Origin of the sequence: Streptomyces reniochalinae, from assembly GCF_003323735.1 — a bacterium.
GTDB classification, from domain to species: Bacteria; Actinomycetota; Actinomycetes; order Streptomycetales; family Streptomycetaceae; genus Streptomyces; species Streptomyces reniochalinae.
Genome location: NZ_QOIM01000036.1, coordinates 1 through 111,480, shown reverse-complemented (window position 1 = coordinate 111,480; position 111,480 = coordinate 1). Strand labels below are relative to the sequence as shown.

The window sequence follows — 111,480 nt, the reverse complement described above, 5'->3', positions numbered from 1 at the left end:
TGACGGTAGACCGGGACGTCGGACTGCCTGCTGACATAGAGGTTGGCGACCATGGTCCCCCGCTTCGCTGTTATGACCTACGGGGAAGCGTAGTGCACTAGGCCAAAAAAGGCAGCAGCCCACACATGCGCACTGCGCTCCATCTCTCCGTCCGCGCATTGTGCGCAGCTCAGAGCACATCTGCTCGGAGGGGGCCCTCCGGCGCCATTGGCCGCACAGCCTGAATGGCATAGCGTGCTATGCCACAAGAGTGTCGGCGCTCCGCGTCGTCACGGACCACAGCCCCCTGGGGGCCGCCGCAGCGATGCAGGAGATCCCATGAGCACGGACGCCTTCTGGAACGACGTCGACCGCCACCTGGTCAGGTACGGCGCGGGCTTCACGCCGCGCGTCATCGAGAGCGCCGGCGGCTCCTACGTCCACGACAGCGACGGAGCGGCCGTCCTGGACTTCACGTCCGGACAGATGAGCGCGGTACTGGGGCACTCGCACCCGGACATCGTGCGCGCGGTCACGCATTCGGTCGCCACGCTGGACCACCTGTTCAGCGGGATGCTGTCACGGCCGGTCGTCGACCTGGCGAAGAAGCTCGCCGCGACGTTGCCCACCTCCCTGAGCAAGACGCTGCTGGTGACGACAGGAGCGGAGTCCAACGAGGCGGCCCTCAAGATGGCCAAGCTCTACACCGGCAGGTACGAGGTCGTCTCCTTCGACCGGTCCTGGCACGGCATGACCTCGGGAGCCGCGGCGGCGACCTTCTCCGCGGGGCGCCGCGGATACGGCCCTGCCCTGCCGGGCAACCTGACACTGCCGACCCCCAACGCCTACCGCTCGCCGTTCCGCCGCCCCGACGGCTCCTACGACTGGGAGGCCGAGCTCGAGTACGGGTTCGCTCTGGTGGACCAGCAGTCCAGCGGTTCGCTGGCCGCGTGTCTGATCGAGCCGGTCCTCTCCTCCGGCGGCATCATCGACCTGCCGCCCGGCTACCTCGCCCGCCTCAAGGACATGTGCGCCGAGCGCGGCATGCTCCTCATCCTCGACGAGGCACAGACGGGCCTGGGGCGCACGGGCCACATGTACGCCTTCGAGCGCGACGGGGTGGCACCCGACCTCCTCACCCTCTCCAAGACGCTCGGCGCCGGTCTGCCGGTCGCCGCGGTGGTGACCAGCGCCGACATCGAGCAGGTCTGCCAGGAGCGCGGCTTCCTCTTTTTCACCACGCACGTCTCCGACCCCCTGGCGGCGACCGTCGCGCTGACGGTCCTCGACGTCATCGAGCGTGACGGCCTCGTCGCACGCGCCGCGGATCTGGGCGCGCAGCTCACCGACCGGCTCGTGGCTCTCCGCGACACCTACGAGGTCGTCGGCGACGTTAGGGGACGCGGCCTGCTCCAGGGCATCGAGCTGGTGCACGACAAGGAGAGCAAGACGCCCGCCGACGCGCTCGGCCAAGCCGTCACCGCGGCATGCCTCGAAAGGGGCCTGCACCTGAACATCGTCCAGCTGCCCGGCATGGGAGGGATCTTCCGGATAGCCCCACCGCTCACGACGAGCGACGAGGAACTCCATGCCGGCGTCGACATCCTGGAGGCGTCACTCAAGGCGGTCCTCGCGGGGAGGTGACGGCCTCCGCCGGAGAGTGGCGTCAGGGCGCCGGACGTCCGGCACCGCAGCCCCTCACCCTCGGCGAACGGAGCCGATGGCCAGGGCAGGGCCGGCGGAAGGCGTACGGGTCAGCCGGCGGCGCGCTCGCCAGGCCGCGTGCTCACCGGGCCGTGTGCGCCGCCTGGGGCCGTCGGCCCCAGGCGGAGACCATCGGGGAGGTGGCCAGGTCGAGGCCGCCCGCGGCGATGTTGGCCAGGTGGCGCTCGATCTCCTCGTGTGTGGCCAGCCCCGCGGCGACGAGCCTGTCGCGGACCTGGCGGACGGTGGCCTCCTCCAGCACGGCGCACGCGGGCGAGGTGATCGGGAAGTAGGCGTCCGCCTCCACGTCGGCCAGTCCGGCCTCGCGCAGCGTCCGCGGCAGCTTGCGCCCGTAGGCCAGGTCCGCGCCGCGCTGTTGCAGGAGCGCGCGGAATCCACGGCGGAGCCTGTTGGCCAACTCCTGCGCGGGCCCGTACTCCTCCGGGCAGATCCGGGGTTGCAGCGCCGGGTCGGCGTCCTCCACGATCAGCCACCCGCCGGGGCGCAGCGCCTCGACCATCGACCGCAGGGCCCTGTCCCGGTCAGCGACGTGGACCAGCACCAGTCGGGCGTGTACGAGGTCGAAGGGGCCACCGGGCGGGGGCGCCTCGGTCGCCACGTCGTGACGCAGCACCGCGAACCCTGCCGCCCGCCCCATCCACGAGGTGTCGATGTCGGTGGCCACCACGTGCCCGGCGGATCCGACGCGCTGGGCCAGCCAGGCCGGCACGGCGGTTCCGCCGGCGCCGGCCTCCCAGCACCGCCACCCCTCGGCGACGCCGACCGTCTCGAAGTGGCGGAACGTCGACGGGTCGAAGAGCTGGGACAGTGCGGTGAACCGCTCCCCCGCCTCGACCTGCCGGTTGTCCAACAGGTACCCCTCGTCTCCTGTGCCGTGCGTGTGGCGTGCCATGGCTCGATCATCGCACCCGGTCCTCGCGTGGCCGCGCCTGGCGCCTTCCCTCACCCGCGTGATCCGAGAAGCCGGGTCTGCTTGCGCTTGAGCTCGTCGAAGCGTGCGCGCACGTAGCGGGTGGCCGCACCGGCCGGGTACTCCTGGGGCAGTTGCGTACGGGTTCCGGTGACCCACCGGGGCAGCTCGATCTCGTCGATGGCGGAGAAGACGTACAGCTCCATCAGGAGTCCGGGCATCTCGGGCTCGACCAGCAGATCGGCCTTCGTAGTGAGGATCTGACGCATGGCCCGCTGGTTGGGCAGGATGATGGCCTCGGTCCAGGTCCGCCACTCGGCCAGTTCCTCGTCGGTGGGCGGCTGGTCACCGGGCCGGTCCGGGTGGTGCTGGAAGAGGTTGCGGCCGTCGTCGCGGGGGTGGAGCCGGCTGAACATGCGGTAGGCGCCGTGGTTGGCCTCGACCAGGGCCAGCAGGGGCCCGTACAGCTCGGCCAGCTGCCGGTTGAGCCGCTCCAGGCTGCGTTCGCGCTGGGAGAGACGCAGACCGTTGAGGTACGTCGCGAAGTAACCCGTCAGAGCGACGCAGAGTGTGATCACAGCACTTGTCATGAGACCCGAACACTAATACTCCCGCCGCAACGCCGGTGGAGCCGCGCCTACCGCCCGGCCGCCGTCCCGTGACGCAGCAGGTCGAAGGCGCGCTCGGTCGCGCTGACCGCCTCACGGTATCGGTCGTCGGCGGACGAACCGTCCATGAGGCAGGCGTGGTTCAAAAAGGCCAACTCGTGCTGCACGGCGAGCACCTGAGCCGCCGTGAGACGCGCGGTCAACGGGTCCGCTCCCGCCTCCCGCAGCGCCTCGGCCAGCGCGTCGACGCCCCGTGAGGCATACCGGGTCAGGCGCGCGGCCAGGCTCTCGGTGTCGAGGATCATCTGGAAGAAGGCCCTGGTCTCCGGGGTGTCATTGAGTCCGGTGTTCGGATCCCTCTGCTCCAAGGACGCCAGCTGGGCGTCGCGGAGGGCCTCCAGCGGATCCTGGCCGGCCGGGCGGGCGCGCACGATGCGGGCGGCCTCGCTCTCGTGGTCGGCGAACCGTTGCAGCACGAGGTCTTCCTTCGTCGGGAAGTAGGTGAACAGGGTCCGCCGGGAGACCTCCGCCGTGGCGGCGACCTCCGTGACGGAGACCTGGTCGAACCCCTTGGCCAGGAACAGGCGGATCGCCGTCTCGGCGATCGTCTCCCGCGTCCGTTCCTTCTTGAGCTCTCGCAGACCCGTCCGTTCGTTCATGCACTCAGTCTACCCAGGGCGAGGTAGACTGAGTGCATGTTTGCACTTGATGCGGAAAAGAGGGGTGAGATGCGTACCCAGGTGATAGTGGTGGGCGCCGGGCCGACCGGGCTGATGCTGGCCTACGAACTGGCCCTGGCCGGGATCTCGGTCGTGGTCCTCGAGAAGGAGCGTGAGCGCGGCACGCAGTCCCGCGCGGGAGGTCTGCAACCGCGCACGGCCGAGGTGCTCGACCTGCGCGGCCTCCTGGACCCACTGCTCGACGGAGTGCGGGCCCACCGCCCGGTCGGCGGCCACTTCGCCATGCTCCCCGTCGAGTTGGACTGCCGCCCCTGGAACACCCGCCACCCGTACCCGGTCAGGCTCCCCCAGGCGCGGCTGGAGGCCCACCTGGAACGGCTCCTCACCAGCCGAGGCGTTCCGGTGCTGCGCGGTCACACGGTCTCGGATCTCGAGCAGGACGCGCACTCAGTGCGGGCCGGGAACGTTCACGGCAGCTACCTGGTCGCCTGCGACGGCGCCCACAGCGCGGTCCGCTCCCTGCTGGGCGTGGACTTCCCCGGGAGGGCGGGCCGGATGTCCGCGGTGGCCGCCGACCTCACCCTCGCGTCCGTGTCCGAGGCCGTACCGACCGCACGCGGACACTTCAGTCGCTACCCCCGCTCAGCGGGCGGCTTCTTCTCGATCCTGCACCCTCTGGACGACGACGGCCTGTACCGCATGCTCTTCGGCAAGCTGTCAGGCGACGGCCCCCCACGTGAGGCGCCCGTCACCGCCGGGGAGGTCAGCGAAGCGCTCCGGGCCGTGTACGGGCCCCGGACGGAGCTGGCCGAACTGCGGGCAGCCTCGCGGTTCGGCGACGCCGTACGGCAGGTCGAGCGCTACCGCGAGAAGCGGGTCTTCTTCGCGGGGGACGCCGCGCACATCCACATGCCGATCGGCGGCCAGGGGGTGAACCTGGGCGTGCAGGACGCCGTCAACCTCGGCTGGAAACTCGCCGCCACGGTGCACGGCTGGGCCCCCGCGGGTCTGCTGGACAGCTACCACGACGAGCGGCATCCCGTGGCCGCTCGCGTGCTGCGGCACACCCGGGCGCAGGGACTGCTCCTGAACCCCGGGCACGACGAGGACGCCGGTGCGGTCCGAGACCTGATGACGGAGCTGCTGCGGCTGCCCGACACCAACCGCTACGTCTCCGGCATGATGTCAGGACTCGACCTCCGCTACCCCGGCCTCGGCCCCCGCCTCACCGACTACCACCTCACCACCGACGACGGCCCCGCCCGCGCCAGCGACCTGATGCACGCGGGCCAGGGACTGCTCCTCTCCCTGGACGGCAAGGAGAGGCGGCTGGGGAGCCGCTCCGGCCGGGTCCGGCACGTCACCGCGAAGACCGACGAGGACACGCAAGGCGCCGACGCCCTGCTGGTCCGGCCCGACGGTTACATCGCCTGGTCCAGCACGGACGCGGAACCCCTCGAAAGCGCCCTCACCCGATGGTTCGGCTGACTCGCCCGCGCCCCTCGGCGGACAGCGCCACGCGCAGCCGTCACCGGCGGCGAGGCGTCGGTGACGGCTGCCCAGTGGCCCCGGGTTCGGCGCCGGCCTCGCCGTGGCGGTCGCACAACCGGCTAGCGCGGCTCGCACACCTCGCGGTAGGCGAGTCGCGGCAGGTGCTCCTCCCACTCGGCGCGGGAGAGGACGCCACCGGTGCGGTCACACACGGAGTCCGCCGCACGGCCGGGTTCGAGGGTCCAGACCCGGGCTGTCAGGTCGTAGCCGACAGAGGCGACGGTGTCGCCGACGGGGCTGAACGCGACGGAGGTGACGGTGTCGAGATGCCCGGTCAGCGGCTGCCCGACGGGTTCGGCATGCGCCGGCTCTGCCACGTCCCACAGCCGGACCGTGGTGTCACCGCCGCCGGTGGCCAGCGTCTTTCCGTCCGGCGAGAAGGCCACGGTCCTGACCGGCCCGCGGTGCCCGGCCAACTCCTCGCCCAGCGGCCGCGCACGGCTGGGGCGGCGCACGTCCCACAGCCGCACCGTACGGTCGTCACCGCCGGTGGCCAGCGTCGCGCCGTCCGGCGAGAAGGCCACGGCGTTGACGGTGTGGTCGTACCCCCTCAGCGCACGGCCCGCGGGGCGTGCGCCCGCCTCGTCGCCCACGTGCCACAGCCGCACCGTGTGGTCCTCACCGCCGGTCGCCAGGGTGCGGCCGTCCCGGGCGAAGGCCACGGAGGTGACGGCCTCCTCGTGGCCGCGCAGCGGTTTGCCGAGCGGACTGACGTGCTGCGGCCGCCGGAGGTTCCACAGGCGCACCGTCTCGTCTCCTCCGGCGGTGGCCAGCGTACGGCCGTCCGGTGCGAAGGCGACGGCGAGAGCGCTCCCGTGGTGTGCGTCCAACGGCGAGCCGAGCGGGGAGGGACGGCGTGGCTCGGAGACGTCCCACAGCCGCACGGTGCCGTCCTTCGAGCCGCTGGCCACTGTACGGCCGTCCGGGGAGAAGGCGACTGCCCGCACCTCGTCGTCGTGGCCGGCGAGCATGCGCGGCAGCCGGCGCGGACGCCCCGGATCGCGTACGTCCCACAGGCGGACCAGTGCGTCGTCGGTGCTGGCGGCGGCGAGCAGGCGGCCGTCGGGGCTGTAGGCGACGGAGGTCAGAGGGTTGGTGAAGTCGGTGAGGACGGTCGGCGGCCGGTGCCAGAGGCGGACGCTGTGGTCCGCTCCGGTGCTGGCGAGGGTCTGGCCGTCGGGGCTGAACGCCACCTCCCAGACGGCCTCCGTGTGACCGGTCAGCGGCTCGCCGAGCTGTTGCGGGTACGCGGGGTTGGCGACGTTCCACAGGATCGGGGAGTCGTCCCTGCCCGCGGTCGCCAGGGTGCGGCCGTCGGAGCTGAAGGCCACCGACATCACGGCCTCGCCGTGTCCGGTGAGCGGCTCGCCCAGCGGGTGGAGATGCCCGGATTCTGACGCGTCCCACAGTCGCACGGTCTCGTCGAATCCGGCCGAGGCGAGGGTGTCACCGTCCGGCGAGAAGGCCAGTGTCCACACGGAGGCGGTGTGTTCGCGCAGCGGCTTGCCCAGCGGCGCGATGCCCTCGTCCCCGCCGAACCGCCACATCCGCACCGTCCCGTCGAAACCGGCCGAGGGACTGGCCGAACAGGGCCACGGCGAGGTCCGAGCCCTGCGAGGGGGGAGGGCTCGGGCCCGCCCCGTGTCCGCACAGCCGCGTACGGACCCGTCCGCGCGGTCCGGCGCGAACACCCTGCGTGGGGCAGGGACGGCACACCCGTCCCTACAGTTTCGTCAGGGCGTTCCCTTTGTGCATCGCGACGTGATCCGTCTTGTCGCTCTTGATCTCGTACTGGGGGTCGTCCTCGGTGCACCGGCGCATGTGGCCCTTGTACTCCACATCCATCGTGTGCTTCCTGACGATGACGCCTTCGACGTGTCCGGCCTCGGAGTTCCACCTGACGTGGTCTCCGACGGAGAAGTCCTTTCCCACCCCGGATCCCCTTTCGTCGATACGCGCTGTTCCTTGCCCATACGCGCTGTTGTCGTGGATACGCTGCGGGCACGTCCCCGGGTTCCCCTCGGCGCGGCAACCACGCCGGTGCCGTGGGTCCTGGTCAGTCCGGTCCGGCCGTGCAGACACCGTGCTCCCACGCCCAGGCGGCGATCTCCACCCTGTTCCGCGCGGCGAGCTTGCGCTGGACGTTGCCCAGGTGCGTCTTCACCGTCGACAGCGACACGTACAGTTCGGCGGCGAGTTCCTCGTTGGTGCGTCCCCGCGCCACCAGCCGGGTCACCTCCAGCTCCCGCTGCGTGAGCGGCTCGTGCGGTGCGGCGGGACCGCCGGACGACGGGCGGGGGCGACACCGCGCACGGTCGGTGTCGTGGTGTGTGCCGGGTGTGCGGTGCGCCGCGGGGTCGGTGTCGCCGCCCGTGGCCATCCGGGCGAGTAGCCGGACCGTTACGGACGGGGAGATCATCGCGTTGCCTGCCGCCGCGGCCCGTACGGCCTCGGTCAGCAGCCCCGGTGCTCCGTCCTTGAGCAGGAAACCGCACGCGCCGTCGCGCAGCGCGCGGTAGACGTACTCGTCGAGGTCGAAGGTGGTCGCGATCAGTACCTTGAGCGGGTCCTCGACGCCCGGGCCCGCGAGCAGCCGCGTGGCGTCCAGCCCGTCCAGGCCGGGCATCCGGATGTCGAGCAGGCACACATCGGGGCGCAGGCTGCGCGCCTGCTCGACGGCGGACGCGCCGTCCGCCGCCTCCGCGACGACCTCCAGGTCCGGCTGGGAGTCGAGGATCATACGGAACGCGGCGCGGACCATCTCCTGGTCGTCGGCGATGAGTACCCGGATCGTCATGCCGGACATGTTCCCAGGCACACAGGGCCGGCTCAGCGGCTCGGGGCGGCGTCCTTGGCCGGCAGCACGGCGAGGACGCGCCATCCGCCGCCCGGCCGCGGCCCTGTGGTGAGGGTTCCGCCGGTCGCCTCGACGCGCTCGGTCAGTCCGACGAGGCCGAACCCCCCGCCGTCCGCGGAGCCGGGTGCCGCCGTGTCCTGGGGTCCGTCGTCGGTCACCTCCACCTCCAGCGTGTCGTCAGGGCGCGGCACCACACGCACTGTGACGCGCGTGGCCTCGGGCGCGTGGCGGCGCACGTTCGTCAGCGACTCCTGCACCACCCGCTGCACGGTGGTTCCCGTCTCCGGGGGCAGAGGCCGCTGGGCCAGCCGCGGGTCGAGGCTGAGTTCGGCCCGCGCGCCGGTTCGGCCGAACTCCTCCACCAGGTCCCGCAGCACCTGCGGGTCGCCCGGTGGGCGCGTCGGAGCGGGCGCGGAGGTGTCCCGTAGTGAGGAGACCATCGCCCGCATCGAACCCAGTGCCTGCGAGCCGGCTTCCTCGATCTGCGCGAGCATCCGGTCCAGGTCCTCGGCCGACGGTGCCTGTCCGGCCCCGGCTGCGAAGCGCGCGGCGCGGGTGCGCGCGACGATGGCAGTGACGTGGTGGGCGACGAAATCGTGCAGGTCACGCGCGTAGCCCAGCCGCTGCTCGCGCAGGAAGGACTCCCGTTCCCGCGCGCGCAGCGCATCCCGCAGCCGCAGGCAGAGACCGAGCACGACGGCGAACGGCACACCGACGCAGGCGATCACGGTCATGACCAGCAGTGTCAGGCTGTCCCAGCGCTCGATACGCAGCGGGAGCGCCACAGCCGCGGCGGCGGACACGGCGCCCAGCAGCATCGCCTGCCGGGGTGGGCAGCGCCGCACGGCCCGGACGAGCACCATCAGCAGTGCTCCGGCCTCCACCATGCCGGGCGTGTTCTCCGGGCGGTGCGTCGTCAACGCCCCCACCGCGGTCACCAGCGCGGAGCCGGCCACGGCCCAGGCCGCCTGGCGCGGGAAGTGGCGCTGCGGCGCGGCCGGCGCGCTCAGGCACAGCAGGCCGGAGGCCATGGTCAGCGCGGCCACCGGCCGAAGCGGTGCGTTGAGCCCCTCCATGACGACGAGCACACCGAGCGCCGCGCCTGTCAGGCCCAGCAGCACGTGCCGCGGGCGGGGCCGGGCGGTGAGAGCGGAGATCATGCCAGGTCACGCTACGGCAGCACGGTTTCGTACACCTCGGTCATTCGGTCGAGGCGCCTCGTCGGGGATTCGGCAGTTCGGTCGATCCGCGGCGCCCTGCGCGGCGCCCAGGATCGTCACGGCAGGTGCTGCGAGGCATGCGGCCGCGTCCCGTCCGCCTGCCTGGCCCGCCTCTTGTTCCCTTCGCGCCTGTTCCACGTCGGCCCGTGCGCGTCCCGTCTGTCCCGCCGTTTCCCGCCTCTTCCCGTCCGATTCCCGTCCGATTCCCGTCCGATTCCCGTCCGAAGGACGCTACCGATGTTCCGCTCCGCACTGCGTGCTCTCGTCGCCCACAGGATCCGTTTCCTCCTTCCCGGCCTCGCTGTCGTGCTCGGTGTGGCCTTCGTGACGGGCTCGTTGCTCTACAGTCAGTCCGCCGCCGCGGCCTTGGACGGCGGCCGCGGTGGCGCACAGGCCGACGTCTCCGTCCGCATGGATCCCGGGCGCTCTTCCGGCGATGAGCGCACTCGCCTGGACGACGCGCTGCTGCGTCAGTTGCGCGCCCTGCCCGGTGTCGCCTCCGCCCGCGGCAGCGTGGAGGGCAGCGCCCACCTGGTCGGGCGGGACGGGGCCCTCGTGGGAGAACAGCGGCCGGCGATCGGGGTCAACTGGGTCCCCGGGCGGAACGGCACCGACCCCCGCTACCCGCTGACCGCCGGGCACGGTCCCCGTACCGGGGGTGAGATCGCCGTCGACGCCGGCGCCGCCGCCCGTGCCGGGCACCGGGTCGGCGACCGTGTGCGCGTCGTCGTCGAAGGCACGGCCCGCACCGCGCGGCTCGTCGGTGTCTTCGCCTCCGAGGACCCGCGTACGGCGACCGGCGGCACTCTCACCGCCTTCGACCCGCGCACCGCGCAGCACCGGTTCGCGGCCGCGCCCGGCACCTACGCGCAGATCGGTCTCACCGCCGCGCGCGGCACCTCGGCCGCCGAACTCGCCGAACGCGCTGCGGCGGTGCTGCCCGCGGACGCCGACGTCAGCACCCGCGCGGAGAACGACGCCGCCGCCTCCGCACTGAACGGCGGGGACAAACGCACCACCTTGCTGTTGGGCTTCGCCGGAGTCGCCCTCTTCGTGTCGACGTTCCTCATCGCCACGACGTTCACCATGCTCGGCGCGGCCCGCGCGCGCGAACACGCGCTGCTGCGCGCCGTCGGTGCCACGCGCCGGCAGGTGACCGGGCAGGTGCTCACGGAAGCGTTCCTCGTCGGCACGTTCGCCTCCGCACTCGGCTACGGGCTGGGGACCGGTGTCGCGGCGGTGCTGAACGCGCTGTTCGGCGTCACCGGCAGCGGCGGCGGACCGGCGGTGCCCCTGCGGCTGGACTCCGTCACCGCTCCCCTCGCGGCGTTCGGGGTCGGTATCGGTGTCACCATGGTCTCCGCCTACCTTCCCGCACGCCGCGCGGGCGCCGTGCCGCCCGTCGCGGCGCTCCGCACGGGAGGAGAGGGGCTGGGCCAGGGGCCGCTGCGCCGCCGCGGTATCGCCGGTACGGCCGTCACCGCGGCCGGCGTTGTTCTGCTCGCCATCGCGGCGGACGACCCGAACACGGTCTTCGCCGCCGCCCCCGTCCTTTTGCTGGGACTCATCCTGCTCGCTCCGTTGCTTGCCCTCTGCTTCACCTCCCTCCTGCGTGTGCCGCTGAGGCGCCTGGCCGGGGTGCGCGGCACTCTCGCTGTGGAGAACGCCCGCCGCAACCCGCGCCGCACGGCCGCGACCGTGACCACCCTGATGATCGGGCTCGCCATGGTCAGCGCGCTGACCATGGCCATCACCGCGGTCGACCACCACGACGAGCAGGAGGCCGCCGCCCGCATGACCTCGGACCTGCGCATCACCGCTGTCGACTTCGGTGAGATCGGCCCGGACACCGCGAAGAGGGTGGCGGAAGTGACCGGGGCACAGGCCGTCAGCCCTCTCGTCCGCGCCACACTCCGGCCGGCCGACGGTGAGGACGACCTGACCGTCACGGGCGTCGACCCCGGCACCGTCCGCGAGGTGACTTCGCTGACCGTCCGTGCGGGGTCCCTCGACCGCCTCGACGACGGCATCGCCGTCACCACCGACCTCGCGCGGGAACGCGGTTGGCGGCTGGGCACCCGCGTCACCGGCACGTTCGGCGGTTCCGGCACCCGGACCTCCCTGCCCGTCGTCGCGCTGTACGACGGTCCCGACACCGTGACACCCGCGCTCGTTTCCGCACACGACCTGCCCGAGCCCACCGTGGCTCAGGACAGTCCCCGCGTCGCCTCCGTGCTGGTCGATGCCGCGCCGGGACGCGCCGACGCGCTGCGCACACAGATCCGCGAGACGCTCGACAACCCCGCGCTCCTCGTCCAGGACCGCGCCGACGTGCGGGCCGCGGCGTCCGCCGGTACGGCCCCGCTGCTGACGCAGGTCTACGCGCTCCTCAGCGTCACCGTGGTCATCGGTTGCCTGGGTGTGGTCAACACCATGGGCATGGCGGTCCACGAACGTGTCCGGGAAATCGGGCTGTTGCGGATCATCGGCTGGGAGTGCGGCCGAGTCGGTCCCTTGCTGCGTCTCGAAGCACTGGTCATCGCGCTGCTCGGGTGCCTGCTCGGGCTGGGATCCGGCCTCGCCATCGGCACCGCGGCGGTGCTCGGCCAGGGCGGGTTGACGCTCGTCGTGCCATGGGCCCAACTGGCCGCCTCCGTCGCCGCGACGGCCCTGATCGGCACTCTCGCCTCCGTCGTCCCCGCCCGTCGGGCCGCTCGTATCCCGATGCTGCGCGCCACCAGCGCCGAGTGAACGGCCCGGATTCCGTCCCGGTGTTTGTTGTGTAGAGCCTGCGCTGAGGTGGCACATGTGGTGGTGAAGTCCCGTGCGCCGCTGCCATGTTGCAAGCCGCGGCATGACACCGGTATGTGCGGGTCCGAGAGCCAGAGCGACAAGTCCGCAACCGAGGAAAGCGGTGTTGCCGTGAGTGCGCGCAAGCGGGAAGGGAGCCACCACCACGTGCCGACATCACCACCCGCGGAACTACCGGTATTGCTCGGCCGTACTATCTCTATGGCCCAGCATGGTGTAGAAGTCACTGCACACTGTGGTGCGGCGGTGCCCGTGCCAGCGATGATGTGCCCCCGACTTCTCCGGCCCGCTCCCGGGCCCACTCACCGTCTCCCGATTGTGGAAAGGCAAACGCCATGACCGACACCACCACCCCCGCAGACCTCACGTCGCAGTACACCGAACGACTGACCGAAGACCTCGAACACAACACCAGCGAACAGGAGCGCCTCACCGCCGAGATCTCGGCAATGGAAGAGCGGTTGGCCGCATTGAAGCGCGACCACACCATTCTGCTGAACATGCAGCAGGCTTTGGGGGTGACGGTGGCACCCACCGCACCCAAGGATGCCGCTGCCGTGCCGTCCCCGCGCAAGAAGCCGGCCCGCGAGCCCGCCAAGCGCAAGCGGACGCGTGCGGCGGCGACCACGGCGACGAGCGGCGGCTCGGCGGACGCCGGCGCGGGTAAGACGGGCGCCGACGCGGGTAAGAAGACCGCCAACGCCGAGGAGAAGAAGTCCACACAGAACAAGAAGTCCGCGCCGAAGGCGACACAGAAGCCCGCCCAGAAGTCGGCCCGGAAGTCAGCCACGAAGCCCGCTGCCAAGCCGGTCCAGCCCACCCTGGTCGAACTCGTCCGCGCCCACCTGGAGCAGCAGGGCGAGCCGCGTTCGGCGGCGGAAATCACCACGGCTCTCGACAAGGAGCACCCCGGCCGCGCCGTGAAGACCACCGTCGTGCGCACCACTCTGGAGAACCTGGTGGCCAAGAACGCCGCCCAGCGCAGCAAGCAGGGCAGCTCGGTCTTCTACACCGCACTCACTCCGAGCGCCTCGACGACCACGGCAACGACCGGGAAACAGGGCGACAAGGACAAGGCCGAGTAAGAACCGCTCGGGATACGTTCGTCCCTGGAGACACGCGCGGTATCACTCAGGGAGCGGTGTCACCCAGGGACACGGCCGCTCGTCAACAGGCACACATCGATCGCCATGTGTGTGCCACATACCTCGGCCCCGCCCGCCGCCGCAGCAGCCGCATGAGACATGGGCTGGACCCCGTGACGGTGTCCGGGCGCACGCCGGTACGACACTTGCCCTCCTCGCTGCCGCTTCCCAGCACCACGAGTCGGGCTCCGCGGCGACACGGTGACGGCGGCAACACGGTGACGGCGGCCGGTGCGCGAGCGCTGTGATGCCGAGGCGGACACATCCGGCACGTAGCCGCACGCACCCGGCCGCCCGCACCCGCCACCCGTCGCCCGCCACCCGCCACAGCTGGAGCCGCGCCGCGCGCCGCCGCTCCGCCCAGGCGGCGACCGGGCCCGCGGGGAAGGCGCGTGTTACGTTGGGCCGCGCAGCGGCGACCGGGCCGGCTGCGGGGACCGATGGGGGAGGTGAGTTGATGACCGTCGTAGAGGCCACTGCCGTGTGCGGTGCCCGCCGGACCATCCTCACGTCCCGGGCCCCGGTCTGACCCGAAGCTGACCCCCGTTGTGTGCGAGCCCTGACGGCTCACGGACGGGAGCACCGGCGTGCGCATCGGGGTCCCCGTTCAAGGGCCTTCACGTTGCCTCAAACCTTGTCTCAACCTCTTACTCATCGCGCCCGGCCCATCTCGCGGCGGACCACGGCTGCGACGAGGCGTGTGTCCACGCCTTCGCGCCCCCAGGCCCTGCGGGCCGCCGGTCGCTGCCACCTCCTCCCCCACCACGACGACGAGAGCGATGACTCCATGACCACGTGGACCACACGGACCGAGACCGTCGACGACATCACCGCCATCCGCGACATCGTCCTCGCGGCGTTTCCCACCCCGGAGGAAGCCGACCTCGTCGAAGCCCTGCGCGCCGACCCGGAGGCGTGGATCGACGGCCTGTCCATGGTGGCCACCGCTCCTGACGGCACGCCGGTCGGACACGCGCTGCTCACCCGCTGCCACGTCGACGGCCGACCCGCCCTCGCGCTGGCCCCCTGCGCGGTGCTGCCGTCGTTCCAGCGCACCGGCGCCGGGTCCGCCGCCATCCGTGCCGCGCTCGACGCCGCGAGGCACATGGGAGAGCACCTCGTCGTCGTACTGGGGCACGCCGGCTACTACCCGCGGTTCGGTTTCACCCGCGCCTCCCGCCTCGGCATCCGCGCGCCCTTCGAGGTGCCCGACGAGGCCATGATGGCCATGCCTCTCGACGAGACACGCGACCTCCCCACAGGCACCATCCGCTACCCGGCCGCGTTCGGCGTCTGACGCGCACGCGGTGGCCCGGGGCTCTCTCCCCGGGGCACCGGCGCGTGGTGGCGCTGCCCGGTCTGTGCGCGCGTCCGGGCCGGTGTCTTCGGCTGTTCGTCGCGCAGCGAAGCGACGTAGGTCCCGAGCGTGCGTCCGGCGGCCCGGAACGGCTCGGCCGAGCGCATCCCCCGGGCGAGGATGAACGCTCCTTCGAGGGCGGACAGCACGGCGAAGACGACGGTGCGGGAGTCCGCCTCGGACAGCCCGCGTGCGGTGAAGTACCGGCTGCCCACCTCGACCCAGGTCTCCATCACCTCCGCCGCGACCTTGCGCAGTTCGGGCTCGGTGTCGGCGGTCTCGGCTGTGACCGTGCCGACCGGACACATGTTGGCCCACCCCGTGTCGCGCATGTCCTCGGCGGCTTCGGCGAACAGGGACTCGATACCGGTCGCGAGATCGTCGTGTGCGTCGAGCAGCAACGGCAGCAGCTGGATGTACGCGGCTCCGGTCTGCCGCAGCGCGGCCGCCGCGATCTCGCGCTTCCCTCCTTTGAAGTGGTGGTAGAGGGATCCGGTGGGCGCGCCTGCCGCGCGGGCGAGTTGGTTGATGCCCGTGGCGGCGTAGCCCTGCTTGCGCAGAAGTTCCGCCATCGCCAGGGCGATCCGCTCGTCGGTGTCCATGCGTCCATGGTAGAACGGTCTCTCTAGAGAGACCGTTCTACCGGGAGCTGCTATGCGCGAAGTCGAGGTGCCTGCCGGTGTCATCGAGTACGACACGGTGGGCTCTGGCCCACCGGTCGTGATGCTCCACGGGCTGCTCATGGACCACACGGTGTGGGACCGTGTGCTGCCCTTGCTGCCGCCCGGATTCACCTACGTACGCCCCGTGCTGCCGCTGGGGTCCCACCGGCGGCCGATGAACCCGGACGCCGACCTGACCCTGCGCGGACAGGTTCACCTCGTTGCCGACTTCCTCGACGCCCTCGCCCTGGACGCGGTCACGCTGGTGCACTCCGACTGGGGCGGGGCGCTGTTTCTCACTGCCCGAGGCCGGGACCAACGTGTCGCCCGGCAGGTGATCCTCCCGTGCGAGGCGTTCGACAACTTCCCGCCCGGCCTGCCCGGCAAGATGGTGACCCTCGTCGCCCGCGTCCCCGGTGGGCTGCGGTTCGCCGCCCGCCAACTGCGCGTCGGCGCGCTGCGCAGGCTGCCGGTGCTGTTCGGGCAGATGGCTCGCCGCCCGGTGCCGGACGACCTGGTGCGCGGCTGGACCGCACCTCTCCTCCGGGAACCCGGCGTCCGGCGCGACCTTCTGGCCTACTGTCGCAGCGCCCTGGACAAGGAGGAACTCGTACGCGACACCGAGGCGCTGCGCGGGTTCACGGGCGAGACCCTCGTCCTGTGGTCGCCCGGCAACCGCGTGATGCCACCCGAGCACGGCCACCGCCTGGCGCGGTTGCTGCCGGCCGGCCAGTATGCCGAAGTACCCGACGCGCACGTGCTGTCCATGCTGGACGAGCCCGAGATCGTGGCGCGTGAGATGGGCCGCTTCCTCACCTCTCCCCCGGCCCGGTAGCCGACCGGCAGCCGATCCGTAGCCAGCCGGATGCCGTCGATGCCCGATCCGAGACCTGTGTGGCTGTGAGGTTTAGGGGGCCGCATGGCGGTTAGAAGGCTGACCACGTGCTTGGGAGGACAGGCACATCCGCGGGAGGCGACCGTTGACGGCGCCCTGGGTGTGTCACCCGAGCCGCTGCTCCCGCGGTGGTCCACGTGTCAGCGACACCGCAAGGAGGCAGTTTCCATGTCTGCCGTTCGGTACCGTCCCCAGCGAGCCCGCCACAGCCACAACGACGCCCCCGACACCGCAGAGGACTTCAAGCGCCTGGCAACCCTCCCGCACGGACCGGAGCGCGAGGAGTTGAGCGCCCGGCTGGTGGAGGCGTGGCTGCCGATGGCACGGAGGCTGGCCGCCAAGTACCGCAATCGCGGCGAGAACCTCGAAGACCTGGAACAGGTGGCGTCCCTCGGCCTGGTCAAGGCCGTCGACCGCTACGACCCCGCACAGGGCACCCCGTTCGTGCCCTACGCCGTGCCCACCATCACCGGCGAGATCCGCCGCCACTTCCGCGACCACACCTGGGATGTCCACGTACCGCGCCGCGTGCAGGAGATGCGCAACAAGGTGCGCGCCGCCGTCCGAGAGCTGACCACGGCGGCGGACGACCACATGCCCTCGGCCGAGCGGATCGCCGAGCACACAGGACTCACCCAGGAAGAGGTGGCCACCGGCCTGGAGGCCATGGACAGCTTCCGCAGCCTCTCCCTGGACGCGGCCACCACCGGCTCCGACGACGGGTTCTCCCTGGCCGACACGCTCGGCAGCAAGGAAGCCGGCTTCGACACCGTGGTCGCCCGCGAGGCGGTCAAGCCGTGTCTGCGTGCGCTGCCCGAGCGGGAACGCAAGGTGCTCTACCTGCGCTACTTCCGCGACATGACCCAGTCGCGGATCGGCAAGGAGCTCGGCATCTCCCAGATGCACGTCTCCCGCCTGCTGTCCAAGAGCTGCGACCGCGTCCGCCGCCAGGTCGAACACGGGCGCCCCGCCACACGCACGCACCCGGCCTGATCATCGTGGGGGCCTCACCCGCCATGGCGGGTGAGGCGCCCATCGCAGCGCGGGGTGGGCGACCGCCCGGGACCGTCCGAGCCGATCGGTGGTCGAATGGGTGGGACACTCGGCAGCGAGGGAGAACGGTATGGATCCGTCAGGGCTGAGCCGCGCGGTTGAGACGGGACGTACGGCGGCTTCGGATCTGGGCCTTCAGGTCGACGATGTGACCGTCGTGCACAACTCGGACCGCGTCGCGCTGCGCCTGCTTCCCTGCGATGTCCTTGCCCGGGTCGCGCCGTTGGGGCAGCTGGCCGACTCCGAGTTCGAGGTGGAGCTCGCTCGCCGCCTCGCCGACGTCCAAGCTCCCGTCGCTGAGCTGGAGCCCCGGGTCGAGCCCGTGGTCCATGTGCGCGATGTCTTCGCCGTCTCGCTGTGGACCTACTACCCGCCTGCCGGACCCGAGATCGCGGCGGCCGACTACGCGGAGGCGTTTTTGCGACACCACGCTGCACTGCGCCGGCTCGACCTGGACGCCCCGCACGTCACCGGCCGGGTCGCCGTGGCGCTGAGGGAGGTGAACGACCGGGAGCGGTCTTGCGAGCTGTCCGATCCCGACCGGGCACTTCTCAGCGGCACACTCGCTGGGCTGAGCACCGCGCTCGGCGGCGAAAGAGCCGGCGACCAGTTGCTGCACGGCGAGCCGCACCCGGGCAACCTCCTGAACACCAGGAGAGGGCCGCTTTTCGTGGACCTCGCCACGTGCTGCCGCGGGCCGGTGGAGTTCGACCTCGCGCACGCGCCCGAAGAAGTGGCAGAGCACTATCCGGGGGCTGACCGCGGGCTCATCCACCGCTGCCGCGCCCTGAACTGGGCGATGTTCTGTGCCTGGCGCTGGCGCCGAGACGACCAGATGCCCGACCGGGATCACTGGAGAGCGGAGGGGCTCCACCAGGTGCGGGCTGCGCTCGATCGCTGCGGACAGGGCTGAACCGGAGACGTTGGTCGCTGCCTCCGGTTCTCCCCCGTGACCCGTTCCCCGTCCGGCCTGCCGCCCCGCCCCCGTGTCCCGCGGCGTCCGGCGTCCGGCGTCCGGCGTGTGGACGGTACGGACGGTGCCGGAGGGGCGCGCCGAGGGGACGTGGGTGTCAGGCCGCCTTCCGTGCCCTCGCCCGGTGCGCCGACGCGAGGTCGGCGAAGCGGCGGCCGCTGCTCTTGATCGTGCGGCGCTGCGTCGGGTAGTCGACGTGCACGAGGCCGAACCGTTGCGCGTAGCCGTACGCCCACTCGAAGTTGTCCAGCAGCGACCAGGCGAAGTACCCGGCCAGTGGTACGCCTTCGCGGACGGCGCGGCCGCAGGCTGCCAGGTGCTCCTCCAGGTAGCGGACGCGCTCGGGGTCGTGGATGTGGCCGTCAGGGCCGACGGTGTCGGGGTAGGCGGCGCCGTTCTCGGTCACGTAGAGGCAGCGGGCGCCGTAGTCGTCCGTCATCCGGCGCAGTGTCCTGGTGAGCCCTTCCGCGTGCACCTCCCAGCCCATGCCGGTCACCCGCGCCTCCTTCGCCAGTGCGGCGGGCCGCGCCTTGGGGAAGGGGCCTTCCGGGTCGTCGCGCAGGACGTTGCGGAAGTAGTAGTTGAGGCCGAGCCAGTCCAGCGGGGCCGCGATGGTCTCCAGGTCGCCGTCGCGGGCGGGCGGCTCGGTGCCGTACAGCGCGACCATGTCGGCGGGATAGCCACGTCCGTGGACGGGGTCCAACCACCAGCGGTTGACGTGGCCGTCGGAGCGCCGCGCCGCGGCGACGTCGGCCGGATCGTCGGAGGCGGGTTCGCAGTGGGTGAGGTTGTTGACCAGGCCGACGCGGGCGCCGGGCGCGTGGGCGCGCAGCGCCTGGACCGCGTACCCGTGTCCCAGGTGCAGGTGGAAGGAGGCGCGTACGGCGGCGGTCATGTCGGTCAGACCGGGCGCCATCCGGCCCTCGTAGTGCCCGATCCAGGCGGAGCACAGCGGCTCGTTGAGGGTGGCCCAGTGGTGGATGCGGTCGCCGAGCCGGGCGGCGACGACCGCAGCGTACTCCCCGAACCGTTCGGCTGTCTCCCGCGCGGGCCAGCCGCCCCGGTCCTGGAGGATCTGCGGCAGGTCCCAGTGGTAGAGGGTGGCGAAGGGGGTGATGCCCGCCTCCAGCAGGGCGTCGGTCAGCCGGTCGTAGAAGCTCAGGCCCCGCTCGTTGACCCGGCCGCCGCCGTCGGGCAGCACCCGTGGCCACGCGAGGGAGAACCGGTAGGCGTCGAGCCCGAGTTCGCGCATGAGCTTCAGGTCCTCGGGCCAGCGGTGGTAGTGATCGCAGGCCACGTCTCCGGTGTCGCCGCCGTCCACCTTGCCCGGGGTGTGGCTGAAGGTGTCCCAGATGGAGGGCGAGCGGCCGTCCTCGGCGACCGCGCCCTCGACCTGGTACGCGGCGGTCGCGGCGCCCCATACGAAGTCGTCGGGCAGGTCAGCGGTGCTCTCGTGCGGCCGGTCGGAGGAAGGGGCGGGCGGTGCGCAGCGGTGCGTCTCGGACACGGAGATCCTTTCGCAGGGAACAGCGGGTCGCCCGGGGCGGGCGCCCCGGCCCGGCGGCTGAGGTCACTTGACGGAGCCGGCGGTCAGGCCGGCGACGAGGTAGCGCTGGAGGAGCAGGAATCCGGCGACGATGGGCACGCTCACCACCAGCGAGGCGGCCATGACCTGGTTCCAGTAGACCTCGGTCTGCGTGGAGTAGCCCTGGAGGCCGATGGAGAGCGTGCGGGTGACGTCGTTGGTCATCACCGAGGCGAACAGCACCTCGCCCCAGGCGGTCATGAACGCGTAGATGCCCACGGCGACGATGCCAGGGGTGGCGGCGGGTACGAGGACGCGGAACAGCGCGCCGAGCGCTCCGCACCCGTCCACCTGGGCGGCCTCGTCCAGATCGCGGGGGATGGAGTCGAAATAGCCTGCCAGCATCCAGATGGACAACGGCAGGGTGAAGGTCATGTAGGTGAGGATCAGCGCGCCGCGTGAGCCGTAGAGGGCGATGCCGGTGGCGTTGCCGATGTTGACGAACAGCAGGAACAGCGGCAGCAGGAAGAGGATGCCGGGGAACATCTGCGTGGAGAGCACCGTCACGGTGAACACGCGCTTGCCCCGGAAGCGGTAGCGGCTGACGGCGTAGGCGGCGAAGGTCGCCACGACCACCGAGCACAGCGTCGCGGCGGCGGAGACGATGAAGGAGTTGAGGAAGTACCGGCCCAGCGGCACCGTCTCCCAGATGTCCAGGTAGGGGCGGATCGTCAGATGGGCGGGGATCCAGCGGAAGGAGCCTGTCACGTCCTGGAGCGGCTTGAGAGAGCTGCTGAGCATCACGTAGAGCGGGGTGGCGGCGAAGACCGCCAGGAGCGTCAGCAGGATCCGCCGGGTCCACAGGAACGAGACGGGCGCCGCCATCGGGCTGCGCACCGGGCGTCCGCGCCCCGTGCGGCGGGCGCGGCCGGCCGTACGCCGTGCGCTGCCGAGCCGATCGGCTGCGCCACCACGGGTGGAGGCGGCGGGGGTGACGGACGCGGTGGTGGTGACGGACGCGGGGGTCGGGACGCCCTCAGACATGGACCCTCTTCCTTCGCCTGGTACCGCGGGACCGGGTGGCGCGCGGGGCGCGTTCCCTGGTCAGCAGCAGATACGCCGCCGTGACCAGCAGCAGGAACAGCAGCAGCAGGACGGACTTCGCCGAGCCGGCACCGAAGTCCCAGGTGGCGAAGGACGACTGGTAGATGTGCAGGGAGATCAGGTCGGCCGACTCGGGAGCCGACTTACCGAACAGCACGAAGGGGACGTTGAAGTCGTTGAACGTCCACAGGAACAGCACCAGGACCAGAACCTGGTTGACCGGCCGCAGCGCGGGCAGCGTGATGTGCCGGATCTGCCGCCACATCCCGGCGCCGTCGATCGCGGACGCCTCGTAGACGTCCCGTGGGATGTTCTGCAAGGCGGCCGTCAGCATCAGGAAGGCGAACGGCCAGGTGCGCCAGACCGAGACGACGACCAGGGAGACGAAGCTGTTGTCCCCCACGAGCCAGAAGGTCGGTGCGTCGGTGAGCCCGAGTTGGTCGTGCAGCACGTGGTTGACCAGCCCGTTGTCCCGCTGGAGCAGGAACGACCAGGTGATGACGGCCGCGTAGACGGGCAGCGCGTACGGCGTGAGGAACAGCGCGCGCAGCAGCCCCCGGCCGCGGAAGGTGTCCTGCATCAGGATCGCCGCGGTGGCACCCAGCAGCCAGGCGAGTCCGACGGCGAGTACGGTGAAGGCGCAGGTGATGGCGAAGGAACGGAGTAGTGCCTCGCCCACGGGGGCGTTGACGTCCACGGCGATGTGGAAGTTGTCCAGCCCGGCCCAGGGCGCCGCGCCCCAGTTGCGGATGTACTCCTGGGTCAGGTCCCGGAACGCCATCGTGATGCCGGTGACCATCGGAACGATGTGCACCAGCAGTTCGAGCACCAGCGCCGGCACGAGCAGCAGGTAGGGCAGCCCCGCGTGGCGTACCCGGTCGCGCAGCGCGGACGCGCCGCGTTCCCGTGACGGAGGCGGTGGCGGAGCGGGGGCGTGACCCGGGCTCGCCAGGGTGTCCTGCCGCGCGTCCTTCGCCGCGCCGGCGGGCGCGGGAGGAGGGAGGGCCGAGGTCCCGGGGTCCGGCACCGGCGCGGCGGTCGAGGGGCGGTTTCCGCGGGGCACGGCAGCGTCACTTCCGCATCTGCTGCTGGGCCTTGGCGAGCCGTTCGCGCACGGAGTCGGTGGTGACCTCCCGGCCCGCGGCCGCCTGGGCGAACAGCTCCTTCATGGCGGTGCCGACCAGCGTCTCGAACTTCGACTCGTCGGGCACCTGCGGCAGCGGGGCGGCGCTGTCGGCGAGTACGGAGCGCATCACCTTCTCGTCCTTGTCGCGGGGCGCCGCCTTCTGCGCGGCCCGCACTGGGGACAGGGACCCGTAGGTGGTGTTGAGCTTGTGCTGCTCGGCGTCCGAGGTCATGAACTTCACGAACTTCAGCGCGCCGTCGATGTTGTCGGTGTTCTTGAAGACGGCCAGGTTGATGCCCGCGACCATGGACGTGGTGCCCCGGTCGCCGGTGTCGGAGACCGACTGCACGGGGACGGGGGCGACGCCGTAGTCGGCCGGCTTCATGCCGTTGCCCAGCAGCTGGGAGCCGGCGGCCTGCCACAGCAGCATCCCGGCCTTCCCCTTGGCGAAGTCGCGCACCGACTGGCGGGCCGCGTACTCGGCGTTCCCCTTCGCGGAGATCCGGTCCTCGGCCAGGAAGTCCACGTACTGCTTGACGGCCTTGACGTTGCCCGGCTTGTCGAAGGTCGGCTTGCCCGAGGCGTCGAAGAAGTCGGCTCCGTGCTGTTTGGCGAACACGAAGGCGTGGTGGGCGTTCTCGACCGGGTCGCCCGCTTCCAGCGCGAGTCCGTAGTGCCCGTCGTCGGTCAGCTTCTCGCCTGCGGCGACCAGCTCCTTCCAGGTCTTGGGCGGCTCGTCGATACCGGCCTGCCGGAACATCTGCTTGTTGTAGTAGAGCGCGTAGGTCAGCGAGTAGAGCGGCACGGCGGCCGGCGGCTTGCCCTCGGCGCCGGTCGCGGCGAGTGCGGAGGGGCTGAACCGGCCCTTGCCGCCGATCTTCGCCATGTTCTTGCCGTCGAAGGGCAGCAGCGCGTCGCTCTTTTGGAGTGACGAGGACCAGGTGTTGCCGATGTTGAGGACGTCGGGGCCCTGCCCGGACGAGGCGGCGGCAAGGATGCGGTCGAGCAGGCTGGACCAGGGGATGACCTCCAGCTTGACCTTGATCCCGGTCTGCTTCTCGAACTTGGCCAGCTCCGGTTTCAGGATCTTCTTGTCCTTTTGGAGGCTGGACGCCTGGTTGGTCGCCCAGTACGTCAGCTCCTTGGGTTTGTCGTTGCTGCCCGCGCCGTCGGTGGTCGTTCCCCCTCCGCAACCGGAGGCGAGCGCGGCTGTCAGTGCGGTGGTGAGCGCGGCGGCTGCCGCCGTACGGAATCTGCGCATGGCCTGTGGCACCTCCGGGAGGCGTGGGGAAGCGTCGAGCCTCAAGGCCGGGGCGTTAACCCCCTGAAGGCGGCTCGTACTTAACTTGGAGCGTGAGTTAAGTAGTGAAAGAATTGCCCGTCAAGACATCGCGCACCGGTAAGTTGCCCCGCGGACCGCGCGACCGGCACCGCGCACGCGTACGGGACCGGCAGCGGCGAGCCGTGGCGCGGCCACCGCGAGGAGGGAGCCAGATGACCGGCGAGAAACGGCGGACGGTGCGCGACCTGCGCCGCAGCAACCGCGCCACCCTGCTGCGCCGCCTCTACTTCGACGGGCCGCTCAGCCGCCAGGAGTTGGGCCCCGCCACCGGCCTCAGCTCCGCCTCCGTCTCGAACGTCACCTCCGAACTCCTCGCCGAGCGACTGCTGGAGGAGGCCGGTTCCGTCGACTCCGACGGCGGCAGGCCGCGCACCCTGCTGAGGGTCGCCCCGGCAGCCGGGACGCTCATCGGAGTGGACGTCGGAGAGACCCGGGTGCGCGTTGAACTCTTTGATCTGGCACTGACCGAGAGGGCACGCGCCGAATACCCGCTGCGCGAGGGCGGACACGCGATGACGCACGTGCTGCGGCTGATCGCGGACGGGCTCACCGCCGTGCGCGCCCAGGCCACGCGTGCCGGGGTCCCGGGAGCCGCCGCGCCGCTGGGCATCGGCGTCGGCGTGCCCGGCATCGTCGAGCAGGACCCGGGGCGCTCGGGTGCCGTCGTGCACGGCCAGACGGTCGGCTGGGACGCGGTGCCGCTGGAGGCGCGACTGCGCGAGGAGGCCGGGCTTCCGGCACGGACGCCGCTGTTCGTCTCGAACGGCGCCAAGACCCTCGGTCAGGCCGAGATGTGGTTCGGCGCCGGGCAGGGCGTGCGGGACGCGGTGGTCGCGCTGATCGGCTCCGGGGTCGGCTCCTGCGTGATCACCGACGGCAGCGCCTACGGCACCGCGTCCCGCGGCGCCGCCGAGTGGGGACACACCACCGTCCACCTGGACGGGCGGCGCTGCCGGTGCGGTGCCCTCGGCTGCCTGGAGGCGTACGTCGGCGCCTCGGCCGTGCTGGAGCGCTGGCGCGCCGCGGGGGGAAGTCCACGGGGTGACCAGGAGAGCGGACTGGCCGATCTCGTCGGTTCGGCGGACCCGAGCGCCGAGACGGTCCTCGCCGAGACAGCCCGCTTTCTCGGTGCGGGCATCGCCGACCTGGTCAACCTCTTCAGCCCCGAACGCATCGTCCTCGCCGGCTGGGCCGGACTGCTGCTGGGCGGCCGCATCCTGCCCGCTGTGCGCGCGGCCACCGAGGAGCGCGCGCTGCACCACCCGGCGGCCCGCACCACTGTCGAGCTAGGCCGCCTCGGCCCGGACGCGGTCACCGTCGGCGCCGCCACCCTTCCGCTGACCCGCTTCCTCGACGCGGGCGGCCGCGCGCCGGAATCCGCTCCGCCGCCGGCGCTGGGGGCACCGAACGCCCGCGCCAGGTGAGGCGGTTCGGGCAGCGGGACGAAGGCCCGAGGCGCCCTGCCGTGCCTGCGGCGGGATGACCCCACCCGGCGAGGCCGGCACCAGCTGCGGCCCGGAACCGCCCTCGCCTCAGGAAAGCTCGTCCGGGACGTGGGTGCCCCGGGGCAGCTTCTCCAGCGCCTCCCGCAGACCCGGCACGTCGTCGGGGGTCTCGGGCAGTTCGGCGGGGGCGTCGGCAACCCGGGTGAAGGAGGTGCTGCCGAACTCGCCGTTCCAGTTCACCCGCATGCTCTTGGGATCAGCGGACTCGATGGCGCCCTTGTCGCGCCCCTCCTCCGTGTCACCGGCGCACTGAAGGACCACCTCGGTGACCGACCCCGTGGTGGTGACCTGGCCGTCGCACAGCCCCCTCTGGCCCTTGTCCCACTGCATCAGAGCACTGTCCCCGACAATGATCAGCGTGTAATCCTGACCGGTCGGACGCGCGGACCACACCCCCGACAGCTCGGCGCCGTCCGCGGGGTTCTCCGGCTGGGAACGCCCGGCCTTCTTCTCCCCGCCCCCGGCGGGCTCCCCGTCGCTGCCGCAGCCGCCCACCAGCAGCGCCAACGCCACCGCCGCGACGACCGCCGAACCCGCCCTGCGCCCCGTCATCCGCCCGCCTCTCCCGGGAAGTTACCCTCTGACGCCCTCACGAGAACGACAACCTAGCGGACCTTCCCTCACCGACGGACGTCGGCGTAGTCGGGGAGAGTGAGCGCCGTGGTGGCGGCCCAGTCCTGGTCGTCGGGGAGAGGCGCCGGGTCACGCAGGGATTGGTTGCGCCGTGCCAGTTCCTCGGCGGTGCCGGGAAGGACGTGGGCGCCTCCGGTGGTCGCGAGCGCCTGGTTCAGCTCGACGAACGCGCGTGTGCGCTCCTCGTACGCCGTGAAGGCGGTCGAGTGGTCGGCGTGTGAGGCCAGTTCACCGGCGAGGACGTAGGCGCCGACCAGCGCGATGCTGGAGCCCTGGCCCGAGAGGAAGGACGGAGCGTGGGCGGCGTCGCCGGCGAGGGCGACCCGTCCGCTCGACCAGTGGGGCATGCGGATCTGGCTGATGACGTCGAAGAACAGGTCGTCGGCGCGCCGCATGGCGGTGACCAGGCGCGGAATCTCCCACGCGTCCTGGGAGAAGACGGAAGCCACCAGGTCACGCTGGGCCTCGGGGTCACGGAAGGCGTCGAAGGGCGGTTCGGGGCGGGCGAAGTTGAGGAACGCGTGCACGTGGTCGCCGTCGCCGACGGCGTAGAGGACCGCGCCCTTGCCCGGGGTGTTCCACATCAGGGCCTCGTGGGAGAGACCGAGGTGGTTGGGCATGGTGAAGCCGGCGAAACAGTTGCCGAGATAGCGGTGGTACTTCTCCTCGGGGCCGAAGGCCAGGCCCCTGGTGTGGGAGTGGAGTCCGTCAGCGCCGATGACGAGGTCGAAGGTCCGCTGTTCGCCGCTGTCGAAGGTCACGTCCACCCCGCCGTCGTGGTCGTGGAGGGCGGTGATCCAGTCGTCGAAGAGGAACTCGACGTCCCCGCGGACGGCGTCGTAGAGGGCCTCGGCGAGGTCCCCGCGGCGGACTTCGAGGTCGCGGCCCTCGACGCCGCCGGTGATGACCTCGGGCCTGACCGATCCGACGCGGTCGCCGTCGGCGTCGACGAAGGTGATGGTGCGGCTGTCGACATGCGCGGCGCGCAGGCGCGGGAGCAGGCCCATGCGGCTGACCACTTCCAGGGCGGTCCCGCGGATGTCGATGGGGTATCCCCCGACGCGTATGGTGTCGGCCTTCTCCACCACCGTGACGGCGAAGCCGTGACGGTTGAGCCAGTAGGCGAGCGACGGTCCGGCGATGCTGGCGCCGGAGATGAGGATCGTGCGCCCGGGTGCCGTGCCCATGAGTGCTCCCTTCCCGGCCGGGCCTGGACGAGCCGCCGACCGGATACGTAACGTAGGTATGTTTCCTCAGGGCGTCGTGACCCGCGAACGTCCGCGCCCTCGACCCACGATTACATACCTAACGTAGGTATTCAATAAGGAGACGCGATGAGCCCGCCTCAGCCGGACGAGACCACCTCCCGGGGCGCCGCACACGGCCAGGAACCGCGCGAACAGCGGGAGCCGCGCGAACAGCAGCGGGAGCTGCGCGAACAGGAAGTGCTCGCGGTACTCCCCCGGCTGACCCAGCTCGGCAACGTCCTCAACCGCGGCCGCCTGGTCGAGCGCGCCATGGAGGCCACCGCGGTCCGCGTGGACCGTCCTGCGATGTCGGTGCTCCTCATGCTGCACATGTCCGACCAGCCGCTGCGTGTCGGCGAGATCGCCGCACGGATGCAGGTCGTGGGGCCGCACGTCACCCGGCAGGTGAACGAGTTGCAGCGGCGCGGACTGATCGTGCGCGTCACCGACCCGGAGGACCAGCGAGCCCGCCTCGTCGAGACGACCGCCGAGGGCACCGCGGCGGCCGAGCGCTACATGCGCACGCTCGTCGGCTGGTTCGCCGACGCCCTCGCGGGATGGCCCGATCAGGACCGGCAGGATCTCGGCCGGCTGCTGGGACGCTTCACCGACGACCTCACCGCCCACCTCGCCGCCCTCGACGACCCACCGGCCGCCGAGGGGTGACACTGCCACAACGGCCGTACGTGGCAGACGGGCCGAGGAGACGACGTGGGAGCCGGACGTGCGTGCGACGGTGGAATGGGTGGATGCGAGCGAAAGGCTGCCCAAGGACGGTATGCCCGTGGGCGCGGCAACGTCGGGCCGCTCTCCGTCCGGCAGCGCGGACGCACCGCTTCCGGAAGCCGCAGAGGACTTCTGGCTGGTGATGCCGACGGTCTTCATCCACCAGCACCTCACCGATACGGCAGTGAGCACCGCGACTGCTTCGTCGACCCGGACCCGCGGCGCCGAGGAGGTTCCCGGGCCGCGTTACGGCCCGGTCGCCGGGGCCGTGCAGATCACCGCCGGGTGCGCCGGTTTCCTCGCCCCGCTGGTCACCGGGGCCGTGGTGGAGCGCGCGCTCGTGGACCACGGCGTTCGCCGTCACCGTCAGCGCAGCGCTGCTGCCGTGGCCGGACGCGCGAGGACGGCAGGCGGGTCCGTGCGGTGACGTGGGGCCCGGTGCCGCCCCACCGGCGGCCGGGCCCCTCGAAGAGACCTGGCGCCACCGCGAGTACGGCACCAGAACGGAGTGTACGTTCGTACGCTCTGACTATAGGGTTCCGCGCATGACTGTCGACGTACTGCGCAGGCCTGCGCGAGCCGAGCGGCGGGCGCGCGTAGCCGTTGCCGTCCTCTTCCTCACCAACGGAGCGCTGTTCGCGAACCTCCTGCCGAGGTATCCGCAGATCAAGGCGGACCTGCAGATGGGCAACGCCACCTACGGGCTGGCCGTGGCCGCGTTCCCGGCAGGCGCCATAGCGGCCGGCCTGGCGGCCGGGGTACTCATACGACGGCTCGGCTCGGCGCGGGTGGCCGTCGGCAGCACCCTGCTGACCGGCGCAGGGATCCTGGCAGCCGCCCTGGCCGACTCGGTCGCCCTCTTCGCCGGAGCGCTGTTCCTGGCCGGCGCGATGGACGCGATCACCGACGTCGCCCAGAACGCCCACGGCCTGCGGGTGCAGCGCCGCTACGGACGCTCCATCATCAACTCCTTCCACGCCATCTGGTCCATCGGGGCCGTCACGGGCGGAAGCATGGCCGCCGGCGCCATCGCGCTCGGCCTCCCCCGCGGACAGCACCTGGCGATCTCGGCCGTCGTGTTCGCCGCCGCCGCGTGCGTCGCCCTGCGGTTCTGTCTGCCAGGGCCCGACACGGAGCCCGCCGTGGACGCCGACGCCGCCGATGACCGCGGCCCGCAGCCCGTACGGCGCACGACGACAGGTGCGCGCACCGCCTGCGTACTGGCCGCACTCGTGCTCATCGCCACGGCGGGTTCGCTCGTCGAGGACGCGGGCAACTCCTGGGCCGCGCTCTACCTCGCCGGCTCGCTGCACGCGTCGGCCGCGCTCGCGGCGTCCGGGTACATCGCCCTCGTCGGGGCCCAGTTCGTCGGCCGCCTCGTCGGCGACCGCCTCGTCGACAGGTTCGGACAGCGGGCCGTGGCCCGCACCGGCGGACTGATCGCCGCCGCCGGCATGGGCCTCGCGCTCGCCGTGCCCACCGTGCCCGGCACCGTTCTCGGCTTCGCCGCGGCCGGACTGGGAGTCGCGACGCTGGTCCCCGCCGCGATGCACGAAGCCGACGAGCTTCCAGGGCTCAAGCCGGGCTCGGGGCTCACCGTCGTCTCCTGGCTCATGCGGCTCGGCTTCCTGCTCTCCCCGCCTGTCGTGGGACTGGTCGCCGACGCGGCGAGCCTCCGCGTCGGGCTGCTGGTCGTACCCCTGGCCGGACTTCTCGTCCTCTCGCTCGCCGGGGTCCTCCGGACCAGGCGTCGCTGACCTGCGCCAGGGACCTGTGGCCCCTCGGACCAGGGCATGCGCGCGCCCCACGTCAGCAGGCTACGATCGGGGTCATGTGGCGCCACATCCCGCCAGGCCGGGGCTTCACCGGCCCGCCCGGCGTGGACCTCGGCGACGCTGCCGGCCCGCGCGCGGCACGCGGGACACCGAGCGCCGCAGGGCACACCACCGCCGTCGGGAAACCCCGCGAACCCCGCCAGGACCGCCCGGAACCTGTGAGTCTGCTGCCATGACGACCGGACGTACGGACCCGCAGCGGCGCGCACGCATCATCGCCGCCACCCTCGACCTCATCGCCGAAGAGGGCATCGCGCGCGTCTCCCACCGGAGGATCGCCGCGCGCGCGGGTGTTCCCCTGGGCTCGATGACCTACCACTTCAGCGGCATCGACCAGCTGCTCCAGGACGCGTTCCGCAGCTTCACCGACCACATCGTCGCCGTCTTCGACGCACACCTCGCCGCCGCGGCCGACCGCGACCAGGCCCGGGAGGCGGTGGCCGACCTCGTCCACGCGCTGTCCGAGGAGAGCCCGCGCGACCTGGTGCTCACCCAGGAGCTGTACACCCTCGCCGCTCGCCAACCGTCGTACCGAGAACTCACCCACGAGTGGATGCGCCGCAGCCGCGTCCACCTGGAAAAGCACTTCGACCCGGAGACGGCGCGCCAACTCGACGCGCTCATCGAGGGGCTGACGCTCCACCGCGCGCTGGCCCGTGAGCCCCACGAGCGCGCACTGACCCTGGAAGCCGTCGTCCGCATCACCGCTCCCGCCCGGCAGCGGGAGCGGTAGGACAGCCCGGCGACTCCAAGGAGGGTGGCCCGCCGGAGCGCGCCGGGGAGAGGAATCCTCCCCCAGGGGGCCTCGTAGCGCTCCGTCGGGCTGTTCCGGCGGGCCCGGGGTGATCCTTCTCAACCACCGGCTCCACAGCGGTACGCGAAACCGCACGTCAGGAGGGGTGTCACGGGGGCTGTCCGGCTGTCCGGAATTTGACCACGCCGCGGTGCGAGTAGCAGCCTGTCCCACTGACCCGCGCACCGAGCGGTCCTGCGTCTCGAGAGCGCGTGCGTCCTCGCGGTGCGTCATGTCCCCTCCCCGACTGACCCCTCCCGCAAGGAACCTCATGCCGACTCCGAACGCCCGAACCACCGCAGGTGCGGCCGTCCCCCCGGGGACCGAGCCGACCACGGACGGTGAAGAAGGGTGTCATACGGCAGCGGCCACGCCGCCGTCCGGTGACCGCTCACGCACCGACGTGCTGGTGCTCGCGATCAGCGGCGGGCTGCTCCTCGCGTTCGTCCTGGCCGCGCTGATCGCACCCGCCGCCACCGGCGACGTGGTGGACACGGTCTTCGCCTTCGCCGCACGCTGGTTCGGCCCGCTGTGGCAGGTCTTCCTGCTCGCGACGTTCGGCGTCGCGCTGTGGCTGGGCTTCTCCAGGTTCGGCAAGGTGCGGCTGGGCGGCAGCGGGGCACGCCCTGAGTACGGCAGGTTCCAGTGGGTCGCGATGATCATGTCGACGCTGCTCGCGGGCGGCGGTGTGTTCTTCGCAGCGGGCGAACCCGTCCAGCACTACATCGAGACGCCCCCCTTCTACGAGGGCGTCAAGAGCGGCAGCCGGCAGGCGGCCAACGCGGCACTCGCGCAGAGCTTCGCGCACTGGGGCTTCCTCGCCTGGGCCGTCCTCGGGACCCTCGCCTCGATCGTGATGATCCGCGGCCAGGAGCGCGGCATGCCGCTGCGCCCCCGGACGCTGCTGTACCCCTTCCTCGGCGAGCGCATCCGGCACTCCAAGCTGGCGGCGGCGGTCGACGTCGTGTGCGTCATCGCCGTGGTGGCCGGGACAGTCGGTCCGATCGGCTTCCTGGGACTCCAGGTCTCCTACGGGCTCTCCCAGGTGTTCGGCATCTCCGGCGGCTACCCCGTGCAACTCGGTGTCATCGTCCTGCTGACCGTCGTGGCCGTGCTGTCCGTCGCCAGTGGTGTCAGCCGCGGCATCCAGTTCTTCAGCAAGGCCAACGTCTGGCTCGCTGTCGCCCTCATGGCCGTCTTCCTCGTGCTCGGCTCCCTGGGCTTCGTGCTGGACTCCTTCCTCGGCGGGCTCGGCCAGTACGCGCGGGACTTCGTGCCGCTCGCCCTCAACCGGGGCGACCACGCGTGGCTCGGCTCCTGGACGGTCTTCTTCTTCGGCTGGTTCCTCGGCTACGGGCCGCTGATGTCCATCTTCGTGGCACGCATCTCCCGGGGCCGTACGGTGCGCGACCTCGTGGTCTCCACCGCCATCATTCCGCCGCTGGCCACCATGTTCTGGTTCACCGTCTTCGGGGGCACCGGCATCTTCCTGGAGCAGCGCAGCCCCGGCACCATCTCGGGCCCGCTCAAGGCCGTGGGCATGGACGCGGCGGTCATCTCCATGGCCGAGCAGCTCCCCATGGGCGCCGTCGTCGCGGTCGCGCTGCTGCTGCTGACCATCACGTTCGTGGTGACCACCACCGACTCGATGTCGTACAGCATCGCCGCCGCCGGAACGAAGTTCGGCGAGCCCACCCGGGCGGTACGCGCCTTCTGGGCCCTGCTGATGGGTGCGGCAGCTGCTGTGCTCATTCTCGTCGGTGACGGCGGCATCACGGCGCTCCAGTCGTTCATCGTGGTCACGGCCGTGCCCGTCGGCTTCATCATGCTCCCGACGCTGTGGACCGCTCCGCGCGTGGCCAAGGAGATGGCTCTGGAACAGGGCGTCCTGGCTCCCGGGCCGCCGACCGCCGCTGTCCCGCCACCCGGGTCGCGGGCGGCCGAGGACGCTCCCGTGGCCCCTGAAGCCACGGCGTCCAAGGAGTCGGAGAACGGCTTGGTGACCTCCGACCACGAGTGAGCCGCCCCCGCCGCCCGGGGCCCGTCGCGTGGCGTGCCGAGCGCGGGAAGCCACGGGGTGCCCGAGTGGTTGCCTATGCCACACATCACAGGCACAGCGGCGAGCGGGCGGAACAATCCGGCGCTGCCCCCCGTTGACATCGGTGTGGCTGCGGGAGGGGACAGTGTCCCCGGGCCTCACCTATAGCCCGTGGGGAAGATCGTTCGGCTGAAGCCCCACGGAGCCACTCGCCGAGAGGCGACCGCCCTCCCGCACGCCACCCACGAACAGGCCCCGGCTGGAATCCCCCCTCCAGCCGGGGCCGTCTCCTGTGCGGCCTGCTACCAACCGGCGTCGGTACCGGTGGCCCAGCGGGGGTCGACGCGTCCGAGCCATACGTCCTGGCCGTCCGCCAGTGGCAGTGCGAGCGGAACGGGGAGGAACCGGCAGGCGAAGGTGAGCCCGGTGTCCGATCCGTCGCCGTGGACGCGGTGCTCCCAGGCATCAGGTCCTTCAGGCGGTGCCTGGAGGTGGAAGAAGCTGGTGCGCCGCGGCTGCCCCGTATCGGGGTGCGGCTTGTCCTCCTCGCCGATGAGCCGGAGCACGGTGACTCCTCGCAGACCGGTTTCCTCGACGACTTCACGAAGGACCGCTTCTTCGAGTCCTTCGCCGGGCCTGACACCCCCCGCGGGGACCTGGGTGCCGGCCTCCGGCATTCCGACGTGATCGAACACCAGCAGTTCGGGGGCGGTGCGATGACGCACCACGTATGCGGCGACGCGGATTCTGGGAAGGGCCATCCCGGCATTGTCCGGCCGGGGCGTCCGGCCGGGGCACGGTTCCCGGTCTCCGCGAGCGCGTCACACCGCTGCCGGCACCTGGCCCCGCGGACGACGAAGCGGCAGCGGACCATGACCAGGGCTCCTAGGTCGTGTCTTCAAAGTCCCGCCTGCCTGGCGGCGCCTGGCACGCACGCTCGCGGCGTTGTCGTCGGTCGCCGCTTCCCCCAGGGCTCGGCTTCGCTCGCCCCGGGAGGTGCCCCCACGCAGGGACTCCCTCCTCCGCCTTGCGAGCGCACGCACCAGACACCGCCAGGCCCGCCCTCCGGGCGGACGCCGCTACTTTGAAGACACTCCCTAGCCCACGGCCGAGGGAACTGCGGCCGTCTCGCCGCCGCACGGGTGCCGGGCACCGTCGCAGGTGCGCGTGACCTGCGAGTCAGTCCACCCGTCAGGGACACCGGCCACCCGTCAGGGACACCGGCTGCCAGGCTTCCGCACCGGCGGTGGGCCCCTGCACCGGAGGGCGGTCCCCTCCCCTGCCCGGATGGCCGGGCCGTGCCGGGCCCCGCCTCAGCGTGCCTCCGCCTCCACCGGCTTGGGGATGAGGAAGGACGTGGCGACCGCGGCGGCGATGAGGACGACGCCGGCGACCATGCCCGCCTCGTAGCCTGCGGGAGACCCCTGGTCCGCGGGCTGGGCCGCGGTCTTGACCGCGTAGAGGACCGCGAAGCTGAGGCCGGAGCCGAGGTTGAAGGCGCCCGCGTTGAGCCCGGGCAGGAAGCCGGGGTTCTCGCGGGGCGAGTGCACGATGCCCAGCCCGTTGAGGACGATGTTGCCGACGCCCGCGTAGGCGACGCCCACCAGCAGTGAGGCCGCCAAAAGCATCGCCCGCGACTCATCGTGCAGCGTGGCGACCATCAGCACGACGGTCGCGGCGGCGCCGATCAGACCGAAGCGGAGCACGCGCCCGTAGCCGAACGTGGCCGCCAGCCGCCCCGCCAGAGGCCCCATGGCGAGCCCGGCCAGCGCGTACGGAGTCAGCGTCCACCAGGCCGACTGCTCGGCGGACATGCCCAGACCTGCCGCCGCGTCCTGGGCGAAGGCGGGGATGAGTCCGTTCATGACGGCGAACACGCCGGTCATGGTGAGCACCGTGGTGAGCAGGGTCGCCCACGTGGCACGCCGCTTGAGGTGGTGGGTGGCGACGAGCGGGTGACTGCTGCGGCTCTCCGTACGCCAGAAGAGCGCGAAGGCGACGGCGGCGACGAGGACGAGGAGCGCGACGAGCGGCCAGTGCGCGGCCGCCAGCTTGCCCGCCTCGTTCAGAGCGATGAGCAGGGCACCGACGGAGACGACCAGCAGCGCCACACCCGGCCAGTCCATGCGGGCCGCGGCGCGGTCCCCGTCGACCGTGTCGGGGTCCGCCCTCGACTCCGGGGTCATGGTGACCGCCAGCACGGTGGCGACCGCGGCGACGATCGCCATCGCCCAGAAGACCGACTGGAAGCCATGGTGGTCGGCGAGGTAGCCGCCCGCGAGGGAGTCGATCCCGGCGATGCCGCCGTTGACGGCCGTGATGACGCCGAGCAGGGTGCCGTACTTCTTCGGATCGCTCACCTCGACCCGCAGCATGATCAGGCACAGCGGCACCGTCGGCCCCGAGACGCCCTGGATGATGCGGCCGGCGAAGAGCATCGGCACGCTCTGTGCCAGCGCCGCGACCACGCAGCCGACGGCCATGAGGGCGAGCATGCCGGCCAGTACCCTGCGCCGTCCGACGAAGTCGCCGAGGCGCGGGAGGAAGAGCGAGAAGAGCGCGGCGGAGGTGAAGAACGCCGTCTGCGTGAGGCCGATCTCGGCCGAGCTGGCGTGCAGCGTCCGCTCGATGCTGCTCAGCGCGGGGCTGAGCATGCTCGCGTTCAGCTGGAAGGCGAAGCAGGCGACGAGGAGCGCGGTGACGAGTACGCCGACGCGCACCGGCCGCGCCCGCGTGCCACGGGCGTCGGCCGAGGTCGGCGCACTCACTCGGTCACGTCGCCGATCCGCTCGAGGGCGTCCACCACCAGGCCCCAGAAGCGGTCGCGGTCCAGTTCGAGGGCGACCTGCGTGTGGCAGTCGTCGGGGGCGGGGGCGCGCAGGTCGGTGACGGTCATGCCGAGCGTGAGACCGCCGGACAGCTCGATGTCCACGGGGGCTTTGCGCACGGTCATCACGTCGGGGTCGATGACGTACGCGACGGCGCACGGGTCGTGCACGGGCGGGTGCGCGAAGCCCTGGGCCTCGCGGTAGGTCGCACCGAAGAAGTCGAGCAGTTCGCCGACGAAGCGGGCGGGACGGGTGCCGACACCGGCGATCCTCTCCACGACGTCGGGGGTCGCCAGCGCCTGGTGGGTGAGGTCGAGCCCGACCATGGTGACAGGCCAGGACTCGTTGAAGACGATGTGCGCGGCCTCGGGGTCGATGATGATGTTGAACTCGGCGACCGCGCTCCAGTTGCCCTGGTGGTAGCCGCCGCCCATCAGGACGACCTCGCGGATGCGGGAGGCGATGCGGGGCTCCTTGCGCACGGCGAGCGCGATGTTGGTCAGGCCCGCCGTCGGGACGAGGGTGATCTCGCCGGGCTCGTGCGCCATGACCGTGTCGATGATGAGGTCGACGGCGTGCCGCCGGTCGAGTTCGAGCCGCGGCTCGGGCAGCAGCGGGCCGTCGAGACCGGACTCGCCGTGGATCTCCAGCGCCGTCTCGACGTCGCGTACGAGCGGCCGCGGGCAGCCGGCGGCGAACGGCACCCCGGTGATACCGGCCATGCGCGCCACGGACAGGGCGTTGCGGGTGACCTTCTCCAGGGTCTGGTTTCCCACGACGGTGGTGACGGCGACGAGTTCGACATCGGGGTTGCCGTGCGCGAGGAGCATGGCGATCGCGTCGTCGTGTCCCGGGTCGCAGTCGAGGATGATCTTTCTGGTCACAGGGGCCCTTCCATGGCAAACGTTCTCCGAAGACTGTGCGGACTCTCCTCTTCCGATGTCAACGGGTGTATGAGCTGTCTCACCATGTCCGCAGGAAGGGGCCGGTGATCTGCGCTCTGGGCTCCGTGCCACCCTGCTGATAACGTTTGCCGCCCGTATCCGGCCGTCGCCCGCCGTCACGCTGCCGGAACGCCGGCGGACCGGTCGAGGGAGTCGAGGAGAGGGGAAGAAATGGCCGATGTGACGCTCCACGACGTGGCTCGCGCCTCCGGCTGCTCCGTCTCCACCGTCTCCCGCGTGCTGGCCGGCAGCCGCCCGGTGGGGGCCGCGACCGCCGCGCGGGTGCGGCAGGCCGTCGAGGACCTCGGCTACCGCCCCAACCACGTCGCCCGCGCCCTGCGCAGCCGCTCGACCGGCACCATCGGCCTCGTCCTGCCGCAGATCACCAACCCCTTCTACCCGACGCTCGTCCGGGAGTTGACGTACGCGCTGCACGCCGACGAGCGGGCCGTGCTGCTGGCGGACTGCGACGACGATCCGAAGGCGGAGGCCGGCCACATCTCCGCCCTGCTGGACAGGCAGGTCGACGCGCTCGTGGTCATCCCGGCCCACGAGCAGCACAGCCGGACCGCGGTCGCCGCCGCGGCGGCCCGCGTGCCACTCGTCCTGCTGGACCGCGGCTGCGGCCCCGGGGTCGCCGACTCGGTGGCCGTCGACAACGCCGCCGGGATGGCTCTCGTCCTCGACCACCTGGCCGCCGAGGGGCGCCGCAGGCTCTGTTTCGTCGGAGCGTCGGGCACCGCCTCGGCCGCGGCCGAACGCCGCACCGCCTACGAGGCCGGAGCCGGCGCGCTGGATCCCGAGGCACCGGGGCGCGTCGCGCTCGGCGACTTCTCGGTGGCGTGGGGGCGGGCGGCCGTGGACCGGATCTGGACCGAACGGGCCGCCGCTCAGCGGCCCGACGCGCTCGTCTGCGCCAACGACCTCATCGCCGTGGGGGCGTTGCAGCGGCTGCGCCAGCTCGGCGCCGACGTGCCGGGCGAGGTCGCCGTCACCGGATTCGACGACATTCCGCTCGCGGATCTCGCCGATCCCGCGGTGACGACCGTGCGGCAGCCGGTGGCCGAACTGGCCGCCGAGGCGGCGCGGTTGCTCGACCGGCGGCCGGTCAGCGAACAGGCGGGGCCACGGCGGTCGATACGCCTCGCGCCCCGGCTCGTCGTGCGCGCCTCCACGGGCCGGTCGAGCGCCTCTCACACACCGAAGTCAGCCCCGGCAACGCGCCCGGAGACGGAGTCAGCCCAGTGATCGCAGTCGTCGGAAGCCTCAACCTCGACCTCGTCGCGCCCGTGCCCCACCATCCGGTGCCGGGTGAGACGGTACTGGGCGGCGACATGGCCCAGCATCCCGGCGGCAAGGGCGCCAACCAGGCTGTCGCCGCCGCCAGAGCCGGCGGTGAGGTGGCCTTCGTCGGGCGGGTCGGAGACGACGACGCGGCCGCCGTCATGCTGGAGGCCGCCCGGGGCCAGGGCGTCGAGACCACGCACATCCGCCGCACGCCGGGAACGCCGACGGGACGCGCGCTGATCGCCGTATCGCCCGCCGGTGAGAACACCATCATCGTCAGCCCCGGAGCCAACGCCCGCCTCACCGCCGAGGACTGCGACGCGGCCGGCGACCTGCTGCGGAGCGCCGCCGTCACCATCCTCCAGCAGGAGGTCCCCGACGAGGCCAACCACGCGGCGGCGCGGCTGGCCGGCGGTACCGTCCTGTACAACCCGGCACCCGCGGTCGAGGGCGCCCAGCCACCGCCCCACGTCGACCTGCTCGTGCCCAACCGCACCGAGCTGGCCGCCCTCACCGGCGCCCCGACCGTGCCCGAGACGCTGGAGGAGGTGACCGCGGCGGCGGGCGCACTCACCGGCGCGGGCGCCGTCGTCGTCACGCTCGGCGGCGAGGGGGTACTGCTGCTGGAGGGCACGGCGAGCCTGCACATCCCGGCGTTCCCCGTGCGCCCCGTCGACACGACGGCGGCCGGCGACTCCTTCTGCGGGGCACTCGCGGTGGCCCTGGCGGAGGGGCGCACCCTCGCGGACGCCGCGCGCTGGGCCTGCGCGGCAGCCGCGATCAGCACGACGCGCGCGGGCGCGCAGCCATCTCTCGCCGGGCGCGACGAGGTGGAGGCCCTGCTGGCGGGCCACACCCCGTGACGCGCGCGGGGCCGCAGGGCCCGCGCCTCACTGGTCCGAGTAGCTGAGGTCCCCCATCGTCCACGCGCTCACGTCCTTGATGGCGATGCGGTACATCCCGCCCGTCTCCGGGATGCCCACCGTCCCCTGGAGGATCCGGGCGACGTGAAAGTGCAGGTAGGAGGGGGGTTCGGCGCGCTGCGGCCCAGCGCCCCGTGACGTCCCCAGGAACAGGGACGCGAACGGGGGCAGCCGTTCGGAGTCCCTCAGGACCTCCGCCACCCGTTGCCTCCACATCGCCTCCGGCGCCAGTCGTCCCGTGATCACTGCTCCGTGGGCGACGACGGTCAAAGGCATCTGATTTGTTTGCTCCGACTCCACCATGGCGGCGATGTCCACGAGCAGCTCATCAGCGTTCGACATGAACGCTGATGCTATACGGCGTGGGAACGGCTCGGCGAGCGACGAGGCGGCCCGCCGACCCGGCGAGGAGAAAGTCCCCGTGCGGTCGGGGAACGCGCCGGGGACCGGGTGGGGCGCCTCCCACGACGCGCTGTCCGCCGCCCTCGGAACCGAAAGATGGGCGCGGCGGCGGGCCGCGCGGCACACGACCTCAGCGCGCGTGCGGCCCGAGCCCGGGTGCCCTGAGCCCCGTGCGGCGCCGGCTCGCAGGCGGGGGCGGGGCGGTGCGCGGCCGGTCCGCGGGCTCAGGTCAGGTGCGGCGACGGGCCCGGGGTGGCCCGCAGTTGTTCGATGACGCTGTCGAGGTGGGCGCGCGCGGCGCGCTCGGCGGCGGCGGGGTCGCCGGCGAGGATCGCGTCGATGATGGCCCGGTGCTGGGGCAGTGACTGGGTGGGTCGTCCTGGCCGCAGAGCGAGCCTGAACTGGTACCTGACCATCTGTCCGTTCAGGCGGTCGAGCAGGGATTCGGCGACGGTCTGCCCGCTGACCCGGGCGACGAGCTCGTGCAGCCGGCGGTTGAGTGCCGAGTAGGTCTCCAGTTCCCCCCGGTCGACGGCGTCCTCCATGGCCGTGCCGATGTCGCGCAGTACGGTCCTGTCCTTCTCCGTCGCCCGCTCGGCCGCGCGCCGTGCGCACAGCCCCTCCAGCACGGCGCGGCACTCGGTGATGAGGACCGCGTCCTCGACGGAGATCACCCTGACGCGCGCCCCGCGCCGCGGGATCAACTCGACGAGTCCGTCGGCCGCCAGTTCCTGTAGCGCTTCACGGACGGAGCTGCGGGTGGCGTGGAAGGTGTCTGCCAGCTCTTGTTCGACGAGCCGCTGCCCCGGCGCCATGTCCCCTGCCGCGAGGGCCTGCCGGATACCGCGGACGACCGTGCCGCGTCCCGCCTGTCCTGTGGCCCGGTTCTGCCCCACTCCACCCGCCCCTGGTCGCTGCGACGTCCTGTGATCGTCACGCAGTCTAACGGCGCCGGGCGCCTCACCGACATCCTCGCCAACTTTTTCATCGGAGATATTGTCAACAATTTCATCGACAGCTAGCTTGTCCACATCGCGACACCCGGACGGAAGGCCGACCATGCACCACACGAGCCACCCAGAGGGACCAGGGACCCGGCTGCACGGCAGCCAGGTCGCCGTCCCCTGCTGGCTGTTGCGCGGCGGGACCTCCCGCGGCCCGTTCTTCCGCGCCGCCGACCTGCCCGCCGACCCCGCTGCCCGGGATGCCGTGCTGCTGGCCGCTCTCGGCTCGCCCGACCCCCGCCAGATCGACGGCCTGGGCGGCGCCACACCCCTCACCAGCAAGGCCGGAATCGTCGGGCCGAGCAGCCGTCCCGGCATCGACCTCGAATTCCGCTTCGCCCAGCTCCAACCGGACAGCGACCGCGTCGACACCACCGCGAACTGCGGGAACATGCTCGCGGCCGTCGTCCCGTTCGCCCTGGAGGCAGGGTTGCTGGCACCGGAGGGCGACCTGACGACCGCCCGCGTCCTGACGCTCAACACCGGGCTGCGGGCCGAGATCCGCGTACGCACACCCGCCGACGCCGCCGGGCGGCGCCACGTCGCCTACGAGGGTTCCGCCCACGTCGACGGCGTCCCCGGCACCGCCTCCCCCGTCGAGATCGCCTTCCTCGACACGGCGGGCTCCGTGTGCGCGGAGCTGCTGCCCACAGGGCGGGTCAGGGACCGGGTGTGCCTGAGCGGGCTCGGAACCGTCGAGGTCACCTGCATCGACAACGGCATGCCGCTGGTGCTCGTCGCCGCCTCGGCACTCGGCCGCACCGGCCGCGAGACCGTCGCGGAACTCGATGCCGACCGCGAACTCACCGACCGCCTCGAAGAGCTGCGGCTGGCGTGCGGGGAGCTGATGGGCCTCGGCGACGTGACCGGGCGCAACTACCCGAAGATGACCCTGATCTCGCCGCCAGCCTCCGGCGGAACCCTCAGCACCCGCAGCTTCATTCCGCACGTGTGCCACACCTCCATCGGCGTCCTGGCCGCCGTCACCGCGGCCACCGCCTGTGTGCTGGAGGGCTCCGTGGCGCACGAGCTGGCAGCCGGTGTGACGGGCACGGACGCGGCCGTTTCCGTGGAGCACCCCTCGGGCGAGTTCACCGTGACGCTCGGGCTGGACACCGCCCGCGGGCCGGGTGTCACCCGGGCCGCGCTGGTGCGCACCGCGCGCCTGCTCATGGCCGGGGACGTGCTCGTTCCCCGGCACACAGCCAACCGGGAGGAAGCACTGCGATGATCATCGACTGCCACGGTCACTTCACCACCGCTCCACCGGCGCTGGGGGCGTGGCGCGAGCGGCAGCTCGCCGCACTCGGGGGCCGCGGGCCCGAGCCGTCGCCCGCCGAGCTGCGCATCAGCGACGACGAGCTGCGCCAGAGCATCGAGCCGAACCAGCTGCGGCTGATGGACGAACGCGGAATCGACCTGACGGTCTTCTCGCCCCGCGCCTCCTTCATGGCCCACCACCTCGGCGACTTCGCCACCTCCGCCGCCTGGGCCGCCCTGTGCAACGAGCTGTGCTTCCGGGTCAGCGAGCTCTACCCGCGGCGCTTCGCCCCCGCGGCCATGCTCCCGCAGTCCCCCGGGGCCGACCCCGCCACCTGCGTCCCCGAACTCGTGCGCTGCGTCGAGGAGTACGGGGCGGTCGCCGTCAACCTCAACCCCGACCCCTCCGGCGGTCACTGGACGGCGCCGCCGCTCACGGACCGCGCCTGGTATCCGCTCTACGAGAAGCTGGTCGAATACGACATACCGGCCATGGTCCACGTCAGTACCAGCGACAATCCCGCCTTCCACACCACGGGCGCGCACTATCTCAACGCCGACACGACAGCGTTCATGCAGCTCGTCCAGGGCGACCTGTTCACCGACTTCCCCACGCTGCGCCTGATCGTCCCGCACGGCGGCGGGGCCGTGCCCTACCACTGGGGACGCTTCCGCGGCCTGGCCGAGGCCCTGGGCAAGCCTCCGCTCGAAGAACACGTGCTGGGCAATGTCTTCTTCGACACCTGCGTCTACCACCAGCCGGGCATCGACCTGCTGCTCGGGGTCGTACCCGCCGCGAACCTGCTGTTCGCCTCGGAGATGATCGGCGCCGTCCGCGGCGTCGATCCGCGCACCGGCCACCACTTCGACGACACCCGCCGCTACCTCGCGGCGGCCGGGCTGCCGCAGGAGGACCTGGCCGCGCTCCAGGAACACAACGCCCGCACCGTCTACCCCCGTCTGGACACCCTGCTGACCGCGCAGGGCCGCTGACCCGCGGAAGGAACCGCCCCGCCATGCACGACATCGGAGTCGTACACCGCACCATCGACCGCCCGCCCCGCGAGGACGTCGAAGCGCTCGCCCCGTACGGGGTCAGCACCCTGCACGAGGCGATGGGCCGCACCGGCCTGATGCGCCCCTACATCAGGCCCGTCTACCCCAGGGCCGTCTGCGTGGGCACGGCCGTCACCGTGCTCCTCCAGCCCGGCGACAACTGGATGCTGCACGTGGCCGCCGAACAGCTGCGCCCCGGCGACCTGCTGGTCGCCGCCTGCACCACCGAGTGCGAGGACGGGTTCTTCGGGGAGCTGCTCGCCACCTCGGTGCGCGCACGCGGCGCGGTCGGCCTGGTGATCGACGGGGGCTGCCGCGATGTGGACGCGCTGGAGGCCATGGACTTCCCCGTCTTCAGCCGGGCCGTCAACGCGAAAGGGACCGTGAAGGCCACTGTCGGCTCTGTCAACGTTCCGGTCGTGTGCGCCAACGCCCTCGTCCGCCCGGGCGACGTGGTCGCAGCCGACAGCGACGGCGTCGTCGTCGTTCCCGCCGAACGGCTTCGGGAGGTCACCGACGCGGCACGCGCCCGGGAGGAGAACGAAGCCGGCAAACGCGCACGCTTCGCCGCCGGGGAACTCGGCCTGGACATCTACGGCATGCGCGAACCGCTCGCGGCCGCAGGGCTGCGGTACGTGGACTGACGCCCGACGCGCCCGCCCGCCCTCGTGGCGCGCCGGCGGCCCCGCCTCTCGCGCGCGGACGCTCGCGCGCCCGTACCCCCGCCATGCCCCTCCCCGGCCGCTCGACCGGCGGGGACGACACCGCCGAGGAGACCTCGTGACCGCACTCGCACCCAAGAGCCCCCACTGGCTGGACTGGTGCCCGCAACCCTCCGCACCGGCCTTCACCCTGCCCCCGGGCACCGTGGACGCCCACTGCCACGTCTTCGGGCCGCAAGCCGCCTTCCCCTTCGCTCCCGAGCGCAAGTACACCCCCTGCGACGCGGGCAAGGAAGACCTCTTCGCGCTCCGCGACCACCTCGGCGTCAGCCGCAACGTCATCGTGCAGGCGACCTGCCACGGAGCCGACAACTCCGCGCTGGTCGACGCCCTGCACACGGCGGGCGACCGGGCCCGCGGCGTCGCCACCGTACGCCCGGACGTGACGGAAACCGAGCTGCGCGCCCTGCACGAGGCCGGGGTACGCGGCGTCCGCTTCACCTTCCTGCGCCGACTCGTCGAGACCGGCTCGATGGCCGGCCTCTCCACCATCGCCGCGAAAGTCGCCGAGCTGGGCTGGCACGTCGTCCTGTACTTCGACGGTGCCGAGCTGCCGGAACTGGAGACCTTCTTCGCCTCTCTGCCGACGCCGCTGGTGATCGACCACATGGCACGCCCCGATGTCGGCAAACCCGTCGAGGGGCCTGAGTTCAGCCGGTTCCTGCGCTTCTGCGCGCGCCAGGACGCCTGGGTGAAGGTCAGCTGCCCCGAGCGGCTCAGCCGCACCGGACCGCCGGCCACCGAGGGGCGGCGCCGGGCCTACACCGACGTCGTGCCCTTCGCCCGCCGCGTGGTCGCAGAGTTCCCCGACCGCGTGCTGTGGGGCACCGACTGGCCGCACCCCAACCTCACCGACCACATGCCGGACGACGGGCTGCTGGTCGATCACCTGCCGCACGTGGCGCCCACCGCGGAAGCGCGGCACAAGCTGCTCGTCGCCAACCCGACGCGGCTCTACTGGCCCGACGCACACCGCTGACCGCCGGCACGGCCCCCGCCCCCTTCTCGACAAGGCCACCTCATGCAGCACTCCAACGCGGTGAACCGGCTGGATCGACTGCCCGTCTCCCGGTTCCACAAGCTCACCCTGCTCGCGGTCTCCTTCGCGTACTTCTTCGAGTTCGCCGACATCAACAGCTTCGCCACCACAGCCCCCAAGCTGATCGACCTGTGGGGCGTCACCGTCAACCAGATCGCCTACGTCACCTCACTCTCCTTCGTCGGCATGTTCGTGGGCTCCGTCACCGCCGGGGCCCTCGCCGACCGGTGGGGGCGCAAGAACGCGCTGCTGTGGACGACGGCCGGCTTCGGGCTCTTCTCCTTCGCCGCCGTCTTCTCCTGGGACCTGGTCTCGCTCGGTGTCTTCCGCGTCCTGACCTCGGCGGGCCTCTCCGCGATGACCGTCGTGGCCGTCATCTACGTCAACGAGATGTATCCGGCGGCCGTCCGCGGCAAGTTCCAGGCCTACGCCATCGTCATCGGCATCTGCGGCACCCCCGTCACCAACCTGATCGCCAGCGCCGTCGTTCCGCTCGGCGAGGGGACCTGGCGCCTGGTCTACCTGTGGGGCGCGCTCGGCATCCTGCTGCTCCTGTTCGCGCGGCACCTCAAGGAGTCGCCGCGCTGGCTGGAGAGCAAGGGCGACCACCAGCGTGCCGACGCGGTGCTCACCGCGATAGAGACCCAGGTCGCCGCCGAAAAGGGGCCGCTGCCCCCGCCCCGGCCGCCTGTCGACGAGCCCCACCGCGCCAAGGCGCCGCTCAGACTGCTGCTGCGGTGGAAGTACCTCGCACCGACCCTCCTGCTGACCGTCTTGTGGGTCACCCAGACCATCGGCTTCTTCGGCTACTCCAGCTGGGCACCCACCCTGCTGGCCAAGGAAGGCATCAGCGTCGAGAAGTCGGTCTTCTACGTGGCGCTCACGACCGTCGGCGCTCCCCTGGGGTCCTACCTCGCGGCGCTGGTGACCGACCGGTTCGAACGCAAGTGGTGCCTGGCCGCCTTCGCCGTGGTCATCGCGGGGTGCGGGCTGCTGTACGGTCTCACCTTCGACCCGCTGCTGATCGTCTGCTTCGGGTTCCTGGTCAACCTCTTCGAACGCGGCTACACGGCGCTGGCCTACGCCTACTCCCCCGAGCTCTTCGACACCCGCAGCCGCGCCCTGGGCACCGGCATCTCCTACGGCATCGGCCGGCTCTCCAACGCGGCGGGCCCCCTGGTCATCGCGGCGCTCTACAACCGGACCGGGTACCAGAGCGTCTTCTGGTTCATCGCGGGCACCTGGATCGTCGGCGCGCTCGCCCTGGCGGTCTTCGGCCCCCGCACCCGCCGCCCGCGCAGCTCCGCGCCCCGTCCGCCGTCCCCGCCGCCGGCGGAGGCGAGCACGTCCTCGGACGCGCCGGGCGCGGTGCACCCCTCCTCCACGGCGTGACCCCCGCGCCCGTGGTCGAGGGGGTGTTGCCCGGCTGGGCACCTCAGGCCGTGCGTGAGGCGAGTTCGCGTTCGATCTCCTCCAGGCTCTTGCCGCGCGTCTCGGGGATGCGCCGGATCGCGAAGAGGGTCAGGAGCGCGCACACGGCTGCGTAGAGGGCGAAGGTGTTCGGGCCGCCGAGCGCGTCGAGCAGGGTGAGGAAGGTGAGGGAGACCACGAAGTTCATCGTCCAGTTGGAGAACATCGTGGCGCTCATGGCCGTACCGCGGATGCGCTGCGGATACAGCTCGGAGGGGATGATGAAGACCACCACGTTCAGTGTGGTGGCCACCGCGGCGACGAAGACGACGACGCACAGGACGGCCAGCCAGGCGCAGGAGGAGTTCTGGCCTCCGGCGGCGAGCGTGGCGGCCAGTCCGGCGAGTGCGGCCGTCATCACCGCGGCGCCGCTCGCGAGCAGCTTCTTGCGGCCGAACCGGTCGACGGCGGCCATCCCGACGGGCGTCATGAGCAGGTTCACGACGCCGACCCCGACGGTTGCCAGGATGGCGGACGACGATCCCAGACCGCTGCTCTGGAATATCTTCGGCGCGTAGTAGATCACCGTGTTGACGCCGGACGCCTGCCCGAGGATTTGCAGCCCGACCCCTGCCACGATGGCGGGACGCACCGAGCGCGCGGTCAGAGCCCGCCACCGTCCCGCACCGCGTGCGCCGTTTCCCCGCGTGGTGGAGGTGGCGGCCATGTCGGCCAGTTCGGCCTGGAGAGCAGCGGTGTCGCTGTGTCCGCGCAGCCGGGCGAGAACGGCGCGGGCACGTTCCTGGCCGCTGTTGAGCGCCAGCCAGCGCGGTGATTCCGGCTGTAGCAGCATGCCGATGCCGAAGAGGAGCGCGGGGAGCGCGGCCAGCCCGAACATCCACCGCCAGCTGTGGGTGACGTTCTCCAGCGCGTAGTTGGCGACGTAGGCCAGGACGATACCGAAGGTGATCATCAACTGGTTGAGTCCGACGAGCCGTCCCCGGTAGCGGGGCGGCGCGAGCTCGGCGATGAAGACCGGGACCAGGTTCGAGGCGACGCCGATGCCCAGGCCGAGCACCACACGGGCGGCCGTGAGAACCACCGCAGAGGGGGCCAGGGCGGCGAGGACGGCACCGACGGTGAAGATCGCGGCGGCAGCGACGAGCACCGGACGGCGCCCGTGGCGGTCGGCGAGACCACCCGCGCCGGCGGCGCCGGCCATCGCGCCGACCAGGAGGGAGCTGACGACGACGCCTGAGCTGAAGGCGGACAGCTCGAAGTCCGACTCGATGGCCAGCAGCGCTCCGGAGATGACGCCGGTGTCGTAGCCGAACAGCAGCCCGCCCAGCGCCGCCACCAGTGTCACGCCGAGGACCGGCCTCAGGGCGGCTCCGTCGCGCTGCGCGGCCGTACAGCTGGGTGACGTCATGGCGCGTCCCTTCTCGACATCCTCGGAGCACCCCCCTGATTGGCAGGTACCAATCTTGCAGCCCACTTGGCTTCACACAAGGTCTCTCGTAATATTTCCCATATTGGTTGGTACCTATGATCGTCAGCCGCCGTGCACGGCGGACACCCATTGGAGGGGCGAGCGTGGCCGGACAGCCGAAGTACGAGGAGCTGCGGATGACGCTGCTGGCCGAGATGGCCGGCTCGCCACCGCACACGCCGCTGCCCACCGAGCGGGAGATCTCCGCCCGCCACGGCGTCTCACGCAACACCGTGCGCCAGGCCCTGGACGCGCTGGAGGCCGCCGGCGCCGTCTACCGCGTGCAGGGAGCCGGCACGTTCGTCGCGCCGGCCGTGGTCTCCAAGTCTCTCGCCCTCACCTCCTTCTCCGAGGACATGCGCGACCGCGACCTGGAGCCCGCCTCACGCCTTCTGGCCGCCGGGACGGTACGGGCGGGACGGCAGGTGGCAGGGCTGCTGGAGATCGACCCCGAGGCGGAGGTCGTCCGCGTCAGCCGGCTGCGGCTGGCCGACGGGGCGCCGATGTGCCTGGAGACCGTCCACCTGCCCGCCCAACGGGTGCCGGGGCTGGCGGAGGAGGACCTGAGCGGGTCGCTCTACGAGCTGCTGAGCGTCCGCCACGGTCTGGAAATCGGCTCCGCCGAGCAGATCGTGCGCGCCGTGGATCTGGCCGAGACCGAGTCGGCGCTGCTGGGCGTGCCGGTCGGCAGCTCGGGCCTGCGGGTGCAGCGCGTGGGCCTCGACCGCCGCGAGAGCCCCGTCGAGGCGACCACCACCCTCTACCGCGCGGACCGGTACGACATCCGCTTCACCGTCCGCAGGACGGCCCGCTCATGACCGGCCGGGTAAGAGCGTCCTGGGAAGCGCGCACACGCGTGGGCGCCGACGTCGGCGGCACCAAGATCGCCGTGGGGCTGGTGGCGGAGGACGGCACGCTGCTGGCGTCGGCCGTCCGGCCCACCCCGGCCGCGCAGGGCCCGGTGGCCGTCCTTGACGCCATCGCCCAGGCCGTCCGCGAACTCCCCGGGTACGAACGGGCTTCGGGTCTCGGCGTGGGCACCGGAGGCGTCGTCAACCGGGACGACGGCACGGTCGTCTCCGCCAACGACCTGCTGCCCGGCTGGGCCGGCACCCGGCTGGGCGAGGAGCTGGCGGCGCGACTGGGCATGCCGGTGGCGGCCGACAACGACGCCAACGTCTTCGCCCTGGCCGAGCAGGTACACGGCGCCGGCGCAGGCTGCACGACCGCGCTCTACGTCAGCGTCGGCACCGGCATCGGGGGCGGCATCGTCACCGGGGGCCGGCTGCTGCGCGGTGAGCACTGGACGGCCGGCGAGTTCGGTCACATCGCGGTGCCCGAGGCCGCTGGACGCCCCTGCAACTGCGGACGCTCAGGGCACCTGGAGGCCATCGCCTCGGGACCCGCCATCGCCGCCCGCTTCGCGGAACGGACCGGGGCCGCACACCCGGTCGACCTGCGGCACGTGGCGGCACTGGCCGGAGAGGCGGCAGAGGGTGCCCAGGCTGGAGGTGGCGGGCAAGGCGGCAGCCGTCAGGGCGAGGAGGAGAGCGCGACGGCCCGTGAAGTACTCGCTCAGGGGGCGGGCGCGCTGGGCCGTGCGCTGGCGGGCCTGGTCAACACCCTCGACCCCGAGCGGGTGGTGATCGGCGGCGGAGTCGCCTCCGTCGGCGCACCGTTCTGGCGTCCGCTGACCGAGGCATTCGCCGCCGAGCTGCTGCCGGGTCCCTCCCGCCTCCGTCCCGTGCCGGCCGCCCTCGGTCCCCGCGCGGCCGTCGTCGGCGCCGCCGCCCTCCTGCGGGAGGAGCCCGCCAGGGCGACCGGCCCGGGCGGCACCGCACACCCACGCACCCCCTCGTCGACAAAGGACGCACCATGAGCGAGCCCGCGACCGGCAGCGCACCGCCGAGCCGCACCACGATGCCCACCGCACGCGCCGACGCCCTGCTCGCGGGGGTGCGCGGCCGGCTGATCGTCTCCTGCCAGGCACCGCCCGGAGACCCGCTGCGCTCCCCCGCCCACATCGCCGCGATCGCCGCCTCCGTCTGCGCGGGTGCCCCCGTGGCGGGGGTCCGCATCCAGGGCGTCGAGGACGTCGAGGCCGTCCGCGCCGTCGTGGACCTGCCCCTCATCGGCCTGTGGAAGGACGGCGCCGACGGCGTCTACATCACCCCGACCGCCGGCCACGCACGGGCCATCGCACGCGCCGGTGCCGACGTGGTCGCCGTCGACGCCACCGCGCGCCCCCGCCCGGACGGACGCCCCCTCGCCGAGACGGTCCGCGCCGTCCACGAAGCGGGCAAGCTCTTCATGGCCGACGTCTCCACGCTGGACGAGGGCCTTCGAGCCGCCGCGCTCGGCGCCGACCTGATCTCCACCACCCTGTCCGGTTACACCGCGGACAGCCCGCAGTCCTCCGGGCCCGACCTGGAGCTGGTCCGCGCGCTGGCGCCCCGCGTGCGGGTGCCCGTCTGCGCCGAAGGGCGGCTGCGCACACCGGCGGACGCGCGTGCCGCCCTCGACGCCGGAGCCTGGGCCGCCGTCGTCGGCACGGCCATCACCGCACCCGCCGCGCTGGCCACCCGCTTCGCGACGGCTCTCACGTGAGCCCACGCGGCACGGCGCTGAGGTGAGCCACGCGGTCTGCCTCTGCCGTGTCTTCCACGGGGCCGCACGCGGTGGCGCCCGTGTCCGCCACCTGCCGGGCCGCGCTCGGCGGGGCCACCGGTCGAGTGACCGCGGAGGGAGGGGACATGGCGCTCGGGCCGCGGGGGAAGTCAGCTCTCGGTGCCTCACCGCAGGCCACGGGCCTGAGGCCATGGCCGGCGGCCCCTGCCATAGCCCACCGGCCACCGGCCGAGGCGCCCGTCCGCGTCCTGTCAGCTCCAGGAAGGTGCCATGCCGTCACCGCGTACGCTCCTGAGTATCTACCTCAACGACCACCTCGCCGGGGCCACCGCGGGCACCGAGCTGCTGCGCCGCACGGCGAAGACCCACAGGGGCCGGGCCGCGGGCTCCGCGCTGGAGGACCTGGCCCGTGAGGTCGCCGAGGACCGCGAGACGCTCATCGGGATCATGGCGCGGCTGGGCGTTCCCGTCCGGCGGTCCCGGGTACGGGCGGGGTGGCTGGCCGAGAAGGCCGGACGGTTGAAGCTGAACGGCAGCCTGACGTCCCGCTCGCCGCTCAGCGACGTGCTGGAGCTGGAGGCGATGCGCTTCGGCGTACAGGCCAAGATGTCCTGCTGGCGGACGCTGGCCGGTCTCACCGACAGCGAGCCCGGCCTGGACGGCGACGCCCTCGCCGCCCTGCTCGACCGGGCGGACGCGCAGGCCAAGAAGCTGGAGACGTTGAGCGGGAGCGCGGTGTCGCGCGTGTGGGGCTGAGGCGCCTGCGGCTCCCGCGCCGGGTGTTCGACGGCGTCGCGGGGCGGCGGCGCCCCTTCCCTGGCGGGGTCAGGGGTGACGGCCACCAGCCGGTCGAGGAGCGGGGCGTCGGTCCGTGCGTCGCCGAAGCGCCCGCCGTCGGACGGTGCCCGCGCCGCCCTCGCCGGAGGCAGCCCCGGTGCCGGCGAGATGTTCTTGAAGTACGTGGGGAACGAGTAGTGCACGTGAAGAAGTGCGCCATGTCCACCACGTTGTCGATGATCTCGCGGCAGTTCGCCCCCTTGGTCTCGACGGAGTACCAGGACCAATCCGTCCAGTCGTCGCTCGTCGCACCCGCGATACGGGGGGGGCGGTCACGTCCTCGGGAGGCGGCTTGCCCTCCGGATTCGTTCCAGACGAACAGCAGACCGTCCTGCCGCACGGTGGGACGCCGCCGTCCGTGCGCGCAGCGGTACACGCCGGGCGTGCGGAACGCGGGTGCAGCGCCCGTCTCCGCCCCAGCGCCACGCGTGGAACGGGCAGGCGATGTCGTCGCCCTCCACTGTGCCGCGTGACAGGGCGCCGCCCATGTGCCGGCAGTAGGCGTCGAGCACGTTGAGGGTGCCGTCCGAGGCGGCACAGACGACCAGTTTCCGCCCGAACGCCCGGACGGTGTGCGGCTTTCCATCGGTGAAGTCACGCGCGAGTCCCAGGCAGTGCCAGCCACGGGCGAAGCGCGTCGGAAGGGCGTCCGCCTCGATGGAGCGAACGTCGTCCGCGGTGGTCATGGGTGGCCTTCCCTTCCGCCGAAGCGACCGCTTCGGCACAGTGTGCGGGTCGAGTTGAACAGTGCGGTGGCGTGCACAGCGGGACGGTCCCACTCAGCGGTATCCGACGGCCGAGCGGCACCCGGCGAGTCAGCCGGCCGCGCTCAGCCGACGAGGTCCTTGGCCGCCAGCGACCCGCAGGTCACCACGGTTTCAGCCCGAGGGGTACGAAGTCGCGCGGCATGATGTCCCGCACGAGGCTGTAGGACATGGTGACGACGCCGACGAGACAGCCCTGGAGTGCCCGTCCCACCAGCAGCGCCGGGAATGAGTTCGCGCACGCGCAGACGAGGCTGCCGGCGACGAAGACGGCTCCGAGCAGGAGAATGCCCCGCTTCTTGCCCCACTTGTCCGCCGCCGTGGCCGACGAGCCGCCGCACGCGTGCGGGGGGCCCGCAAAAAGACGTCCGGGGACCGACGTGGAAGGGGGCCCCAAGTGAGACACACCACGGAAGATCCCCTCGGCTCTGTCCCAGCCACCGGGACGATCAGCGCACCACCGCACCGGGCTGTGCGAGCGTCGGGCTCAGCAGCACGTCGACCGTCCGGAAGGCGGCGCCCACCTCCCAGCCGATCTCCTGGATCCGCCGCAGCGCCCGGCTCACGTCGGCGGCGCCCAGGCGGTGGTAGGTGTCGTAGAGCAGGCGCGTGAAGAGTTCGAGGTCGTCGGCGAGCCGCCGGCCGAGCTGGTCCAGTCGGGCGTCGGCCCTGGCCACCAGGTCGCTTCCCATCACCACGGCCGACGCGGGGCCCACCTCGGCCGTTCTGTACGGGGCGGTGAGCTCGGTGACCTCGTGGCCGAGACGCTCGCACAGGCGGGCCGCCGCGGTGGCGAGACCGCCCCGACACCTCCGCTTGCGTCACCATGCTGCGTATGAGTGATGCGCAAGCCCCTGGTACGGATGAAGGGAGCGGGCCGGCCCACCGCCTGCGGCCGATGACCGGCCGCGACCCGCACGAGAGCGGCCGGGTCTCCACGCCCCTGGAGCTGCTGTTCGACCTCAGCTTCGTGATCGCGGTGGGCACCGCCGCCTCCCACTTCGCCGAGATGCTCGCGGCAGGACACCCGGGAGAGGCGGTCACCGCGTTCGTGCTCGCGATGTTCGCGATCAGCGTCGCGTGGATCAGCTTCAGCTGGTTCGCCTCCGCTTTCGGCACCGACGACTGGCTCTACCGGGCACTGACGATGGTGCAGATGACCGGCGTCGTCGTGTTCTCCCTCGGCCTGCCCGCGATGTTCCACTCCCTTGAGGAGGGCGGGCACCTGGAGCTGCGGGTGATCGTCATCGGCTACGTCGTGATGCGCGTCGCGATGGTGGCGCAGTGGTGGCGGGCGGCCCGGCAGTCGCCCCCTTTCCACGACGTGGGCATGGCGAACATCCGCTGGACCGTGCTCGTCCAGGCGGGCTGGATCGTCGTCGGGTTCGTACCCATGCCGCTCGCCGCGGCGTTCGGCGCCTTCGCGGTGCTGGCGGTGGGGGAACTGGTGCTGCCGGTCCTCACCCAGGGCGAGGCCGGCGGCACCCCCTGGCATCCGCACCATGTGGCGGAGCGGTACAGCCTTTTCGCGATCATCACGCTCGGCGAAGGAGTGGTCGGCACCGTCGCCTCCTCCGGCGGTCTGCTCGGCGGCGGGGACGGGACCCACTGGACCGGGAACGCGGTCGCTGTCGTCATCGCCGGTGTCGGCCTGACGTTCGGCATGTGGTGGGTCTACTTCGCCCTGCCCTTCGGTGACATCCTGGTCCACCGCCGCGGCCGCGGTTACCTCTTCGGCTACGGGCACATCCCGCTCTTCGTCGGCATCGCGGGAGCCGGCGCCGGACTGCACGTGGCCGGACTGCAACTGGAGCACGACGCGCGCATCGGTGAGGTCGCGGTCGTGCTCTCCCTCGCGGTGCCGGTCGGCCTCTACCTGCTGATGGTCTACTTGCTACAGACGTTGCTGCTGTCGGCGGTGGACCGCTACCACCTGTTGCTGATCTCCCTCACGTTCGTGGTGCTGGCCGTCGCGGTGTTCCTGTCCGCGGCGGGCGTCGCGCTCGCGGTGTGCCTGCTCGTGGTGATGCTCGCCCCCTTCGTCACCGTGCTCGGCTACGAGACGACCGGCGAGCGCCACCAGCGACGGATGCTGGAGGGCCTCCGTACGCGGTGACCCCGGGGCGGCGCGGACGCACACGCGCGCTCGGCGGGCGCAGTCGCGTGTGCCGGTGAGCGGGTGGCCGGCACGCGTCACAGCTCGGTGGCCCACGAGCGCCACACCTCATCGAGGCCCGCGCCGTCGCGGGCAGCGCCGGGTGTCACGGTGCGGGCCGGGGCGCCGGGGCCTGCCAGCGGTGTCGTCAGGGGCGGGTGCGACCGGGCGGGGGTACGGTCGAAGGCCGCGACCGCGTCCACGACCCGTGAGCCGCCGAGGACCCCGGCAGCTGACGTTCCTCGTGGTCCGTCGGGTCAAGCTCCTCGACGAACAGCTCCCTGCCCTCGTGCAGGACGCGGGTCGCGGAACGCACGCTGCCTCCGCGTTCCGCGCAGCGTCCCAGCCGGGGGCGTGACCACCGCCCGCGTCCTCGGCGGGGAAGACGTGGACACCACGTCCGCCGATCGCCTACGGGAGCATGTCGGCGGACGAGCGTGAGCTCACAGCCCTCGGTCCTTCGGGTCGTCGGCGAGGCGTTCCAGTGAGCGGGAGTACGCCGCCCAGACGACCGCCCCGGTCGCGAGGGCCAGCAGTCCCCCTGCGAACACGGCGCGGGTCCTCGGGTCGGTGTGCCCCGGGGTGCTGGGCTGGATCTCGCCCCGGGGTCCTCGTAGACCGTCAGATGCCGGCCGCGTTCCAGCACGGTGCCGTCGTCGATCTCGCCTCCTGCCACCGGTGAGCCGTCGGGCCGGGAAAGGGTGTAGTGACGGATCAGGTATCCGCGCGGGGAGGTCACCCGTTCCCCGGTCACCACCGTGTGGACGAGTTGTCCGCGTACGCGCATCAGAATATCGGCGCGCAGTTCGACGACGCACAGGAAGTAAAGGGCCGCGAGATACGCGACGAGCGGTATCACCAGGAGGAGACCCATACGTTGTGCCAGGCGACTCATCAATGCCGCCAGCACCGCGAGGTAGACGAGCCAGCAAAGGGGCACGGCCCAGCGGGGAAGGAGTTCGGGTGCGGCCGTGACCCCGGCGAAACCGCCGAGCATCCATCCGCAGTTCGCCGGCGCCCACCCGGCGCGCCGGGGCGATTCCATAGCTCTCCTTGGAACTCGGCATGGCCGGACACCTCAGCCGTCGTCGAACCCGGCGCCTCCGGCGCCTCGTTCGTCCCACCCTTCCTGCCCGCCCCGCCCGCGCCACTGGTTATCGGCGCGGCGCGCCGTCCCGGGGCCGTCCGCATCCCGCCCCTTCTCGTCGGGCCGTCGGCGCGGCGTCCCCCGGGAGTCCAAGGGGAGGGCCGCGTTAGTCCATGGAGTCGCCGTCGGGAGCCGAGTAGAGAATTCCGCGAGGGCGGACGGCCGAGATCCGAACAGCGTTTCCCAGGGCTTTCACAGACCAGGGAACCGCCGGTTTCGGAAAGCGCGGTTTCCCTCTCCCTCACACAGGTCTCCCTCTCCCCCACAGAGATGAGGAAGCACATGTCAGTAGTCGGGACACTCCGCCGTTGTGCGCTACCCGCAGCGGCGGCTGCCGCTTTGCTGATCGCGACGCCGCACGCGGCGTCCGCGGATGTCGGGGGCGGCAACGTGTCGGTCGGCTGGTCGATCGACAACACGCCGTCCTCGGGGATGACCAACATCACCTTCCCCGTCACCGTCAATCCGGCCACGGCCCACAAGGAAGGGATCTACTTCGCCCAGCAGTACAGCTTCGCGGACGGCATGGGCTACACCGGTCTGCAACCGCGGGAGAACAGCGGCTCGAACGAGCGGTTGTCCGCCCGCTTCTCCACCTTCACACAAGGCGCGACCACCTCCGACCCGCTCTGCCACGAGGGGGCCGACGGCGGTCCCGGTGTCACCTGCGCGGTGGACTTCGACGCCGTGTACGGGCACCGCTACGACATCAAGGTCGAGCGGACGGGAACCGACACCTGGAGCGGCACGGCGACGGACACGGTCACCGGCGAGGCCACCCACCTGGGGACGTACACGCTGCCGGCCGGGAGCGGCGATCTCCAAGGTTCCCAGGGAGGCTTCGTGGAGTACTACCTCGGGGTCCCCAGCTGCGCCGAGATGCCCAGATCCGACGTGGTCTTCGGGGGTCCGACCTCCACGGACGCCGGCGGCCTGAGCGGTACCTCCAGGGCCAACTACGAGTACAGCGACTGCGTCGGCGAGTCCGGCTACCAGGCCGAGAACGACGGCGCCGGCACGCATGTGACGCGGGGCTTCGTCTCCTGAGTCGCGAGCTGTCGGCGAAGCCGCCCGCCGAGCCTCCGGCGGGCGGCTTCGCGGTTCGGGACCGGGTTCGGATTCCGCTCCGGGCCGCCCGGCGCGGGCATGCATGGCCACGCAGACACAGGTGGCCTCCGAGATGCTGCCGTGGGCGGCGACGATGCTCGCCTACAACGCCCGGCCAGGCGACCCCGCGGTGCTCGGCGACGCGTGGCGCGACGCGCGGCTGGAGCGGCTGGAGGCGACCGGCCCTTACGCCCACACGTGGCTCGCCCACCAGCGGCGCGACGCCTACTGGCAGCACGGGTCGTCTGCGAGGACTTCTCCGCGATCCAAGTACCCGTCTACGCGGTCGGGGGCCGGCTCGACCCCTACCGGGGCGCCGTCTTCCGGCTGCTCGAACACCTCGACCCGGAACACGCCCCCGCCAAGGCGCTGATCGGCCCGTGGGCGCACACCTACCCGCACCAGGCCGAGCCGGGACATGGAAGAACCCCGGCTGCGCGCCTGGATGCCCGACTCCGCGCCGGTGGGCAGCGACCGCGAGCTGCGCCCCGGGCGCTGGGTCACCGAACCGTCCTGGCCCGCACCGGGTGTCGCGCCGCAGCGCACCGCGCTGAGCCCCTGGTCTGACGGCCCGGCGACGGCGCAGCTGCGCTCCGCGCTCCCGGTCGGCGCCGCGTCAGGCGACTTCCTCAAGTTCGGTGACGTTCCCGGCCAGTACGGGGACCAGGCAGCCGGCGACGGACGCTCGCACACGTTCACCGGCCCTGTGCTGGAGGAGGGCGTCGAGATTCTCGGCGCGCCCTCCGTCACGCTGCGCGTCACCGCCGACCGGCCGCAGGCGCAGCTGGCGGTGCGGCTGTGCGAGGTCTTCCCCGACGGCCCGTCGAAGCTGGTCACCACGGGGCTGCTCAACCTCACCCACCGCGACGGGCACGCCGAGCCCGAGCCGTTGGAGCCCGGCCGCGCCTACGACGTGCGGGTACCGCTGTTCGCCATCGGGCACCGCCTTCGGCGCGGGCAACCGCGTCAGGGTCTCCGTCTCCGCGTCCCTGTGGCCGTGGGTGTGGCCGTCGCCGGTTTCTCCGTGCTCACCGTGGAATCGCGCTCGTCCTCTACAGCCTCTATCTGCTGTTCACCACGATCCTCACCGGGCTGCGGGAGGTCCCCGAGGACGCGGTGCGTGCGGCGCACGGCATGGGCCTCACCCGCCGGCAGATCCTCTTCAGGGTCGAACTGCGGCTCGCCGTCCCTTCGCTGATCTCGGGGCTGCGGGTGACGACGGTCATGACGACCGGGATCGTCGCCATCGCCGCCTACGTTGTCGACCAGGGCCTCGGCTCGCTGATCCTCAAGGCGCTCCAGTCGCCCTTACACACCCAGTTCATCGGCGCCGGCGCGCTCGCCGTCGCCCTCGCCCTGGCCGCCGACGCCGCCCTCGCACTCCTCCAACGCCTCCTCGTTCCGAGGGGCCTGCGGACCGCGCGCTGAGGTGGGCCGCCTCCCGGCGGCGGGTGACGCGGTTGTTCAGACCGCGTCCCAGTTCGCCAGCAGCGCCGCTGTGAGGGCGCAGACCGCGATGCCGAGCAGGAGGTACCGCGCCCACCCCACCCAACGAGGAACCGTTTCTTCGTACCACTCGACTTCTCTCACGCCGCTACCAACGACGCGCGGGGCTCGCGGCAACGCCCCACCACCCTCCCGTTATGCGATTGTCATCCGATCCGAAGACGGCACCCGCGGGCCCGCGCCCCTCCCCGTTCACACTCCTCCCGTCTCCAGTCCGGCGAGGTGAGAGGTCCCGGCGTAGAGCAGGCGTCCGTCGCGGCGGATGCGTACCTCCAGCCGTCCTGACAGATGCTGGAGGGAATGGCCGAAACGATACGGGTCGAGCAGCGGCACGGGCAGCCGGAGCGGCCGGTCGCCCGCGGCCGTGCCGGTCATCTCGATCTGGTAGCGCGGTGAGCGGCCACTCACGTGCCAGCTGCCGTCCCCGACCCTGGCCCGCACCCACGCCCCGGGTGGGACCAGGCTCACCGTCCTTCCGCCGATACCGACGACGAGGCCGCCCACGGGCACGGTCAGCCTGCCCCGGCCCAGCAGACCTCCCGCGAAGGCGACACACAGGTCCTGGCGGTCGAAGCCGTGGGCCTGGCCCCACCACCAGGCGCGCGGAAAGCCTCTCCCCCAGGACTTCTCCGCGTAGACCTGGCAGCCGGCCAGGTCCCAGGTCCGGTCGCGCAGCCGCACCGTGCCCTCCACCGTGGCGCCGAACAGGTGGGGGTGCCAGTAGTGGTCGAGTCCCGGGACGAGGGAGAAGACACCGCTGCCGTGCAGGAAGCGGCGCGGTGGCCAGGTGTGGTACGGGCGCAGCGCGCACCGGAGATCGACCTCGTCACCGACGCGCGCCCGCAACCGGTCGCGGGTCAGCTCGATCGCGGGGTGCGCGGCGATGCGGTAGGCGGTGGTGTCGGCCCCGGTTCCCTCGACGCTGGCCGAGCGCACCAGGCCGCCGGGGTGCGCCGCGGCGACGACCGTGGTCCAGGGGCGTCGCGGGTGGTGGTTGACACCGCAGGCCAGGAGCAGGACGCGCCCGCCGACCGGGTCCGTGAAGCGCCACAGATATCCCTCCATGGGGGCCGGGTGCGCGGGCAGGGGGTCACCGCGGGGCAGGTCGGCTCCTGTGGCCCGCCAGCGGCGGCGCAGCCTCGCCCACCAGCGGTGACGCAGCATGTGCTCGCTTTCCGGAACGCCGAGCCCGGGTGCGTGGTGCGAGGCGGAGAGGCCGGCGGCGCGGAGCGCCGGGGCGTGGTGCGAGGCGGAGAGACCGGCGGCGCGGTGCGGGGCGTCGCGGCGGCGGGGCGTGCTCATGTCCGTCGTGCCGTCACGTAGTGCGCGGTGGCGAGCAGTTCGGTGCGGACGCGAGCGGGCATCGGCAGGCCGGCCACCGCGCCGACGGCCGCCTGCTGTTGGCGGCGTGCCTCCGCTTCGGTCGCGGCCCGGCCGCCCGCGGCCTCGATCAGCTCCAGGGCGGTGTCCAACTCCTCGGCGTTCAGCCGTCCACCGGAGCGACGCCGCAGGAGGGCGTGCAGCCGGTCACCTGCCGTGGTGCCGGAGGTGAGCGCCGCGACGAGGGGCAGGGTTCTGCGGCCTTCGCGCAGGTCGGTGCCGACCGGCTTGCCGGTGCCGGACGGCTCGCCCCACAGGCCGAGGACGTCGTCGGCGCACTGGAAGGCCACGCCGAGCCCGCGGCCGAACCGGGCGAACCGTGCCACCTCCCGCGGCCCGCCCCCGGCCAGCAGCGCCCCGATGGCGGTGGCCGCCGCCAGCAGCGCGCCCGTCTTGGCGGACGCGGCACGGCGGTAGTCCGCGAGAGTCACGGCGCCGGGGCCGCTCCAGGGGGCCCGGGTGAAGTCGTGGTCGTACGCCTGTCCGTGCAAGGTGGTGAGCATGGAACGGGTCAGCAGGGTGAGGGCCCAGCAGGACCGCTGGGTACGCGGCGAGGCCAGCGTGTCGGCTGCGAGCGCGAACAGGCCGTCTCCTGCCAGCAGCGCCGCCCCCGTGCCGTACTGCTGCCACAGCGCGGGCCGGCCCCTGCGGGTGGAGTCGCCGTCCATGATGTCGTCGTGGACGAGGGCGAAGTTGTGGACGAGTTCGACAGCGGCGGCCCCGGGGGTGGCCTGCTCGGCGGGCGCGCCCAGCGCCTCCGCCGCGAGGTAGGCCAGTGCCGGGCGGACGGCCTTGCCCGGCATGGCGCGGCCGGTCTCCTCCCCGTCGGGTCCCCACCATCCGAAGTGGTAGCCGCTCATCCGGGACAGCTGTCGCGGCAGGGTGCGCACGGCTGTGCGCAGCGTGGGCTCCAGCCGCGCGTGCGCCCGTCGGCAGACCGAAACGGCGATCTCGTGAGCCCTCGCCGGGGGACTCACCGGTGCGCTCATCGCGCCTCGCGCCCCTCCCGTACGGGCTCCACCGGCAGCGGGCGCGGTTTCGTGGACGCGTGAGGCTCCGGGGGCACGGGCGCCGCGCTCCCGGTGTCCTCGTGGTGTGCGGGACGCCGGGCGGCGGCGACAGCGCGGTACAACCACGCGGTGAACAGCAGCGCGGTTCCGCCCGCGATGGCGTTCCAGAGCGCGGGAGCCGGCCGCCCGGCCGACAGCAGGTCGGCGAGGAGGGCGAGCGTGGTCGCGCAGGTGGTGAGCGGCAGTTGCATGGACGCCCAGAAGGTGACGCCGCCCGAGCGCCCGGTATCGGACATCGCGTCGGTGCGCAGCCCGCGCACCACCAGGCCCGCGACCGGTGCGACCAGCAGCTGCGCGGCGGCCACCAGCGCGGGCAGCACCTGGGTGAGTGCCAGGACGAGCACGCCGGCGTACAGAAGGGTCTGGCCCGCCGTGTAGACGTGGGTGACCCTGCGGGGGCCGAGCACGCCGGCCAGGGTGGCCTTGCCCACGAGGGCGTCACCCTCGATGTCCGCGAGGTTCATCACCAGGCAGCGCAGCACCTGGAGCGCCGCGACGAGGCCCGTGCACCACCAGAGCAGCGCGCCGGGTCCGCCGGGTTGCAGGACGGCGGCGAGGAGGGGGCCCATTGCGTACAGGACGGCCGCGCAGCTCGCCTCGCCCAGCGCGTGGTAGTTCAGCCGCAGGGGCGGTGCCGTGTAGAACCAGGCGAGCGCGGTCAGCCCGCCCGCCAGCAGCCGGGCGGGCAGCGTGGGCATCGCCAGGACGAGAGCCAGCGAGGTGAACAGCAGGACGAACGCGGCGCCGATGCTGGTGGCGGGGGTGAGCAGCCCGTCGACGAGGACGCGGCTGCCGCCCGTCCAGGCGGTCGGCCGCGGGTTGGCCCGGTCGGCCTCCAGGTCGAAGTACTCGTTGCAGAAGTGGGTCATCAGGTGCGTCGACCAGGCGAACGCCAGCGTCAGCAGGTACCAGGGCAGTGAAAAGGTGCCGGTCGCGTGGACGGCGAGGGTCACGCCGAAGCCGGTCACCATCATCGACTGGAAGAGGAACTTGACCCTGGCGAGTTGGACGAAGGCGGCGAACGAGCCGGGCGCCGGTGAGGCGGTTGCCGGCCGCGGTGCGCTGCTGCCCGGCGCGTCGCTCATGCGCGCTGCTCGGCGGCGGGCTTGGTGGCAGGCTCGGCGGCGGGCTTGGTGGCGACGATGATGCCGTGGGGCGTCCACCCTGGTACCTCGACGCGTTCGATCGCGGTGAAACCGGCCGCGCGCAGGCACTCCTCGTGCAGCCGCCACGGGTAGATCATGCCTCCCTCGGCCGGCAGGGAGGCGAAGTAGACGCTGTCCAGGGCCGCCACCACGGGGCCGTCGCCCTCGTCGTTCGACATCGAGTTGAAGATGACGACACGCCCGCCGGGGTCGAGGGCGTCGTGGGCCTTGCGCAGCAGCGCGGTGTTCTCCTCGGGCGTCCAGATGACCAGCTGGTGGGCGAAGAGGACGCAGTCCATCCCGCCGGGAAAGGCGTCGGCGAACATGTCGCACGGCTGTACCGAGACGCGCTCGCCCAGCCCCGCCTCGGAGATCTTCTTCTCCGTCATCGGGGCCGAGGAGGGGATCTCCAGGACGGTCACCTCGAGGTGGGGGTGGTGTGCGGCCAGGGCGAGCGCGTTGACGGCGTCGCCTCCGCCGCAGTCGAGGAGCCGGGTGGCGCCGTGGAGGTCGAGCGCTGCGACGAGGTGTGCGTTGGCCAGCTGGGACCAGGAGCGCATGTACCGGTAGAACACCGCCTCCAGGTGGGGGTGGAGGCTGAAGCGGTGGTACAGGTCGGGGTGGTCGCCGGGGACGCGCCGCAGCCCGACGTTGGAGTTCTCGCGCAGGGAGTCGACGAAGTCCTCCTGCCCCGGGTAGACGATGTGCGCTTCGAAGGCGACGGTGTCCCGCAGCTTGCTCCAGCTGCCCTCCTCGGCCAGTGACTCGATCAGCGCCGCCGCCTGGTACCTCCCCTCCTCCTTGCGGATGAGCCCCAGCGAGGTGCAGCCCAGCAGCAGGATGTCGGCGGCCCGCTCGGCCAGTCCCAGTTCGGACCTGATCCGAGTGGCGTCCAGCGGCCCCCGCTCCATGAGCAGGTCCAGCAGCCTCAGCTCGCAGGCGGCGTTGAGGTACTGGAACGCCGCGTGCCCGAAGAGCAGGAGGGACAGCCGGTCCATGTCCAGCTCGGCGGGGCCGGTGGGGGCAGGGGCGTCCGGCCCTTCCGACGGGACGGTCATCGCGGTGGTCATGGTTTCCCTCTTGGCGTTCGGTGCTCGTCGACCGGAGCGAACGATGTCGAAAGCGCGTTCGTGAACGATCGGTGAAACGGCGTGAAAAGGTCAATAGTCACTATACGCATCACATAGGCACATATAGTGATAGCCCATGTAGTCAACGCAGGGGACGCCACCATGGAGCCGACGGCACTCGACACGACCGAAGCCGCAGCGGGCGCCCCCGCCGCGGGCGCCCAGGGCGACGCCCGCCCGTGGGACGTCGCCGGAATCGACCACATCAGGCTGTGCGTGGGAAACGCCCGCCAGGCCGCCCACTTCTACGTCTCGGCCTTCGGCATGGAGATCACCGCGTGCCGGCGGCCCGAGAACTCACCGCAGGGACACGCCGAGTACGTGCTCACCTCGGGCAGCGTCCGCTTCGTGGTGACGGGCGGCGGGGAACCCGACAGCCCCGCCACCCGGTGGGCGGCGCTGCACGGCGACGGGGTCAGCGACATCGCTCTCCGGGTCGGCAACCTCGACGAGGGGCTCGTGTACGCCGCCCGCGCCGGTGCCCGAGTGCTCCAGGAGCCGACGACGGCGCGGGACGAGTTCGGTGCGGTGCGCACGGCGGCCATCGCCACCTACGGCGACCTGCGGCACACCCTGGTCGAGCGCCGCTCCTACAGCGGGCCCTTCCTGCCCGGCTTCGAGGCGCCCTCCCCCGGCTGCCCCCGCCCCCCGGGCCCGCGCCTCTTCCACCGCGTCGACCACCTCGTGGGCTGTGTCGAACTCGGTCTGCTGGAGGAGTGGGTCGGCTTCTACCGCCGCACCATGGACTTCTCGACGATGGCCGAGTTCGTCGAGGACGACATCGCCACCGCGTACTCGGCCCTGATGAGCAAGGTCGTCACCGACGGCTCGCAGAAGGTCAAGCTCCCGCTCAACGAACCGGCGCCAGGACGGCGCCGCTCCCAGATCGACGAGTACCTCACCTACCACCGGGGGCCTGGGACCCAGCACATCGCCCTGGAGACCGAGGACATCCTCGCCGCGACGGACGCCCTGCGGGCCGCCGGTGTCGACTTCCTGCCCACTCCGCGCGCCTACTACGACGATCCCGTGCTGCGCTCGCGGATCGGCTCCGTACGCGTCGACATCGACGAGCTGCGCTCCCGCGGCATCCTGGTGGACCGGGACGAGGACGGCTACCTGCTACAGATCTTCACCCGCCCCCTGGTGGACCGTCCGACCTTCTTCATCGAACTGATCGAACGCCACGGCAGCCAGGGCTTCGGCAAGGGCAACTTCAAGGCGCTCTTCGAGGCCGTCGAGCGCGAGCAGGAGCTGCGCGGAAACCTCTGACCCCCACTTCGCACACCGTTTCCCCAGGAGCAGCGATGCCGAGGGCGACTCTCGCCAAGCAACCCGACGCCGTGTCCGCGATGTTCGACCAGGCGGCGCGGCGCTACGACCTGACCAACACCCTGCTGTCCGCCGGAGCGGACAGGACGTGGCGGGCCCGAACCCGCGAGGCCCTGGGCCTGCGGCCCGGGGAGCGCTGCCTGGACGTCGCCTGCGGTACGGGCGTGTCCACCGAGGCCCTCGCCCGCTCGGGCGCCGCCGTCGTCGGGATCGACCGCTCGCCCGGGATGGTCGGCCGGGGCACGCACCGGCCCGTCACGCTCCGCGTGGGTGACGCCCTCTCCCTCCCCTTCGAGGAGTCCGCGTTCGACGCGGCGACCATCATGTTCGGGCTGCGCAACGTCGTGGACCCCGCCGCCGCGCTCCGCGAGATGGCCAGGGTGGTGCGGCCCGGCGGCCGGCTAGTGGTCTGCGAGTTCAGCCATCCGACGTGGGGGCCGTTCCGCACCGTGTACCTGCGGTACCTGATGGGCGGTCTGCCGCGGATCGCCCGCCGGGTCTCCAGCAATCCGGACGCCTACACCTACCTCGCCGACACCATCCGCGCCTGGTACGACCAGCCCGCCCTCGCCTCCGTGATCGCCGGCAGTGGCTGGACGCGCGTCTCGTGGCGCAACCTCACCGGCGGCATCGTCGCCCTGCACCGCGCGGTCCGCCCCGCCTGCGCCGCACCCGACACGGCGCCGCTGCCCCAGGTGGCCCACGCGTGAGCCGGCCGGCGGCGGAGCGGGCGCAGGTGATCGTCGTGGGTGCGGGCCCTGGCGGCTCCACCGCGGCCTGGCACCTGGCCCGCCAGGGACTGTCCGTGGCGCTCCTGGAGAAGTCGGAGTTCCCCCGCGAGAAGGTCTGCGGCGACGGCCTGACGCCCCGGGCCGTACGCCAGTTGGTGCGGATGGGCATCGACACCTCGGCCCCCGGCTGGATGCGCAACCGGGGCCTGCGGTTCGTCTCCCGGGGCCGGACCCTGGAGCTCGACTGGCCCGAGTGCAGCGCCTTTCCCGCGTACGGGCTCACCCGCACGCGCGAGGACTTCGACCAGCTCCTCGCCCGGCACGCCGAGGCCGCGGGGGCCCGCCTGCACACCCGCACGAAGGTCACCGGTCCGCTGCTGGACCGCGCCGGGCGTGTCGTGGGCGTCTCGACGGCCGGACCGGGAGGGCGGGAGCGCGACTTCGCCGCTCCGCTGGTGATCGCGGCGGACGGCGTCGCGGGGCGCCTCGCCGTTTCCATGGGTATCGAACGGCTCAGGAAGCGCCCTGTGGGCACCGCGGTACGGCGCTACTTCCACAGCGCCAGACACCTGGACCCGTATCTGGAGTCCTGGTTGGACCTGCGCCGCGAGGACGGCCGGATCCTCCCCGGATACAGCTGGATCTTTCCCCTGGGCGACGGGAGGGTCAACGTCGGCCTCGGCGTCCTCAACGACTCCCGCACCGGCGCCATACAGACGCGCAGGCTGCTGGAGACGTGGCTGGCCCGTACCCCCGCAGCGTGGGGGCTGCGCGAGCCCGGCAACGCGGAAGGACCCCTGCGCGGCGCCGCCCTGCCGATGGGGTTCAACCGCCTCCCCCACTACCGCGACGGGCTCCTGCTGATCGGTGACGCCGGCGGCATGGTCAACCCGTGCAACGGCGAGGGCATCACCTACGCCATGGAGTCGGCCGAACTGGCCGCCGACGTGGCGGGCCAGGCGCTGGCCCGCCCGGCGGGCCCCGCCCGGGAGCGGGCGCTGGAGCACTACCCGGCCCAGATGGCATACCGGCTGGGCCGGTACTACCGCCTCGGGCGCGGCTTCTCGGCGCTGATGGCGCGGCCCGCCTTCACCTCGCTCGTCACACAGCACGCCGTGCGGTCCCCCGGCGCCATGCGTTTCATGGTGCGGCTGCTCTCCAACCTCACCGACAGGCCGGGCACCGATGCGATGGACCACCTCGTCAACGCGCTGATCCGGGTGACGCCCTCACCCGCCGACCACGCCGGCCGCCGGTTCGCGGGGGCGCCGTCGGTCCGGCCTGGCCGGTCCCGGGTGCCCGGCTGAGCGAGGGGCCGCGCCGTCACAGCGGGTTGTGCCGCCCCAGCGGTGCCGTGCAGAACGAGCCGCCGACCAGTTCCGCGAGGGTGCCGTCGGGCGCGGGCGGTGCGGCCAGGCGCGGCGCGTAGACCTCGGCGTCGTCCCGCGGGGTGTAGCCCAGGGCCTCGGCTTCGGCCAGCGAGAAGGTGCGGCGCGCGTTGTCCGAGACGCCCCAGATGAGGCGGTATCCCGGGGAGGTCGTGGCCAGGCACGCTTCGAGGAGGCGGGCGCAGTCGTCGGGGGACAGCCAGGTGGACAGGCCGCGTTCGCCCAGCGGGAGTGGCGTCTCGAAGCACGAGCCGATCCGGATCGCGGTGACGTCCATCCCGAAGCGGGAGTGGTAGAGGCTGCCCAGGGCCTCGATCGCGGCCTTGCTGACGCCGTAGTAGGTGTCGGGGCGCGGTGAGGAGTCCGCCGGCAGCCCGTCGGAACCGCCCTCGTCCGTGGTGCGGAAGCCGACGGCGTGGTTGCTCGACGCCAGGACGACCCGGGGCACCTGGGCCTCGCGGGCGGCGTCGAGCACGGTGTGTGTGCCGCCGATGTTGACGTCGAGGGTGGCTTCCCAGGTGTCCTCTCTGCTGAGGCCGCCCAGGTGGATCAGGGCGTCGACATCCTGGCAGGCGCTCTTCATCACCTCGGCGTCGGTCACCGAGCCGGTCAGCAGTTCCACCGCCTCGCCAGGTTCGGCCGCGGGCTGCGGGGCGAGGTCCAAGAGGCGCAGCACACGCCCCGGGCGGCGCAGCCGGGGGCGCATCAGGGTGCCGACCGTGCCGGCCGCTCCGGTGATCAGCAGGCGCTGGTCGTTCATCTCGGTCTCCTCTGGCGCGTCTCGGTCTGTGCGGCGTCTCGTTCGGTCGCACGTCTCGGTCTGTGCGCGGAGCCGTGCGCGGCGGGATGGACGTGTCAGCGGATGCCTTCGCGGCGCAGGCGTCGGGCGAGCTGTGCGGTGGCTTCGGCCAGCAGTTCGCCGACCCGCCGGGTCTCCGCGTCGTCGGTCCGGTCCACGGGCATGGAGCAGCTGATCGCGTCGGTGCCCGGGATGCGGTAGGGGATCACGGCGGCGACGCAGCGGATGCCCGGTGTGCCCTCCTCGTGCTCCGAGGCGTATCCGAGCTCCCGGGACTCGGCGCACGCGGAGTGCAGCGCCTCCCGCGAGGTGAGGGTGCGGGGGGTGAGGGCGGGCAGCGTCGCGGGCAGGAGGGCTTCGACCTCGTCGTGGGTCAGCTCGGCGAGGAGGGCCTTGCCCAGCGCGGTGGCGTGGACGGGCAGGGAGCGGCCCACGCGGGAGACCAGGTGGGTGGAGCGCTGGGCCTCGCGGGTCTCCAGGTAGACGACCTCGTCGCCGTTGCGCCGGGCGAAGTGGGCGGTGTAGCCGGTCTGTTCGCGTACCTGTTCCAGTACCTCGGTGGCGAACGGTACGACGGCGTCCCGGTCCAGGTAGGCGGTTCCGCACTTCAGGGCGCGGATGCCGAGCCGGTAGCGGGTGGTGCCGCCGTCCTGTTCCAGCCAGCCCGCGTCGAGCAGTGTGCGCAGCAGCCCGTGCAGGCTGGAGCGGGGGAAGCCGGTGCTGGCGTGCAGGTCCGACAGGGAGAGCCAGACGTCTCCCGCTGCGAACGCCTCCAGGAGTTCCACCGTCCGCCAAGCGGACTTGACTCCGGACGGTTCGGTGGATGGTGCGCCTGCCTGTGCCGCGCCGCCCGCTGCTGACGCGCCGTCATGCCGCAGCATTCCTGCCCCTCCTCGTCCCGTTGGCGCCCGTACGGCCGGATCCGCGGTGGTGCGTCGAGACCGTTGACGCGCTGGAGCGACCATATTACGTTCCCCGAACAAATTCATAGCACTGAACCAAGTCGGCACATGAGATGGCATTCAGGTACGTGAAACACATCGTGATGATGGACACGGAGGGGAGCCAGAGAGGTGCACTCGTTTGACTGGACAGTGATGTGTGCGTACTTCGGGCTGATGGTCCTCATCGGCTGGTGGTCGCACAAAAGGGTCGGGAACGTGAAGGACTTCTTCACCGCGGGCGGACGCATGCCGTGGTGGCTGGCCGGCATCTCGCACCACATGTCCGGCTACAGCGCGGTGCTGTTCGTCGCCTACGCCTCGGTCGCCTACACCACGGGTGTCACGGTCTACTTCTGGGGCTTCGCCAGCATCGGCGTGGGTGTCGGCATCGGCAGCTGGCTGTTCGCGGCGCGGTGGAACCGGCTGCGCTCGAAACTGGGGGTGGCCTCCCCGCTCGAGTACCTGGCCATGCGGTACAACGTGACCACCCAGCAGGCGCTGGCCTGGAGCGGCAGCCTGCTGAAGATCTTCGACATCGCCGCGAAGTGGTTCGCGGTCGCCACCTTGCTGCACGTCTTCGCCGGGATCGACTACAACGTCGGCATCCTCGTGACCGGCGTGATCACGCTCTTCTACTGCACGGTCGGCGGGCTGTGGGCCGACGCCCTGACGGAACTGGGCCAGTTCGTCATCCAGGCGGTCGCCGCGATCGTGATGCTCGTCGTCGTACTCGGCAAGCTCGGCGGTGTCCCGGCGCTGTGGACGATGTGGGACAAGCTGCCCGCCGGGCACGTCGACCCGACGACGCCGAAGTACACGGGCCTCTTCCTGATGGTCTACGTCCTGGTGAAGACCCTGGAGTACAACGGGGGCATGTGGAACCTGGCGCAGCGTTACATGGCCGCGCCCGACACCCACGCGGCCCGGCGGAGCGCCCGGCTCTCCGCCGGGCTGTACCTGCTGTGGCCCCTGGTGCTGATGTTCCCGATGTTCGCCGCTCCGCTGCTCGTCCCCGACGTCGACAACCCCGACAACTCCTACGCGGTCATGACGACCACGTTCCTGCCGCCCGGGCTCATCGGCCTCGTACTCGCCGGCATCTTCTCGCACACCATGGCGATGGTCTCCTCCGACGCCAACGCGATCTCGGCCGTCATCACCCGCGACATGATCCCGGTGATGTACCGCAAGGCACGGGCCTGGACCCCACCGCAGGGTCTCCTCGCGGCGCGCGTGACGACGGTCTCCTTCGTCGTACTGACCATGGTCGTCGCCACACAGGCCCAGAACCTCGGCGGCGTGCTCCAACTCGTCGTCAACTGGGTGGCGGCACTGATGGGTCCGATCTCCATCCCGCTGCTGCTCGGCATGCTCCCCTGGTTCCGCCGCTGCGGCCCGCGCGCGGCCCTCACCTCCTGGGCGGGCGGGCTCGTCGGCTACGGGCTCGTCTACTACGTCATCGACACCTCACAGACCTGGCTGGTGGCCACACCGGTGCTGGTGTCCCTCGTGCTGTACGCGGGCCTCGGCGCCCTCGCTCCCGAGCGCAGCGAAACCGCCGAAGAGCTCATGGAGGTCCTCGGAGACGATGACACCCCCGGCACAGCGGAGCCGGGCCCCGAGGAGACCCGCCTCCCGGCCTGACCCGCTCCGCGCGACGACGCGGGCCCTCTCCCAGCCGGCCCGTCACCGCTCGGCACCCACGACGCTGCCCGGCGAGCCCCGCATCGCCCGGCGAGCCCACCGCGGCGTCCCGGCGCGGCACCTCTCGTTCACGAGCGGCACCTCCTCGTCCACGAAAGGAGCAGGACACGATGGCACAGCCCCCGGCCCCGCTCGAAGGGCTCCTGGCATTCCCCCTCACTCCCTTCTCCGACGCCCTCTCCCTCGACCTGGACGCCTTCGCCCAGAACGTCGAACGACACGTCGAGGCGGGAGCCGGCGCGCTGTTCGTGGCCTGCGGGACGGGCGAGTTCAGCTCGCTCTCGCCCGCGGAGCACGCCGCCGTACTGGCACGGGCGCGCGAGGTGGTGCGCGGGCGCGTGCCGGTGTGGGTGGGCGCGGGAGGCGGAGCGGCCGCCGCCCGCGCGGGGGTCGCCGCCGCGGCCGACGGCGGGGCCGACGGTGTGCTGCTCCTGCCGCCCTACCTGGTCTCCGGGCCGCCCGACGGGCTGGTCGACTTCGTCAGGTACGCCGTGGCGGACACGTCGACACCAGTGATCGTCTACCACCGCTCCACCGGGGTGTTCACCGAGTCCGCCGCGGTCTCCCTGCTCGACGTCCCCTCGGTGGTCGGCCTCAAGGACGGCTTCGGCGACGTCGAACTCATGCACCGCATCGTCACGGCCGTACGGTCGGTCGGCACCCGGCGGGCCGAGCGCTTCTGGTTCTTCAACGGGCTGCCGACCGCCGAGGTGTCCGCGCACGCGTACAGCGCCATCGGCGTCACCCGCTACTCCTCGGCGGTGCACTGCTTCGCCCCGGAGATCGCCCACCGCTTCCACCGCGCGCTGGCCGAGGGCGACAGTGCCGTCACCCAGGCGCTGCTGCGGGGGTTCTACCTTCCTCTGGTGGCCCTGCGCAACGAAGCGCCCGGCTTCGCCGTCTCCCTGGTCAAGGCGGCGGCGCGGCTGCGGGGCGACGGGGCGGGCCCTGTACGGCCGCCCCTGGTCGACCCGACCGAGGAGCAGACCGAGCGACTGCGGCACCTCGTCGAGCACGGGTACCGCGTCCTGAAGGGACTGTGACCGTGAAGATCCTCGAAGCGGTACTGACACCGGTGGCGTTCGCCGACCCCCCGCTGCTCAACGTGATGGGGGTGCACGAGCCGTTCGCCCTGCGCAGCGTCGTCCAACTGCGCTGCGAGGACGGCGTGGTCGGACTCGGTGAGTCCTACGGCGACGCCGCGTTCCTCGGTGAGGCCCGCAAGGTGCTCCCACTGCTGGCCGGACACGACGTGTTCGACCTGCCGGGGCTGCACAGGACGGTGGCCCGCGCCCTCGCCGACACCGTGCTCACCGACGAACACGGGCTGATCGGCGGGTTCTCCCTGCGCAAGACCCTCTCCAGCGTCTTCTCCCTCTTCGAGGTGGCGTGTCTGGACGCCCAGGGGCACTGTCTGGGCCGCCCGGTCGCCGACCTGCTCGGCGGTGCGGCGCGCACGCGCGTCGAGTTCTGCGCCTACCTCTTCTACAAGTACGGAGCGCACCGCGGCAGCGGCCAGGGAACGGGCGCCGACCCCTGGGGGGAGATCCTCACTCCCGAGCAACTGGTCGCCTCAGCGCGGCACATGGTCGGCGAGTACGGCTTCGGCTCGCTCAAGCTCAAGGGCGGCGTCTTCCCGCCCGGGCAGGAGACCGAGGCGGTCCAGGCGCTTGCCGAGGCCTTCCCCGGCGCACCTGTGCGCCTCGACCCGAACGCGGCGTGGACGCCGGGGACGGCCGTCGAGGTGGCGAGGGAACTCGACGGCGTCCTGGAGTACCTGGAGGACCCCACGCCGGGTATCGAGGGCATGGCGCGGGTCGCCGACGCCGCGGCCATGCCCCTGGCCACCAACATGTGCCTGGTCGGCGTCGACGACATCGAACCGGCCTTCCGGGCCCGGGCGGTCGGCGTCCTGCTGACCGACCACCACTTCTGGGGCGGGCTGCGCGCCACACAAGCGCTGTCCACGACGTGCGAGAGCTTCGGCGTCAGCCTGTCCATGCACTCCAACAGCCACCTGGGGATCAGCCTCGCGGCGATGGTGCACGTCGCCGCCGCCACCGCGCACCTGACGTACGCCTGTGACACCCACTGGCCGTGGAAGACGGCGGACGTCATCGCACCCGGTGCGCTGGAGTTCCGCGACGGCGCCGTGCGGGTGCCGCAGACACCGGGGCTCGGCGTCGAGATCGACCCCGACGCGCTGGCCAGGGCCCACGAGGACTACGTGCGGTGCGGGCTCACCAAGCGCGACGACACCACCTACATGCGGCGGTACGTGCCCGGCTTCGAGCCGAACATCGCCCGGTGGTGAACCGGGCCCCGTGCCCACCGTGACCGTATGGGTGCCGGGCGTCTCGCCCGGCCGCGCAGAAAGGGCCGCCACGTGATGAAGGTGACGGGTTACGCCTACCCCTGGGACGTCCTCGGCGATCCGGACTTCACCGCCCGGGCGAGCGCGCTGGGGCTGGACGAGGTCGCGGTGGCGCTGGCGTACCACAGCACGCGTGCGGCGACACCGTGGTCGCCGCACGGCAGTTCCGTCGTGGCCCGGCACGCGGCCCTGTACCGTCCGCTGCGCCCGCACGTCTGGCAGGGGGCCGAGCTGACGCCGGCGGCCCCTGCGTGGCCGCCGTGGGCGGGGGCCGGCACGGACAGCGGCGGCGACGCCGTCCGCGCGCTGGGCGAGGCCGGTATCGCGGCGGCCGGATGGATCGTGCTCACCCACAACTCGCGGCTCGGCGAGGCCCACCCCTCCGCCGCCGTGCACAACTGCTTCGGCGAGGTGTATCCGTGGGCGCTGTGCCCTTCGCGGCCCGCCGTGCGGACCTACGCCGCCACGGTGACCGCCGAAGCGGTCCGTGACCTCGACCTGGCCTCGGTGATCCTGGAGGCGTGCGGCCCGCTCGGCGCCGTCCACCAGCACCAGCACGAGAAGACCGACGGCGTGTGGGCTCCGGCCGTCGCACGGCTGCTGTCGGTCTGCTGCTGCGCGGACTGCGCGGCGGGCTGGACGGAGCGCGGCTTCGAGCCCGCCACCGTCCGCGCCCGGATCCGCGCACAGGTGCGGGAGCTGATCAGCACGGGAGACCTCACCCTCACCGACGACGGGCTGCCCACCGGCGTCCGGGAGGCGGTCCTGGCCACCCGGCAGGCTTCGTGCGACGCGCTGCGCCGGGCGGTGCTGGAGCGCGTCGGGCCGGGTGTCCGTACCGTCCTGCACGGGTCCATGGACCCGTGGGCCACCGGCGCCCTGCCCGGTCTCACACCGGCGGCGCCCGCCGAGACCGACGCCGTCGTCCTCCAGAACTGGACGCCCACCCGGGCGAGTCGCAGCGCCGTCGCCGCGGCTCGGGCCGAACTCCCCGGGCGGGTGGCCGTCGGCAGCTACGTCACCGCGGTGGCGGCAGATCCCGTGCCGGACATGGGCTCCTACGTCGCCGCGCTGGCCGAGGCAGGCGCCGCCGAACTGCACCTCTACCACCTCGGACTGGCCGGTCCCGCCCGCTTCGCTGCTCTTGGGGCGGCATGCGACGCAGCGCGCGGACGCGCCCCCGGTCCGGCACCGCGGCTGCGGGGCGGCTCAGGTGACCCGTCGCACGAGTTCGCTCAGCGGGAGCCGACCTGTGGGGATCGCTGAGGTGCCCGGGGGCTTGGGTGCGGGGTGCCCGAGGGAGAGGGCGGTGCGGACCCGCCAGGGGTGTTGGACCTCGCACAGGGCACCGGCCTCGTCGGCGTGCGCGGCGGGGAAGAAGGACGCGGGGCAGGTCCCCAGGCCCTGGAGGTGGGCGGCGAGCATCATGTTCTGCGCGGCGCGGCCGGCGTCGAACTGGGCGTCCTCGCCCCCCGCCGCCTCGTCGACGGCCAGCGCGATCACCAGGGGGGCTGCCGCCAGGTGGCCCGCATAGGACCCGAGTCCGGCGAGCCTTCGCCGGACGAGGCGGTTGTGCACGACGACGAACCGCCAGGGCTGCCGGTTGCGTGCGGACCCGGTCCACCGGCCCGCCTCCAGCACCTGGTGCAGCTCCTCGTCGGTGACAGGTGCGCCGGTGAACCACCGGCTCGCCCGCATCGTCGTCAGCGCCGGGACGGCGGAGGGCGAAGGCGTGTCCATCACTGTTCCCTCTGTGCGCGTGCCTGAGCCGGTGGGAGGCCGCCGGCCGGGCCGGCGGCGTGTGTCTACGCGTCGATGCTCTCAGAGCACCTCCGCGCGCGGGCCGCGGGGCTGGGCCGGGCCGGACCCGGGCGGCGGCAGGCCGGGTGGGCGCCGTGGGGCGGTCAGCCGGCCGGGGCGGGGTGCGCCGAGGCACCCGTCCTGCACCTCGACGATCCGGTCGACGGCGCCGAGGTGGGCCCGGTCGTGGGTGACCAGCACGGTGGCGGTCGCCTGCCGGTGGGTGAGCCGGGTGATCAGGTCGATGACCGCGGCGCCGCGCTCGTGGTCGAGGGCGCTGGTCGGCTCGTCGATCAGGAGCACGGTCGGCTCGTTGACCAGGGCGCGGGCGATGTTGACGCGCTGGCGCTGGCCGCCGGACAGCTGGTGGGGGCGGCGGTCCGCCTGGTCGACCAGGCCGACGGCGTCGAGCAGTTCCCTCGCCCTGGGGCGGGCCTTGCCCGGGGAGCGGCCGTCGAGCTGCGCCATGACCTGGAGCTGTTCCGCGGCGGTGAGGGACGGCAGCAGATTGGGCTGCTGGAAGACGATGCCGATCTTGTGCCGGCGCAGCTCGGTCAGTGCGCCGCGGCCCATCCCCGCGGTGGTGGTGCCGTCGACGGTGACCGTTCCCGAGTCGGGTGTGATGAGGGTGGCGGCGACGGCGAGCAGGCTGGACTTGCCGGAGCCCGAGGGGCCGACGACCGCGGTGAGGCTGCCCTCCGGCACGTGCATGCTGACGCGGTCCAGGGCGGTCAGGCGGCCGTCCCCGTCGGGGTAGGTGAGGGTGACGTCGTTCAGGTGCAGGCTCATCGGGCGCTCCCCAGGGCTGTCAGCGGGTCGACGGAGGTGATGCGGCGGATGGACAGGGCGGCGCCCAGCGCACCGAGCGCGATCATCACGGCCGCGGGGACGAGGACGGTCGCGGGTGTCAGGGAGAACGGCACGGCGGAGCCCGAGACCGCGGCGCCGACGGCGGCGGCGAGGGTGGTGCCGATCAGCGTGCCGCCGGTCAGAAGGACGACGGCCTGGCCCAGCGCGTCGCGCAGGAGGTTCCCCGTGGAGGCGCCGAGGGCCTTCAAGACGGCGACGTCGCCGCTGCGCTGGATGGTCCATACGGTGAAGAAGGCACCGATGACCAGGGCCGAGATGGCGAAGAGGAAGCCGCGCATCAGTTGCAGCGAGCCGTTCTCCGACGTGTAGGAGCCGATCGCGGACAGCGAGTCGTCCCGCGAGACCGTCCTGGTGCCGGCCTGCTGGTCGACGGCCTGGACGTCGGCCCCCGAGTCGGTGCGCAGGGCGACGACGGTGGCCGTGGGGGCGTCGGTCTTCTCCGCGGCGGGCGGAGCGATCCGCTGCCAGGTCCGCAGGCTGGTGTAGACGACCGGGGTGTGGCTGAAGGAGGCCTCACCCCGCACGGCGGAGACGGTCAGCTCGTGTCCGGCGAGAGAGAGGGTGTCGCCCCGCCGCGTGCCGAGTTCCTCGGCCGCGGCGGTGGACAGCACGGCCGCGTCGTCGCCGATCCTGGTGCCCCCGGGGGCCAGCGAGGAGCCGGGCTGGACGCCGAAGGCGGAAACCCCGGCGCTCGCCTTGCCCGCGGTGGCCTTGGTGGTGGCGATGCCCAGCGGCTCGGCGCCGGTGACACCGGGCGCCTCGGCCCACCTGCGCCACTGGTCGCGGGTGACGGTGGAGTTGGAGTAGGACAGGTCCTCCCCGTCGCCGGGCTCGTCGAAGGCGATCCCGTCGGCGGACAGGCCGGTGATCGCGGAGACGTTCTGCTGTCCCAGTCCGGCGGTCAGTCCCGACAGCAGCCCGACCAGCAGGGTGATGAGCACGATCACGGTCCCCATCAGGGCGAACCGCCCCTTGGCGAACCTGAGGTCCCTCCAGGCGACGAACACTTCTTCAGCTGCCCTTCGTACGGCGGAATCGAGGAGGTCTCCACCGTCGCCGCTCCCCCACCCGCCGGGCATCGCGCGCAGGACCCCACTTCGCGAGGCGAAAGGTGGCGCCCCGGTTCCCTCTTTCGACAGAGGCCGCGGGCGGGAGACGTTCGTAGGCTGGGATGATCGTGAATGAGCTGACCCCCACCACCCGGGCCCTGACCTGGTGCCTGCACCTGCTCGTGTTCGGCCTTCTCGCGCTGACCGCCGTCCGTGCCGTGGCCGACACAGCGCCGGACGCGGTGACCGTCATCGCCGTGGCCGCCGTGCTCGGGCTGGTGTACGCGGCGGGACCGCTCCTGCCGGTGTTCAGCCGGTCCCGCCGGGCGGCTGCCGGGTGGCTGGCCGTCGTGGGTGCCGTCTGGCTGGTGCTTTTGGTGCTGGCCGCCGAAGGGGGCTACCTGGCCTTCCCGCTCTTCTTCCTCCAGCTCCACCTGCTCTCCCGGCGCGCAGGGCTGTTCGCGGTCGTCGTCACCACTCTCGCCGCGGTCGGCGCCTTCGCGGGGCACCAGGGGGGCTTCACGGTGGCCGTCGCGATCGGACCCGCGCTGGGAGCGGCGGTGGCGGTGGCCGTGGTGTGGGGCTACCAGGCCCTGTACCGCGAGAGCGAACGGCGCCGGCAGCTGATCGAGGAGCTGACCGCCACCCGGGCCGACCTGGCCGCCGCCCAGCACACGGCGGGCGTCCTGGAAGAGCGCGAACGTCTCGCCCGGGAGATCCACGACACCCTCGCGCAGGGGCTCTCCAGCATCCAGTTGCTCCTGCGCGCGGCCGAGCGGGCGCTGCCGGGGCAGGCGAAGGCCGCCGTCGGCTATGTCGGGCAGGCACGCCAGGCCGCCGTGGACAACCTCGCCGAGGCCCGCCGCTTCGTCGCCGCGCTGGCGCCGCCCGCGCTGGAGGGCGGCACACTGGCCGGGGCGCTCGAACGGCTGTGTGCCACCACCTCGGCCCGCCACCCGCTGACGGTCCGCTTCCACCTCACGGGCCGGCCCGTACCACTGCCCACCCCGCACGAGGTCGCGCTGCTGCGGATCGCACAGTCGGCGCTGTCGAACACGGCGCGCCACGCCCGGGCAGGACGCGTCGAGGTCACCCTCAGCTACCTCGGGGACCGCGTCGCCGTGGACGTCGTCGACGACGGGATCGGCTTCGATCCGCTTGAGACACCCGCCTCCGACGCCGACGCGGGCGGCTTCGGGCTGCCGGCCATGCGCGCACGCCTGCACGCGCTCGGCGGCACCCTCATCGTCGAATCCGCCCCCGGGCGCGGCACCGCCCTGGCCGCCCAGCTGCCCACCCACACCGCATCCCCCTCCGACGACGAGGCGCACCGATGACCGACAGTCCCCTCCGTCTGCTGCTCGCCGACGACCACCCCGTGGTCAGAGCCGGCCTGCGCGCCGTCCTGGAGACCGAACCGGACTTCGTCGTCGCCGCCGAAGCCGCCACCGCCGAGGACGCGGTCGCCCGCGCCGCCGAGGGCGGCATCGACGTCGTCCTGATGGATCTGCAGTTCGGCTCGGGGATGACGGGCGCGGCCGCCACCGCGGCCATCACGGCCCGCCCCGGCGCCCCCGGAGTCCTCGTCGTCACCACCTACGGCACCGACGCCGACACCCTGCCCGCCATCGAGGCGGGCGCCACCGGGTACCTCCTCAAGGACGCCCCGCCCGAAGACCTGGCCGACGCGGTGCGGACGGCCGCGGCGGGCCGCACCGCGCTCGCCCCGGCCGTCGCCGAACGGATCATGCAACGGATGCGCGCCCCCGGCAGCTCTCTCACCCAGCGCGAGACAGAGGTTCTCAGCCTGGTCGCCGAAGGGCTGTCCAACCAGCGCATCGGCGGGCGGCTCCACCTCACCGAGGGGACCGTCAAATCACATCTGGCGCGCATCTACGCCAAGCTGGACGTCGACTCGCGCACCGCCGCCGTGGCCGCCGCGGCCAACCTCGGTCTCATCCGCCGCTGACCGGCACGCCCGCCGGGCACGCCCCCCTGCTCCGGCTCCGCCTCCGGTGGCGGCACTCAGTGCTCGGGCAGCGGTTCGCCGCACCGGTAGCAGAACCGCGCGTCGCTCTCCGTGGCGAGCCGCCCGCACGCGTCGCACACCCGGTCGAGCAGGCAGGCGGCCTCCCCGGCCTCCCGGGCCCCACCGCCTTCGCCGCCGGGCCGCCCGATGGTGAGTCCGGGACGGCGGCGGTGGACGCTGAGGTACATCAGCCCCTGCTCACCGGCCGACAGGGCCCGGCGGCCGCCATGGCCCAGCCATACGACCGCGCCGGCCCGCAGGGTTTCCTGGCCGCTGTCGCTCTCCAGCCGGCCGCTTCCTTCCGTCACGTACAGCAGCACGTCCAGGTCGGGTTCGACCCAGGCACCGACCTCGGCGCCCGGCGCCAGGCGCACCAGGTTGGCGTCCAGCTGGCGGCCCGTGCGGTCGAGCCGCCACAGCGCCCCTCCCCCGTCCGCGGGCAGCCGACGCAGCAGGTCCGTCAGCTGTGCCAGTACGCCCGACGCCGGGGCGTGTGCCGCGCCGTTGTCCACCATGACCTCCGATGTGCGGGGAGGCCCCCGCGCCGGTTCCCTCCGCGCCGCCCCCGGGCGCGTCGCCCCCATTTTCTCAAGTCCGCGGGCGGAACGGACCTCGGCGTCCCGCCGCTCCCCGCCCGCCCGGGCCGGCTGCGTGCGCGGAATGCGCATGGGATGAACTGGGGACATGAGCGAACCGCGTGAGACCACTGGCGCCCCCTCCCACCCCCTGTGCGAAGAGTTGCTCCCCGTCACCCGGAGGGCGCTGGCGCACCGTCTCGCCACGGCGCAGGCCCAGGGGCGGGCGCCCTCGCTCGCAGCGGCCGTGTCCCGCGGTGGGGAAGTCGTGTGGACGGGAGCCAGAAGCGGTGTCGAGGAGGACGGGCCCGACGAGAACACCCAGTACCGCATCGGGTCGATCACCAAGACCTTCACCGCTGTCCTGGTCATGCGGCTGCGGGACGAAGGCGTGCTCGATCTCTCGGACCCGCTGGAGCGGCATCTGCCGGACACCCGCGTCGGCCACCTGACGCTCGCTCAGTTGCTCTCGCACACCGGCGGACTCGCCGCCGAGACCCCGGGGCCCTGGTGGGAGCGGAGCCCGGCGACACTGCGCCCCGAGCTGTCCGACGTGCTGGGCGACCAGCCGCTCAGGCATCCGGCGGGGCACCGTCATCACTACTCCAACCCCGGCTACGCCCTGCTCGGCTCGCTCGTCGAAGCCGTCCGCCGCGCGCCCTGGCACGAAGTGCTGCGGCGGGAGGTGCTCACCCCGCTGGGTCTGCACAGGACCGGGCCGCGACCCGAGGAGCCGTACGCCACGGGCTGGGCCGTGCACCCCTGGGCGGACGCGCTCCAGGCGGAGCCCGTCCAGGACCACGGCCTGATGGCGGCCGCGGGTCAACTGTGGTCCACCGCCGCCGATCTCGCCCGGTTCGCCGGCTTCCTGCTGCGGGGTGACGAGCGCGTCCTGGGCGCCGAGTCGGTGCGGGAGATGCGGGTGCCGTACGCGCCGGCCGCGGCCGGGGACTGGAGCCGCACCTACGGGTTGGGCGTCGCCCTCACGCGGCAGCACGGCCGGTCGCTGTCCGGGCACTCGGGTTCGCTGCCGGGCTATCTCGCGGCGCTGTGGATGTGTGAGGAGGAGGACCTGACGGCGGTGGTTCTGGCGAACTGCACGTCGGGACCCGCCCCGGAGACGGTGGCCGCCGACCTGATCCGGACGGTGGCGGACGCGGAGCCCCTGTTCCCCCAACCCTGGCGCCCGCTGCCCGAGGTCGATCCGGCGCTGCTGGAGGTGGCGGGGCCGTGGTACTGGGGGACCCAGGTGATCGGAGTGCGCGTGCGGGCGGGTGGCGCACTCGAACTGGCGCCGCTGTCGGGCACCGGGCGGCGCTCCCTGTTCAGGCCCGAGGGCGACGGCACCTGGACGGGTCTTGAGGGCTACTACGCCGGAGAGCGCCTGGAGGCGGTGCGGCGATCCGACGGCTCGGTCAGCCACCTGGATGTGGGCTCGTTCGTCTTCACCCGTGCCCCCTACGACCCGCAGGCCCCGGTGCCCGGCGGGGTGGACCCGCGCGGATGGCACGGCCTCCCCCAGGCGTGACCGCTCACAGCCGCTGACGCCACCCCGGCGCCAGGGCCGACCGGGGGGCTGCCGCGCGGGACGGTGCCCCCCGTCCTGGCGCTGTCTGGGCACCTCCGGGAAACGGTCGACGAGCTGTGCGCCTGGATCAGACGCCTGGTCGGCGACCACGTGGCGGGCCGCCGCACACCCACCGATCCCGGAGCACCGGCCCACCACCATCAGGACCTGGGGGCCACGTGAGGGGCTCGTGGGGGCTGGTCAGCTCTCGGCCGTCCAGGCCAGCAGTTCCCCGGCCGGCAGGGTGTTGACGACCCGTTCCGGCGGCACCCCGCACGCGGCCGCGCGCAGGCAGCCGCCCGCCTGCCAGTCGAGCTGGCCGGGCGCGTGCGCGTCGGTGTCGATGGCGAACCACGTTCCCGCGTCGAGGGCCTGCCGCAGCAGGCGGCGCGGTGGATCGCTGCGCTCGGGCCGGCAGTTGACCTCCACAGCCGTCCCCGACTCCGCGCACGCCGCGAAGACCTCCTCCGCGTCGAACTCCGATTCGGGCCGCCTCCTGCCCGACAGCAGCCTGCCCGTGCAGTGCCCCAGCACGTCCACCAGTGGATTGCGGACCGCCCGAAGCATCCGCGGCGTCATCAGCTCCCCGGGCATCCGCAGCTTCGAGTGCACCGACGCCACCACCACGTCGAGCCCGGCCAGCAACTCCTCTTCCTGGTCGAGCGTTCCGTCCTCCAGGATGTCGCACTCGATACCGGTGAGCAGCCGGAACGGTGCCAGCCGCTCGTTGACCTCCGCGACCACGTCCAGTTGCCGGCGCAGCCGCTGCGCCGAAAGGCCGCCCGCGATCGTCAGCCGCGGGGAGTGGTCGGTGAGGACCGCCCACTCGTGGCCGAGCGCCTTGGCCGTCGCCGCCATCTCCTCCAGCGAGCTGCCGCCGTCCGACCAGTCGGAGTGCAGATGGCAGTCGCCGCGCAGCGCCGCCCGCAGCGCGCGCGCCGCCTCCGGCAAAGGCGCCTCGTCGGCCGCCTCGGCCTCCAGCTTCGCCAGGTACCCCGGCACGTCGCCGGCCAGCGCCTCCCGCACGACCTGCGCGGTCCTGGGCCCCACGCCCTTGAGCGACTCCAGCGTGCCGGCGGCCGCCCGCTGCTCGGTCTCACCTGCGGGAAGAGCGGCCAGCACCCGGGCAGCCGTGCGGAAGGCCCGCACCCGGTACGTCGGTGCCTGTGCGCGCTCCAGCAGAAAGGCGATCCGCTCCAGCGCCGCCCGCGGCTCCACCTGTGCCCCTTCCGCAGCCGTTGACGCCAGGCTACGGCCGGGTGGCCCGGCACGCCCGCCGGGACGGACGCCCCGGGCGTGACGCGAGACGGACATCAGGCGTGTGACCAGCTCTTCGAGGGCGCTGCGATCGCTGGCTGCGGCCGCTGGGGGCGCTGCGGCATCCGTGGCCCGCTGTCGCCGCGCTCAGCTGCCCGGTGCGGGAGGGCGGGTCTCTTTGGGCAGGCCGAGTACCCGTTCGGCGATGATGTTGCGCTGGATCTCGTTCGACCCCGCGTAGAGGGTGTCGGCCCGCGAGAAGAGGAACAGCCGCTGCCAGTCGTCGAGGTCGTAGGGCTCGTCGGCGAGCATCCCGCCGGCGCCGAGGACGTCCATCGCGAGTTCACCGAGCTGCCGGTGCCAGGTCGCCCAGAAGATCTTGCCGATCGACGCCTCGGGACCCGGTGCCCCCGCCGCCACCGCGTCGAGCATCCGCAGGGCGTTGAACCGTATGGTCTCCAGACCGATCCATGCCTGGGCGATCCGGTCGCGGATCAGCGGGTCGTCGGCCGCTCCGTTGCGGCGGGCCAGGCCGATGAGGGCTTCCAGCTCCCGGCGGAATCCGACCTGCTGCCCCAGCGTGGAGACCCCTCGCTCGAAGCCGAGGGTGGCCATGGCCACCCTCCAGCCGTCGCCCGGGGCTGAGACGAGGTGTGCCGCATCGGTGCGCGCGCCGTCGAAGAAGACCTCGTTGAACTCGGAGGTGCCGGTCAGCTGGGTGATGGGGCGGATCTGCACTCCCGGCTGGTCGAGCGGCACCAGGAGGTACGACAGGCCGCGGTGGCGCGCGGAGCCGGCTTCGGTGCGGGCAAGGACGAAGCACCAGTCGGACTCGTGGGCGAGCGAGGTCCAGATCTTCTGCCCGGTGACGACCCACTGGCCCGCGCCTGCGCCGGGCTCGCCCCCGCCGCTTTCCGGCTCGCCCGTGCCGGAGCCGGGCGAGCCGTCCCACTCGGCCCGGGTGCGGATGTTGGCCAGGTCGGAGCCGGCGTCCGGCTCGCTGTACCCCTGGCACCACAGCTCGTCGACGGCGACGATCCTGGGCAGGAAGCGTGCGCGCTGTTGGGGGGTGCCGAAGGCGATCAGGGTGGGGCCCAGCAGTTGTTCACCGATGTGTCCCACCCGGGCGGGCGCGTCGGCGAGCGCGTACTCCTCGTGGAAGGCGACCTGTTGCTCCAGGGTGGCTCCCCGGCCGCCGTACTCCGTCGGCCATCCGACGCAGGTCCAGCCCGCCGCGGCCATGTGCCGCTCCCAGGCGAGGCGTTCGGCGAAGACCTCGTGCTCCCGGCCGGGTCCGCCACGGCCGCGCAGACCGGCGAACGCGCCGGTGAGGTTCGCCCGCAACCAGCCGCGTATCTCCGCCCGGAACTCCTCGACGCCGCTCATGGGGGTACGCTAATCTACCAAACACTTGTTAGGGAAGCCGGTCGGGCCCGCCCGCTCCGCTCGGCCCGCGCGGAGGGGAGCCAGGCGAGTGAGGCCGACAGAGGAACAGGAAGCGCTGCGATCCGCCGTACGGGCACTGCTGGCGCGGCACGAAGGTGCGGCCGCCTGGCGCCCGCTGACCGAACAGATCGGCGTCGCCGGCCTCCTCGTCCCCGAGGAGTACGGAGGGGCGGGCTGCGGGGCACGCGAGGCCGCCGTGGTGCTGGAAGAGCTGGGAAGGACACTGAGCCCCGCCCCCTACCTCGGTTCCGCGGTGGTGGCGGTACGCGCGCTGCTCGCCTCCGGCGACGCCGCCGCGTGCGCCCGCCTGCTGCCCGGCATCGCCGACGGCACGACGGTGGCTTCCCTGGCCTGGGCCGAGGAAGGCTCCTGGGACCCGGCGGCGCTGCGCGGCGAGGCCACGCCGCACGCCGACGGGAGCTGGCGCATCACCGCGGCCAAGGAACACGTCCTCGACGGCTCGGATGCCGACGTGGTGCTCGTCGCCGCCCGCACCCGAGCGGGCGTCTCGCTCTTCGAGGTGGCGCCGCGCACGGGCGGGCTGCGCCGCGAGGCGCTGGTCGCCATGGACCAGACGCGCTCGCTGGCACGCCTCGCACTCGACGGCGCCGAGGGCCGGCTCCTCGGGGCGGACGGCGACGGCGCCGGAGTCCTCGCCCGCGTCCTGGACCACGCCTGCACCGCCGTGGCCGCCGAGCAGGTCGGCGCGGCCGAGCACTGTCTTGAGCGCACGGTCGCCTACGCCGGTCAGCGCGTCCAGTTCGGCCGCCCGATCGGCTCCTTCCAGGCCGTCAAGCACCGGCTGGCGGACGCCTACGTGCTGGTCGAGTCGGCCCGCTCGGCGGCACTGGGCGCGGCCGTCGCGGCGGCCGCCGACGCACCGGACCTCACGCTCCACGCGGCCGCCGCCAAGTCGGCCTGCTCCGAGGCGCTCGCGGCGGTCGCCGGCGAGATGATCCAGCTGCACGGCGGCATCGGCATCACCTGGGAAGCCGACGCCCACCGCTACTTCAAGCGCGCGCACGGGGCGGCGCAGCTCTTCGGCCCGCCCGCCTGGCACCGGCAACGGCTGCTGACCGAACTGGGCCTGACGGCACCCCAAGCCGGCGCACCCGCGGCGGGAAGCACCCCACGGGGATGACGCCCCTCGAAAACGCCATCCCCCGCTCACCCCTTCGGCCGTATCCGGATGGCCACGGCGGCGCGTGAGCAGCAGCGTGGAGGCACCCGACCCAGGGAGCATCCGATGGCTCAGCCGACCGCACCGAGGCACGCCCCTCAGGGGTCTTCCGGCCCCAGCTCACACACCCGCGCCTGGGCGGTCGGAGGCACCGTGTTCGCCGGGGTCGTGCTCGTCGTGAACGGTCTGCTGGACATCCTCAAGGGCATCACCGCGGTCGCCTCCGACCAGATCTACACCGGAATCGACGACTACGTCTTCCGGTTCAACCTCACCGCGTGGGGCTGGGCCCTGCTGGCGGTCGGCGTGATCGCCCTGGCCGCCGGTCTCGGCCTGCTCGCCGACGCGCTGTGGGCCCGGATCGTGGGCGTCACGATGGCCTCGCTCAGCCTGCTCGCGAACTTCCTGTGGCTCCCCTACCAGCCGCTGTGGGCCGTCGTCTCGATCGGTCTCGGCGCCTCGCTGACGGCGAACCGCTCGGTGGGCGCCTCCTCCCTGTGAACCTTTCCGGCCCGGACTCTCAGGCCGTCCTGCCGCCTCCCCGGCCCACGTCGGCTCCGGCCGCGGGCACCGCCGCGGCCGCGGGGGCGATCAGGTCCCGGATGTCCTCGGCCGCCCGTCGCGCCTGCGCGCCCAGCTCCGCGAACCGCGCCTCGGGAACACGGTCCTTCGGGCCCCACACGCTGACGACGGCCACGGGCCGCTGCCAGGCGTCGAGCACGGGCGCGGCGACACCGTTGAGCTGCTCTTCGAGCTCGCCCAGGCTGACGCTGTATCCCTGCGTGCGGATTTCGGCCAGCTCGCCGTGCAGGCTCTCCCTGTCGGTGCGGGTGGTCTCGGTGAACTCGGCGAGGGGCCCGGAGAGCATCGCCTCCACCTCCTCCGCCGGCAGCCAGGCCAGCAGCGCCTTGCCCGCCGAGGAGGCGTGGATCGGCACCTGGCGCCCCAGCCAGCGCGCCGTGAGGACGACGGGCGGGGTCACCTCGTCGACATAGGTCAGTCCCAGACGCTGGGCGACCGCCAGGTTCGCGGTCTCGCCCGACTGGTGGCACAGCCGCTCCAGCACGGGGTGCGCGCGCCGGATCAGGCCCTCGACGCCCGCGGTCGCGGCCATCGTCGTCACGGCCGAACCGATGGTGTACCGGTTGGTCAGCGCGTCGCGTTCGACCATCGCGTGGTGTTCGAGGGTCGCCAGCAGCCGCCAGGCTGTCGCGCGGTTGAGCCCGCACTCCACGGCCAGCTCCGCCACGGGCCTCCCCTTCGGCGCGCTCGCCGCCACGGCGTTGAGCAGCGCGATGGCGCGCTCCAGCGACTGCACCCGGCCGCCCGCCGGTGGTCCGCCCGCCGGTGGTGCCTGTTCCTGTTCGTCGGGGGCGTGTGCCGCCGCCATCCGGTGCCTCCTGCCACGTCTTCTCTCCTCCCGGCAGCGTAATGGGCCAGCGCCGGGCCGCCGCCGCCCAGCGGGGGGAGCGACGCGGACCGGCCCGGGCCGCCGCCTGGGAAGCCGGCGATGCGGCCCGCTGACGCTCCGCGCTTGACGCGGCACCCACACACTCCATACGTTCACATTACGAGCGTACGTCGCACGATGTGAACGCTCGCCGGGCATGAGACGCCCCACGTACCGCACACCGCACACCGCACACCGCACACCGCACACCGCAAGGAGGCTGGATGAGCAGCGACACGGGAGAGCCCGGCCGTCCCGACAGGGTGGTGACCCCGTACGAGGGCACTGGACACAGAGACTGGGACGAGGCGAGGGAGATCCCCACTCCGCTGCGGCTGCACGACACCCCCGTCAGTCCCCGGTGGGTCGACTACAACGGGCACATGAGCGAGTCGTGCTACTTGCTCGTCTTCGGGGACAACTCCGACGCCTTCTTCCGCTACATCGGGATCGGCGAGGAGTACCGCGCGGCGGGACGCTCCCTCTACACGGTCGAGTCGCACCTGCACAACAAGCGCGAAGTGACCGAGGGCGAACCGCTCCAGCTCAGCCTGCGGCTCCTCGACTTCGACGCCAAGCGCGTCCACCTCTTCCACGAGATGCGGCACGGCACCGACCAGACGCTGCTCGCCACAGCCGAGCAGATGCTCGTGCACGTGGACGCAGGCAAGGGGCGTTCCTGCCCGCTCCCCGCGGAGCTGCAACAGCGTCTGGGCGCCATCCACCGCGCCCACTCCACAGCTCCACTGCCCGAAGTGGTCGGCAAACCGATGGGCATTCGACGAGACCGGAACACGTGAGGGAGCACAGCACATGCAGTTCGCGCTGACGGACGAACAGCGGATGATCGTGGAGACGGTGCGCAAGTTCGTCACCACGGAACTCGACCCGCACGCCGACGAGGTGGAGCGGACGGACGAGGTACCGCCGCAACTGGCCCGGCGGATCAGGAAGAAGGCGCTCGACGCCGGACTCTACGCAGCGAACATGCCGGCGGAGCTGGGCGGTGCCGGGCTCGACGCGGTGAGCATGGCCCTGGTCGAACGCGAACTGGGACGCACCGGATACGCGTTGCAGATGCTCGTCGCGCGCCCCAGCAACATCCTGGAGGCCTGCCAGGGCGAGCAGCGGGAACGGTACCTGCTGCCGACGATCAGGGGTGAGCGGCACGACTGTCTGGCCATGACGGAGCCGGGCGCCGGGTCGGACGTACGGAGCATGAAGACGCGCGCCGAGCGGGACGGCGGCGGCTACGTCCTCAACGGCACCAAGCACTTCATCAGCCACGCGGACGCCGCCGACTTCGCCGTCCTGTTCGCCGCCACCGGCACCGAGGAGACGGCACGCGGCACCAAGAGCCTGATCACCGCGTTCCTCGTGGACCTCGACACCCCCGGGGTCGAGGTGCGGCGCGGTTCGGCGTGCGTCTCGCACCGCGGCTACCACCAGTGCGAACTCTCCTTCACCGACGTCCGCGTCGCCACAGCGCAGCGGCTCGGCGAAGAGGGCAGGGGCTTCGAGCTGATGGGCGAGTGGCTGGGCGCCAGCCGGCTCTCCGTCGCCGCGACCAGTGTGGGGCGCGCGCGCCGGGTCCTGGAGATGACGACCCGGTGGGCGGCCGAGAGGGAGCAGTTCGGCCGGCCGATCGGGCGCTTCCAGGGAGTCGGCTTCCCGCTCGCGGACATGGCGACCGAGCTGGAGGCCGCCGAGCTGCTGACCCTGCGGGCCGCGTGGAAGCAGGACCAGGGGCTCATGACCGACCAGGACGTGGCCATGGCCAAGCTCTACGCCACCGAGGCACTGGCCAGGATCACCGACCAGGCGGTGCAGATATTCGGCGGCATGGGGCTCATGGAGGAGCTCCCCGTCGAACGGTACTGGCGCGACGCGCGTGTCGAACGCATCTGGGACGGCACCAGCGAGATCCAGCGCCACATCATCTCCCGCTCCATGCTGCGTCCTCTGGGCTCCTGATGACGGGGCGCAGCGACGAGACCGACGAGACACCCACGGGATACGGCCCGCGAGCGGAACCGCACCGCGGCGCGGAGCCCTCCCGTACCGCGGAGGCGGAGCCCTCCCGCACCGCGGAGGCGGGGAGCGACCGTTCGCGGCGGCTGCGGCGGTTGCTCGCTCCGCGGCACATCGCCGTGGTCGGCGGGGCGAGCGCGGCCGAGGCGGTACGGCAGTGCCGCGCCATCGGTTACACCGGCCGGATCTGGCCCGTGCACCCGCGAAGAGAGCACATCGAGGGCCTGCCCTGTCACCGCACCGTGGCCGAACTGCCCGAGGCACCCGACGCGGCACTGGTCGCCGTACCGAACACGGCGGCCGTCCCCGTGCTCGCACAACTCGCCGCACGCGGCGCGGGCGGCGCGGTGTGCTACGCGGCGGGGTTCGCCGAGGACGGCGCGGACGGCGCCCGGCTCCAGGAGGAGTTGCGCGAGGCGGCAGCAGGCATGCCGGTCATCGGCCCGAACTGCATCGGCGTGCTCAACTACCTCGACGGCAGCGCCCTGTGGCCCGACCAGCAGGGCGGCGCGAGGGTCGCGAGCGGGGTGGCGGTCGTCACCCAGAGCGGCAACATCGCCCAGAACCTCACCATGCAGCGCCGTTCGGTGCCGCTCGCCTACGTCGTCACGGCAGGCAACGGCGCGGTGACCGGCGTGCCCGAGCTCATCGAGAGCATGCTCGACGACCCGCGGGTGAGCGCCATCGGGCTGCACCTGGAGGGCATCGACGATGTGCCGGGCTTCTCGCGGGCCGCGCTCAGGGCCCTCGACGCGGGCGTGCCGGTGGTGGCGCTCAAAACAGGCACCTCCGAACTGGGCGCACGCGCCAACCTGAGTCACACCAGTTCCCTCGCGGGCTCGGACGTGCTGTGCGACGCGCTCTTCCGCCGGCTCGGCGTCGCGCGCGTGCACGAGGTCGGCACCTTCCTGGAGACGCTGAAACTCCTGCACGTGCACGGGGCGCTCACCGGGACCCGCGTCACCTCCGCGAGCTGCTCCGGCGGTGAGGCGGCGCTGATCGCCGACGCCGCACAGCAGCACGGCGCACACCTGCCCGAGCTGCCCGCCGACGTGGCCGCCCGGCTGCGCCAGGTGCTGGGCGACCACGTCCACGTGGCCAACCCGCTCGACTACCACACCTACATCTGGGGCGACGCGGAGGCCCAGCACGCCTGCTTCACCGCGCTCCAGGGCTCGGGTTTCGACCTCAACCTGCTGCTGCTCGACCTCCCGCGCGGCGACCGCTGCGCACCGGGGCTGTGGACGACCACGATGGACGCCTACACGGCGGCGGCCCAGACGACCGGCGCACCGGCCTGTGTGGTCAGCTCACTGCCCGAGGGGCTGCCGGAGGACGTCGGCGGCCGGCTGCTGGCGCGCGGCGTCGCGCCGATGCACGGCATGGCCGACTGCGTGCGCGCGATCGTCGCGGCAGGCGAGATCGGCAGGGCGCACCGGCGGCACCTGAGGGAGGGCACCCGGCAACCGGCCGGGGCAGCCGCACCCGACCCCGCCGCTCCGGGCGCGGAGCCGCCGGCACCGCTGGATGAGTACGCCGCCAAGCAGGCGCTGTCCGCACACGGCGTGCGGGTGCCCCGGGGGCGCGTCACACGGCAGCCGGCCACCCGGGCGCCGGACGAGGCCGCGGACCTGGCCGCCGAGCTGGGCTTCCCCGTGGTCGTCAAGGCGCTCTCGCCCGCTCTCGCGCACAAGAGCGAGGTCGGCGGCGTGCGGGTCGGGCTCACCGACCGCGAGGCGGTGCGCGAGGCGGTCCGCGCGATGACCCCCCTCGCCGAGCGCTTCCTCGTCGAAGAGATGGTGCCGGAGCCGGTGGCCGAACTGATCGTCGGCGTCCGCCGCGATCCGCAGTTCGGGCACGCCCTCACGGTCGGTGCCGGCGGCGTGCTGGTCGAACTCGTACGGGACACGGCGACGCTGCTGCTGCCCGCAGGGCGCGAGCAGATCGAGGAAGCGCTCGCGTCGCTGCGGATCTGGCCCGTGCTGCGGGGCTTCAGGGGCGGCCCTGAGGGTGACCTGGCGGCGGCCGTCGACGCGGTGCACGCCGTCGCCCGTTACGCGCGCCACGCCGCGGTCGCCGAGATCGACGTCAACCCGCTGCTCGTCCTGCCCTCGGGGCAGGGCGCGGTGGCCGTCGACGCGCTCATCGGACACGAGGCGCACGGAAGCCGGACATCAGACACGAAGAAGTCGGACGTGAAGCGCGAAGAAGGAGGACGAAGCACGTGAGCCAAGGAGAGGAGAAGGCCGTGGACGGACACGGAGGCGAGCAGGCGGAACCGGTCACGACACAGGTGTGCGACGGCGTCCTGGTGATCACGCTGGACCGGCCGAAGGCCAACGCGATCGATGTGCCCACCAGCCGCAAGCTGTACGCGGCCTTCGACCGGCTGCGGCGGGACGAGGGGCTGCGTGCCGCCGTGCTCACCGGCGGCGGGCCGCGGTTCTTCTCCGCGGGATGGGATCTCAAGGCGGCGGCAGCCGGCGGAGAGGGCATCGAGGCCGACCACGGACCCGGCGGCTTCGCCGGGCTGACGGAGTTCTTCGCCCTGGACAAGCCCGTGATCGCGGCGGTCAACGGGCTCGCGGTGGGCGGCGGTTTCGAACTCGCGCTGGCCGCCGACCTGGTCGTGGCCGAGGAGCACGCCGAGTTCGGCCTCCCGGAGGTCGGCATCGGCATGATCGCCGACTCGGGCGGTGTGCTGCGCCTGCCCAGGCGGCTGCCGCGCGCCGTCGCGAACGAGATGCTGCTCACCGGGCGGCGGATGGGCGCTGCCGAGGCCGTCCGCTGGGGACTGGTGAACCAGGTCTCGGGTGGCCACGGTACGGCCGTCGACGCCGCGCTGGCGCTCGGCCGGCGGGTCGCACAGGGTGCGCCGCTGGCGCTCCGCGCCGTCAAGGAGGTGCTGCGCGAGACGGAGGCGCTCGACGTCGAGACGGCCTACGCGCGCATGCGCAGCGGTGAGCTGCCCCGCTACCGCGCCGTGCTCGACTCCGAGGACGCCCAGGAGGGCCCGCGCGCCTTCGCGGAGAAGCGCTCCCCTCAGTGGCGGGGCCGGTAGCGACCGGGTTCGTCGGTGGCCGGCCGGTCGTGTGCCCCCTCGGTGGCACGGACGGTCGTCGGACCGAAGGGGAGGAGGCGGGTGGCCCCGGCGTCACTCCCGGGCACCGGGGCGGTGCGCCGGGCCGGGGGCGCCCGCGCGCAGGCCGTCCATCACCAGGTCCATCAGGCGGCTCGCGCGGGAACGCCAGTCGGTGTGCGGGTCGATCTGCCACAGGCCCGCGATGGCGAGGAGGAAGTCCTCGGGGGTCACGCCGGGGCGGATCGTTCCGGCACCCTCGTTGGCTTCGATGAGCGCGCCGATGGCCCTGGTCAGCGGGCCGTGCCCGAGGCCGGCGAGCGTGCCGCGCGCGCTGGTGGCCTTGCGCAGCGCATCGGCCAGTCCCGCCTTGGCCATCGCGTACTGGGCGAGCCGGTCCATCCACTCGCGCAGCGCGCGGTCCGGCGGCCGGGTCCTGAGCAGTTGGTCAGCCGTGTCGGCCACCTGCTGGACCTCGTAGCGGTAGACCTCCAGGACCAGCGCCTCTCTGCTGGGGAAGTTCCGGTAGAAGGTGCCCTGGCCGACGCACGCCTTCTTCGCGATGGCGCTCAGCGGCGCGTCCGCCGCGCGGGTCAGCTCCGCCAGGGCCACTTCGAGGATGCGCTCGCGATTGCGCTGCGCGTCCGAGCGCAGCGGCGCCTTCGGCTTGGGGTCCCGCACTCGTGCTCCTCTCCGTCGTCCCGCCGTCGAACCACCCGCGCGGCACGGGCGTCGGCGCGGAGGGCTCTTGCGAAAGCGGACAACTGTCCTCTACGTTCGGGACGACCGCACATGGACAGTTGTCCGCTTCCCGTCTTCTCACCATAGCGGCGGACGACGGCACAGTGGCCCAGGGCCGCCTGCCGCACCCGCCGCGCACACCGCACGCGCCCAACCGACTCGTCCCGCACCGCACTTTCGAAAGAAGCCGCCCATGGCTCCTGCCACTGCCAGCGCGATCACGTTGACCGTCAACGGAGAGAAACACACCCTGACCGTCGATCACCGCACCACCCTGCTCGACGCGCTGCGCGAGCGCCTCGAGCTGACCGGCACCAAGAAGGGCTGCGACCAGGGCCAGTGCGGCGCCTGCACGGTGCTCGTCGGCGGCCGGCGCGTCGTCTCCTGCCTGCAACTCGCGGTCGCGGTGGGGGACGAGGACGTCACCACGATCGAAGGCGTGGCCAACGGCGAGCACCTGCACCCCGTGCAGCAGGCCTTCCTCGACCTCGACGGGTTCCAGTGCGGCTACTGCACGCCGGGCCAGATCTGTTCCGCGCTCGCCGTACTGGAGGAGCACGCGGCGGGCTGGCCGAGCGCCGCGACCGAGGACGTGCGGCCCGAGGCCGGACCGCCCGCCCTGACCCCGGAGGAGATACGGGAGCGGATGAGCGGCAACCTGTGCCGCTGCGGCGCCTACGTGTCGATCGTCCAGGCGGTCGCGCACGCCGCCGAGCAGACGGGCGGACGGACCGCCGAAGAGCCCCAGAAGGAGACGAAGGAGCCCGCCGCGTGAAGGAGTTCACCTACGAGCGGGCACGGGATGTCGGCGGCGCCGTCGCCCTGCTCGACGCCGACCCGCAGGCACGCTGCCTGGCCGGCGGCACCAACCTCGTCGACCTGATGAAGGCCGGGGTGGAGCGTCCTGGGCAGCTCGTCGACGTGCGCGCGCTGCCGCTGGACCGTATCGAGCCCACCGACGACGGCGGACTGCGTGTGGGCGCCACGGTCACCAACAGCGACCTCGCCGCCCATCCTCAGATCCGGCGCCACTACCCCGCGCTGGCCCAGGCGGTCCTGGAGGGGGCCTCCGGCCAGCTGCGCAACATGGCGACCGTGGGCGGCAACCTTTTGCAGCGCACCCGCTGCGCCTACTTCACCGACACCGCGCTCCCCTGCAACAAGCGCTCGCCCGGATCCGGCTGCCCGGCCCGCACCGGCGAGCACCACAACCACGCGATCCTCGGCGCCTCCGAGCACTGCGTGGCCGTCCACCCCTCGGACATGGGGGTGGCACTGGCCGCCTTCGACGCCGTCGTCACCTACGAGACGGCCGAGGGGGCCGCGGAGCTGCCGCTCGCCGACTTCTACTTGCCGGTGGGCGAGACCCCGCACCTCGAAACGGCGCTGCCTCCGGGCGCGTTGATCACCTCGGTGACGCTGCCGCCCGCCCCGGTGGCGGCGCGGTCGCGCTACCGCAAGGTCCGCGAGCGGGCCTCGTACGCGTTCGCCATCGGCTCGGCGGCCGCCGCGCTCGACGTGTCGGAGGGCGTGGTGCGCGAGGTGCGGCTGGCCTTCGGCGCCGTCGCCTCGCGCCCCTGGCGGGCCCGCGTCGCCGAACGCGTACTGACCGGGCAGCCGGCCTCGGGTGCCGCGTTCGCTCAGGCCGTCGACGCCGAACTGGCCGCTGCCGAGGCCCTGCCGCTCAACGCCTACAAGGTGCCCCTGATGCGCAATCTGGTGCTCGCCCTGCTCACCGAACTGGCCGAGGAGGCCGCCCGATGACCACCACGGCGAAACCCCCGGCCGTCGGGGTCGCCCACTCCCGCGTCGAGGGCCGCGACAAGGTCACGGGCGCCGCCCGGTACGCGAGCGAACACCATTTCGAACAACTGGCACACGGCTGGTTCGTGCTCTCCACCGTCGCACGCGGACGCGTCCGCGCCGTCGACGACGAGGCGGTACGGGCCATGCCGGGAGTGGTGGCCGTACTCCACCACGGCAACGCGCCGCACGTGGCGACCGACTACGTGTCCTTCCTCGGCCCGCCCGACCCCACCTGCGCGGTCTTCCAGAACGACCGGGTGCCGCACGCGGGATGGCCCGTGGCGCTCGTCGTCGCCGAGACCCCCGAGCAGGCCAGGGAGGCCGCCGAGGCGCTCGTGGTCGAGTACGACGAGGAAGCGCACGACATCGCCTTCCGCGCCGACCGGCCCGACGCCTACGTCCCCGACCAGGGCAGCCCGGTGGCGGCCAAGGGCGACCTGGACGCCGAACTGGCCGCCTCCGCCGTGGTACTCGACGCCACCTACAGCACGCCGGAGCAGCACCACAGCGCCATGGAACCGCACGCCGCCACGGCCAGGTGGGACGGCGGACGGCTGGAGGTCTTCGACTCCAACCAGGGCAGCATGTGGGTGGCGGACGAGCTCGCCAAGATGTTCTCGCTCGACCCGGCCTCCGTACGGGTGCGCTCCGAGCACATCGGTGGCGCCTTCGGCTCCAAGGGCATGCGCCCGCACCAGGCCGCCGCGGTGATGGCGGCGACCGCGCTGGACCGCCCGGTACGCGTCGCGCTGACCCGCCGGCAGACGTTCGCGATCACCGGGTACCGCAGTCCGACCACACAGCGCGTGCGGCTCGGGGCCGACCATGACGGGCGGCTGCGCGCCTTCGGGCACGAGGTGCTCAACCTCACCTCCACGCTGCGTCCCTTCGTCGAGACCAGCGCCGCCCTCGGCCGCGTCCTGTACGACGCCGAGGCCCACCACACGGCACACCGGATCGTCGAGCTGGACGTGCCGACGCCGACCTGGATGCGCGCGCCCGGGGAGGCGCCGGGCTCCTTCGCGGTGGAGACCGCACTGGACGAGCTCGCCGAACGCCTGGGCATGGACCCGATCGCGTTGCGGGCCCGCAACGAACCTGCCGTCGGTCCGCTGTCCGGGCTGCCGTTCAGCAGTCGCGACCTGCTGGGCTGCTTCACGGAGGGTGCACGCCGGTTCGGCTGGGCCGACCGCGATCCGCGCCCCCGCACCCGCCGCGAGGGCCGCTGGCTGCTCGGCACCGGCACGGCGGCCGCGACCTACCCCTCGGGGGCCGCACCGTCCACCGCTTCGGTCACGGCCGAGCCCGACGGTGGTTTCACCGTGCGCATCTCGGCCGCCGACGTGGGCACGGGCGCCCGGACGGCGCTCACTCTCGTCGCCGCCGAGGTCCTCGGCGTCGACCCCGCAGGCGTGACCGTCCGCATCGGTGACAGCGACTTCGGACCCGCCTGGGTGGCGGGCGGCTCCATGGGGACCCGCTCCTGGGCCTGGGCCGTCACCTCGGCGGCGGAGGACCTGCGCGACCAGTTGGCGCTGAGGGGCCAGGACGTTCCGCCGGAGGGACTCACGGCGCGTGTGGACACGGCCCGGCTGCTGGCGGAACTCGCGAAGAAGGAACGGCACTCCTTCGGGGCCCAGTTCGCCGAGGTGGCCGTCGACGTCCACACCGGCGAGGTCCGCGTACGCCGCATGCTGGGCGTCTTCGCGGCGGGGCGCATCGTCAACCCGCTCACCGCCCGCAGCCAGCTCGTCGGCGGTATGACGTGGGGCATCTCCATGGCCCTGCACGAGGAGGCCGTCCGCGACCCCGCCTCGGGCCGGCACATCGGCGCGGACCTGGCGGGCTACCACGTCGCCGCCAACGCGGACGTCCCGCTGGTCGAGGCGGACTGGATCGACGACCCGGTCCCCGGCGATCCGCTCGGCATCAAGGGCGTCGGTGAACTGGGCATCGTCGGCGCAGCCGCGGCGATCACCAACGCCGTCTGGCACGCGACGGGTGTGCGCCACCGGGACCTGCCGCTGCGCCCCGACCGCGTGCTGCGGGCGGAGGAGGCCGGTCAGGGCGCGTAACGGCTCCCCCGCCGACAGCCGTGGCGCGGCGCTCGCGGCACGGGGTGCCCTCGGGATCGCCCGGAGGGCACCCCGGCCGTGCCGGGCCGGCGGTGCGACGACGGGTGACGCCGCGCCTCACACCGAGGATCAGACGCCCGGCGACGGGTGACGCCCCGCCTACCCCGGACGCCCGGCGGCAGGTGAGCCCGCGCCTCACGCGGAGGTGCCGGGTGGGAGCCACCGGCAGCAGCCGCCGCCCCGCTTCTCCAGCCAGCCGTTCACGCTGCTGAGCCGCGGTGACCCGGCGGCGTCGTACCGCCGGGTCACCTGCGCCGTGCACGTCCGGAGGACGGGTCAGGCGTAGACCCGCTCCACGAACTCGGCGAGCTGGTCGTCGCTCAGGTGGTGGGCCAGGTCGGCCTCGCTGATCAGGCCGACCAGCCGCTTGTTCCCGTCGATGACCGGCAGGCGCCGGATCTGGTTGCCCTCCATCTCGCGGAGCACCTCGTCCAGGCCCGCTTCCGTGCTGACCCAGCGCGGGGTGCCCTGGCACAGGTCTCCCGCCGTGACCCTCGCGGGATCGTGTCCCGCCGCGACGCAGTCGACCACGATGTCGCGGTCGGTGAGGATGCCGCACATCCGCTCGTCGGCGTCGGTGGGGTCACTCACGGGCAGGGCTCCCACGTCGAGCTCGCGCATGAGCTGCGCGGCACGGTCGAGGGTCTCGGTGGCGGGCACCCACTGGGCGCCGGGGTGCATGATGTCGGCTGCGGTGGTCATGGCGTCCCTCCTGTCGACGCGGTTCAGCCGTTCGCTCGGCCCCCTCGTCCATCGTCCCCGCCGTTGCCGGGATGCGCCATTCGGGTGCTTCGCGCCGTGGTCACAAACGCGTTGCCCGGTCCCCGCGGCCCACCTAGGCTCCCCCACGTGCTCAGTCCTCCCGCCTCGGTGACCGAGGAGACGATCCGCCGAACGATCGCCGCGTCCTGGTCCTCGCCTGTGCGCCACCTCAGTCACCTGCCCTGGGGGTTCGGCGCCCACCACTGGCGCGCGACCCTGGAGGACGGCCGGGACCTGTTCGTCACGCTCGACGCCCTGGCGCCCCGGCACACGCGCGCTTCACTGGAAGCCGCCTACGCCGGCGCGGCCGCGCTGGCCGCCGCCGGTCTCGCCGCGGTGTGCGCGCCGCTGCCCGCCCGCTCGGGCCGCTACACCGTGGAACTCGCGGGCGGCGCGCTGAGCGCCACCCCGTGGCTGGCGGGCAGGTCGCCGACCGAGGCGGAGGCACAGGCGGCCCCGCACGTGGAGCGAGTGGTCGCGGCGGTGAGGGACCTGCACCGCGCCGCGCCTCCCCCGGGGCTGCCCGAGTGGGCGCCGCGCGTTCCCGGCGACTTCGCCGACGGCCTGCGGGCCCGCACGGCCGGCGCGTGGGACGCCGGGCCACAGGCCGAAGAGGCGCGCGCGGCGATCGCCGCGCGGCTCGGCCGGATCGCGGAGTGGACCGAGCGCTACCACGGGCTGGCAGCCTCCGCCCGTGCCCGGCGCGGCACCTGGGTGCCGACCCATGGCGAGCCGCACCACGCCAACCAGGTCGTGACCGACCAGGGGCTGCGGCTCGTCGACTGGGAGTCACTGGCCCTGGCTCCGCCCGAGCGCGACTTCGCCGACCTGCTCGCGGCCGGCGCGGGAGACCGGCTGCGGGCACGCCCCGCGATGGCCGAGCTGTTCGCACTCGACTGGTGTCTGTCCGAAATCGCCGAGTACGCCGACTGGTTCGCCGCCCCGCACACCGGCACCGAGGACGACCTGATGGCGCTGGAGGGGCTGCACGAGGAACTGGCGGGCCCGCGACCTCAGCTGTCCCGGTAGGTCTCCAGCAGCCGCAGCCACACCTCGCTGAGGGTCGGGTAGGAGGGCACCGCGTGCCAGAGCCTGCTCAGCGGGATTTCGCCCACGACGGCGATCGTCGCCGAGTGCAGCAGCTCCGCGAGTCCGGAGCCGACGAACGTGGCGCCGACGACGACTTCGCGCTCCACGTCGACGACGAGACGCCCACGCCCTGCGTAGTCGTCGCGGGTCAGGCCCGCGGCGGCGACATTAGCCATGTCGTAGTCGACCGCCCGGACCCGCCGCCCCGCACGCTCGGCCTCGTCAGCCGTGAGACCCACAGCGGTGACCTCGGGGTCGGTGAACACCACCTGCGGGACGGCGTGGTGGTCGGCGGTGGCGCTGTGCGCGCCCCACGCGTCGGCCGTCACCGCGCCCTGCGCACGGGCGGCGATGGCCGCGCCCGCGATGCGCGCCTGGTACTTGCCCTGGTGCGTGAGCAGGGCCCTGTGGTTGACGTCCCCGACGGCGTACAGCCACCCGTCCGCCACGTCGGTGACGCGCAGGGTGTCGTCCACCGTCAGCCAGGCGCCCGGCTCCAGGCCCACGGTCTCCAGGCCCAGGTCCTCGGTGCGCGGCGCACGGCCGGTCGCGAACAGCACCTCGTCCGCCTCCACCTCCTGCCCCGCGTCCGTACGGACGGTCACAGGACCGTCGGGGCGCGCGCGTGCGACCTCGGTGACGGAAGCTCCCACGCGCACGTCCGCGCCCGCCGCCCGGAGGGCGTCGGCGACGAGCTCCCCGGCGAAGGGTTCCATGCGCGGCAACAGGCCGCTCCCCCGGGCGAGGAGGGTGACCCGGGAGCCGAGTCCCGCCCACGCCGTGGCCATCTCCACGCCCACGACTCCGCCGCCCACCACCACGAGACGGTCGGGCACCCGGGAGGCGCTGGTCGCCTCTCTGCTGGTCCAGGGCCTGGCGTCCGCGACGCCCGGCAGGTCGGGGACCACGGCGCGGCTGCCGGTCACCACCACGACGGCCTGACGGGCCGAGAGCCGGCGCACTGTCCCGTCCTCCTGTGTCACCGTCACCCGGCGGGGTCCGGACAGCCGGCCGTGGCCGCGCACGAGGTCGATCCCCGCACTCGCCAGCCACTCGACCTGACCGTCGTCCTGCCAGTGGGACGCTTCCTCGTCGCGGTGGGCGAAGACGTCTTGGACATCCAGCGGGAGGGAACGGTCCCTGCGCAGGCCCCACGTGTGCCCGGCGTCGGCGCGTGCGGTGACCGGCCGCAGCAGCGCCTTGCTGGGCATACAGGCCCAGTAGGAGCACTCGCCCCCGGCCAGTTCGCTCTCCACCACGGCCGCGCTGAGCCCCGCCGCCCTGGCCCTGTCGGCGACGTTCTCGCCGCCGGGGCCGGCGCCGAGCACCAGCACGTCGTAGAGGGAACCGCTCTCTTCCTCGGCGCCGTTCGCAGTCATTCCGCTCTCCCGCAGCTCGTCAAAGGTCGCCGTCGCCGCGTCGAGGGCGTCGCGCCCCGGCGGCGGCACCGGCCCACGGGCTGTCGGTGCACAGCGGGTGGGCCGACCGTCCTACAGTGCCATGCCGGGCCCGTCACCGCGCGTCATCGAACGGAGCGGGCCGCCCGGCGACCGGCACAGCGGGTCAGCCGCCGCCGTGGATTCCGGTTCCGCGCCCCCGGGCGCGTGCCGCTGCTGTGGCCACACCACCGTCGCACCGTCTTCCCGCCGTTCAGGCGGGGTTGGCGGGCCGGCCAAGTCCTTCCCGCCGGCCTCTTGACGGTGTCACTTGGCGAAAACTAGGTTCTGGCTACCGGAAACGCGCTTCCATTTTATGGAAACTTCCTCACGTTCCCCGCCTCCCCTCCCCTCACTCCTTCCCCTCTTCCCCCTCTTCCTCCCCTCCCCCGGAGCTCCGTATGACTGCCGTGGATGAGCGGTCGTCCGTGGAGGCTGGCAACGCCGCCAGTGGCCTCTACACCTACGACCTCGCCCCGACGAAGAAGGAAGGGCGCCGCTGGGGCGCCTACAACGTCTTCACCCTCTGGGCCAACGACGTGCACAGCCTCGGGAACTACGCGTTCGCCATCGGGCTCTTCGCGCTCGGCCTCAACGTGTGGGGCATCCTGGCGGCCTTCGCGCTCGCCTCCGTGCTGCTCTTCCTCCTGCTGACGCTCTCCGGCTTCATGGGGCACAAGACGGGCGTCCCCTTCCCCGTCATGAGCCGCATCGCGTTCGGCATCAAGGGCGCGAAGATACCCGCCGGGGTGCGGGGAGCCGTCGCCATCGCCTGGTTCGGCATCCAGACCTACCTGGCCTCGTCCGTACTCAGCGCCCTGCTGGTGGCGATGTTCCCCGGCATGGGCCACCTGGACGACAACGCGGTCCTGGGCCAGTCGACGCTCGGCTGGCTCACGTTCCTGGCCCTGTGGGCCTTGCAGGTCCTCATCGTCAGCTACGGCATGCAGATGATCCGCCGGTACATGGCCTTCGCCGCGCCCACGACGTTGATCACCATGTGTGCGCTCGCGGCCTGGATGTTCTTCCGCGCGGACGGCTCCGTCTCGCTGTCCATCGACGCGCCGCTCACCGGCGGTGCGATGTGGTTGCAGATCCTGCAAGGCGCCGCGCTGTGGGTGGTGGTCTACGGGACCTTCGTGCTCAACTTCTGCGACTTCACCCGCTCCGCCAGGAGCCGCAGCTCCATCGTCCGCGGCAACGTGATCGGCATACCCGTGAACATGCTCTTCTTCGCCGTCATCGTCGCGGTGCTCAGCGGGGCCCAGTTCCAGCTCGACGGGCATGTCATCACCAGTCCCACGGACATCGTGCGGACCATCCCGAACATGTTCCTGCTGGCCGCCGCCTCGCTCGCCCTGATCGCGCTGACCGTGGCGGTGAACCTGCTGGCCAACTTCGTCGCACCCATCTACGCGCTGGTCAACCTCTTCCCCCGGCGGCTGAACTTCCGCAGTGCCGGGGTGGTCAGCGCCGTCCTGGGTCTGGTGATCCTGCCCTGGAACCTCTACAACAGCCCCGTCGTCGTCAACTACTTCCTCGGCGGGCTCGGCGCCCTGCTCGGACCGCTCTTCGGCGTGATCATGGCGGACTACTGGCTGCTGCGGAAGGCCCGCGTGAACGTGCCCGACCTCTACACCGAGGACGCCCAGGGCGAGTACCACTACCGCCGCGGCTACAACCCGCGCGCCGTCGCCGCCTTCGCGCCCAGCGCAGCGGCGGCCGTCGTGCTCGCCCTCGTCCCCGCCTTCCACGCCGTGGCCGGCTTCTCCTGGTTCATCGGCGCCCTCCTCGCCGCCGCCCTGTACGCGCTCATCGCGGACCGCAGCGCGGTGCTCCGGGACGTGGACGGCGAGGCCATCGCCGTCGCCGCCGAATGACCGCGCCACCCCTCGCACGCGCCAACCACCAGCAGAAGGCCGGACCATGCGCATCCTCGTCGTGAACGTCAACACCACGCGGTCCCTCACCGACGCGATCGGGCGGCAGGCGGTGGGGGCCGCGTCGCCCGGTACCGAAATCGTGCCCCTGACCCCCTCCTTCGGCGCCGAGTCCGTCGAGGGCAACTACGAGAGCTACCTCGCCGCGCTCGCCGTGATGGAGACCGTCCGCGCCTACCAGGGACCGTTCGACGCGGTGATCCAGGCCGGTTACGGGGAGCACGGACGCGAAGGGCTCCAGGAACTGCTCGACGTCCCCGTCGTCGACATCACCGAGGCCGCCGCGAGCACCGCCCAGTTCCTGGGCCGCACCTACTCCGTCGTCACCAGCCTGGACCGTACGGTGCCCCTGATCGAGGAGCGCCTCCGCGCGGCCGGGCTCGACTCACGGTGCGCCTCCGTGCGCGCCAGCGGTCTGCCCGTACTCGCCCTGGAGCGGGACGAGAAGGCCGCCGTCGACGCCATCGCCGAGCAGGCCGCCCGGGCGGTGGAGGACGACCGTGCGGAGGTGATCTGCCTGGGCTGCGGCGGCATGTCGCAACTGGCCGAACGCGTCGTCGAACGAACCGGGGTGCCCGTCGTGGACGGGGTGACCGCGGCCGTGAAGATCGCCGAGTCCCTCGTCGGCCTCGGCCTGTCGACGTCCAAGGTGCGGACGTACGCCCCGCCGCGGCCCAAGGCGGTCCGCAACTGGCCACCGGTGGCACGCTGACGCCGGTCCGCCGCGGCGCGGCCCCCAGGGTGGGGACCTGGTGTGGGTGGTCTCCCCCTGGTCGGCCCCGGGGGTCGCCGCGCTCCTCGACGGCCTGGCCGAGGACCCGGACGTCAGGGAGGCGGTGGAGGACGTCCGGGACCGCTGACCGCGCCCGCGCGTCACCCCGCTGACGGAGGGGTGCCCAGGCCGTAGGTGCGCGCTGCCGTCCCCGACCACACCTGGGTCTGTTCGCTCGGCCCCAGCGCGGCGGTGAGCGTGCGGGTCGTCGCCATGACGTCCGCGTAGCGGGCGGCCAGTGTGCACACGGGCCAGTCGGAACCGAACATCACGCGCTCCGGGCCGAAGGCGTCGAGGGCCGCGTCCACGCAGCCGCGGAGCTGGTCGACCGACCAGGTCTCCCAGTCGGCTTCGGTGACCAGGCCCGAGAGCTTGGCCACGGTGTTGGGCAGCGCGGCCAGGCCCCGCAGCCCGGCCTCCCATGCCTCCGTCACCCCCGTGGCCAGCGGCGGCTTGCCCAGATGGTCGAGGACGAAGGTCAGTTCGGGAACGGCGGCCGCCGCCCGTGCCGCCGCCGGCAGCTGGTGCGGCAGGACGACGAGGTCGTAGGCGAGTCCCCGCGCCGCCACGGCGCGCAGCCCGCGCAGGACGTCGGGGCGCACCAGCCACTCGGGGTCGGGCTCGCCCTGCACCTGATGGCGGATGCCGCGCAGGGACTCCCCGCCGGGCAGCCCACGCAACCTGGACAGTTCCTCTCCCACGCCCGGAGCGGTCAGGTCCGTCCAGCCGACCACGGCGGCGATCAGGTCGCTGTCGGCCGCGAGTGCGAGGAGTTCGGGTGTCTCTTGCGCCTCGGTGACGGTCTGCACCAGGACGCTCGCCCTCACCGAGGCGGCACGGGCCTCGTGCGCGAACTCGGCGGCGGGAAAGGACCGGCGCAGCGGTGCCATGGCGGGGCCGCTGATCCAGGGCTGGTCGCGCACGTTCAAGTCCCACACATGGTGGTGCGCGTCGACGATGTGCATGCTGCGCGCCTCCCTCCTCGTCACAGGGCTCGGGCCTCTCGTGGGAGTACCCAGGGTGTCAGGGTGCGGGGCCCCGCCTCAGGCGCGGGCGGCCGGGGGCGGGTCGGTGAGTCAGAGGTGCTCGATCTCTTCGAGCGACTTGCCGCAGGTTCCGGGGACGGCTTCTTTCCGGGGCTCGGGCAGCTGCCACACCACCGGCAGTCCGGCGTCCGCTCCTTGGGCGGAGTAGTCGTGCACCACGTCGAGGAGTTCGGCCATCCGCGCCTGCCAGCCGACGTTGACCGGAAGGTTCTCCAGCTCGGCGAGCAGCCGCGCGTAGTCCTCGCACTCGATGAGGTGGAACAGGTCCGTGCCACCGCGCCAGATCGTCCAGGACGTGCAGCCTGCCGCCCGGATGGCGGCGGTCAGTTCGGCGGGCACCTCCCGGTGCGCCGCCTCGTACTCGGCGATGCGCTCCGCGCGCACGCGCGTGTGCAGAGCAACCCTCATGACGTCACCCTTCGGTGTCCGGTGTGGCCGAGCAGTCCTGAGGAGGCGAGCGCGTCCCACAGGCCGCCGGGGAACGGCCGCCGGAACTGGGCGGCCGCGTCCCGTACCTCGGCCGGGGTCCGCAGACCCAGCAGCACAGCGGCGACGGCGGGGTGGCCCAGCGGAAAGCGAGCGGCGGCGGCGCGCAGCGGCACCCCGTACTCCGCGCAGATCCGCCCCAGGCCCTGCGCCCGCTCCAGCAGTTGCCGGGGGGCGGGCCGGTAGTCGTAGGTCGCCTCGGGCCGCGGGTCGGCGAGCACTCCGGAGTTGAAGACGCCCCCGGCCACCACCGAGGTGCCCCGCTCGTGGGCGGCGGGCAGCAGGTCCGCGAGACCGCTGCGGTCGAGCAGGGTGTAGCGGCCGGCGAGCAGGACGGCGTCGATGTCGGTGTCGCGGACGAACCTGGCGGGCATCGCGGTGGAGTTCATGCCGACACCGATCGCCTTGACGACGCCCTCGCCCCTGAGGCGTTCCAACGCGGGGTAGGCCTGGTCGAGGGCTTCCCGCTCGTGGTCGTCAGGGTCGTGGAGGTAGACGATGTCCACCCGGTCGAGTCCGAGTCGTTCGAGGCTGGTCTCCAGGCTGCGGCGGACTCCGTCCGCGCTGAAGTCCCACACCCTGCGCAGGCCGGCCGGGACGGCGAACCCGTGGGCCATATCGTCGCCCTGCGCACCGCTGACCGGTTCGAGGAGTCGTCCGACCTTTGTGGAGACGGTGAAGTGGTCCCTCGGGCGCCCGCGCAGCGCCGCGCCCAGCCGCCGTTCGGCCAGACCGAGCCCGTAGTGCGGCGCCACGTCGAAGGTGCGCAGCCCCTCTTCCCAGGCGGCGTCCACCGTGGCCAGCGCCTGCTCCTCGCTCACCGCCTCGTACAGGTTCCCGAGGCAGGCGGCGCCGAAGGCGAGCCGTGTCACCCGGGCCGTGCTCGCACCGAGCGCGGCCCGCGGCAGTACGCCGCTCATGTGCCGGCCGGCCGCAGGCGCAGCCCCGACATGCCGCCGTCCACCGCGAGTGCCGTACCGGTCACCGATCCGGCGCCGGGCCCCGCCAGGTGGACGATGGCGGCGGCGACCTCCTCGGCGGCGACCAGGCGGCCGTGCGGCTGGCGGGCCTCGAGCGCCCGCCGCTCGGCCTCGGGGTCGTCGGCCGCCGCCAGCAGCCGGCCCACCCAGGGCGTGTCGACCGTTCCGGGGTTGACGCAGTTGACCCTGATGCCCTCGCGGACGTGGTCGGCCGCCATGGCCAGCGTCAGCGCGTGCACCGCGCCCTTGCTGGCCGAGTACAGGGCGCGCTGCGGCAGCCCGGCGGTGGCCGCGATGGAGCAGGTGTTGACGATCGCGGCACACGGTGAGCGCCGCAGGTGGGGCAGGGCGGCACGCGTGGTGCGCGCGATGCCGACGACGTTGACGTCGAGCACCCGCTGCCACTCGGTGTCGGGGTTGTCCGCGACCGTGCCCGCGGCGCCGATGCCCGCGTTGTTGACCAGGATGTCGATGCCTCCGAGCAGGTCGGCAGCGCGCTGGACGGCCGACCTGACGGAAGCGTCGTCCGCGACGTCGGCATTGATGCCGTGCAGCGGCGCCTCCACCCCCGAGGGCTCCAGATCGAGGACGGCGACCTCGGCGCCGCCGTCGGCCAGCCGCCGGGCGGTGGCCTGGCCGATTCCCGAGGCGCCGCCGGTGACGACGGCGCGCAGTCCGGTGAGTTCGTGCGTGGTCATGCCTGGGCCTCCGCGGGGTCGGTGGCGCCCTGGCCGTCGCCGCGCCGGGTGAGGTCGGCGGCCCAGAAGCGGCCGTATGGATAGGTGTAGGCGGCGATCGACTCCGGGCTCATGGTGGCGGAGTAGCCCGGGGCGAGCGGTGCGGCGTAGTGCCCGTCCCGGATCACGACCGGGTCGAGGAAGTGCTCGTGCAGGTGGTCGACGTACTCGATGACCCGGTCCTCGGTCGTGCCCGACACCGCCACGAAGTCGAACATCGACAGGTGCTGCACCAGTTCGCACAGGCCGACACCGCCCGCGTGCGGGCACACCGGCACGCCGAACTTCGCGGCCAGCAGCAGGATCGCCAGGTTCTCGTTGACCCCGCCGACCCGGGCGGCGTCGAGTTGCAGCACGTCGATCGCGTCCGCCTGGAGCAGCTGCTTGAAGACCACCCGGTTGTGCGCGTGCTCGCCTGTGGCGACCTTGACCGGTGCCACCGCGCGCCGGATCGCGGCGTGCCCGAGCACGTCGTCGGGGCTGGTCGGCTCCTCGATCCAGTACGGGTCGAACTCGGCCAGCCGACTCGTCCAGGCGACGGCCTCGGACACGTCCCAGCGCTGGTTGGCGTCGATGGCCATGCGGAAGCCCGGCCCGACGACCTCGCGGGCGGTGCGGCAGCGCCGGATGTCGTCCTGGAGGTCGGCGCCCACCTTCAGCTTGATCTGCCGGAAGCCCGCCGCCATGGCTTCCTCGGCGAGCCGGGCGAGCTTCTCGTCCGGATATCCGAGCCAGCCCGGCGAGGTGGTGTAGGCCGGGTAGCCCTTGCGGTGCAGCTCCTCCTCCCTGGCCTCGCGGCCCGTGCGGGCACGGCGCAGCAGGTCGAGCGCCTCCTGTTCGGTCAGCGCGTCGGTCAGGTAGCGGAAGTCGATCTGGGAGACCAGCCACGCGGGCTCGGCGTCGGCCAGCAGCTTCCACAGGGGCTTGCCCGCCTGCCTGGCCGCGAGGTCCCAGGCCGCGTTGACGACCGCGCCGACAGCCATGTGCATGACGCCCTTCTCGGGACCGAGCCAGCGCAGTTGGCTGTCCCCGGTCAGGGCTCTGCTCAGCGACGCCGGGTCCGCGCACAGCTCGGCGACCGGCCGTCCGACCACGTGCCCGCGCAGCGCCTCGACGGCAGCGACCTGCACGTCGTTGCCCCGTCCGATCGTGAAGGTGAAACCGTGACCGTCGAGCCCCTCGCCGGCGTCGGTGCGCAGGACGACGTACGCGGCGGAGTAGTCGGGGTCCGGGTTCATCGCGTCCGAACCGTCCAGCTGTCTGGAGGTCGGGAAACGGACGTCGTAGGTGTCCATCGCGATGATCCGTGCAACGTCTGCGGACAACTGGGTTCCTTTCGCAGCCTGCCCCGCGGCGGCGCCACCGTTGCGTCGACGGAGCATCCAACGCCTCAGAGATCGGATGACTGAACGACCTAGTCGACACTATTCCCGGCGACCGAGCCGCGCAAGGAAACATCGGATCTCTTTTCGCGCCACTCGATACCGCGGTGTGCGCGGTGCGCGCGGGGCTTGCAGGGCTCGTGTGCTGGGCGTGCGGGCTGTACTTCACGGAGCGGCGCGCACCGGTGGCCTCCTCCCCTCCCGGTCCGCGCTCAGGGCCGCAGGGTGACGACCCCGCCGTCCGGAAGGGCCACCTCCCTTCGCCGGCCCTCCGCCACCACCGTCACCCGGGTTCCCGCCGCACCGCGGAGAGTCGCCTCGGTGAAAGCGCCCTCGGCCCACGCCAGATCGAGCCGCAGCCCGCCGCGCAGCCCGATGCCGGTGACACGCCCCGCCTTCGCCCACGCGTCCGGCAGCACCGGCAGAGGTCGATGCGCCCGGGGCGTGACGGGGCGAGCATCTCGATCATCGCCACCGGCGTACCGAAGTTGGCGTCGATCTGGAACACCGAAGACCCCGTCGAGCACGTCGGCGGGTGAGTCCTCGACGGTGATCCTGTCGCCGGGGAAGAGACCCACCAGCGGGGAGAGATGGCGGTGCTCCTTCTCCCCCAGGTTCTCCTCGGACATCCACTCCTTCAGCCACCCGGTGGTGGAGCTGACGCCCGGCAGGTGGAGCCGGGAGCGCAGACCTGCGACGGCGCGGGCGAACGAGGCGTCCCTGCCGAGTTCGTCCGCCGCGGCGCCGTAGTTGCCGAACAGCTGCCAGAGCAGCTCCTGCGCGTAGGTGATGCCGCGCGCGTCCTGGGGACCGTGCTCGGGTGACCAGTCGTGGTCGTCGACGAGGACCCGGCGCTCCCGCCCCGTGCCGGGGTCGGTCACCGTCACCTCGACGAGCCGCGCCTCCCAGAACTCGCACGCCCCCTTGAGCAGCGGGTAGGTCTTCTCGAGGTGCTTCGTGTCCCCGGTGTACTGGTAGTGCTCGTACAGGGAGTTGCACAGCCAGGCGTTGCCTGCCGGGTGCCACATCCAGCCGTTGGAGTCGGAGTGACCGGAGAAGGTGTGTGGACGGATCACGGGCGCCGTCGCCTTCCGTCAGTCGGTGCTGGCGCACCTACAAGGTTCGATACATCGGATGGCTGCGGACAGAGCTTAGGAACGGGCCGCCCCGTGCGACAGGGGGCGGACCATGATTTTCGTGCCGGCGACGTGGCCCGCCACAGGCCGCGCTTCGTGCACCCCCGCCACCGGCCCAGTGCCGCGGCAACCGGACGAGACACCGGAAGGTTTGATCACACAGAGCTGCCCATTGTCACGGTGTGTACGCCCAGGGGTGATCGAGCGCGTGGGTACGGCGTGCGCGGGGTACTCGGCATCGGCCGGCCGCCGCCGGGCCGCGCGCACCCGAGAGCAAAGGAGGGGACGCCATGCCGGCACACGGCACCGTCGCGCAGCGTCTCGTCGACACCCACCTCGTCGAGGGGAAGGCCGAGGTCGGCGAGGAGATCGGGTTGCGGGTCGACCAGACGCTGACCCAGGACGCCACGGGCACCCTGGTGATGCAGGAGCTGGAGGCGCTGGGCCTCGACCGGGCCCGGACCGAGGTCAGCGTCCAGTACGTCGACCACAACATTCTCCAGGCCGACGAGCGCAACGCCGAGGACCACGCCTTTCTGCGCTCCGCCGCCAACCGCTTCGGCCTGTGGTACTCCAAGCCCGGCAACGGGGTCTCGCACCCCACTCACATGCAGCGCTTCGGCGTCCCTGGGAAGACTCTGGCCGGATCGGACTCGCACACGTGTGCGGCGGGTTCGCTGGGCATGCTGGCGGTCGGCGTGGGCGGTCTCGAGGTGGCGCTGGCGATTGCCGGGCGGCCCCTCTACGTCCGCATGCCGCAGATCTGGGGCGTACGGCTGACCGGCGAGCTGCCGCCCTGGGTGAGCGCCAAGGACGTGATCCTGGAGATGCTGCGGCGACACGGCGTCAAGGGCGGCGTGAACCGGATCATCGAGTACCACGGTCCTGGCCTGGCCTCGCTGACGGCCATGGACCGCCACGTCATCGCCAACATGGGCGCGGAGCTGGGCGCGACCGCCACGGTCTTCCCGTCCGACGACGCCGTACGCGACTTCCTGCGCGCCGAGGGCCGGGAGGCGGACTTCACAAAGATCAGCGCCGCGCCCGACGCCACCTACGACCTCGACGAGGAGATCGACCTGTCGGCACTGGAGCCGCTGGTCGCACAGCCCTCCTCGCCCGGCGACGTGGTGCCCGTGCGCCAGGTGGCGGGCGAGCCGGTCTCCCAGTGCGTCATCGGCTCCTCCGCCAACCCCGGGCTGCGGGACTTCGCGGTCGCGGCGGCCATGGTCAAGGACCGGCGCACCGCGGACGGCGTCAGCCTCGACATCAACCCCACCTCCCGCGAGATCCTCCAGGACCTCACCCGCTCCGGCGGCACGTTCGACCTGATCGCGGCGGGCGCACGGCTGCACCAGAGTGGCTGCCTGGGCTGCATCGGCATGGGCCAGGCCCCGGCCGCGGGCCGCAACTCGCTGCGGACCATGCCCCGCAACTTCCCCGGCCGCTCCGGCACGGAGGAGGACTCCGTGTGGCTGTGCTCACCCGAGACGGCGGCGGCCTCCGCCCTGACCGGGACCCTCACCGATCCCCGCGACTGGGCCGCGGAAACCGGGACCGCTCCGCCCTCGCTCCGCCTGCCCGAGCACGCTTCCGTCAACACCGGCATGCTGGAGCCCCCGCTGCCCGAGCAGGAGGCCCTGACGGTGGAGCTGCAACGGGGCCCGAACATCTCCGCGCTGCCCGACCTCGACCCCCTCCCCGACACCCTGACGGCCCCCGTACTGCTCAAGACCGCGGACAACGTCTCCACCGACGAGATCTCCCCCGCCGGGGCGAAGGCGCTGCCCTACCGGTCGAACATCCCCCAACTCGCCGAGTTCACCTTCACCCGGCTCGACCCCGAGCATCCGCGCCGGGCGCGGGAACACGACGGCTTCTACCTCGTCGTCGGCGGCGAGAACTACGGACAGGGCTCCTCGCGCGAGCACGCCGCCATCACACCCAGGTACCTGGGGCTGCGGGCCGTGGTGGCACGCTCCTTCGCCCGCATCCACTGGCAGAACCTCGTCAACTTCGGTGTCCTGCCGCTGGAGTTCGAGGACGGCGGCGACTACGAACGCGTCCGCGAGGGCGACACACTCCACCTGTCCGGCCTGCGCGCCGCACTCGCCCCCGACGCCGAACCCGTGCTGCGCCTGCGCAACCAGACCCGCGACCAGGAGTACGCGGTACGCCACCGCCTCTCCCCGCGCCAGCGCTCCCTCGTCCTCGCCGGTGGCATCATCCCTGCACTGGCCGCGGAGTGAAGCCCGCCGTCCGACGCGGCGGCGGACCCGACGCGCCGGCCGACACCGGTTGACCGGGGTCCCGGCCTGCCCGCCCACACCGGAACCGGCCTTCCGGTGTGGGCGGGCACACACGGCACCTGCCGTGGGAGACGAGGCGCCGGTGCGCATAGGCTCGACAGATGGCGAAGTACTTCGACGTGCATCCCGACAACCCGCAGCCACGCACCGTCCGCACGGTGACCGACAGTATCCGGGCGGGCGCGCTCATCGCGTACCCGACGGACTCCTGTTTCGCTCTGGGATGCCAGCTGGGCAGCCGCGACGGCATGACCCGCATCCGGTCCATCCGCAATCTCGACGAACGCCATCACTTCACGCTCATGTGCCAGAACTTCGCGCAGCTGGGCCAGTTCGTCCATGTCGACAACGACGTGTTCCGCGCGGTCAAGGCGGCGACACCCGGCCGCTACACCTTCATCCTCCCCGCCACGAAGGAAGTGCCGCGCAAGCTGCTCCACCCGAAGAAGAAGACGGTCGGAGTCCGCATCCCCGACCACGTGGTCACTCAGACGCTGCTGGCCGAACTCGGTGAGCCGCTGCTCTCCAGCACCCTCCTGCTGCCCGACGAGGAGGAGCCGATGACCCAGGGCTGGGAGATCAAGGAGCGGCTCGACCATGTGGTGGACGCCGTGGTCGACTCCGGTGACTGCGGCACCGAGCCCACCACGGTGGTGGACTTCTCCGGCGAGGCTCCCGAGATCGTACGGCAGGGGGCGGGCGACCCCGCACGCTTCATGTGACCGGAACCAGGGGCCGGGCCGGGCCCGGGGTCCCGGCCCGGCCCGGGGTCCGGTCGGACCCGGGCCAGGCCGGAGGCCGTGCTCATCAGTCCGGGAGCACCTGGGCGCTCGGCCCCGCGCCGGGGACGGGAGCTGGGGCGGGGAGACGCGGACGTACCCGCGCGGGGAATCCGGTTGTACGGGCCACGGCACCCTGCGAGCATGCGCGGCATGACCGCTGTCTTCCGCGTCCCGTCGTGTCAGGGGTGTCACGAGGCGACACGGCGGGCGTGCAGGGGCCCGACCGGCGCCCGGTAGAGGTGTCGGGCGAGTGGGCGACGCGCTCACGCACCGACGCCCCGGCCCTGCCCGGGACGGCTCGCGCTTTGGGCGCCGACTGGCTGGGGTACCACCCGCGCACGCGTGCGCGGCCTCGATCCCACCCTCTAGGCGCCGGGGCGCCGCGTTCCGGGACGACGGCATGCGTCTCCGGCCGCTGCGGCCCGCCCAACCCCTGGGAGAAGTGATGCACCACCGGACCGACACCACGACCGAGTCCGACCAGGACCTCTATCCGGCCGACCGCCTCGATCGCGTCCGTACCGCCGCCTCGGAGGCGGGGCTGGACGCCCTGCTGATCTCCCCCGGAGCCGACCTGCGGTATCTGACCGGTTACGACGCCATGCAACTGGAGCGGCTGACCTGCCTGGTCCTCCCGGCCGAGGGCCGGCCCTTCCTGCTGGTGCCCGCCCTGGAGGAGCCGGCCGCGCAGGCCTCACCCGCCGGGGCGCTGGGCGTGGAGATCCTCGCCTGGCAGGAGACCGAGGACCCCTACGCCGTCATCGCCTCCCGGCTGCCCGCCTCGGCCGAGCGCGTTGGCGTCGACAACCACATGTGGGCCGAGAAGACGCTCGCCTTCCGAGCCGCCCTGCCCCGAGCGGAGCAGGAGCTGGCCGGCACCGTGCTGGGCGTGCTGAGGACGCGGAAGACACCGCGTGAGGTCGCGGCGCTGCGGCGCGCAGGGGCGGCCATCGACCGCGTGCACACCCGCATGGGGGAATGGCTGCGAGCCGGGCGTACCGAACGCGAGGTCGGCCGGGACATCGCGACCGCGATCGCCGCCGAGGGCCATGCCCGGGTCGACTTCGTCATCGTCGGCTCGGGACCGCACAGCGCCAGCCCGCACCACGAGCTGTCCGACCGGGTGATCAGGCCCGGTGATCCCGTGGTGGTCGACATCGGCGGCACCACTGCGGAGGGTTACTGCTCCGACTCGACCCGCGTGTACGTGGTGGGCGAGCCGCCCGAGGAGTTCCGCCGGCTCCACGACGTGCTCCTGCGCGCGCAGCGTGCACAGACCGAAGCCGTGCGTCCGGGCCTCACCGCCGAGGAGCTGGACGCCGTCGGGCGGAACCTGATCACACAGGCGGGCTTCGGCGCGCACTTCATCCACCGCACGGGGCACGGGATCGGCCTGGAGAGCCACGAGGAGCCCTACATCGTCGCCGGCAGCCGGCAGCCGCTGGCACCCGGCATGGCCTTCTCCGTCGAGCCCGGCATCTACCTCAAGGACCGGTACGGCGCACGCATCGAGGACATCGTGGTCTGCACCGAGGATGGCGGGGAACGACTGAACACCACCGACCGCGAACTGACCGTCCTCCCCTGACACACGAGCTGCCCTCTTCCCCAGACTCCCGGGAAGAGGGCATCCTCGCGGTGCGGGGAGCCTCAATACATCCCGATACGCGGATGTGCAACGCCGTGTAGAGTCTTAAGAGTCGGCGGGGTCGCAAGTAGGGGCCTCTCCGGCACGAAGAGACCCCCCGGCGGCATCCGAGGGGCCTTCGTCGCAGTTCGCGGGCCCGGTCGATCTCTCGTAGACCGGGCTCGCTGTATGTCAGCGAGTGGTCTCAACCGGACCTGCGCGGGGGGTTACCGCGCGAACTGCGCTACCGCGGCGAGCGCCACCAGGGCGACCGCTTCGAGGCTCTGGACGATGATGCTGCACCGCTCGTAGCGGGTCAGCGGTCTCAACCTCTGCGGTTCGCCGGGGGTGTCTCCGTCCACGGCGCCCCTCCCTTCATCCGATGCCCGGCCCGGAGCCGGGCGCTTCCCCCTGGCCGAACTGGCGTACGGCGAGGGGCGGTTCATGCGGATGAGGTGGAGCACGCTCAGCATACCGCCTTACTGAAAGCCCGTATTGCGGTCTTTCGCGAGAGCGGTCGTCCCCACCGTTCCGCCGTCGGCGTCCCCCCGTGCGAACCGGGGGGCGGAACGGTGACCCACGGTGAGGGATTTCTGGACCGTCTGTGCGATCAACTCACCGCAGAAGCCGTTGGATTGTGAGGGCACCCATAGGGGCCAGGTCACATACGAAGCGCCTTCGGATGTCCGAGGGGCCGGGGCCGGGAGGGTGGGGTGGAGTGGCGCACGGCGGCCGGTGAAGCGGACGAAGCGGGATAGTACGTCACATAGTTGTCGGGGCGGGGAGCCGGTCCGCAGGGTGGGCCCAGGTCGCGACGAGACCGGGCACACGCCCGAAGACGCGGCCGGATGTGTCCCCCCTCGAAAGGCATCCCGCTCGCATGCGTACTGCTCTGCGCAACACCAAGCTGACCACCGGCCTGACCCTCCTGGGCGCCGCCGGTATCGCCACCACCGCACTGGGCGGCACCGCCCACGCCGCCACCGCGCCCCAGGCCAAGCCCGCGGCCCACGCCACCAAGGCCGCCGACAAGGACGACAAGGCCGACAAGAAGACCGACAAGGCCGACAAGAAGGCCGACAAGGCCGGCGAGAAGAAGGCCGAGAAGGGCAAGTCCTACCCCGACAACCTGGACGGCTGGATCCGTGAGGCCAAGGCCATCATGGACAAGCACGA

General features: G+C 72.5%; 101 protein-coding genes and 5 pseudogenes (1 of these 106 only partly in view). 56 read left to right on the top strand and 50 right to left on the bottom strand.

The window, feature by feature from the left end; genetic code table 11:
• Positions 1–53: the 5' portion of a GntR family transcriptional regulator gene (locus DQ392_RS16665; RefSeq protein ID WP_114016412.1), read on the bottom strand. 907 nt of this gene lie to the left of the window's left edge; only the first 53 of its 960 coding nucleotides appear in the window; its start codon is at positions 51–53; its stop codon lies off the left edge, out of view.
• A gap of 265 nt (positions 54–318) precedes the next feature.
• On the opposite strand from DQ392_RS16665, the gene DQ392_RS16660 reads away from it, so the two are divergent.
• A complete protein-coding gene (locus DQ392_RS16660; protein ID WP_114016411.1) occupies positions 319–1,623 on the top strand; it encodes an aspartate aminotransferase family protein in 1,305 nt (434 codons plus the stop codon).
• Between the two features lie 142 nt (positions 1,624–1,765).
• Here DQ392_RS16660 and DQ392_RS16655 read toward each other — a convergent pair whose 3' ends face one another.
• The 3 genes from DQ392_RS16655 to DQ392_RS16645 are packed head-to-tail and all read right to left on the bottom strand — an operon-like array spanning position 1,766 to position 3,881.
• Positions 1,766–2,596 (bottom strand): methyltransferase domain-containing protein, encoded by an 831-nt coding sequence (locus DQ392_RS16655; protein ID WP_114016410.1) that lies wholly within the window; start codon positions 2,594–2,596, stop codon positions 1,766–1,768.
• A 50-nt stretch (positions 2,597–2,646) separates the two neighbouring features.
• On the bottom strand, positions 2,647–3,204 hold the full coding sequence (locus DQ392_RS16650) for a hypothetical protein (protein WP_114016409.1): 558 nt from the start codon (positions 3,202–3,204) through the stop codon (positions 2,647–2,649).
• 47 nt (positions 3,205–3,251) lie between these two features.
• The gene (locus tag DQ392_RS16645; protein ID WP_114016408.1) at positions 3,252–3,881 is read right to left on the bottom strand and encodes a TetR/AcrR family transcriptional regulator; all 630 of its coding nucleotides are present in this window, start codon (positions 3,879–3,881) and stop codon (positions 3,252–3,254) included.
• 69 nt (positions 3,882–3,950) lie between these two features.
• Between DQ392_RS16645 and DQ392_RS16640 the strand changes: the two genes are divergently transcribed.
• Positions 3,951–5,390: an FAD-dependent oxidoreductase gene (locus DQ392_RS16640; RefSeq protein ID WP_114016407.1), complete on the top strand. Its 1,440-nt coding sequence runs from the start codon at positions 3,951–3,953 to the stop codon at positions 5,388–5,390.
• 122 nt (positions 5,391–5,512) lie between these two features.
• On the opposite strand, the gene DQ392_RS16635 is transcribed toward DQ392_RS16640, so the two are convergent.
• From DQ392_RS16635 to DQ392_RS16620, 4 genes are all read right to left on the bottom strand, one after another.
• Complete coding sequence (locus DQ392_RS16635; protein ID WP_114016406.1) at positions 5,513–7,000, bottom strand: WD40 repeat domain-containing protein; 1,488 nt, start codon at positions 6,998–7,000, stop codon at positions 5,513–5,515.
• A 175-nt stretch (positions 7,001–7,175) separates the two neighbouring features.
• On the bottom strand, positions 7,176–7,385 hold the full coding sequence (locus DQ392_RS16630; RefSeq protein ID WP_114016405.1) for a hypervirulence associated TUDOR domain-containing protein: 210 nt from the start codon (positions 7,383–7,385) through the stop codon (positions 7,176–7,178).
• A 124-nt stretch (positions 7,386–7,509) separates the two neighbouring features.
• Positions 7,510–8,259, bottom strand: coding sequence for a response regulator (locus DQ392_RS16625; protein ID WP_425470544.1), 750 nt, complete (start codon positions 8,257–8,259; stop codon positions 7,510–7,512).
• 23 nt (positions 8,260–8,282) lie between these two features.
• Positions 8,283–9,470 carry a sensor histidine kinase gene (locus tag DQ392_RS16620; protein WP_114016403.1) on the bottom strand — a complete coding sequence of 396 codons (1,188 nt, stop codon included), beginning with the start codon at positions 9,468–9,470 and terminating at the stop codon, positions 8,283–8,285.
• Between the two features lie 297 nt (positions 9,471–9,767).
• Between DQ392_RS16620 and DQ392_RS16615 the strand changes: the two genes are divergently transcribed.
• The 3 genes from DQ392_RS16615 to DQ392_RS16605 all read left to right on the top strand — a co-directional run bounded on the left by DQ392_RS16615 (position 9,768) and on the right by DQ392_RS16605 (position 14,783).
• Entirely contained in the window at positions 9,768–12,281 is a 2,514-nt protein-coding gene (locus tag DQ392_RS16615; RefSeq protein ID WP_114016402.1) for an FtsX-like permease family protein, read from the top strand.
• A gap of 395 nt (positions 12,282–12,676) precedes the next feature.
• Entirely contained in the window at positions 12,677–13,426 is a 750-nt protein-coding gene (locus DQ392_RS16610) for a BlaI/MecI/CopY family transcriptional regulator (RefSeq protein WP_114016401.1), read from the top strand.
• Positions 13,427–14,273: 847 nt separating this feature from the next.
• Entirely contained in the window at positions 14,274–14,783 is a 510-nt protein-coding gene (locus DQ392_RS16605; RefSeq protein WP_114016593.1) for a GNAT family N-acetyltransferase, read from the top strand.
• Here DQ392_RS16605 and DQ392_RS16600 read toward each other — a convergent pair.
• Positions 14,759–15,445 (bottom strand): TetR/AcrR family transcriptional regulator, encoded by a 687-nt coding sequence (locus tag DQ392_RS16600; protein WP_114016400.1) that lies wholly within the window; start codon positions 15,443–15,445, stop codon positions 14,759–14,761. The two genes, DQ392_RS16605 and DQ392_RS16600, sit on opposite strands and share 25 nt — an antisense overlap.
• 52 nt (positions 15,446–15,497) lie before the next feature.
• Between DQ392_RS16600 and DQ392_RS16595 the strand changes: the two genes are divergently transcribed.
• From DQ392_RS16595 to DQ392_RS16585, 3 genes are all read left to right on the top strand, one after another.
• Positions 15,498–16,340 carry an alpha/beta fold hydrolase gene (locus DQ392_RS16595; RefSeq protein WP_114016399.1) on the top strand — a complete coding sequence of 281 codons (843 nt, stop codon included), beginning with the start codon at positions 15,498–15,500 and terminating at the stop codon, positions 16,338–16,340.
• A 228-nt stretch (positions 16,341–16,568) separates the two neighbouring features.
• On the top strand, positions 16,569–17,393 hold the full coding sequence (locus DQ392_RS16590) for a SigB/SigF/SigG family RNA polymerase sigma factor (RefSeq protein WP_114016398.1): 825 nt from the start codon (positions 16,569–16,571) through the stop codon (positions 17,391–17,393).
• Between the two features lie 130 nt (positions 17,394–17,523).
• Positions 17,524–18,366: an aminoglycoside phosphotransferase/kinase family protein gene (locus tag DQ392_RS16585; RefSeq protein ID WP_114016397.1), complete on the top strand. Its 843-nt coding sequence runs from the start codon at positions 17,524–17,526 to the stop codon at positions 18,364–18,366.
• A gap of 157 nt (positions 18,367–18,523) precedes the next feature.
• Here the strand turns inward: DQ392_RS16585 and DQ392_RS16580 are convergent, their stop codons facing one another.
• The 4 genes from DQ392_RS16580 to DQ392_RS16565 form a co-directional block, all read right to left on the bottom strand.
• On the bottom strand, positions 18,524–19,864 hold the full coding sequence (locus DQ392_RS16580) for a GH1 family beta-glucosidase (RefSeq protein WP_245981614.1): 1,341 nt from the start codon (positions 19,862–19,864) through the stop codon (positions 18,524–18,526).
• Between the two features lie 132 nt (positions 19,865–19,996).
• Positions 19,997–20,836, bottom strand: coding sequence for a carbohydrate ABC transporter permease (locus DQ392_RS16575; RefSeq protein WP_114016592.1), 840 nt, complete (start codon positions 20,834–20,836; stop codon positions 19,997–19,999).
• Positions 20,837–20,987: 151 nt separating this feature from the next.
• Entirely contained in the window at positions 20,988–22,007 is a 1,020-nt protein-coding gene (locus tag DQ392_RS16570; protein WP_114016591.1) for a carbohydrate ABC transporter permease, read from the bottom strand.
• A 118-nt stretch (positions 22,008–22,125) separates the two neighbouring features.
• Positions 22,126–23,442: an ABC transporter substrate-binding protein gene (locus DQ392_RS16565; RefSeq protein ID WP_114016395.1), complete on the bottom strand. Its 1,317-nt coding sequence runs from the start codon at positions 23,440–23,442 to the stop codon at positions 22,126–22,128.
• A gap of 233 nt (positions 23,443–23,675) precedes the next feature.
• Here DQ392_RS16565 and DQ392_RS16560 point away from each other — a divergent pair, with 233 nt between their 5' ends.
• Positions 23,676–24,947 (top strand): ROK family protein, encoded by a 1,272-nt coding sequence (locus tag DQ392_RS16560; protein ID WP_114016394.1) that lies wholly within the window; start codon positions 23,676–23,678, stop codon positions 24,945–24,947.
• A gap of 108 nt (positions 24,948–25,055) precedes the next feature.
• Here the strand turns inward: DQ392_RS16560 and DQ392_RS16555 are convergent, their stop codons facing one another.
• Both DQ392_RS16555 and DQ392_RS16550 read right to left on the bottom strand, forming a co-directional pair.
• On the bottom strand, positions 25,056–25,580 hold the full coding sequence (locus DQ392_RS16555; protein WP_114016393.1) for a hypothetical protein: 525 nt from the start codon (positions 25,578–25,580) through the stop codon (positions 25,056–25,058).
• A gap of 68 nt (positions 25,581–25,648) precedes the next feature.
• Positions 25,649–26,848, bottom strand: a complete 1,200-nt coding sequence (locus tag DQ392_RS16550) for an FAD-dependent monooxygenase (RefSeq protein WP_114016392.1) — start codon at positions 26,846–26,848, stop codon at positions 25,649–25,651.
• A gap of 147 nt (positions 26,849–26,995) precedes the next feature.
• Between DQ392_RS16550 and DQ392_RS16545 the strand changes: the two genes are divergently transcribed.
• The 5 genes from DQ392_RS16545 to DQ392_RS16525 all read left to right on the top strand — a co-directional run bounded on the left by DQ392_RS16545 (position 26,996) and on the right by DQ392_RS16525 (position 32,282).
• Positions 26,996–27,574, top strand: a complete 579-nt coding sequence (locus DQ392_RS16545; RefSeq protein ID WP_114016391.1) for a MarR family winged helix-turn-helix transcriptional regulator — start codon at positions 26,996–26,998, stop codon at positions 27,572–27,574.
• A gap of 79 nt (positions 27,575–27,653) precedes the next feature.
• Positions 27,654–28,061 (top strand): hypothetical protein, encoded by a 408-nt coding sequence (locus tag DQ392_RS35250; protein WP_245981555.1) that lies wholly within the window; start codon positions 27,654–27,656, stop codon positions 28,059–28,061.
• Positions 28,062–28,179: 118 nt separating this feature from the next.
• Positions 28,180–29,391 carry an MFS transporter gene (locus tag DQ392_RS16535; protein WP_114016590.1) on the top strand — a complete coding sequence of 404 codons (1,212 nt, stop codon included), beginning with the start codon at positions 28,180–28,182 and terminating at the stop codon, positions 29,389–29,391.
• Between the two features lie 250 nt (positions 29,392–29,641).
• The gene (locus DQ392_RS16530; RefSeq protein ID WP_114016390.1) at positions 29,642–30,202 is read left to right on the top strand and encodes a TetR/AcrR family transcriptional regulator; all 561 of its coding nucleotides are present in this window, start codon (positions 29,642–29,644) and stop codon (positions 30,200–30,202) included.
• 331 nt (positions 30,203–30,533) lie between these two features.
• The gene (locus DQ392_RS16525; protein ID WP_245981553.1) at positions 30,534–32,282 is read left to right on the top strand and encodes a BCCT family transporter; all 1,749 of its coding nucleotides are present in this window, start codon (positions 30,534–30,536) and stop codon (positions 32,280–32,282) included.
• Positions 32,283–32,602: 320 nt separating this feature from the next.
• On the opposite strand, the gene DQ392_RS16520 is transcribed toward DQ392_RS16525, so the two are convergent.
• From DQ392_RS16520 to uriH, 3 genes are all read right to left on the bottom strand, one after another.
• A complete protein-coding gene (locus DQ392_RS16520) occupies positions 32,603–33,061 on the bottom strand; it encodes an NUDIX hydrolase (RefSeq protein ID WP_114016389.1) in 459 nt (152 codons plus the stop codon).
• Positions 33,062–33,613: 552 nt separating this feature from the next.
• Entirely contained in the window at positions 33,614–35,068 is a 1,455-nt protein-coding gene (gene uriT, locus DQ392_RS16510) for a uridine transporter UriT (protein ID WP_114016387.1), read from the bottom strand.
• On the bottom strand, positions 35,065–36,012 hold the full coding sequence (uriH, locus tag DQ392_RS16505; RefSeq protein WP_114016386.1) for a uridine-preferring nucleoside hydrolase UriH: 948 nt from the start codon (positions 36,010–36,012) through the stop codon (positions 35,065–35,067). The genes uriT and uriH overlap by 4 nt, the downstream gene beginning before the upstream one ends.
• A gap of 231 nt (positions 36,013–36,243) precedes the next feature.
• On the opposite strand from uriH, the gene DQ392_RS16500 reads away from it, so the two are divergent.
• Both DQ392_RS16500 and rbsK read left to right on the top strand, forming a co-directional pair.
• Entirely contained in the window at positions 36,244–37,320 is a 1,077-nt protein-coding gene (locus DQ392_RS16500) for a LacI family DNA-binding transcriptional regulator (protein ID WP_114016385.1), read from the top strand.
• Positions 37,317–38,222, top strand: coding sequence for a ribokinase (gene rbsK, locus DQ392_RS16495; protein WP_114016384.1), 906 nt, complete (start codon positions 37,317–37,319; stop codon positions 38,220–38,222). The genes DQ392_RS16500 and rbsK overlap by 4 nt, the downstream gene beginning before the upstream one ends.
• A gap of 27 nt (positions 38,223–38,249) precedes the next feature.
• Here rbsK and DQ392_RS16490 read toward each other — a convergent pair whose 3' ends face one another.
• Both DQ392_RS16490 and DQ392_RS16485 read right to left on the bottom strand, forming a co-directional pair.
• On the bottom strand, positions 38,250–38,624 hold the full coding sequence (locus DQ392_RS16490; protein WP_114016383.1) for a hypothetical protein: 375 nt from the start codon (positions 38,622–38,624) through the stop codon (positions 38,250–38,252).
• Positions 38,625–38,908: 284 nt separating this feature from the next.
• Positions 38,909–39,580 carry a GntR family transcriptional regulator gene (locus tag DQ392_RS16485; protein ID WP_245981551.1) on the bottom strand — a complete coding sequence of 224 codons (672 nt, stop codon included), beginning with the start codon at positions 39,578–39,580 and terminating at the stop codon, positions 38,909–38,911.
• A 163-nt stretch (positions 39,581–39,743) separates the two neighbouring features.
• Here DQ392_RS16485 and DQ392_RS16480 point away from each other — a divergent pair, with 163 nt between their 5' ends.
• The 5 genes from DQ392_RS16480 (at position 39,744) to DQ392_RS16460 (ending at position 45,157) form a co-directional block, all read left to right on the top strand.
• On the top strand, positions 39,744–40,919 hold the full coding sequence (locus DQ392_RS16480) for a 4-oxalomesaconate tautomerase (RefSeq protein WP_114016381.1): 1,176 nt from the start codon (positions 39,744–39,746) through the stop codon (positions 40,917–40,919).
• On the top strand, positions 40,916–41,941 hold the full coding sequence (locus DQ392_RS16475) for an amidohydrolase family protein (RefSeq protein WP_114016380.1): 1,026 nt from the start codon (positions 40,916–40,918) through the stop codon (positions 41,939–41,941). The genes DQ392_RS16480 and DQ392_RS16475 overlap by 4 nt, the downstream gene beginning before the upstream one ends.
• A gap of 23 nt (positions 41,942–41,964) precedes the next feature.
• Positions 41,965–42,648, top strand: a complete 684-nt coding sequence (locus DQ392_RS16470; protein WP_114016379.1) for a 4-carboxy-4-hydroxy-2-oxoadipate aldolase/oxaloacetate decarboxylase — start codon at positions 41,965–41,967, stop codon at positions 42,646–42,648.
• Positions 42,649–42,784: 136 nt separating this feature from the next.
• Entirely contained in the window at positions 42,785–43,705 is a 921-nt protein-coding gene (locus DQ392_RS16465) for an amidohydrolase family protein (RefSeq protein ID WP_114016378.1), read from the top strand.
• A gap of 42 nt (positions 43,706–43,747) precedes the next feature.
• The gene (locus tag DQ392_RS16460) at positions 43,748–45,157 is read left to right on the top strand and encodes an MFS transporter (RefSeq protein ID WP_114016377.1); all 1,410 of its coding nucleotides are present in this window, start codon (positions 43,748–43,750) and stop codon (positions 45,155–45,157) included.
• 43 nt (positions 45,158–45,200) lie between these two features.
• Here the strand turns inward: DQ392_RS16460 and DQ392_RS16455 are convergent, their stop codons facing one another.
• Positions 45,201–46,604 (bottom strand): sugar porter family MFS transporter, encoded by a 1,404-nt coding sequence (locus tag DQ392_RS16455; protein ID WP_114016376.1) that lies wholly within the window; start codon positions 46,602–46,604, stop codon positions 45,201–45,203.
• Positions 46,605–46,768: 164 nt separating this feature from the next.
• Between DQ392_RS16455 and DQ392_RS16450 the strand changes: the two genes are divergently transcribed.
• The 4 genes from DQ392_RS16450 to DQ392_RS16435 all read left to right on the top strand — a co-directional run bounded on the left by DQ392_RS16450 (position 46,769) and on the right by DQ392_RS16435 (position 50,048).
• Positions 46,769–47,482: a GntR family transcriptional regulator gene (locus DQ392_RS16450; RefSeq protein WP_114016375.1), complete on the top strand. Its 714-nt coding sequence runs from the start codon at positions 46,769–46,771 to the stop codon at positions 47,480–47,482.
• Positions 47,479–48,543 carry an ROK family protein gene (locus DQ392_RS16445; RefSeq protein WP_114016374.1) on the top strand — a complete coding sequence of 355 codons (1,065 nt, stop codon included), beginning with the start codon at positions 47,479–47,481 and terminating at the stop codon, positions 48,541–48,543. Before DQ392_RS16450 ends, DQ392_RS16445 begins: the two co-directional genes overlap by 4 nt.
• 41 nt (positions 48,544–48,584) lie before the next feature.
• Positions 48,585–49,271, top strand: a complete 687-nt coding sequence (locus tag DQ392_RS16440) for an N-acetylmannosamine-6-phosphate 2-epimerase (RefSeq protein ID WP_245981613.1) — start codon at positions 48,585–48,587, stop codon at positions 49,269–49,271.
• Positions 49,272–49,562: 291 nt separating this feature from the next.
• The gene (locus DQ392_RS16435; RefSeq protein WP_114016588.1) at positions 49,563–50,048 is read left to right on the top strand and encodes a hypothetical protein; all 486 of its coding nucleotides are present in this window, start codon (positions 49,563–49,565) and stop codon (positions 50,046–50,048) included.
• A 235-nt stretch (positions 50,049–50,283) separates the two neighbouring features.
• Here the strand turns inward: DQ392_RS16435 and DQ392_RS35855 are convergent.
• The 4 genes and pseudogenes from DQ392_RS35855 to DQ392_RS16420 all read right to left on the bottom strand — a co-directional run.
• Positions 50,284–50,469 (bottom strand): annotated as a pseudogene (locus tag DQ392_RS35855) (3-ketosteroid-9-alpha-hydroxylase); the annotation flags it as partial.
• Entirely contained in the window at positions 50,402–50,815 is a 414-nt protein-coding gene (locus tag DQ392_RS16430; protein WP_281273001.1) for a Rieske 2Fe-2S domain-containing protein, read from the bottom strand. The pseudogene DQ392_RS35855 and the gene DQ392_RS16430, both read right to left, overlap by 68 nt.
• A 181-nt stretch (positions 50,816–50,996) precedes the next feature.
• Entirely contained in the window at positions 50,997–51,290 is a 294-nt protein-coding gene (locus tag DQ392_RS16425; RefSeq protein WP_245981550.1) for an MFS transporter, read from the bottom strand.
• A 52-nt stretch (positions 51,291–51,342) separates the two neighbouring features.
• Positions 51,343–51,609 carry a hypothetical protein gene (locus DQ392_RS16420; RefSeq protein WP_114016372.1) on the bottom strand — a complete coding sequence of 89 codons (267 nt, stop codon included), beginning with the start codon at positions 51,607–51,609 and terminating at the stop codon, positions 51,343–51,345.
• Positions 51,610–51,728: 119 nt separating this feature from the next.
• Between DQ392_RS16420 and DQ392_RS16415 the strand changes: the two genes are divergently transcribed.
• On the top strand, positions 51,729–53,009 hold the full coding sequence (locus tag DQ392_RS16415) for a low temperature requirement protein A (protein ID WP_114016587.1): 1,281 nt from the start codon (positions 51,729–51,731) through the stop codon (positions 53,007–53,009).
• 77 nt (positions 53,010–53,086) lie between these two features.
• Here the strand turns inward: DQ392_RS16415 and DQ392_RS34475 are convergent, their stop codons facing one another.
• Positions 53,087–53,251: a hypothetical protein gene (locus DQ392_RS34475; RefSeq protein WP_181856455.1), complete on the bottom strand. Its 165-nt coding sequence runs from the start codon at positions 53,249–53,251 to the stop codon at positions 53,087–53,089.
• Between the two features lie 1,283 nt (positions 53,252–54,534).
• Here DQ392_RS34475 and DQ392_RS16410 point away from each other — a divergent pair.
• The 4 genes and pseudogenes from DQ392_RS16410 (at position 54,535) to DQ392_RS16400 (ending at position 56,730) form a co-directional block, all read left to right on the top strand.
• Positions 54,535–55,242 (top strand): hypothetical protein, encoded by a 708-nt coding sequence (locus DQ392_RS16410; protein ID WP_245981548.1) that lies wholly within the window; start codon positions 54,535–54,537, stop codon positions 55,240–55,242.
• Positions 55,243–55,341: 99 nt separating this feature from the next.
• Positions 55,342–55,638: pseudogene (locus tag DQ392_RS35245) on the top strand (hypothetical protein); the annotation flags it as partial.
• A gap of 82 nt (positions 55,639–55,720) precedes the next feature.
• Positions 55,721–56,500: a CocE/NonD family hydrolase C-terminal non-catalytic domain-containing protein gene (locus tag DQ392_RS35240; RefSeq protein ID WP_245981544.1), complete on the top strand. Its 780-nt coding sequence runs from the start codon at positions 55,721–55,723 to the stop codon at positions 56,498–56,500.
• A complete protein-coding gene (locus DQ392_RS16400) occupies positions 56,383–56,730 on the top strand; it encodes an ABC transporter permease subunit (protein ID WP_245981612.1) in 348 nt (115 codons plus the stop codon). The genes DQ392_RS35240 and DQ392_RS16400 overlap by 118 nt, the downstream gene beginning before the upstream one ends.
• A gap of 36 nt (positions 56,731–56,766) precedes the next feature.
• Here DQ392_RS16400 and DQ392_RS35850 read toward each other — a convergent pair whose 3' ends face one another.
• From DQ392_RS35850 to DQ392_RS16380, 5 genes are all read right to left on the bottom strand, one after another.
• Positions 56,767–56,892: a hypothetical protein gene (locus DQ392_RS35850; RefSeq protein WP_281273000.1), complete on the bottom strand. Its 126-nt coding sequence runs from the start codon at positions 56,890–56,892 to the stop codon at positions 56,767–56,769.
• A 108-nt stretch (positions 56,893–57,000) separates the two neighbouring features.
• Complete coding sequence (locus DQ392_RS16395) at positions 57,001–58,110, bottom strand: tocopherol cyclase family protein (RefSeq protein WP_114016370.1); 1,110 nt, start codon at positions 58,108–58,110, stop codon at positions 57,001–57,003.
• A complete protein-coding gene (locus DQ392_RS16390) occupies positions 58,107–59,165 on the bottom strand; it encodes a polyprenyl synthetase family protein (protein ID WP_181856454.1) in 1,059 nt (352 codons plus the stop codon). The genes DQ392_RS16395 and DQ392_RS16390 overlap by 4 nt, the downstream gene beginning before the upstream one ends.
• An 8-nt stretch (positions 59,166–59,173) precedes the next feature.
• Positions 59,174–60,343 carry a prenyltransferase gene (locus DQ392_RS16385; protein ID WP_114016368.1) on the bottom strand — a complete coding sequence of 390 codons (1,170 nt, stop codon included), beginning with the start codon at positions 60,341–60,343 and terminating at the stop codon, positions 59,174–59,176.
• A complete protein-coding gene (locus DQ392_RS16380) occupies positions 60,340–61,473 on the bottom strand; it encodes a methyltransferase (RefSeq protein ID WP_281272999.1) in 1,134 nt (377 codons plus the stop codon). The genes DQ392_RS16385 and DQ392_RS16380 overlap by 4 nt, the downstream gene beginning before the upstream one ends.
• Before the next feature lie 162 nt (positions 61,474–61,635).
• Between DQ392_RS16380 and hppD the strand changes: the two genes are divergently transcribed.
• The 3 genes from hppD to DQ392_RS16365 are packed head-to-tail and all read left to right on the top strand — an operon-like array spanning position 61,636 to position 64,903.
• A complete protein-coding gene (gene hppD, locus DQ392_RS16375) occupies positions 61,636–62,805 on the top strand; it encodes a 4-hydroxyphenylpyruvate dioxygenase (RefSeq protein ID WP_114016367.1) in 1,170 nt (389 codons plus the stop codon).
• Positions 62,806–62,840: 35 nt separating this feature from the next.
• A complete protein-coding gene (locus DQ392_RS16370) occupies positions 62,841–63,575 on the top strand; it encodes a demethylmenaquinone methyltransferase (RefSeq protein ID WP_114016366.1) in 735 nt (244 codons plus the stop codon).
• Complete coding sequence (locus DQ392_RS16365; RefSeq protein WP_114016365.1) at positions 63,572–64,903, top strand: geranylgeranyl reductase family protein; 1,332 nt, start codon at positions 63,572–63,574, stop codon at positions 64,901–64,903. The genes DQ392_RS16370 and DQ392_RS16365 overlap by 4 nt, the downstream gene beginning before the upstream one ends.
• A gap of 16 nt (positions 64,904–64,919) precedes the next feature.
• Here the strand turns inward: DQ392_RS16365 and DQ392_RS16360 are convergent, their stop codons facing one another.
• On the bottom strand, positions 64,920–65,744 hold the full coding sequence (locus tag DQ392_RS16360; RefSeq protein WP_114016364.1) for an NAD-dependent epimerase/dehydratase family protein: 825 nt from the start codon (positions 65,742–65,744) through the stop codon (positions 64,920–64,922).
• Positions 65,745–65,839: 95 nt separating this feature from the next.
• Positions 65,840–66,664 carry an IclR family transcriptional regulator gene (locus DQ392_RS16355; protein ID WP_114016363.1) on the bottom strand — a complete coding sequence of 275 codons (825 nt, stop codon included), beginning with the start codon at positions 66,662–66,664 and terminating at the stop codon, positions 65,840–65,842.
• 192 nt (positions 66,665–66,856) lie between these two features.
• On the opposite strand from DQ392_RS16355, the gene DQ392_RS16350 reads away from it, so the two are divergent.
• The 4 genes from DQ392_RS16350 to DQ392_RS16335 all read left to right on the top strand — a co-directional run bounded on the left by DQ392_RS16350 (position 66,857) and on the right by DQ392_RS16335 (position 72,071).
• Positions 66,857–68,371 (top strand): sodium:solute symporter family protein, encoded by a 1,515-nt coding sequence (locus tag DQ392_RS16350; protein ID WP_114016362.1) that lies wholly within the window; start codon positions 66,857–66,859, stop codon positions 68,369–68,371.
• A 170-nt stretch (positions 68,372–68,541) separates the two neighbouring features.
• Positions 68,542–69,474, top strand: a complete 933-nt coding sequence (locus DQ392_RS16345; RefSeq protein WP_114016361.1) for a 5-dehydro-4-deoxyglucarate dehydratase — start codon at positions 68,542–68,544, stop codon at positions 69,472–69,474.
• 2 nt (positions 69,475–69,476) lie between these two features.
• Complete coding sequence (locus DQ392_RS16340; protein WP_114016585.1) at positions 69,477–70,745, top strand: enolase C-terminal domain-like protein; 1,269 nt, start codon at positions 69,477–69,479, stop codon at positions 70,743–70,745.
• Between the two features lie 27 nt (positions 70,746–70,772).
• Entirely contained in the window at positions 70,773–72,071 is a 1,299-nt protein-coding gene (locus DQ392_RS16335; protein WP_220182631.1) for an alpha-amylase family protein, read from the top strand.
• Here DQ392_RS16335 and DQ392_RS16330 read toward each other — a convergent pair.
• The 3 genes from DQ392_RS16330 to DQ392_RS16320 form a co-directional block, all read right to left on the bottom strand.
• Positions 72,015–72,545 (bottom strand): nitroreductase family protein, encoded by a 531-nt coding sequence (locus DQ392_RS16330; protein WP_114016360.1) that lies wholly within the window; start codon positions 72,543–72,545, stop codon positions 72,015–72,017. The two genes, DQ392_RS16335 and DQ392_RS16330, sit on opposite strands and share 57 nt — an antisense overlap.
• Before the next feature lie 81 nt (positions 72,546–72,626).
• Positions 72,627–73,394 carry an ABC transporter ATP-binding protein gene (locus DQ392_RS16325; RefSeq protein ID WP_114016359.1) on the bottom strand — a complete coding sequence of 256 codons (768 nt, stop codon included), beginning with the start codon at positions 73,392–73,394 and terminating at the stop codon, positions 72,627–72,629.
• Positions 73,391–74,482 carry an ABC transporter permease gene (locus DQ392_RS16320; RefSeq protein ID WP_114016358.1) on the bottom strand — a complete coding sequence of 364 codons (1,092 nt, stop codon included), beginning with the start codon at positions 74,480–74,482 and terminating at the stop codon, positions 73,391–73,393. The genes DQ392_RS16325 and DQ392_RS16320 overlap by 4 nt, the downstream gene beginning before the upstream one ends.
• A gap of 170 nt (positions 74,483–74,652) precedes the next feature.
• Between DQ392_RS16320 and DQ392_RS16315 the strand changes: the two genes are divergently transcribed.
• Together DQ392_RS16315 and DQ392_RS16310 are read left to right on the top strand one after the other, a co-directional pair.
• Positions 74,653–75,861 (top strand): sensor histidine kinase, encoded by a 1,209-nt coding sequence (locus DQ392_RS16315; protein ID WP_245981542.1) that lies wholly within the window; start codon positions 74,653–74,655, stop codon positions 75,859–75,861.
• On the top strand, positions 75,858–76,493 hold the full coding sequence (locus tag DQ392_RS16310) for a response regulator (protein WP_114016356.1): 636 nt from the start codon (positions 75,858–75,860) through the stop codon (positions 76,491–76,493). Before DQ392_RS16315 ends, DQ392_RS16310 begins: the two co-directional genes overlap by 4 nt.
• A gap of 56 nt (positions 76,494–76,549) precedes the next feature.
• Here the strand turns inward: DQ392_RS16310 and DQ392_RS16305 are convergent, their stop codons facing one another.
• Positions 76,550–77,068: a hypothetical protein gene (locus DQ392_RS16305; protein WP_114016355.1), complete on the bottom strand. Its 519-nt coding sequence runs from the start codon at positions 77,066–77,068 to the stop codon at positions 76,550–76,552.
• Between the two features lie 169 nt (positions 77,069–77,237).
• Between DQ392_RS16305 and DQ392_RS16300 the strand changes: the two genes are divergently transcribed.
• Complete coding sequence (locus DQ392_RS16300) at positions 77,238–78,656, top strand: serine hydrolase domain-containing protein (protein ID WP_114016354.1); 1,419 nt, start codon at positions 77,238–77,240, stop codon at positions 78,654–78,656.
• Between the two features lie 240 nt (positions 78,657–78,896).
• Here DQ392_RS16300 and DQ392_RS16295 read toward each other — a convergent pair whose 3' ends face one another.
• Together DQ392_RS16295 and DQ392_RS16290 are read right to left on the bottom strand one after the other, a co-directional pair.
• The gene (locus DQ392_RS16295; RefSeq protein WP_114016353.1) at positions 78,897–79,913 is read right to left on the bottom strand and encodes a PHP domain-containing protein; all 1,017 of its coding nucleotides are present in this window, start codon (positions 79,911–79,913) and stop codon (positions 78,897–78,899) included.
• Between the two features lie 186 nt (positions 79,914–80,099).
• Positions 80,100–81,338 (bottom strand): acyl-CoA dehydrogenase family protein, encoded by a 1,239-nt coding sequence (locus DQ392_RS16290; protein ID WP_114016352.1) that lies wholly within the window; start codon positions 81,336–81,338, stop codon positions 80,100–80,102.
• A gap of 88 nt (positions 81,339–81,426) precedes the next feature.
• On the opposite strand from DQ392_RS16290, the gene DQ392_RS16285 reads away from it, so the two are divergent.
• Entirely contained in the window at positions 81,427–82,539 is a 1,113-nt protein-coding gene (locus DQ392_RS16285) for an acyl-CoA dehydrogenase family protein (protein WP_114016351.1), read from the top strand.
• 105 nt (positions 82,540–82,644) lie between these two features.
• Entirely contained in the window at positions 82,645–83,079 is a 435-nt protein-coding gene (locus tag DQ392_RS16280; protein ID WP_181856453.1) for a DUF7144 family membrane protein, read from the top strand.
• Positions 83,080–83,098: 19 nt separating this feature from the next.
• Here the strand turns inward: DQ392_RS16280 and DQ392_RS16275 are convergent, their stop codons facing one another.
• Positions 83,099–83,968, bottom strand: coding sequence for an IclR family transcriptional regulator (locus DQ392_RS16275; RefSeq protein ID WP_114016349.1), 870 nt, complete (start codon positions 83,966–83,968; stop codon positions 83,099–83,101).
• 284 nt (positions 83,969–84,252) lie between these two features.
• On the opposite strand from DQ392_RS16275, the gene DQ392_RS16270 reads away from it, so the two are divergent.
• The 4 genes from DQ392_RS16270 to DQ392_RS16255 are packed head-to-tail and all read left to right on the top strand — an operon-like array spanning position 84,253 to position 89,120.
• On the top strand, positions 84,253–84,828 hold the full coding sequence (locus tag DQ392_RS16270) for a thioesterase family protein (RefSeq protein WP_114016348.1): 576 nt from the start codon (positions 84,253–84,255) through the stop codon (positions 84,826–84,828).
• 13 nt (positions 84,829–84,841) lie between these two features.
• A complete protein-coding gene (locus DQ392_RS16265; RefSeq protein ID WP_114016347.1) occupies positions 84,842–86,002 on the top strand; it encodes an acyl-CoA dehydrogenase family protein in 1,161 nt (386 codons plus the stop codon).
• Positions 86,002–88,287 carry an acetate--CoA ligase family protein gene (locus DQ392_RS16260; RefSeq protein WP_114016346.1) on the top strand — a complete coding sequence of 762 codons (2,286 nt, stop codon included), beginning with the start codon at positions 86,002–86,004 and terminating at the stop codon, positions 88,285–88,287. The genes DQ392_RS16265 and DQ392_RS16260 overlap by 1 nt, the downstream gene beginning before the upstream one ends.
• Entirely contained in the window at positions 88,284–89,120 is an 837-nt protein-coding gene (locus DQ392_RS16255; protein WP_245981540.1) for an enoyl-CoA hydratase-related protein, read from the top strand. Before DQ392_RS16260 ends, DQ392_RS16255 begins: the two co-directional genes overlap by 4 nt.
• A gap of 93 nt (positions 89,121–89,213) precedes the next feature.
• Here the strand turns inward: DQ392_RS16255 and DQ392_RS16250 are convergent, their stop codons facing one another.
• On the bottom strand, positions 89,214–89,819 hold the full coding sequence (locus tag DQ392_RS16250) for a TetR/AcrR family transcriptional regulator (protein WP_114016345.1): 606 nt from the start codon (positions 89,817–89,819) through the stop codon (positions 89,214–89,216).
• A 253-nt stretch (positions 89,820–90,072) separates the two neighbouring features.
• Here DQ392_RS16250 and DQ392_RS16245 point away from each other — a divergent pair, with 253 nt between their 5' ends.
• Genes DQ392_RS16245 through DQ392_RS16235 form a run of 3 tightly spaced genes read left to right on the top strand, consistent with a single transcriptional unit; the run spans position 90,073 to position 93,760 of the window.
• A complete protein-coding gene (locus DQ392_RS16245) occupies positions 90,073–90,654 on the top strand; it encodes a (2Fe-2S)-binding protein (protein ID WP_114016344.1) in 582 nt (193 codons plus the stop codon).
• A complete protein-coding gene (locus DQ392_RS16240; protein ID WP_114016343.1) occupies positions 90,651–91,643 on the top strand; it encodes an FAD binding domain-containing protein in 993 nt (330 codons plus the stop codon). The genes DQ392_RS16245 and DQ392_RS16240 overlap by 4 nt, the downstream gene beginning before the upstream one ends.
• On the top strand, positions 91,640–93,760 hold the full coding sequence (locus DQ392_RS16235; RefSeq protein WP_114016342.1) for a xanthine dehydrogenase family protein molybdopterin-binding subunit: 2,121 nt from the start codon (positions 91,640–91,642) through the stop codon (positions 93,758–93,760). The genes DQ392_RS16240 and DQ392_RS16235 overlap by 4 nt, the downstream gene beginning before the upstream one ends.
• A 336-nt stretch (positions 93,761–94,096) precedes the next feature.
• Here the strand turns inward: DQ392_RS16235 and DQ392_RS16230 are convergent, their stop codons facing one another.
• Positions 94,097–94,522 carry a CBS domain-containing protein gene (locus DQ392_RS16230; RefSeq protein WP_114016341.1) on the bottom strand — a complete coding sequence of 142 codons (426 nt, stop codon included), beginning with the start codon at positions 94,520–94,522 and terminating at the stop codon, positions 94,097–94,099.
• A 147-nt stretch (positions 94,523–94,669) separates the two neighbouring features.
• On the opposite strand from DQ392_RS16230, the gene DQ392_RS16225 reads away from it, so the two are divergent.
• On the top strand, positions 94,670–95,611 hold the full coding sequence (locus DQ392_RS16225; RefSeq protein ID WP_114016340.1) for a phosphotransferase: 942 nt from the start codon (positions 94,670–94,672) through the stop codon (positions 95,609–95,611).
• On the opposite strand, the gene DQ392_RS16220 is transcribed toward DQ392_RS16225, so the two are convergent.
• The gene (locus tag DQ392_RS16220) at positions 95,596–97,050 is read right to left on the bottom strand and encodes a dihydrolipoyl dehydrogenase family protein (protein ID WP_114016339.1); all 1,455 of its coding nucleotides are present in this window, start codon (positions 97,048–97,050) and stop codon (positions 95,596–95,598) included. The two genes, DQ392_RS16225 and DQ392_RS16220, sit on opposite strands and share 16 nt — an antisense overlap.
• A 458-nt stretch (positions 97,051–97,508) precedes the next feature.
• Between DQ392_RS16220 and DQ392_RS16215 the strand changes: the two genes are divergently transcribed.
• Positions 97,509–98,987, top strand: a complete 1,479-nt coding sequence (locus tag DQ392_RS16215) for an NCS1 family nucleobase:cation symporter-1 (RefSeq protein ID WP_114016338.1) — start codon at positions 97,509–97,511, stop codon at positions 98,985–98,987.
• 46 nt (positions 98,988–99,033) lie between these two features.
• Positions 99,034–99,759, top strand: coding sequence for an aspartate/glutamate racemase family protein (locus DQ392_RS16210; protein WP_114016337.1), 726 nt, complete (start codon positions 99,034–99,036; stop codon positions 99,757–99,759).
• A gap of 161 nt (positions 99,760–99,920) precedes the next feature.
• Here the strand turns inward: DQ392_RS16210 and DQ392_RS16200 are convergent, their stop codons facing one another.
• The 6 genes and pseudogenes from DQ392_RS16200 to DQ392_RS16175 form a co-directional block, all read right to left on the bottom strand.
• Entirely contained in the window at positions 99,921–100,784 is an 864-nt protein-coding gene (locus DQ392_RS16200; protein ID WP_114016336.1) for an amidohydrolase family protein, read from the bottom strand.
• Positions 100,785–100,961: 177 nt separating this feature from the next.
• Positions 100,962–101,273, bottom strand: a pseudogene (locus tag DQ392_RS16195) (L-rhamnose mutarotase); the annotation flags it as partial.
• Positions 101,270–102,271 (bottom strand): aldo/keto reductase, encoded by a 1,002-nt coding sequence (locus tag DQ392_RS16190; RefSeq protein WP_181856452.1) that lies wholly within the window; start codon positions 102,269–102,271, stop codon positions 101,270–101,272. The pseudogene DQ392_RS16195 and the gene DQ392_RS16190, both read right to left, overlap by 4 nt.
• A complete protein-coding gene (locus DQ392_RS16185; RefSeq protein ID WP_114016334.1) occupies positions 102,268–103,029 on the bottom strand; it encodes an SDR family NAD(P)-dependent oxidoreductase in 762 nt (253 codons plus the stop codon). Before DQ392_RS16185 ends, DQ392_RS16190 begins: the two co-directional genes overlap by 4 nt.
• The gene (locus tag DQ392_RS16180) at positions 103,026–104,393 is read right to left on the bottom strand and encodes an L-fuconate dehydratase (protein ID WP_114016333.1); all 1,368 of its coding nucleotides are present in this window, start codon (positions 104,391–104,393) and stop codon (positions 103,026–103,028) included. Before DQ392_RS16180 ends, DQ392_RS16185 begins: the two co-directional genes overlap by 4 nt.
• 269 nt (positions 104,394–104,662) lie before the next feature.
• Positions 104,663–105,484: pseudogene (locus tag DQ392_RS16175) on the bottom strand (glycosyl hydrolase family 95 catalytic domain-containing protein); the annotation flags it as partial.
• 392 nt (positions 105,485–105,876) lie between these two features.
• Between DQ392_RS16175 and DQ392_RS16170 the strand changes: the two are divergent.
• The 3 genes from DQ392_RS16170 (at position 105,877) to DQ392_RS16160 (ending at position 110,265) form a co-directional block, all read left to right on the top strand.
• Positions 105,877–107,835 carry an aconitate hydratase gene (locus DQ392_RS16170; RefSeq protein ID WP_114016332.1) on the top strand — a complete coding sequence of 653 codons (1,959 nt, stop codon included), beginning with the start codon at positions 105,877–105,879 and terminating at the stop codon, positions 107,833–107,835.
• 161 nt (positions 107,836–107,996) lie between these two features.
• Entirely contained in the window at positions 107,997–108,617 is a 621-nt protein-coding gene (locus DQ392_RS16165) for an L-threonylcarbamoyladenylate synthase (RefSeq protein ID WP_114016331.1), read from the top strand.
• 505 nt (positions 108,618–109,122) lie between these two features.
• Positions 109,123–110,265, top strand: coding sequence for a M24 family metallopeptidase (locus DQ392_RS16160; RefSeq protein WP_114016330.1), 1,143 nt, complete (start codon positions 109,123–109,125; stop codon positions 110,263–110,265).
• A 266-nt stretch (positions 110,266–110,531) separates the two neighbouring features.
• Here the strand turns inward: DQ392_RS16160 and DQ392_RS35845 are convergent, their stop codons facing one another.
• Positions 110,532–110,666 carry a hypothetical protein gene (locus DQ392_RS35845; RefSeq protein WP_281272997.1) on the bottom strand — a complete coding sequence of 45 codons (135 nt, stop codon included), beginning with the start codon at positions 110,664–110,666 and terminating at the stop codon, positions 110,532–110,534.
• A 518-nt stretch (positions 110,667–111,184) separates the two neighbouring features.
• Here DQ392_RS35845 and DQ392_RS16155 point away from each other — a divergent pair.
• Positions 111,185–111,480 (top strand): annotated as a pseudogene (locus tag DQ392_RS16155) (transglycosylase SLT domain-containing protein); the annotation flags it as partial.

Excerpts from the sequence above, each read along its gene's own strand:
- DQ392_RS16660 (WP_114016411.1), top strand. The coding sequence starts at position 319 with ATGAGCACGGACGCCTTCTGGAACGACGTCGACCGCCACCTGGTCAGG.
- DQ392_RS16655 (WP_114016410.1), bottom strand. The coding sequence starts at position 2,596 with ATGGCACGCCACACGCACGGCACAGGAGACGAGGGGTACCTGTTGGAC.
- DQ392_RS16650 (WP_114016409.1), bottom strand. The coding sequence starts at position 3,204 with ATGACAAGTGCTGTGATCACACTCTGCGTCGCTCTGACGGGTTACTTC.
- DQ392_RS16645 (WP_114016408.1), bottom strand. The coding sequence starts at position 3,881 with ATGAACGAACGGACGGGTCTGCGAGAGCTCAAGAAGGAACGGACGCGG.
- DQ392_RS16640 (WP_114016407.1), top strand. The coding sequence starts at position 3,951 with ATGCGTACCCAGGTGATAGTGGTGGGCGCCGGGCCGACCGGGCTGATG.
- DQ392_RS16635 (WP_114016406.1), bottom strand. The coding sequence starts at position 7,000 with ATGTGGCGGTTCGGCGGGGACGAGGGCATCGCGCCGCTGGGCAAGCCG.
- DQ392_RS16625 (WP_425470544.1), bottom strand. The coding sequence starts at position 8,259 with ATGTCCGGCATGACGATCCGGGTACTCATCGCCGACGACCAGGAGATG.
- DQ392_RS16620 (WP_114016403.1), bottom strand. The coding sequence starts at position 9,470 with ATGATCTCCGCTCTCACCGCCCGGCCCCGCCCGCGGCACGTGCTGCTG.
- DQ392_RS16615 (WP_114016402.1), top strand. The coding sequence starts at position 9,768 with ATGTTCCGCTCCGCACTGCGTGCTCTCGTCGCCCACAGGATCCGTTTC.
- DQ392_RS16610 (WP_114016401.1), top strand. The coding sequence starts at position 12,677 with ATGACCGACACCACCACCCCCGCAGACCTCACGTCGCAGTACACCGAA.
- DQ392_RS16605 (WP_114016593.1), top strand. The coding sequence starts at position 14,274 with ATGACCACGTGGACCACACGGACCGAGACCGTCGACGACATCACCGCC.
- DQ392_RS16600 (WP_114016400.1), bottom strand. The coding sequence starts at position 15,445 with ATGGACACCGACGAGCGGATCGCCCTGGCGATGGCGGAACTTCTGCGC.
- DQ392_RS16595 (WP_114016399.1), top strand. The coding sequence starts at position 15,498 with ATGCGCGAAGTCGAGGTGCCTGCCGGTGTCATCGAGTACGACACGGTG.
- DQ392_RS16590 (WP_114016398.1), top strand. The coding sequence starts at position 16,569 with ATGTCTGCCGTTCGGTACCGTCCCCAGCGAGCCCGCCACAGCCACAAC.
- DQ392_RS16585 (WP_114016397.1), top strand. The coding sequence starts at position 17,524 with ATGGATCCGTCAGGGCTGAGCCGCGCGGTTGAGACGGGACGTACGGCG.
- DQ392_RS16575 (WP_114016592.1), bottom strand. The coding sequence starts at position 20,836 with ATGGCGGCGCCCGTCTCGTTCCTGTGGACCCGGCGGATCCTGCTGACG.
- DQ392_RS16565 (WP_114016395.1), bottom strand. The coding sequence starts at position 23,442 with ATGCGCAGATTCCGTACGGCGGCAGCCGCCGCGCTCACCACCGCACTG.
- DQ392_RS16560 (WP_114016394.1), top strand. The coding sequence starts at position 23,676 with ATGACCGGCGAGAAACGGCGGACGGTGCGCGACCTGCGCCGCAGCAAC.
- DQ392_RS16555 (WP_114016393.1), bottom strand. The coding sequence starts at position 25,580 with ATGACGGGGCGCAGGGCGGGTTCGGCGGTCGTCGCGGCGGTGGCGTTG.
- DQ392_RS16550 (WP_114016392.1), bottom strand. The coding sequence starts at position 26,848 with ATGGGCACGGCACCCGGGCGCACGATCCTCATCTCCGGCGCCAGCATC.
- DQ392_RS16545 (WP_114016391.1), top strand. The coding sequence starts at position 26,996 with ATGAGCCCGCCTCAGCCGGACGAGACCACCTCCCGGGGCGCCGCACAC.
- DQ392_RS16535 (WP_114016590.1), top strand. The coding sequence starts at position 28,180 with ATGACTGTCGACGTACTGCGCAGGCCTGCGCGAGCCGAGCGGCGGGCG.
- DQ392_RS16530 (WP_114016390.1), top strand. The coding sequence starts at position 29,642 with ATGACGACCGGACGTACGGACCCGCAGCGGCGCGCACGCATCATCGCC.
- DQ392_RS16525 (WP_245981553.1), top strand. The coding sequence starts at position 30,534 with ATGCCGACTCCGAACGCCCGAACCACCGCAGGTGCGGCCGTCCCCCCG.
- DQ392_RS16520 (WP_114016389.1), bottom strand. The coding sequence starts at position 33,061 with ATGGCCCTTCCCAGAATCCGCGTCGCCGCATACGTGGTGCGTCATCGC.
- DQ392_RS16500 (WP_114016385.1), top strand. The coding sequence starts at position 36,244 with ATGGCCGATGTGACGCTCCACGACGTGGCTCGCGCCTCCGGCTGCTCC.
- DQ392_RS16490 (WP_114016383.1), bottom strand. The coding sequence starts at position 38,624 with ATGTCGAACGCTGATGAGCTGCTCGTGGACATCGCCGCCATGGTGGAG.
- DQ392_RS16480 (WP_114016381.1), top strand. The coding sequence starts at position 39,744 with ATGCACCACACGAGCCACCCAGAGGGACCAGGGACCCGGCTGCACGGC.
- DQ392_RS16475 (WP_114016380.1), top strand. The coding sequence starts at position 40,916 with ATGATCATCGACTGCCACGGTCACTTCACCACCGCTCCACCGGCGCTG.
- DQ392_RS16470 (WP_114016379.1), top strand. The coding sequence starts at position 41,965 with ATGCACGACATCGGAGTCGTACACCGCACCATCGACCGCCCGCCCCGC.
- DQ392_RS16460 (WP_114016377.1), top strand. The coding sequence starts at position 43,748 with ATGCAGCACTCCAACGCGGTGAACCGGCTGGATCGACTGCCCGTCTCC.
- DQ392_RS16455 (WP_114016376.1), bottom strand. The coding sequence starts at position 46,604 with ATGACGTCACCCAGCTGTACGGCCGCGCAGCGCGACGGAGCCGCCCTG.
- DQ392_RS16445 (WP_114016374.1), top strand. The coding sequence starts at position 47,479 with ATGACCGGCCGGGTAAGAGCGTCCTGGGAAGCGCGCACACGCGTGGGC.
- DQ392_RS16440 (WP_245981613.1), top strand. The coding sequence starts at position 48,585 with ATGCCCACCGCACGCGCCGACGCCCTGCTCGCGGGGGTGCGCGGCCGG.
- DQ392_RS16435 (WP_114016588.1), top strand. The coding sequence starts at position 49,563 with ATGCCGTCACCGCGTACGCTCCTGAGTATCTACCTCAACGACCACCTC.
- DQ392_RS16430 (WP_281273001.1), bottom strand. The coding sequence starts at position 50,815 with ATGACCACCGCGGACGACGTTCGCTCCATCGAGGCGGACGCCCTTCCG.
- DQ392_RS16415 (WP_114016587.1), top strand. The coding sequence starts at position 51,729 with ATGAGTGATGCGCAAGCCCCTGGTACGGATGAAGGGAGCGGGCCGGCC.
- DQ392_RS35240 (WP_245981544.1), top strand. The coding sequence starts at position 55,721 with ATGGAAGAACCCCGGCTGCGCGCCTGGATGCCCGACTCCGCGCCGGTG.
- DQ392_RS16395 (WP_114016370.1), bottom strand. The coding sequence starts at position 58,110 with ATGAGCACGCCCCGCCGCCGCGACGCCCCGCACCGCGCCGCCGGTCTC.
- DQ392_RS16385 (WP_114016368.1), bottom strand. The coding sequence starts at position 60,343 with ATGAGCGACGCGCCGGGCAGCAGCGCACCGCGGCCGGCAACCGCCTCA.
- DQ392_RS16380 (WP_281272999.1), bottom strand. The coding sequence starts at position 61,473 with ATGACCACCGCGATGACCGTCCCGTCGGAAGGGCCGGACGCCCCTGCC.
- hppD (WP_114016367.1), top strand. The coding sequence starts at position 61,636 with ATGGAGCCGACGGCACTCGACACGACCGAAGCCGCAGCGGGCGCCCCC.
- DQ392_RS16370 (WP_114016366.1), top strand. The coding sequence starts at position 62,841 with ATGCCGAGGGCGACTCTCGCCAAGCAACCCGACGCCGTGTCCGCGATG.
- DQ392_RS16360 (WP_114016364.1), bottom strand. The coding sequence starts at position 65,744 with ATGAACGACCAGCGCCTGCTGATCACCGGAGCGGCCGGCACGGTCGGC.
- DQ392_RS16355 (WP_114016363.1), bottom strand. The coding sequence starts at position 66,664 with ATGCTGCGGCATGACGGCGCGTCAGCAGCGGGCGGCGCGGCACAGGCA.
- DQ392_RS16345 (WP_114016361.1), top strand. The coding sequence starts at position 68,542 with ATGGCACAGCCCCCGGCCCCGCTCGAAGGGCTCCTGGCATTCCCCCTC.
- DQ392_RS16335 (WP_220182631.1), top strand. The coding sequence starts at position 70,773 with ATGGGTGCCGGGCGTCTCGCCCGGCCGCGCAGAAAGGGCCGCCACGTG.
- DQ392_RS16330 (WP_114016360.1), bottom strand. The coding sequence starts at position 72,545 with ATGGACACGCCTTCGCCCTCCGCCGTCCCGGCGCTGACGACGATGCGG.
- DQ392_RS16325 (WP_114016359.1), bottom strand. The coding sequence starts at position 73,394 with ATGAGCCTGCACCTGAACGACGTCACCCTCACCTACCCCGACGGGGAC.
- DQ392_RS16310 (WP_114016356.1), top strand. The coding sequence starts at position 75,858 with ATGACCGACAGTCCCCTCCGTCTGCTGCTCGCCGACGACCACCCCGTG.
- DQ392_RS16305 (WP_114016355.1), bottom strand. The coding sequence starts at position 77,068 with ATGGTGGACAACGGCGCGGCACACGCCCCGGCGTCGGGCGTACTGGCA.
- DQ392_RS16300 (WP_114016354.1), top strand. The coding sequence starts at position 77,238 with ATGAGCGAACCGCGTGAGACCACTGGCGCCCCCTCCCACCCCCTGTGC.
- DQ392_RS16290 (WP_114016352.1), bottom strand. The coding sequence starts at position 81,338 with ATGAGCGGCGTCGAGGAGTTCCGGGCGGAGATACGCGGCTGGTTGCGG.
- DQ392_RS16280 (WP_181856453.1), top strand. The coding sequence starts at position 82,645 with ATGGCTCAGCCGACCGCACCGAGGCACGCCCCTCAGGGGTCTTCCGGC.
- DQ392_RS16275 (WP_114016349.1), bottom strand. The coding sequence starts at position 83,968 with ATGGCGGCGGCACACGCCCCCGACGAACAGGAACAGGCACCACCGGCG.
- DQ392_RS16270 (WP_114016348.1), top strand. The coding sequence starts at position 84,253 with ATGAGCAGCGACACGGGAGAGCCCGGCCGTCCCGACAGGGTGGTGACC.
- DQ392_RS16265 (WP_114016347.1), top strand. The coding sequence starts at position 84,842 with ATGCAGTTCGCGCTGACGGACGAACAGCGGATGATCGTGGAGACGGTG.
- DQ392_RS16260 (WP_114016346.1), top strand. The coding sequence starts at position 86,002 with ATGACGGGGCGCAGCGACGAGACCGACGAGACACCCACGGGATACGGC.
- DQ392_RS16245 (WP_114016344.1), top strand. The coding sequence starts at position 90,073 with ATGGCTCCTGCCACTGCCAGCGCGATCACGTTGACCGTCAACGGAGAG.
- DQ392_RS16235 (WP_114016342.1), top strand. The coding sequence starts at position 91,640 with ATGACCACCACGGCGAAACCCCCGGCCGTCGGGGTCGCCCACTCCCGC.
- DQ392_RS16230 (WP_114016341.1), bottom strand. The coding sequence starts at position 94,522 with ATGACCACCGCAGCCGACATCATGCACCCCGGCGCCCAGTGGGTGCCC.
- DQ392_RS16220 (WP_114016339.1), bottom strand. The coding sequence starts at position 97,050 with ATGACTGCGAACGGCGCCGAGGAAGAGAGCGGTTCCCTCTACGACGTG.
- DQ392_RS16215 (WP_114016338.1), top strand. The coding sequence starts at position 97,509 with ATGACTGCCGTGGATGAGCGGTCGTCCGTGGAGGCTGGCAACGCCGCC.
- DQ392_RS16210 (WP_114016337.1), top strand. The coding sequence starts at position 99,034 with ATGCGCATCCTCGTCGTGAACGTCAACACCACGCGGTCCCTCACCGAC.
- DQ392_RS16200 (WP_114016336.1), bottom strand. The coding sequence starts at position 100,784 with ATGCACATCGTCGACGCGCACCACCATGTGTGGGACTTGAACGTGCGC.
- DQ392_RS16190 (WP_181856452.1), bottom strand. The coding sequence starts at position 102,271 with ATGAGCGGCGTACTGCCGCGGGCCGCGCTCGGTGCGAGCACGGCCCGG.
- DQ392_RS16185 (WP_114016334.1), bottom strand. The coding sequence starts at position 103,029 with ATGACCACGCACGAACTCACCGGACTGCGCGCCGTCGTCACCGGCGGC.
- DQ392_RS16170 (WP_114016332.1), top strand. The coding sequence starts at position 105,877 with ATGCCGGCACACGGCACCGTCGCGCAGCGTCTCGTCGACACCCACCTC.
- DQ392_RS16165 (WP_114016331.1), top strand. The coding sequence starts at position 107,997 with ATGGCGAAGTACTTCGACGTGCATCCCGACAACCCGCAGCCACGCACC.
- DQ392_RS16160 (WP_114016330.1), top strand. The coding sequence starts at position 109,123 with ATGCACCACCGGACCGACACCACGACCGAGTCCGACCAGGACCTCTAT.